Raw genomic sequence first — 115343 nt, 5'->3', positions numbered from 1 at the left:
CCGGGCGCTCAAGGAAGCGCACTTCGCGGCCTACCCGATCGAGATCCCGCTACGGTGCATCGCCGCCGGATGCCGCCCCGAAGGCGTCGTCCTCGACCCGTTCAGCGGCGCCGCCACCACGGGCCTCGCCGCCCTGCACCTGGGCCGCTCCTACATCGGCGTCGACCTGAGCAGCCAGTACGCCGCGATCGCCAAACGGCGGCTGCTCTCACACTGGCCAGACCTGGAAGACCCGCCTCGGCAAGACGGGCCGTGCCGGTGAGCGATACGCCAACACCGACGAACCAGCCCGGCCCGGAGCCTCGTCTCTACACCGCCGACCAGGCCGCCGCGCTCCTGCAGATCAGCCCATCGTGGCTGCGTCGGAAGGCCACCGCACGCTCGATCCCCTGCACCTTCATCGGCAAACACCTACGGTTCTCCCCCACCGACCTGGAAATGATCATCAAGGCCGGCGCGCGAACCCCGCCGGGGCAGCACCGCCAGTGATCACCATCAGCGCCGGTCGGCAGGGCTTGACCCGCACTGACACGGGGAGCGTCCATGGTGGTCCGGCCCCGGGACGCGGGCCGGACCACCCAACGGCAACAGGAAAGGGACACCAGCATGGCCTGGGTCGAAAAGCGCGGCGACATGTGGCGCGTCAGGTTCCGCAACCCCGACGGCAGCGTCGCCACCGACAGCGCCCACCCCACCAAAACGGCCGCCAGCACCCGCGCGAACGCGATCGAAACCGACCAGCAGCGCGACGTGTTCATCAACCCCGAACACGGCAGGATCACCCTCAACGAATGGGTTGAACAGTGGCTCGACGCCCACGACGTCGGCGCGTCGACCTTCGAACGCTACCGCTCACACCTCGACATCCACATCCTGCCCCGCTTCGGCGACACCCCCCTCAACGCCATCACCCGGATGGCCGTCAAACGATGGGTCAAAGACCTCAACCAGCGGCGCGCCGACTCCACCGTCGCCAGCATCCTCAGCCTGTTCTCCATGGTCATGGGAGAAGCCGTCGAGGAACGCCGCATCACCATGAACCCCTGCCGCCGGCTGCGCAACACCTCCCTGCACCGCCCAGAACGGCCCTGGGCCAACCCGACACAGGTCAACGAGATCGCCAGCCGCATCACCCCACCGAACGACACGATGATCATCACCGCGGCCTACACCGGCATGCGCTGGGGCGAACTGGCCGGCCTGCGCCGGCCCAACTGCAAACTCGGCGACGGCCGCATCCTCATCGACCCCGACGAAGGCGCGTTGCACGAGGTCGGCGGTCACCTCACCCTCGGCCCGCCCAAGACCCCGGCCGCGGTCCGCGACATCCTCCTGCCGCCGTTCCTCATCGAACTGCTCCGCACCCACCTCGACAACCACGACCACGACCACGTCTTCACCGGCCGCGACGGCGGCCTGCACCGCCGCTCCAGCTTCCACCGCCGCCACTGGCGCCCCGCCACCGACGGCAACCCCACCACCGGCATCCCCGCCATCATCCGCGGACTGCACTTCCACGACCTCCGACACAGCCACAAGACCTGGCTCATCGAAGACGACGTCCCCGAGGTCGCCCAAGCCAAACGACTCGGCCACCGGCTACCCGGCATCCGAGGCATCTACAGCCACGTCAGCCCTCTCGTCGAGCAACGCCTCGTCGACCGACTACAGGCACGCTGGGAACGCACCCCACGGCCAGCCGCCGGTGACAACCTTGGCAACTAGGAAGTGCTCACCAGGGAGCAGGACAATCGGTTAACGGAAGCTGTCACCCCCAGGGAGCGGCCCCGCTCCCCCCACGCTCCCCGCGTAAGGACCCAGACAGCAGAAAACCCGTTACCGGACATCCGATAACGGGTCGCCTGAACTGCGTACATACCCTGTGGGCGATACTGGGTTTGAACCAGTGACCTCTTCCGTGTCAAGGAAGCGCGCTCCCACTGCGCCAATCGCCCTAGTGTGCGAGGTGGAGACGGGATTTGAACCCGTGTACACGGCTTTGCAGGCCGTTGCCTCGCCTCTCGGCCACTCCACCGAGGTAGCCCCCGACGTACATGGCGGCATCTCCGAGCGGACGACGGGATTCGAACCCGCGACCCTCACCTTGGCAAGGTGATGCGCTACCAGCTGCGCTACGTCCGCATGTCGCTCGGTGTTCCCGGGTGACGGATGAGAACTTTAGCCGAGCCCGCGAGGGAGTGCCAACTCGGGGTGGCGGCGGCGAGTCCCCATGTCCGGATCCCTCGGCGGGCGTCGGATCGGGTCCGGTGTTCGCTCACACCGTCGATATATCGTCCTAGGAACCTGGACCGAAGGGGGACGGCCTGCGACTTCGGCGAGCCGATGCAGGAGGCCCGTCGCCATATGCGGGGTGCCGACCGGCGGGCGTGCCCGGAGCCCCCACGACACAGCGGCGATCGTCGATCGGCGGGCGGACGGTCGGCGCACCGTCCGCCCGGGCTGGACCGTCCCGCCCGGACGTGCCGGCCGGCCCGTCGACCTGTCCTCGGCGCCGCGCTGAGCTGGCTGTCCCAGATCCGACCAGCGTCGAGGGACATTGACCCGTTGGTGACGTATCGTGATCATCTCAATGGGCTAACGTAGCCGCGTGACAAGACGTGCGGCCGAGGTCCGCCTTGACGCGCTGCTGCGCACCGCCTGTGACGTGATTGTGGAGCGAGGACTGGCGAACACCCGCACCGCCGACGTGGCCCAGGCCGCCGGGGTGAGTCAGGCTCTGGTCTTCTACCACTTCGCGACCAAGGAGCGGATGCTCGCGCAGGCCTTCGCCTACGCGGCCGAGCGGGATCTGGCCCGGCTGGACGCGGTGCTCCGCTCCGCCGCCGGCCCACTGATGAAGCTGAAGAAGATCCTCCGGTTGTACGCCCCGACCGGGCGGTCGAAGTGTTGGCCGATGTGGATCGACGGCTGGGCGGAGTCACTGCGCACCCCCGAGCTGGAGCGGGTCTCCCGCCGGCTGGATCTGCGCCGGACCGAGGCGCTCGGCGCGGTGATCGCCGACGGGGTCCGGGACGGCGTCTTCGACTGCGACGACCCGTCCGGTGCGGCCTGGCGGATCAACGGCCTGATCGACGGGCTGGCGGTCCAGGTCGCCGTGCACGACCGGGTGATCTCCCGCCGCACCTTCGCCCAGTGGGTCCGGCTCGCCACCGCGCGGGAACTGGGGCTGCGGCCCGAGCAGTTGGACTGAAATCCTCCGCCGGACGGGGCAGAATCGGGCTCATGAACCTGCTGACCGCGTACCGGTGGAGCCTGGCGGACTTCGCCGACCGGGTCGGCCAGGTCGGCTTCGACCAGTGGGCGGCCCCCACCCCGTGCGCCGACTGGGACGTCCGCACCCTGGTCAATCACGTGGTCGGTGAGCAGCTGTGGTCCGTACCCCTGCTCGCCGGCGCGACGCTCGCCGAGGTGGGTGACCGGTTCGCCGGTGACGTGCTCGGCGCGGACCCGGCGGGCGCGGCCCGGGAGGCGGCCGACGCGGCGGCCCGGGCGGTGGACGACCCGGCGGTGCTGGACCGGACGGTGCAGCTGTCGATCGGTCCCACCGTCGGCGCGGAGTACCTGCACCAACTGCTGGCGGAGCACCTGGTGCACGGCTGGGACCTGGCGATGGGGCTGGGCGCTCCGCCGCAGTTGGACGGCGGGGCGGTGCGCGAGTGCGCGACCTGGTTCGCCGACCGGGTCGGGATGTACCGGTCCGGCGGCCTGACCGACGAGGGGGTGCCGGTGCCGGCCGGCGCCAGCGAGCAGGACCGGCTGATCGCCGCCTTCGGCCGCGACCCCGGCTGGCGCGCCGACGCCTGACCCTGGTCCGCAAGAGCCCGATCCGCTCCGCCCTGGCCAGCCCAACCCACCCAGTCACGCCCGCCCAGCCAGTCACGCCCGCCCAGCCAGTCACGCCCGCCCAGCCAGTCACGCTGGTCCAGCCAGTCATGCCGGCCCGACCGGTCAGGTCGGTCCAGCCAGGTCGGCTGCCTCGGCCCGGTGCAGCGTCCCGTCGGCGACCACCACCCGGTGCCGGCGGTGCACGGCCGTGCCGGCCGGGATCGGCAGCGGCCGCTCGAACGCCAGCGCGACGCACACCCCGGGGTAGATGCCGGTCCGCACGAACCAGTGGTCGCCCTCCCCCAGCCCGGAGAAGATCAGCGTGTACGGGTTCCCGTCGGCGGGCCTGCCCACGAACGCCAGCCACGGCTCGGTCGAGCCGTTGACCCCATCCTCGCCGTCGGCGCCGGCGGTGAAGGTGTCGGCCCGGCCCGGCGCCGCCCGCCAGAAGAACCCGCCGTAGCCGGCGCCGCCCGGCCGTCCGTTGGTGGCCGGACTACCCAGGGTGATGTCCCGGTCGGCCGGGGCGGTCAGGGTGTACGCCACCCCCAGCGACCAGGCGTCGGACCGGCCGGGGAGCGGCCCCGCCACCACCGTGCGGTCCTCGGTGAGCAGCGTCTCGCCGGAGCGGCCGAGCCAGCGTAGCCGCTCGGTGAAGCCGTCGTCGGCCCGCCGCGTCCAGGCGTCGTGGCTGATCCGGCCGTGGTCGTCGAGCCAGGTGTAGCCGGTGTCGCGGACGTAGGTCCGGCCGCCCCAGAGGTTGTGGCCGGCGACGTCCTGCATCGCCACGGAGACGCCGAGATGCCAGCGGTGGTCCTCGGGAAGCGTGTCGGTGACCGGCTGGCCGCCGAGGGTCCGGACCGGATGCAGGTGGGGCCGGGGCCCCCAGCGGGGGTCGATCTCGGGTGCCACGACGTACTCGGCGACGGTCTCGCCGTGTACCCGCAGCCGGGTCCCGGTCCGGTCCTCGCCCATCCGCCTACCCCTTCCCGGAAAGCGCTTGCCGACGTCGGCGCTCAGCCTAGCGTTCCGGTCGGCCCGATGGCAGGCGGCAATCCGACCGGATGGACGGCGGTGCGGCGGAGATCCTCACGTACTCTTGACACGTTTCAGGTGGGTGGCGGGGAGGAGGGGCGGTGGCGGGCCCCACGATCAGCATCCGGGACGTCGCGACCCAGGCCGGCGTCTCGGTCGGCACCGTGTCGAACGTCCTGAACCGGCCCGACATCGTCGCCGCCTCCACCCGCACCCGGGTGCTGGCCGCGATCAACGCGTTGGGCTTCGTCCCCAACGACGCCGCCCGGCAGCTGCGCCGGGGGCGGGGCCGCACCATCGGCCTGGTCGTGCTCGACGTGGCCAACCCGTTCTTCACCGACGTTGCCAAGGGGGTCGAGGACACCACCGGCGCGGCCGGGATGGCGGTGATCTTCTGCAACAGCAACGGCGACCCGGCCCGGGAGAGCGCCTACCTCGACCTGCTGGAGGAGCAGCGGGTACGCGGGGTCCTGATCACCCCCGTGGACGACGCCAACGAGCGGCTGGTCCGGCTGCGCGACCGTGGGGTACTGGTGATCCTGCTGGACCGGCGGTCGACCCGCCCGGACGTCTGCTCGGTGTCGGTGGACGACGTACTCGGCGGTGAGCTGGCCCTGCGGCACCTGGTCGAGGCCGGGCACCGCCAGATCGCCTTCGTCGGCGGCCCGTGGCGGCTGGAACAGGTCCGGGACCGGTGGACCGGCGCGGTCCGGGCGCTGCGCGACGCCGGTCGCGACGAGGGCGACCTGCGCCGGTTCGACACTCCCAGCCTGACCGTGGCCGCCGGGCGGGACGCCGCCGCCCGGATCCTCGGGCAGCCCCGCTCGGGGCGGGCCACCGCGGTGTTCTGCGCCAACGACCTGTTGGCGCTGGGCATCCTGCAGGAGCTGACCCGCCAGCAGGTCCGGGTGCCCGAGGAGATCGCGCTGGTCGGCTACGACGACATCGACTTCGCGGCAGCCGCCGCGGTCCCACTCTCCTCGGTCCGCCAGCCCCGGCAGCGCCTCGGCCAGACCGCCGCGCAGCTGCTGCTGGACGAGACGGAGGACCCGACCGGCCACCGCCACCAGCAGGTGGTCTTCGAGCCGGAGCTGGTGGTCCGGGAGTCCAGCCGGTACGCCCGGCCGGCCGGCTGACCCAGCGCCCCCCGATCGCGCTTCCTTGACAGTGTGGCGACCACGCTCGTATGTTGAAGGCGCGGTTCTTGAAACGGTTCATTCGGGGAGGCTGCCGTGCGGAGAGTCTGCTTCGTGCTGCGGGTCCGGCCCGACCTGCTTGCCGAATACCGCCGACGGCACGCCGCCGTCTGGCCCGAGATGCTCACCGCCCTGCGCGCCGCCGGCTGGCACGACTACTCGCTGTTCCTGCACGACGATGGCCTGCTGGTCGGGCACTTCCGCACCGCCGACCTGGCCGCCTCGCTGGCCGCCATGGAACGCACCGAGGTGAACGCGCGCTGGCAGGCCGAGATGGCGCCGTTCTTCGTCGGGCTCGACGGGCGCCGCCCGGACGAGGGCTTCCCGGTGCTCGACGAGATCTTCAACCTCGACGACCAGCTCGCCGCCATCGACGGCGACCCGGCGGCCGGGTCCGAACCACCACCGGCTCCCCAGCCACGAGAGGCGTGACATGACGCAACCCGTCAGCCCGCCGCCGGCGGTCCGGGCCGCCCTGCGGGCGCAGCGGATCGAGGTGCCGTCCTGGGCGTACGGCAACTCCGGCACCCGGTTCAAGGTGTTCGCGCAGGCCGGGGTCCCCCGCACCCCGCAGGAAAAGATCGCCGACGCGGCCCGGGTGCACGCCCACACCGGGATCGCACCGATCGTGTCCCTGCACATCCCGTGGGACCGGGTGGACGACTACGGCGAGCTGGCGTCGTACGCGGCGGACCACGGCATGCGGATCGGCGCCATAAACAGCAACGTGTTCCAGGACGACGACTACCGGCTCGGCAGCGTCACCCACCCGGACCCGCGGGTGCGCCGCAAGGCGCTGGACCACCTGCTCGAGTGCGTGGACATCATGGACGCCACCGGGTCGCGGGACCTGAAGCTGTGGTTCGCCGACGGCACCAACTACCCGGGCCAGGACAGCATCCGGGCCCGGCAGGACCGGTTGGCACAGGCGTTGTCGGCGGTCTACGACCGGCTCGCCGACGGGCAGCGGATGCTGCTGGAGTACAAGCTCTTCGAGCCGGCCTTCTACACGATGGACGTGCCGGACTGGGGCACCGCGTACGCGCACTGCCGGCGGCTGGGGCCGAAGGCGCAGGTGGTGATCGACACCGGGCACCACGCCCCGGGCACGAACATCGAGTTCATCGTGGCGTTCCTGCTCCGGGAGGAGAAGCTCGGGGCGTTCGACTTCAACTCCCGGTTCTACGCCGACGACGACCTGATGGTCGGCGCCGCCGACCCGTTCCAGCTGTTCCGGATCATGCACGAGATCGTGCTGGCCGACGCGCTGCGGCCGGAGTCGGGCGTCAACTTCATGCTCGACCAGTGCCACAACATCGAGCCGAAGATCCCGGCCCAGATCCGCTCGGTGCTCAACGTGCAGGAGGCGACCGCCAAGGCGCTGCTGGTCGACGCCGGGGCGCTGGCCGCCGCGCAGGCCGCCGGGGACGTGCTCGGCGCCAACGGAGTCCTGATGGACGCGTACCACACCGATGTCCGGCCGATGCTGCGCGAGCTGCGCACGGAGCTCGGCCTGGACCCGGACCCGATGGCGGCGTACGCCCGGTCGGGCTACCAGGAGAAGATCGCCGCCGAACGGGTCGGCGGCCGGCAGGCCGGCTGGGACGCCTGATGCCCGACCGCACCCACCCGGAGGTGGCCGCGCTGCTGGCCCGTGGCCACCGGCTCGGCGCCGACCGGCGCACCACCAACTACGGCGGCGGGAACATCTCCGCCAAGGGCACCGCCACCGACCCGGTGACCGGCGGGCCGGTGGAGCTGATGTGGGTGAAGGGGTCCGGCGGCGACCTCGGCACCCTCACCGAGGCCGGGCTGGCGGTGCTGCGGCTGGACCGGCTGCGGGCCCTGCCCGACCGCTATCCCGGCGTCGACCGGGAGGACGAGATGGTCGCCGCGTTCGACTACTGCCTGCACGGTCGGGGCGGGGCGGCACCCTCGATCGACACCGCGATGCACGCACTGGTGGATGCCGCGCACGTCGACCACCTGCACCCGGACGCCGGCATCGCGCTGGCCACCGCCGCCGACGGCGAAGAGCTGACCCGCCGCTGCTTCGGCGACCGGGTGGCCTGGGTGCCGTGGCGGCGGCCCGGCTTCCAACTCGGCCTGGACATCGCCGCGATCGCCCGCGACCACCCGGCCGCCATCGGCGTGATCCTCGGCGGGCACGGCATCACCGCCTGGGGGGCCACCAGCGACGAGTGCGAGGCGAACTCGCTGGAGATCATCGACACCGCCGCCCGGTTCATCGCCGAACATGGCCGGACCGAACCGTTCGGCCCGGTGCTGCCCGGCAACCGGGCGCTGCCGGTCGACCGGCGCCGCGCCCGGGCCGCCGCGCTGGCGCCGCTGATCCGGGGCCTGGCCAGCACCGACGCCCGGCAGATCGGGCACTTCACCGACGACGAGGCGGTGCTGGACTTCCTGTCCCGCGAGGCGCACCCGAGGCTGGCCGCGCTCGGCACCTCCTGCCCGGACCACTTCCTGCGCACCAAGGTCCGGCCGCTGCTGCTCGACCTGCCGGCCGACGCGCCGCTCGACGACGTGCGGACCCGGCTGCGCGAGCTGCACGATGCCTACCGCAGCGACTACCGGGCCTACTACCAGCGGTACGCCGAACCCGACTCCCCCGCCATCCGGGGTGCCGACCCGGCGATCGTCCTGGTCCCGGGGGTCGGCATGTTCAGCTTCGGCCGCGACGCGCAGACCGCCCGGGTGGCCGGCGAGTACTACCGCAACGCGATAGCCGTGATGCGCGGCGCCGAGGCACTGTCGCGCTACGCCCCGATCGGCGAGGCGGAGAAGTTCCGGATCGAGTACTGGCAGCTGGAGGAGGCGAAGCTGCGCCGGGCACCCGCGCGCGGTCCGCTGGCCGGTCGGGTGGCGCTGGTGACCGGGGCCGGTTCCGGGATCGGCGCGGCGGTCGCCAACCGGCTCGCCGCCGAGGGCGCCTGCGTGGTGGTCGCCGACCGGGACGGTCCGGCCGCCGCCGAGGTGGCCGCCGGGATCGGCGGCCGGGGCACGCCCGCCGACCGGGCGGTGCCGGTGACCGTGGACGTCACCGACCCGGCCGGCGTCGACGCCGCGTTCGCGGCGGCGGCGCTCGCCTACGGCGGGGTCGACCTGGTGGTGAACAACGCCGGGCTGTCGTTGTCGAAGTCGCTGCTGGAGACCACCGAGCAGGACTGGGACCGGCAGCACGCGGTGATGCCGCGGGGTTCGTTCCTGGTCTCCCGGGCCGCCGCCCGGATGATGATCGAGCAGGGCGGCGGCGGCGACATCGTCTACATCGTCAGCAAGAACGCCGTCTTCGCCGGCCCCGACAACCTGGCGTACGGGGCGGCAAAGGCCGACCAGGCGCACCAGGTCCGGCTGCTCGCCGCCGAGCTCGGCGCGCACGGCATCCGGGTCAACGGGGTGAACCCGGACGGGGTGGTCCGCGGCTCGGGCATCTTCGCCGGCGGCTGGGGGGCGAAGCGGGCCGCCGTGTACGGGGTGCCCGAGTCCGAACTCGGCGCCTACTACGCCCGGCGCACCCTGCTCGGCCGGGAGGTGCTGCCCGAGCACGTCGCCAACGCGGTGCTGGTGCTGACCGCCGGGGAGCTGTCGCACACCACCGGTCTGCACATCCCGGTGGACGCCGGGGTGGCCGCGGCCTTCCTGCGATGAGCGGACCCGGCCGGTCGGTCGCCGTTGCGGCGGTGGACCTCGGGGCGTCCAGCGGCCGGGTGATGCTGGCCGAGGTCGGCCCGGACCGGCTCGCGCTCACCGAGGCCCACCGGTTCGACAACGGACCGGTCCGGCTGCACGACACGCTGCACTGGGACGCGCTGCGGCTGCACGCCGAGACCGTCGCCGGCCTGCGGGCGGCGGTGGCCCGCCGCCCCGACCTGGCCAGCGTCGGCATCGACTCGTGGGCGGTGGACTACGGACTGCTCGACGGCGACGGGGCCCTGATCGGCAACCCGGTGCACTACCGGGACCGGCGTACCGACGGGGTCGCCGACCGGGTGGTCGCCGCGCTGGGCGCGGAGACGCTCTACCGGACCACCGGCCTGCAACTGCTGCCGTTCAACACGCTCTTCCAGCTCACCGCCGCCGCCGGCAGCCGCGCGCTGGCGACCGCCGAGCGGCTGCTGCTCATCCCGGACCTGCTCGGCTACTGGCTGACCGGGCAGGCCGCCAGCGAGGTCACCAACGCCTCCACCACCCAACTGCTGGATGTGCGGACCCGGGGTTGGGCGACCGACCTGATCGACCGGGCCGGGCTGCCGGCCCGGCTGTTCGGGCCGCTGCGCGGTCCGGGCGACCCGGCCGGGGAGCTGCGCCCGGAGGTACGCGAGGCGATCGGTGCCGACCGGGCGATCCCGGTCACCGCGGTCGGCTCGCACGACACCGCCTCGGCGGTGGTCGCGGTGCCCGCCGACGGCGAGCGGTTCGGCTACGTCTCCTGTGGGACCTGGTCGCTGGTCGGGGTGGAGCTCGCCGCGCCGGTCCTCACGCCGCAGAGCCGGGCCGCCAACTTCACCAACGAGGCCGGGGTGGACGGCACCGTCCGCTACCTGCGCAACGTGATGGGGCTGTGGCTGCTGCAGGAGTCGTCGCGGGTGTGGAAGGAGCGCGGCCTCGACGTCGACCTGCGGCGGCTGCTGGCCGAGGCGGCCCGGCGGCCCGCGCTGGCGGCGGTGGTGAACCCCGACGACCCGGTGTTCCTCCCACCGGGCGACCTGCCGGCCCGGATCGCCGACGCCTGCCGCCGCACCGGCCAGCCGGCGCCGGCCGATCCGGCGGCGACCGTACGGTGCATCATGGACAGTCTGGCGTTGGCGCACCGCGGCGCGCTGCGGCAGGCGCAGCGACTCTCCGGGCGGGACGTGGACACCCTGCACATGGTCGGCGGCGGGTCCCGCAACGAACTGCTCTGCCAGCTCACCGCGGACGCCTGCGGGATCGACGTGGTGGCCGGCCCGGTGGAGGCGACCGCGCTGGGCAACGCGCTGGTGCAGGCCCGCGCGCTCGGCGTACTCGATGGTGGGCTGGCGGAGCTGCGGGCGCTGCTGCGGCGCACGGGCCGCTACCGGCGGTACCGCCCGGCCGCCGGTGGCGCGGCGGCCTGGCGGGCCGCCGCCGCCCGGATCGGCCTGCCCGATTGACGCGTTCCGATCGCCACGCCATGATCGGGTCGCATCGAGCCGTCGAGTAGGGCTGTCTCCGCACGGCTGGGTGCGCCGTGATCGTGGCGCGCTTGGTTGGCGCGGCCGTTACCGGGGTGGCGAACGGGTGGAGGGCGGATGGTGCTGACGGCGCAGCCGCGGCTGCGAGCGCTGCCGGCGGCGGCCGCCCGGCGGCTGGTGGACCTGCGCCGGGAGATCGAGACCGTCCGGCTGCGCCAGCACGTGGAGCGGCTGGCCGAGCCGCGCGGACGCCGGCACGCCCCGGCGGCGATGGACCGCGCCGAGGCGTACGTGGCCAGGGAACTCGAATCGGCTGATTGGCTGGTGCGGAGGCGACCGTTCACCGTCGCCGGCACCGGCATCGCCGGCGCGAACCTGCTCGCCCACCGGCCGGGACGCGTCTCGGGCCGGGCGCCTGACCTGCTCGTCGGTGCCCACCTGGACACCGTGCCGGGCAGTCCGGGTGCGGACGACAACGCCTCCGGGGTGGCCGGCCTGCTGGAGCTGGCCCGGATCCTGCCGGCGGAATCGGCCGGTCGGGTCCGGCTGGTCGTCTTCGACGAGGAGGAGACCGGTCTACACGGCGCGCGGGCACTGGCGACCGAACTGGCCGCCGGGGACCGGCCGACCGCCGTGGTGGTCTTCGAATGTGTCGGCTACACCGCCGCCGCGGCCGGCAGCCAACGGCTACCCCCGGCGGCGGCGCTGGCGTACCCGGGGCAGGTCCGGCGCCTGCGGCGGCGCGGCTGGCGGGGCGACTGGACCCTGATCGCGTACCGCAACGACGCGCTGCGGCCGGCCCGGCTGCTCGGCTCCGGCCTGGCGCAGCTCGGTGGCCCGGACGCGGTGGTGCTCGCCCGCGACCCGCTCGACATCCCGTTCGTCGGCCCGCTGCTGCGCCGCTACCTGCCGGCCGCCGAGCATTTCGCGCGCAGCGACCACCAGCCGTTCTGGGACCTCGGCATCCCCGCCATCCAGGTCACCGACACCGCGGACTTCCGCAACCCGCACTACCACCGGCCGGGCGACATCCCCGGCACACTCGACTACGAGCGGCTCGCCGACATCACCGCCGCCACCGCGGTCGCCCTGGGCGAACTGGTCGCCGGCTGACGCTCATCTGCCGGTCAGCCGCTCGGGGCGGGCGCCATCGGGACCCGGACCAGTTCGTGGGACCAGTTCTCGTTCGCGATGGTCAGCGAATCGCCGAAACAGACGAAGCGGGACGGGGTCAGGTCGAGACCCAGTGGGTCGCTGCTGTGCCGCCGGCCGTTGCGGTACCAGGTGCTGGTACCGGTCACCGAGGGTTTCGACAGCAACAGGACCCCGTCGCTGCCGGTCCGGTAGCGCGCCTTCGCGACCCCGGCCTGCCGAATCTCCCACTTCGCTCCGCTGGCGGTGGCTCGGGTCGGGCCGCCCGAGCTGAAGTCCTCCTTGTAGGTGTTGTTCGACCGGAATACCAGAATCCGGTCGACGGCACCGGTGAACCGCACCTTCCGGCTGTCCACCTCATGGGTCTCCTGGAGCGACGTCGTGCGCCAGGTGCCGACCAGGCACCGGTCCAGGCCGGTGACCGGATCGATCCCGGACGCCGGGGCCGGCGACGACGCGGCCGGGCTCGGCCCGGACGGGGCGACGGACGGGGTGGCCGCCGCGCCACCGGTCGGCTCGATCTGGTCGGTTCTCGGCCAGTTGACCACCGCCAACAGCGACACCACCGCGAGCCCCAGCACCGTCACGGCGGCCACCCGGGGCCGGCGCACCGACCGCAGCACCGAAACCAGCCGCGCCGACGGCAGCGCCGAACCAGCCGGCTCAGCCGCCGCACCTGCCGGCGAACCCGCCGCCGCTGGGCCGGCGGGCCAGCCGGCGCCCGGCTCGGTCGGCGGAGCAGCGCCGTCCGCCGCCGCCCCGCCGTCGCCGGCCGGTCGGTCCGGCCGAACCGCCGGTCCGCCGTCCGGCCGGGGACGTGGCGCCATCCGGACACTGCCCTCGGCGACCGCGAGCTCCGGCTGGTCCACCACCGTCGGGGCGATCCCGAGTCCCCGGTGCAGCAGGGTGGCCACGGCCGGAATCCGGCTCGAACCGCCGGTCAGGAAGATCGCCGCGACCTGCCCAGGTGCCACCTCGGCCGAGGCGAGCGCGGACCGGGTCGCCTCGACGGTGCGGTCCAGGATCGGGCCGGCGAGCCGCTCCAACTCCTCCCGCCCGACCAGCTCCTCGGTGTCGAAGAGCGGCACATGGACAATTGTGGTGGTGGTCCGGGACAGCATTTCCTTGGCCGCCCGGACGTTCTCCCACAACAGCCGGCGGGCCCGCCGGTCGGCGGCGCTTTCCGGATCGGCGAGCCGACCCCACAGCCCGGCGTCCCGCGCCGCCAACACGCCGCCGAGATGCCCGACGAGCGCGGCATCGATGTCGAGACCACCACAGTCGGCGAGACCGTGCTCGGCGAGCACCTCAAAACCGTCGTCGCCGCACCGCACCACCGACGCGTCGAAGGTCCCGGCGCCGAAGTCGTAGACCACCGCCGTCGAACCGGCCGGGACCCGACTGCCCGCCACCTCGACGAAGTAGCTCGCCGCGGCGACCGGTTCGGCAACCAGACGCGCCCCCGGAAGCGCCGAGGAAGCGGCGGCCAGCAGCGTCCCCCGCCGGCTCGCGGCCCAACTCGCCGGGCAGCTCAGGACCACCTCGGAGGGAGTGGCACCGGCCACCCGGACCGCCTCCGCCGCCACCCGGTGCAGCACCGCGCCGATCAGGTCCGCCACCGCGAACTCGGTGCCGCCCAGCAACACCGTGCCGTCGTCGATGCACCGTTTCGGGTACGGCTCGAACGAGGCCGGCGCCCCCACCCCGGTGTGCACCGCGTCCCGGCCGGCCAGCAGCCGGCCGGTCGGGTCGCCGCAGACCGCCGACGGCAGCAGTGGCGAACCGTCGAAGAGCAACGGGCGCGGCTCCCGGCCCGGCAGCGCCAGCACCGCGACAGTGTGCGCAGTTCCAAAGTCGACCCCGAGGCGCACCGACCCGTCCACGCTCCAGAGCGTACGGCCGCCACTCAACCGTCCGCCACGGCCCGCCTCCGCCGACCGGCCGCAGTCGGTTCGGGCGGTCCGCTTCGGATCGTCCGCCCGATCCGCGGCGGTCAGGATCGGCGCGGGTGTCGATCCGCTGCGCTCAGTATCGGCTCGGTCGGCGGCGGCGGACGGTGGTGCGGGCGGCGCGGGATCTGGGATACGCCGCGTAGCTCGGCTCGGGGAAGGCCGGAGCGAGATCGTCCGGCTCGTCGGCCAACCGGCTCCGCAGCCGGACGAGCAGCCCGACCCCCAGGAAGAGCAGCACCGCGCCGATCACGAAGCCGGCCTGGACCAGCCCGGTGCCGCCGCTGGACTCGGCCGCCGCGTCGGCCCGGCCCGCGCCGGTGCCGTCCTGGCCCGCGCCGGGCTGACCCGCGCCGGCCGACGCCTCCGCGCCGGGCGCCTCGGCGTCGGCCTCCTCGGTGGCCGCCGGCTCCTCGGCCGGCTCGGTCGGCTCGACCGGTTCCCGCTCGGCCCGGTCGGTGGGATCACGCTGGGAGCGTTCGCTGATCACCCGCCGCTCCACGGAGCCGCGGGACAGCAGGTTGCCGCGGGCGTCGAACGCCTCGGCGGTGAGGGTGAGCCGGCCGTCGGTCACGGTGTCGGCGATGGCCAGGTCGTACTGGGCGGTCACGGTCCGGTCGGCGCAGAGCGTGCCCGGGTCGAGCTGCCGGTCGGTGATCCGGGCGCTGTTGCCGTTGATCCGCACCTGGACCGGGAACGAGCCGGTCTGTTCGATCCGGTCGATGCCGACCTGGTTGAGCAGGAGTCCGTCGGCGCGGATCACCAGCGACCAGCGGACCTTCACGCACTCACCGGGGTTGCCGGAGACCACCGCCGAGATGCGGCTGGCGCCCTCCCCCGCCGCCAGCTGGCCCGGCACGTCGCGTAGCTCGGTCGTCAGGCCCTGCGCGGCCGCCACCGGCACCGCGGTGACCAGGCCCAACCCGGTCACGCCAAGCAGTACGGCACCAAGCCGGGCCGCGAATGGCCACACCGTTCACCACCGCCTCGTCACGCCGTCGGATGCATGCACGATCAACGTTAGGTTCGGATCCGGCTAGCGGTAAGGGTGGCGTGTTATCACCCATCGTGAATGATGATGCCCATTTTTACTGAAAGTGGTGAACCGATCACGGGGCCGCGCGACACGCCGGGAAAACTGGCGGGCACAATGCCGAGGGTGTCAGACAGCTCCCCCGCCACCACCGGGCCGCGCGCCGCCGCGTTCGTCCGCGCGTACGCCCGCCTGGCGCCGGTCGCCCACGTGCCGGAACTCCGGCTGCACCAGGCCGACGAGCCGATCGGCCTCTGGGAACTGACCGAGGGCGAGTTCCGCAGTGAGCAACCACCGCCGTTCTGGGCCTTCGCCTGGGCCGGTGGGCAGGCACTGGCCCGGTATCTGCTGGACCATCCCGACACGGTCGCGGGCCGCCGGGTTCTCGACCTGGCCACCGGCTCGGGCCTGGTGGCGCTCGCCGCCGCGCGGGCCGGCGCCGCCACCGTCCGGGCGGTCGACATCGACCCGGTCGCGGTCGCCGCGGTCGAACTGAACGCCCAGGCCAACGGCGTGACCGTGCGGGCCGAGCGCGCCGACCTGCTCGCCCCGGCGGGGGACGGACGGTCACCCGCCGGGGACGGGTCGCCGGCCGGAGACGTCGACGTGGTGCTCGCCGGCGACGTCTTTTACAGCCAGGCGATGGCCGACCGGATGCTCAGGTTCCTGCTCGGCGCCGCCCGCGCCGGCGCCCGGGTGCTGGTCGGCGACCCCGACCGGGCGTTTCTGCCCCGCCCCCGGTTCGACCCGCTCGCCAGCTACCAGGTGCCGGTGCCGACCGCCCTGGAGAGCGTACGGAGCAAACACACCACCGTCTGGCAGCTGCGCCCGCCGCGCGGCGCGGCCGGCACCGGACCGGGCGGGGCGGCCACCGGACCGGGCGGGGGGCCCACCGGACCCGGCACGGCCGCTGGATAGCGTGGTCGGGTGCTGTTCCGAAGCTGGGCCGGGCCCGTCGACCGGCCCTGGCCGGACGTCGCGACCGTCACCGACCACGTCGGGGTGCCGCACCTGGTGGTGACCCGGCACGCCCTGGTCCGGCAGGTGCTGACCGACCCGGCGACCTTCCGGCCGGACAACGCGCTCGACGCGGTCACCCCGATGCCGGTCGCCGCGCTGCGGATTCTCGCCCGGCACCGGTTCCGGCTGCCGCCGACCCTGGCCAACAACGGCGGCCCCAGCCACCCGGCGATTCGCGACGTCACCGCCGCCGTCCTGCACCCGGACCGGGTCGCGGCGCAGCGGGACTGGCTGACCGCCGTGGTCCGCCAGCGGGTCGGCCGGCTCACGGCCCGCCTGACCCACGGCGAACCCGTCGACCTGTACGCGGACCTCGCCGCCGATCTGCCGCTGCTGGTCCTGGCCCGGCTGGTCGAGCTGCCCGAGGCGGGTACCGCGACGGTCAAGGAGTTCACCCGGGCCGCCCTGGAACTGTTCTGGGCGCCGGTCGACGCCGGCCGGCAGCGCCGGCTCGCCCACGTCGTCGGCGAGTTCCACGGCGTACTGCGGGAGTTCGCCGCGACCGGCGACGGCCTGGCGGGTCGGCTGCGGGCCGCCGGACACCCCGCCGAGGTGGTCACCGGCGCGCTCTTCTTCCTGCTGGTCGCCGGCCAGGAGACCACCTCGCAGTTCCTGACCCTGCTGCTGCACCGGCTGATCGGCGAGCCGGCGGTGCTCGACGCGCTGCGGGCCGGCTCGGTCTCCGCCGCCGCCGTCGTCGAGGAAGGGCTGCGGCTGGAACCGCCGATCGTCACCTGGCGGCGCCGGGCCGCCCGGGCCACCACCCTCGGCGAGGTGGCCGTGCCGGCGGGCGCCAGCCTGGTGCTCTGGCTGGCCCGGGCCGGCCGGGATCCGGCGGTGGTCGCCGCCCCGGACGAGTTCCGGCCGGGTCAGCCCGGCTCCCGGCGGCACCTGGCCTTCGGGGCGGGCGCGCACCGCTGCGTGGGCGCCCAGCTGTCCCGGCTGGAGGCCGCGGTGGTGGTCGCCGAGACCGCCGGGCTGCTGGCCGACGTCCGGGTCGAACGGGCGCCGTGGTGCCCGGACAACCTGTCGTTCCGGATGCCGGACACCCTACTGGTAAGGCGCGTCGGGTGACGGCGCCCGAGCCGGCCGGCACCAAGCGGGACGTTGCCACGCGGGCCGCTACCGAGCAGGCCGTCGCCGAGCAGGCCGCGGCCGAGCAGGCCGTCGCCGAGCAGGCACCGTCCGGCCCGGCGGCCGCCGGGCCGGCGGCGTTGTCGGCCGGTCCGGCGTGGGCCAGCCGGGCCGGGTTGGTGGCGCTGCTGCTGGGGATCGCGGCCGTGCTCGGCCGGGCCGTCCTGATCGGCTTCGACAGCCCACCCACCAACAGCGACGAGGCCACCATGGGGCTGGCCGCGCTGCACATCGCCGCCGGCCGGGAGTTTCCGGTCTACTTCTACGGCCAGGACTACATGGGCACGCTGGAGGCGTACCTGGCGGCGCCGGTGTTCGCGATCCTCGGCCCGTCGGTGCCGGGGCTGCGGGCGCCGCTCCTGCTGTTGTACGCCCTGTTCCTGTTCACCATGTGGCGGCTGACCCGGCGGCTGTACCCGGATCGGTGGTTCGCGACCCTGGTGGTGGCGGTGCTGGCCGCCGGCTCCGACCGGGTGCTGAAGAACCAACTGATCGCCGGCGGCGGATACCCGGAGATGAATCCGGCGGGGGCGCTGCTGATGCTGCTGGCGCTGAACCTGTCCCTGGGCGCGGTCCGGCACCGCCTGGCGGCGGTCGCGGTCTGGGGCGTGGTCGCCGGGGCGATGGTCTGGATCGACGTGCTGCTGCTGCCGTACCTCGGCTGCGCCGGACTGGTGCTGGTGCTGCTCAACCGGCGGGAGCTGCTCGGCCGGGCTGGACTGGTGGTGGCCGGCTCGGCCCTGCTGGGAGCCGCGCCGATGCTGGTGCACGCGCTGGCCGGCGGCCGCGACCCGGTCTCGGTGCTCCTCGGCCTCAGCGGTGGCGGCGGCGCGGCGTCCTGGCTCGACCGGCTGCACGGCGGCCTGCTGCTCGGGATCCCGATGGGCACCGGATTCTGCTCCCCCAGCCACTGCGCGTCCTGGCAGCTCTGGTGGGCGGTGGCCTTCCCGCTGCTGCTGGCCGCCACCGGCGTGGCCGCGGTACGCACCCTACGCGGATCATCCGGCCGGGCCGATCCGGCCGGCGCCGAGCGGGCGCGGGCCGCCGTCCGGCTCGCCCTGGTCGCCGCCGCGGGGCTGACGCTCGTCGCCTACACCCGTAGCGGAGCGGCGGGAAGCACTCCGGTCGAGAGTGCCCGCTACCTGTCCTGCCTGGCGATCTCCACTCCGGTGGTGCTCTGGCCGCTGTGGTCCGCGGCCCGTCGCGGGGCGGCCCGGCGCCGGGCGGCTCGCCCGCTGGCGCTGGCCGTGCTGGCCGCCGTGCTGGTCAGTCTCGGGGTGGCGTCGGTCGGCGCGGCCGGTGCGGTGCCGGCGTACCGGCAGGCCGCCGACGACCGCCGGGAGCTGATCTCGACCCTGCGGCGGCTCGACGTCCACTATGTCTACAGCGAGTACTGGACCTGCAACAACATCACCTTCGCGACCCGCGAGGAGATCGTCTGCGCGGTGCTCGACGCCGACGGGCGGCCGGGGCTGGACCGCTACCGGTCGTACCGGCGGCTGGTCGAGGCGGCACCGGCGCCGGCGTACGTCCTGCCGGCGGGCTCCCCGCTCAACGCGACGCTGCCGGGCCGGACGTCGGGCGAGCTGCGGACGGTGCCGGTCGCCGGCTACCTGATCCACCTGCCGGCGGCACCGACCGTCAGCTGACCTCCTCGGCCCAGGTCCGCCAGTCGTCGAGGACGCCGTGCAGTGCCGGGGTCAGCCAGCCGGGGGCCGAGCGCCGGAACACCCCGGTCTCCATGGCGCCGGCCCCGTCCGGCAGGGCACCGACCATGTTCGGGACCAGGTCGGTGAGGTTCGCCCAGTGCACCAGCTCCGGCTCGGCCGGCCAGGCCCCGAGCACCACTCCGGCCGGCACCGCCCGGCGGTCCAGCGCCTCCAGGGTCAGCGCGGTGTGGTTGAGGGTGCCCAGCCCGGCCCGGGTGACCACCACCGCCGGCGCGCCGAGCGAGACAGCGAGATCGGCCACCGTCCACGCCTCGCCGGAGGGGCGTAGCCCCATCGGCACCAGCAGGCCGCCGGCCCCCTCGACCAGCACCAGGTCGTGCTTGTCGGTCTCGGCCCGGACCGCGTCCACCACCGCGTACAGCTCAAGGGGTTCCAGCGCCGCCACCCGGGCCGCGGCCAGCGGCGCGAGCGGGTCCGGATAGCTGGCCAGCATGATCGACGTTTCCGGCGCCGCGAGCTGGTTCACCACGTCCAGGTCGGTGGGGCCGCCGCCATCCGTACCGGTCTGGCCGGGCTTGACCACCGCGACCCGCAGTCCGGCCGCCTGCGCCGCCGCGGTGATCGCGGCGGTCACCACGGTCTTGCCGACGTCGGTGTCGGTGCCGGTCACCAGGATCGGGCCCCGCCAGCCACCCTCGGTCACGGCGCACACTCCACAATCACGTCGAGCGCCCGCTCGAAGTCGGGCCGGGGCACTCCGGCGTTGATCGTCAACCGGAGCCGGGACCGGGCGTCCGGGGTGGACGGCGGCCGGAAACACCCTACCGCCACCCCCCGGTCCAGGCAGTCGGCCGCCCAGGCGACGGCGGCCTCCGGGCCCGGCGCGGTCACCGACACCACCGCCGCGGCCGGCGTCGACACCGGCAGGCCGGCAGCGGCCAGCCGGCGGGCGGCGGTGGCCGCCCGGTCGGCCAGCTCGACCCGCGGCCCGGCGTCGGTGCGGGCCAGCCGCACCGCGGCCAGCACCCCGGCGGCGACCGCCGGCGGCGGCGCCGTGTCGAAGATGAAGGTACGACCGGTGTCGATCAGATGCCGGATCAGCTCGGCCGGCCCGGCCACCACCCCACCGGCGCCGCCGAGCGCCTTGGACAGGGTCGCCGTGAGCACCACGTCCGGCTCGCCGGCCAGCCCGGCGGCGGCCACCGCACCGGCGCCGTCCGGCCCGGTGAGCCCGAGCGCGTGCGCGTCGTCGACGAGCAGCAGGGCGTCGTGCCGGCGGGCGGCGGCGTGCAGCTCACGCAGCGGCGCCAGGTCGCCGTCGACCGAGAAGACCGACTCGGTGACCACCACCGCCGGTCGGCCGGGCACCGCCGCCAACGCCGCCTCGACCGCGGCGACGTCGGCGTGCGGGGTGACCACCGTCTCGGCCCCGGACAGCCGGCAGCCGTCGATGAGCGACGCGTGGTTGTGGGCGTCGGAGACCAGCAGGGTGCGTGGGCGGACCAGCGCCCGCACCGCCCCCAGGTTGGCCAGGTACCCGGAGGAGAAGACCAACGCCCGGCCGGTGCCGAGCCAGTTGGCCAGCTCCGCCTCCAGCGCCTCGTGCGCCTCGGTCGTGCCACGGACCAGGCGGGAGCCGGTCGCGCCCAGGCCGTACCCGGTCAGCGCCGTGGTGGCGGCGGCCGTGACCGCCGGATGCCGGGCGAGGCCCAGGTAGTCGTTGCCGGCCAGGTCGACCACCGGGTCGGCCGGACCGCGTGGGCGCAGCCGCCGGGTCAGCCCGGCCTTGGCCCGCAGTTCGGCGCGGCGGTCCAGCGCCTCCAGCCAACCCGCCACGCGCACCCCCCGACGTCTGGCCCGAGCCGCCCTTCCGATCCGGAAATTACCACCCCGGCCTCGCCCCGAACTGCCGCCGGGCCGCCGCCGGGCGGCCTTGTAGGGTGAGGAAATGCCAGAGATCCTCGACCAGGCCCGGACCCGGGTGCTCGGGACCGGGGTCGGCCTCGACGCCGACGGGGTGCTCGCCGTGCTGCGGCTGCCCGACGAAGACCTGCCGGCCGCCCTGCAGCTCGCGCACGAGGTGCGGATGCGCTGGTGCGGGCCGGAGATCGAGGTGGAGGGCATCGTCTCGCTCAAGACCGGCGGCTGCCCGGAGGACTGCCACTTCTGCTCCCAGTCCGGTCTGTTCACCTCCCCCGTGCGGTCGGTCTGGCTGGACATCCCGTCGCTGGTCGAGGCGGCGAAGCAGACCGCGGCCACCGGGGCGACGGAGTTCTGCATCGTGGCCGCCGTCCGCGGTCCGGACGAGCGACTGATGAAGCAGATGCGCGACGGCGTGGCGGCGATCCGGGCCGAGGTCGACATCCAGGTGGCCGCGTCGCTCGGGATGCTCAGCCAGAAGCAGGTGGACGACCTGGTCGAGATGGGCGTACACCGCTACAACCACAACCTGGAGACCTGCCGCTCCTACTTCCCGAACGTGGTCACCACGCACACCTTCGAGGAGCGCTGGGAGACCCTGCGGATGGTCCGCGACTCCGGCATGGAGGTCTGCTGCGGCGGCATCCTCGGCCTCGGCGAGTCGGTCGAGCAGCGGGCCGAGTTCGCCGGGCAGCTCGCCGAGCTGGACCCGCACGAGGTGCCGCTGAACTTCCTCAACCCGCGCCCCGGCACGCCGCTCGGCGACCGGCCGGTCATCGACGCGAAGGACGCACTGCGGGCCATCGCCGCCTTCCGGCTCGCGATGCCGAAAACCATCCTGCGGTACGCGGGCGGCCGGGAGATCACCCTCGGTGACCTGGGCACCCGGGACGGCCTGCTCGGCGGGATCAACGCGGTGATCGTCGGGAACTACCTGACCACGCTCGGTCGACCGGCGACCGAGGATCTCGCGCTGCTGGCCGAGCTGAAGATGCCGGTCAAGGCCCTCTCGGCGACGATCTGAGCCACCATGACCGAGCTCGCGGCGGCGGACGGTGCGACCGGCCCCTGGTGCGATCGGTGCGGCGAGGCGGCCGGCACCGGTCGGCACGCCGGTTGCGTCGCGGCCCGTGCCCTGGAGCCGCCCCGGTTCTGCCCCCGGTGCCGGCGGCGGATGAAGGTGCAGGTGCTGCCGGCCGGCTGGTCGGCCGCCTGTGTCCGACACGGCGAGCTGACCGCCGGCGGTTGACGCCCGGGGACGGCAGGAGGCGCGCACCGACCATGATCGCGGACTTCTGGTTCGACCCGAGTTGCCCGTACACCTGGGTGACCTCCCGCTGGATGCGGCAGGTCGAGCGGGTCCGGCCGGTGACGGTGCGCTGGCACGTGATGAGCCTGTCGGTACTCAACGAGGGCCGCCCCGACGATCCGGAGGGCGACTCCGAGGGTTACCTGTGGGGTCCGGTCCGGGTCTTCGCCGCCGCCGAGGCGCGGTTCGGGCCGGCGGCGCTCGGTCGGCTCTACACCGCGTACGGCGAACGGGTGCTGGTGCCCGGCGACTGGACCGGCCTGCCGGCCGCGCTGGCCGACGCCGGATTACCGGCCCAACTGGCCGAGGCGGCCGGGTCGACCGACTACGACGACCGGGTACGCGCCTCGCACGAGCGCGGCATCGCACTGGTCGGCCGGCACGTCGGCACCCCGGTGATCGCGGCCTCGGTGGGCGGCCGGCGGGTGGCGTTCTTCGGCCCGGTGATCTCCCGCGTTCCCGCGGGTGAGCCGGCCGGGCGACTGTGGGACGGCGTGCTGCTGGTCGCCGCCGTGCCCGGGTTCCACGAGCTGAGGGGCCGACCGCACGAGGAACCCGATCTGGCCGGCTGACCTGCTGCGGCCCGGATGGTCGGACCGGTCCGCGACCCGGGTAGGTCAGTCCGCCCGCGCACCGGGGGCCAACGGGTGCCGGTGGCCGGTCGCGATGTCGTAGTAGATCATCCCGAGCAGGACCAGGTTCGCCACCGCGGCGGCCAGGACCGGCGGGAGCAGCACCGTCACCGGCGCCACCAGCACCAGGACGAGCACCGCCACCAGCATCGGGCGGGACGTTCTGCCGAACACCTCGTACTCGAACCGGGACCGGCCGATCAGGAACAGCACCGGGCCGGCGAAGATCACGGCGACCCAGCCGGCCCGGTTGTCGCCGACCGGCTGTCCGATCGTGATCTTCGCGGCGGCCGCCACCGCGACCACCCCGGCGACCATCAGCAGGTGCGTGTACGGCGCCAGCCGGGCGAACCGGGCCCGGTCGCCGGTCGACTCGATCGCGGCCGAGAGCAGTTCGCCGGCCTGGTGGACGTAGCTGCGCCACAGCAGCGCGGCGCTGCTGAAGGCGACCACGAAGGCCACGGCCTGCCAGGCCGTGAAGTCGCTCGAGCCGAAGGTGACGCCGGCGACCAGGATGATGTCGCCCAGGGCCAGGATGAAGAACTGCTGGTAGCGCTCGGCGAGGTGCTCGGCCGTCACCCGGTACTGCGAGGCGGGCACCGGCCCGGCCCGGGGCAGCGGGTAGCCGATCGCCGAGATGGCGTAGTCGAGGAGCAGGGCGGCGCCCCACCAGGCGAGCCGGCCGGTGCCGCCGACGAACCCTCCGATCAGCCACGGCACGGCCGAGATGGCGAACCAGGTGACGTACCGCACCGCGCGGTTGCGCTCCTGCCGGCCCCGCAGCGCGGGCACCAGGATGGCTCCCCGGCCGAGGTGGATGGCGACGTACGCGGCCGCGAACACCGCACCGCGCTCCCCGAACGCGGCCGGCACGGCGGCCGCCATCAGCAGGGTGCCGAACATGGTCCAGATGGTGAGTACCTGGATCAGGGGTCGCCGGGTGTCGTAGAAGTCGGTCACCAGCGCCGTGACGGACCAGACCCACCAGAACGCCATCAGCATCAGCAACGCCTGGGCGGCGCCGGCCACGCCGAAGTTGTCGACCAGGCTGTGGGAGACGAGGGCGAGCCCGACGATGAAGACGAGGTCGAAGAAGAGTTCCAGGAAGGTGGCCCGCCGAGGACTGCCCGGCTCGCGCAGCAACCTGAGCCGTGCGTTGATCGTCATCCGTCGCCCCGCCCGACTTCCCCCATTACAGATGATTCGTACCATGCGACGGGCGGGGCCGGGTCGGGAATCGGCCTCCCGGCTGCGGAGAAGCGGGGCCGGAGCCGTCGGCTCCGGCCCGCGAGTACCGGCCACGGTCTCACCGCAGAGTAGCCGCCGCCCCAACTGACGGTTATGTTGATAATACTTTCCGCCGCTATCGGATCGACGACAGCTGCCGCGATTACCCGACGTATTGTATTAGACCGGCCAGCCCCAACCACATTCACGGCAACGATACCGGAGTAGCCGGCAACATCCGACATAGCCGGATATTTCGTCGAGGGTGAATCCGACTTCACGCACCCAACTTCACCACCTCACGGACGCCGCTCCGGAGCCCGATGCCGGGCGGGCAGAATTGATGACATCCCGGCGCCGGGAATGTTCTTCACATTGAAATCCAGCTCCGCTAACATAGGTCTCGATCTGTCGGGCTGCAAGGGGGGAACGGGGGAACAGATCGCCGGCGCACCCGCGCGGCCACTACCCGGTGACATCACCCGCGGTAGTCATCTTCATGTGCGCACGGCGAGCAACGCGAGCCGGTTGCTTTCCTAAATCGTCAAACGCCCGAAATCTGCACGTAAACAGGAGGCGTTATGAAAGAGGTCGTCGAACACGTCATTCAAACTATGCGGCAGAACCTTGGCGAGCAACTCACCGTGGACGACATGGCTCGGGCCGCCATGTTCAGCAAGTTCCATTTCTCCCGCGTCTTCCACCGGGTCACCGGAGTGTCACCCGGACGATTCCTGTCGGCCATGCGGCTGAACGAGGCCAAGCGACTCCTCATGGAGACGCCGCTGACCGTCGCGGACATCAGCCACCGCGTGGGCTACACCAGCGTAGGCACCTTCACCAGCCGATTCACCGCGAGCGTGGGCATGTCACCCACCACCTTCCGCCGGCTGCGGGGCTTCAGCGCCCTGACCCAGGTGGAGAACGAATGGATGGCCGGCACCTGCACCGCCGGCATTCGATGCGACATTCGGGCCCCGCGCCACGAGGATCTCGGCCCGGTTTTCGTCGGCGTCTTCCCGGACCGCATCCCCGAAGGTCGGCCGATCAGTTGCAACATCCTCGACCGGGCCGGCTCCTGCGAGCTGGAGAACGTGCCAAATGGCATCTGGTACGTCCTGGCGGTCGCCTCACCCCGATCCGACGCACTCTCCTGCTGGCCGCCGATGAACGGTGCCGCACCATTGGTCGGAATGGGTGGTCCGGTTTCCATTGACCCGGTCACCAGCCTGACCCACGTCGACATCACACTGGTGGAGATGCAGACTATCGACCCGCCCATTCTGCTGGCCTTGATCGACATCCAGTCGGCGCTTGCCGCGGCGGCGAGCGGTCGAGTCGGATTGCTGGGCGGGGTCGGCCGATGAGGGTCGGCCCCGCCGTTATCGAGTTCCCGCCGCACCCGAAGGCGGGCAACCCGACCCGACATCGCGGGTGGAGCCGTCAATCGGCCGCCCGCACGGTCATCGGCAATCCGCCGCGAATCCGCAGCGACAGCATCGGCTCGGCGACCACCGGATAGCCCGGCACCTTGGCGAGTCGGAACTCCCGGGCCACCATGGCGAGCACGAAGACCGCCTCCATCATCCCCAGGTTGTTGCCCACGCAGAAGCGCGGGCCCGCCCCGAACGGGATGTAGGCGTACCGGGACCGCTCGGTCCGCCCGGTACCGAACCGCTCCGGGTCGAAGCGGTCCGGCTCCGGCCAGAACGCCGGATGCCGGTGCAGCGTATAGGCGCAGATCAACACGTCCGCCCCGGCCGGCACGTGGTAGCCACCCACCTCGTCGTCGGCGACGGCGCGCCGGGGCAGGATCCAGACCGGCGGGTAGAGCCGCATCACCTCCTCGACCACCGCCGCGGTGTAGGTGAGCCGGTGCAGGTCCTGGTACACCGGCAGCCGGTCCCCCAGCACCTCGATCGCCTCCGCACGCAGCCGCTCGAACACCTCCGGGTGCCGGTCGAGCAGGTAGAAGCTCCAGCCGAGGGTGCTCGCGGTCGTCTCGTGACCGGCCAGCAGCAACGTCACCAGCTCGTCGCGCATCCGGGCCTGGCGGACCTGCGGATCACTCTCCTGGCTGGTGGAGTTGATCAGCCTGGACAGCACGTCCTCGCCGTCGGTGCCGCGCGCCACCCGCTGTTCCACCAGCTGGTCGACGATGCGTTGCAGGTCCCGGCGGGCCCGCCGGAACCTGACCTGCCGCGGCAGCGGTACCCAGGTGGGCACCATGCTCAGCGACACCATCTCGAACATCGCCTGGTCCTGCACCGCCTCGAACGAACTGCCGATCGAGTCGAAACCGCTCAGGTCGGCGTCGAGCAGGGTCCGGCCGAGCACCCCGAGCGTCAGGCCGGTCATCTCGTGCACGACGTCGAAGGGCTCGCCGTCGAGCCGGGTCCGCAGCTGCCCGACCAGCCGGTCCGCCTCCTCGGCGATCACCCCGGCGGACCGGGCGATGCGCTCCCGCTGGAAGACCGGCTGGATCACCTTGCGCTGCTTGCGCCAGAGGGCGCCCTCGCTGGTCAACAGGCCGTCACCGAGCGCCCGGCGGGCGTGGATCAGACCGATCCCCTTGTGGTAGTTGGTGTGGTTGTCGGCGAGCACGTACTTCGCGGTCTCCGGGTGGTTGAAGAAGTAGAGCGACTTCGGCCCCATGGTCAACCGGACGGCGTCGCCGTATTCGGCCGCGACCGAGGTCATCAGGCCGAGCCGGTCGTTGTTCACCTCCCGCAGCTTGCCCAGCATCGCGTTGCCGCGCGGGCCCGGCGGCACCCGCCGGACGGCGGTCGGCGTGCCGCTCTTCTCCACGGTCATCGGGTCTCCTCGTTGAGCTGTCGGAAGCGGCCCTGGAAGAACAGCAGCGCGTCCTGCTCGGCGCAGCGGTCCAGGGACAACAGGTTGCCCAGGACGATCGTGTGGTCGCCGCCGTCGTAGCTGCGCCACAGGGCGCATTCGAACTGCGCGACCGCGCCGCCGATCAGCGGCGCCCCGGTGATCTCGCCGGGTCGCCAGTCGACCGGGTCGAACTCGGCGAGGCCCTGCGGCCGCCATCGGTCGGCGAAGTGCCGCGCCACATGCTGCTGATCGGCGCCCAGCACCGAGATGCCGAAGAGGCCCTCGTCGAGCAGCCGGTCGTGCATCGTGGCGTGGTGGTCGACGCAGACCAGCACCAGCGGCGGGTCGAGGGAGACCGAGGCGAAGGAGTTGGCGGTCATGCCGTGCGGGTTCGCCCCACCCACCGTGACCACGGTGATGCCGGTGGCGAACGTACCGAAGGCGCGGCGCAGTAGCTTGTGGTCGGACAGGTCGACCCCGCGGGCGGCGGGTCCGTCCGGTGCCCCGGCCGGGTTCAGGGTCGGCGCCGCGGTGACGGCGCTCGTACGGTTCTGGTCGACGCTCACGTGGACCTCCTGTGGCACCAAGGGTTGTCCGGGCGGGCGCGGGACCACCGGCGGTCGGTGGTCCCGCGCCCGTCGGGCGTGGGCACGTCCTATCGGTGGGCGACCGTGTACGGCTCGAGCGCCCGGATCAGTGCCTCCGGTACCCGGGTCGGCACGGTCCGGGTGTTCGGCCCGCGCATGCAGGCCACCCGCTGGCGACCCCGGGCGATCAGCAGCTCACTTCCGCCGGCGTCCAGCCGGAAGTAGTCGAAGCTGAATTCGACCTGGGTCTGGACCAGCTCGACCAGGCGCATCCTGATCGCCAGCTCGTCGAAGGCGGTGATCTCGGCGAAGAACTCGCAGTCGACCCGCAGGGTGAACAGCTTGAGGTCGTCCTGCAGGTCCGCCAGCACCTCCGGTGCGTGCGACTTCAGGAACATCTCCCGACACCGTCCCTGCCAGCGCAGGTAGTTGACGTAGTAGACGTTGCCGACGACGTTCGTCTCCTCGAAGCCGACGGTGTGCAGGTACTCGAAGTAGTCCGCCACCGTCAGCCCCGTCCCTGATCGGTCAGGAAGGCGAAGACGACCTGGTCCGGTCCGTCGCGCAGCGCCGTGACGAAGGTGGCGATCCGCAGCGTGCCGGAGGCGAGGACCGTCCAGCCGGCCCGGTCCGACGGCACCGCGGTCAACGGAGCGTTCACCGTCCGGCCGGCCTTCTGCAGGCACTCCATGGCCGACCAGACCTTGGTGGCCGCCGGGTCGAGCCCGGTGCCCTCGTCGGCCGCCAGCACCTCGGCCAGGGCCAGGTTCGTCCCGAGCAGCCCCGCCCAGTCGCCGGCCGAGCGGTCGACCACCGGCTCGACGTCGCAGCCCAGCACCCCGGTCGCCACCGCGGCCAGCGTCACCCCGGCCCCGTGCGCGGCCGAGACGGACCCCGCCCCGTCGAGTTCGGGCCGGCCGTCCGGCCGGTACCGCAGCCGCGCCGGCCCGCCGAGCACCCGGCCGACCGCCACCGCGGTCTCGGCCCGGCGTTCCCGCCCGTTCTCCGGCTCGACGGCCACCCCGATCCGGGCCCCGAGCAGATCCCCGAGGGTTCGTTCGAGGTAGGGCCCGAGCAGCGGCGCCACCCACGGCCCGGTCCCGTCGTTCTTGCGGACCGCCCGCAGCCGCAGGCCCTCCCAGCGTTCGACGGTCTGGCCCGCCATCGTGCGGACCGCGATGTCGTAGACGTAGGTGTCGCCGTCGCGGGACCGCTCGGTGGCGCAGTAGCGCAGCCGTTCGGCCGCCGCCAGCTTCTCCCCGCCCGGGTACACCCGCTCGATGCCCTGCGGCAGCAAGGTGGCGTCCGGCACGCAGACCTGGTTGCCGTGCATGAGCGCGTCGCGCATGCCCGGGTCGCCGAGCAGCAGGGTGCCCGGCAGGAACGAGCTGAACCAGTCGACCGCGTCGGTCGCCTCGACGTCGACGTCGACGTGCCGGGCGGCGGCCCGGTGGTAGCCGCGCAGCCGCTGGAACCGTCCGCCCTGGAAAAGCGTGTCGCCGTAGAGGTCGCGCATCGGTTCCAGCGGCACGACCGGCAGATCGCCGGTCACCTGGTCCGGCGGGCCGTCCGGCACCCCGCCGTCGGTGAACCGCAGCCGGGCCCGGAAGTGGTCGGTCGCGAACCCGGTCTCGGCGCTGCGGATGGCCACCTCGACGTACTCGCCGTCGGTCACGGTGGCCGCCACCCGGATCGTGGTGCTGCCCGCGGGCGGCACCACGATGGGCCGGGCGAACTCCGCCTCCTCGATGATCGGCACCTCGTCCCGGCCGGTGACGGCCGTCGCCACCTGGGCCATCGCCTCCATGCCGAAGACCGCCGGGAACAGCAGGTTCCCGTCGAGCAGGTGGTCGGCCAGGTAGAGGTCGGTGCCGGCGCTCAGCTCCACCTCGGTGACCAGCTCCACCCCGTGGTACCGGACCAGGGTCCGGTCGACGAAGCGCAGCAGCGGCAGCTCGGGCAGCGCGTACCGGACGGTGTCGATCCCCTCGGTGCGGCCGCTGATGACCGTCACGGTGGGGGCGTCCGGGTCGCTGACCAGCCTCCGCATGATCGCTACGCCCTGGTCCGGTGAGATCGGCGTCACGCCGTCGCGGGACAGCGACTCCACCACCGAGAGCCGCTCACCCATCCCGACCCCGGACCAGACCGACCATTCCATGCAGCGGGCCCGGCAGTCCGGGTGCCGCTCGGCGAACTCGGTGGTCAGGTCGGCGAGCCAGCCGTTCGCCGTGGAGTAGTGCGCCTCGCCGCGCAGCCCGGCCCGGCCGATGATGCTGCCGAAGGTGACAAGCAGCCGCAGCTCACCGGGCTCCACCGCGGCCAGGACCGCCTGCAGCCCGTCGATCTTCGGAGCGAAGGTACGACGGAACGCGTCCATGGTGAGGGTGCCGAGCGCGGCGGGTTCGTTGCGGCCGGCCCCGTGCAGTACGGCGGTGACCGGCCCGAGGGCCTGCCGGACGCCGGCGACCGCGTCGCGTACCTGTCCGGCGTCGGTGACGTCGGCCCGGGCGTAGTGCACGGTGAGCCCGCTGTCGGCCATCCGCCGCAGGTTCGCCGCCAGTTCGGCGTCGTCGGCCGGGTCGGAGCGGCCCAGGATCGCCAGTCGGGCACCGGTGTCGATGCCGACCGCCAGGGCGCACTCGGCGGTGATCCCCTTTCCGCCACCGGTCACCAGCAGCACGTCGGAGGCGTCCAACGGCTGCTCGACCCGGGCCTGCCGGGCCGGCATCGCACGCAGCGTCGGCACCCGGCGGACCCCGTCGGCGTCGTAGTGCGCCTCGCTGAAGCCGGCGGTGGCGGCCACCTCGGCCAGCACCCAGTCGACCGCCTCGGCGATCGGTGGCACGTGCACGATCGTGGTCCGCACCTGCGGCGCCTCCAGCCGCAGGGTCCTGGCCAGCCCGGCCGCGCCGCGGTCGTGTTGCACCAGCACGAACCGGCCGCCGGCCGGCCCGCCCAACGCCGTCCGGGCGCCCAGCAGGGCCAGTTCCAGGGCGGCCTCGTCGCAGTCGGGGGGCAGGCAGACCAGCACCCCGCCGCCGACCCCGCCGTGTTCCAGCGCCTGGCGCAGCGGCTCGGCGATCGGGTTGCGGCCGCCCTCGTACACCCGCCAGCTGCCGTTCGGCTCGGCCGCCGCCCGGGGCGGCCGGGGCAGCACGTCGAGGTCCAGGCTGAACGGCCGGGCCCACGGCGCGGCGCCGGTGACCACGGGTGCCGGACCGGTGTCGCCGCCGGCGGCCGTCTCGGACAGCTCGTCGAGCGCCTCGGCCAGTTCGCGGACCGTGGCGGTGGCGAAGTTCGTCGGTGTCTGCGCCGCCGACAGACCGAGTTCCCGGGCGACCTGGTTCATCACCTGACCGACCGTGATCGAGCTCAGGTGCAGGTCGTCGAGGAGCCGGCTGTCGTCGGCCACCATCTCGAGCGGCAGTTCGGCCCGCTCGGCGGCGAGCCGCCGCAGCAGGTCCAGGCTGGACTCGTCACCGGCCGGGGCGCCGACCGGCTCCGGTTCGCTCGGCGTCGTCGGCGCCGACGGGCGGCGCGCCGCGCCGCCGATGGACAGCGGCGGGGCCGCCTCGCACGGACTGGCGAAGAACTTGAACTCGGCGCCCACCCGCAGCGGCCGGGTCAGCCGGCCGTGGAAGAGGGCGTCGTGCACGACCGAGGCGCCGGTCACGTACGCCGCGCCCACCACCCGCAGCAGCCCGGCCATCGACTCGTCGTCGGTGTCCAGGGCCACCGCCGGCACCTCGGTGCTGGCGGTGGTCAGGCCGCTGAGCACCCGGCCCGGACCGACCTCGATGAACAGGTCGACGTCCTTGGCCGCCAGGCCGACGGCCTGGGTGAACAGCACCGGATCGGTGATCTGGCGGCGCAGCAGCGCCGGCAGATCGGTGTCGACGGCCAGCGCCTCGCCGGTCACGGTGGAGATGATCCGCCGGCCGACCGGGCCGAACCGCTCGCCGGTCAGCCGGTCACCGAAGGCGTCCGCCGCCGGTGCCACCAGCGGCGAGTGGAACGCGTGCGAGACCGACAACCGGGTCCAGGTCAGGCCGGCGTCGCCGGCCTTGCGTCCGAGCGCCGCGACCGCCTCGGCCGAGCCGGCGACCACGGTCTGCTCCGGGGAGTTGTAGCCGGCGATCACCACCGGCACGTCGCCGATCAGCTCCTGCACCACCTCCGGCGGAGCGCCGACGCTTGCCATCGTCCCCGACGAGCTGTGCTCGGTCATGGTCTGACCGCGGGTGGCGGCGATCCGCAGCAGGGTCTGCTCGTCGAGCGCGCCGGCCCAGTGCAGGGCGGCGATCTCCCCGAGGCTGTGTCCCACCGCGACGGTCGCCTCGATGCCCAGCGCGGTGAGGGCCCGCAGCCCGGCCATCGCGCCGGTGACGATCCGCGGCTGTGCCACCGCGGTAGCCACCATGTCGCCGGCGGTCGGCAACGCGGATCGCTGGTATACCTCCTCGACCTCGGCGAACCGTCGGCGCAGGGCGCCGCCGCTGGTGCCGCGGCCCGAACCCTGACCGGGGAAGAGGAACCCGATCCGGCCCGGCCCGCGGGCCTGGCCGAGGAAGGTCCGCCCGTCCGGGCTGATCAGCCGGGTCTCGCCGGCCCCGACGGCGTCCAGCAACCGACTCAGCCGGCGGACCGCGTCCTCCGGCGAGCTGGCCACGACGGCGGCCCGGTAGGGCAGGTCACGCAGTTCCCGCTGCAGGGTCGCGGCGAGGTCGGTGAGCTGGCCGTAGGCCACCATGGGGACGAACTCGACCAGCCGGGACAGCCGGGCGGCCAGCTCGTCGGGCGAGTTGGCGTCGACCAGCAGCAGCTCCGCGTCCTGTGCGGAGGCCGCGAGCGCCCGGGTGCGGGTGTCGAACGAACCGGTCCGCCGCGGGGTGCCGCCGGAGAGCACGACGTGGGTGTTGATGCCGCCGAAGCCCATCGCGGTGATCCCGGCGCGTACCTCGGCGTCCGGCCACGGCTCGGCCTTGCGCAGCACCCGCAGCGCCGAGTCGTCCCTGGTCAGCTCCTCGTGCGGGTCGACGCAGCCGATGGTCGGCGGGATGACCTGGTGGTGCACCGCCATCGCGGCCTTGATCAGGCCGGCCACCCCCGCCGCGGCCTTGGTGTGGCCGATCATGCCCTTGATCGAGCTGATCGCCGCGGGTGGGGCGGCCGGGTCGGCCGCCCGCCGGGCCAGCGACAGCGCGCGCAGCTCGGTGGTGTCGCCGACCTGGGTGCCGGTGCCGTGCCCCTCGAACATGGGCACGCTCTCGACGCCGAAGCCGGCCCGGTCGTACGCCCGCCGCAGGGCGAGCTGGTAGCCGCTCACCTCGGGTCGGGTGATGCCGCCCTTGCCGTCCGACGAGATGCCCCAGCCGGCGATGGTGGCGTAGATCCGGTGACCGGCGGCCCGGGCCTCGTCGTCGCGCATCAGCACGACCATCCCGCAGCCCTCACCGGGCCAGAATCCGTTGGAGTCCTTGTCGTAGACCCGCATCTCGCGCTTGGCCAACGCGCCGGTCTTGGCGAATCCCACGATCTCGAACGGGTCGATCGACAGGTCGACGCCGCCGGAGACCGCGACGTCCACCTCGCCGTCGACGAGTGCCTTGCAGGCCGTGGCGACCGACAGCAGCGACGAGGAGCAGGCCCCGTCCACGGTGTAGCCGCCGCCCTTGAGGTCGAAGTGGTTGCAGATCCGGCCGGCGATGGTGTTGGAGAGCGCCCCGGCGAGGGTGTCCTCGTCGATGTCCGGGAACGGGCTCTTGTAGCTGGACTCGAAGTCGTCGAGGAAGACGGCGAGCTGGTCGTCGTCCCAGTTCTGCTCCTTGAGCGCCGCGGCGACCATCCGGCGCACGTACGGCCACCGCAGGCGCATCTGGTTGGCCCGGGAGAACTCGCCGGTGAGGCTGTTGCCGACCACCACCCCGGTGCGCTCCCGGGGCAGTCCCTCGGCCATCGGGAAGCCGGCGTCGGCCAGCGCCAGCGCGGCGGTGTCCAGGGCCAGCCAGTGGGTCAGGTCGGTGGAGCGGTAGGTGCTGCCGGCCACCTTGTAGGCGATCCGGTCGAACTCGTACCCCTCGATGACGGCCGCGTTGCGGGCGTAGAAGCGGTCCGGGGTCGCCGGATCCTCCGCCCAGTAGTCGGCCAGCCGCATCCGCACGTCGGGCAGTCGCCGGAAGGCGCGCCGACCGGACAGGGCGTTCTCCCACAGTTCCCGGGGCGAGGTGGCGTCCGGGTAACGGCAGGCCATGCCGACGATGGCGATCCCGCTCATGCCGGGACCACCTCCTTTCCGACAGGTTGGTTGTGGCCGTTGGGCGAGATGACCGGCTGGCTGACGCCGTCGGGTATCCGCTGCTCGGCCTCGCGCTGCTCGCGCGCCTTGTTGGCGATGTGCAGCGACCAGAGGAAGCCGCCCCGGATCGCGCAGACGATCGCGGTGGCGAAGAAGAGCCCGTAGACGATGCTCGCGCCGGTGAGGACCCCGTAGACCAGGGCCACGCCGCCACCGAAGGCGACCTGCGAGAGCGGCCGGGACGGGCTGGTCCCGGGGTCGGTGATCATGTAGTTGGTGAAGAGCACGAACGCCACCCCGGTCATGGTGCTCAGCGCCGCCGGGATGGAGGTTTCGAGGAACAGCCCGCGGACGATCGACTGGAGCGCGAAGACGCTCAGCCAGCCGGCGATCAGCCACATCCGGCCGGTGAGCTTGGCGTTCAGCATCGTGCCGAAGGTGATGATGACGGCCGGGACGATCCAGTCGATGATCCCGGAAACGTTCTCGGTGAAGTGGTACGGCGGCGCGACGCTCGCCCATGGGAAGAGCACCAGCACGATCATGATGCCGAAGTTGGAGGGGTTCATGAAGTGCCGCAGTCGGCCGCGCACCGGCGCCCGGAACAGCCACTTGCCGCTGATCGCGACCACCACCCCGAACATCATCACCAGGGCCTGGTCGTTGACGTAGAGCAGCAGGTTCACCGCGAGGCTGGTGATGTGTGCCGGGTAGAGGAACTCCACCACGCCGCGTACGCCGCCGCCGAGGAAGCGGGGGGCCCGCCCCTCGCCCCGGGCACCGACGATCTCCAGCACGATCTCCGTGGTGTAACCGGTGGCCAGCGCGATGAGCGGCCAGGTCCACGCCTGCTCGAACCCGAGCCAGGTGTAGCCGAGGATGTTGAAGACCGTCATCGAGATGGCGAAGTTGCGGAGTGCCTTGATCACCTTCGGGTCGCGCGGCGCCTGGTTCGAACCCTTGGTCGCCGTTGTTGTCTTCGTGTCAGCCACGTCCGTCATCCCTCCGTCACCTGGGAGCCGAGCCGCAGCGAGTGCCAGCCCGGGGTCAGTTGCAGATCCTGTTCGCGGGCCTGACCGGTCCGGTCGCGCCACTCGATGTGCACGTCCAGCGGTCCGGAAACCCCGGCTCCGAGCCCGATGTGCACCTCGGAGCTGCGCTTGCCGGCGTGTCCGCTGCCGCCGTCCACCTGGCCGATGAGCGTGCGCCCGTCGGCGGTCTTGACCGTCACCTGCGCGCCCACCACGGGCGAGCCGGCGGCCGGTAGGGTGCCGGCGGCCGGCACCGAGCCGGCGACGGCGGGCGCCGTCTCGTGGGTCATCCGCAGCCCCAGGAACGAGCCCTGGGACGGACTGTCGTTGTGGTAGAAGACCGGGGCCTCCCACTGCCGGGCGACCGCGAAGTCCAGCCGGCCGTCGCCGTCGGCGTCGCCGGTGGCGATCCCCCGGGTCGGCACCGGCACCGCCAGCCCGAGCGGGCCGGCCAGGTCGACGTAGCGCCCGTCGTCACCCTTGACGAAGAAGGCCAGCGTCTGGTCGCCGGCGACGTCGTCGCCCTCGCGTACGTGCGGCCACCAGAACGGGTTGGCGACCAGCCCGTCGTTCGCCGTGGCCAGCTCCTGGAGCTGGGCCCAGCGGTTGACCTTGCCCTTGACGAAGCCGGTGGTCTGGGCCACCGTCAGGTCGCCGCCGTTGTTGAAGTCGGCCATCTTCACGTCCCAGCCCCAGCCCGACCAGGCCAGCCCGAGGTCGGCGCTGTCGTCCTGGTACGGCGCCTCCCCGTCGCGCAGCCGCTGCCGCAGGTCGGCCCGGTCCTTCGCGGTGCTCACGTAGGCGAAGTGGCTCTCCTCGATGCCGAACGAGGTGGTGATGTTGCTGATGTACATGTCGTACAGGCCGTCCCGGTTGAGGTCGCCGAAGTCGACCGACATGCCCTTGAAGGAGTCGGCGCCGACCCGCTTGGACTTCGGCACCAGCGGCTTGCGGACGCCCTCCACCAGCGAAAACTCGATCTTGCCGGGGGTGGAGCGGTTGTAGAGCAGCCGGTCCGGGCCGAAGTCGTGCGCCAGGTAGAGCTCGGGCAGCCGGTCCCCGTCGAGGTCGACGGCGCCCGCGCCGAGCACCCAGCCCTTGGAGATCTCGGTGGAGAGCACGCCCTCGGCGAGCTGGTAGGTCGCCGTCGGCGCGGGGCCGGTGGTGGCGCCGGTCCACCGGAAGATGTAGTCCTCGCCGCCGTTGATGCCGTGCGACATCGAGTCGTTCATCTCGACGCCCTTGTCGGCGGTGTCGTCGAGCACCGGGCCGTGCGGGAAGTAGTTGCCGATGTAGATGTCGTCGTGCCCGTCACCGTCGAAGTCGGCGTAGGCGACCGCGGTGGACTGCCACTGCGGCCCGGTGTAGCTGCCCCCCGAGCTGGCGTTGGCGAGCAGCTCCATCGGTGCGTAGCTCGCGGCGGTCAGCGCGGTGGCGTCCGGCCGGGCCAGGTAGAGGATCGGGGACCGGCCCATGAAGTAGACCATCAGGTCCATCCGGCCGTCCTCGTTGAAGTCGCCGGGCAGACAGCCGGTCGGCGCCATGGTGCGGTCGATCGGCAACGTACCCGGATCGAGCGCGAACGCGGCGTACCGCGGTTGGCCCGGCATCGGTGCCGGGGTGACCACCGCCTTGTCGATCCGGGGATCGGTGAGGCAGAGGTCGTTGGCGAGGCCGTCGCCGTCGAGGTCGTTCATCGCGATCGACGCGCCGACCGACGAGATCCAGCTCTCGATGTTCTTGTAGTCCTTGTTGACGGCGCGCACGGTCTTCTGCGGGAAGCCGCCGGGTAGCGAGATGGACAGCGGGGTGAAGTTGTACCGGTCCGCGAGGTCGTCGATCTCCTCGGCACTGGCCGAGGGCAGCCTGGCCGCCAGGAACAGTCCCGCGACGAGGACGAGGGCGAGAACCCCCGCCATCTGCCGCCTCAGCCACCTCAGGGTCGAGGACACCATTAGCACCTCCCAAGTGATACGAACTCGTCGGCGATCCGCTGCCGCCACACCTCGTAGGCGGGCAGGTGCCCGCGGACCGGGCCGGTCGGCCGGGTCCGGTCGGTCACCGCCGCCGCTTCCGCGGGCGTCATGCCGCAGAACACCTCCGTCGCGACGGAGGTGTGTGGAACCTCCAAGCCGGCCAGCAGCCGGGTCTTGGCCGCGAAGGCGCACGCCTGTGCCACCACCGGGCGGTGGTCGCCCGCGCGTTTGCCGAACATCCGCAGTTCGTCGGCGTCCACGCCACCGGCGTAGGTCGCCGCGAGGCCCGCCCCGCTGTACAGGTCGGACTGCCGGGACTCCGGAAACTTGTCGATCATCGTGGCGACCCGGTCCGGGTCGGTGCCGCCGACGAACCACATCGCCCGACCGATGCCCTGGTCGATGGCGCGGTTGGCGTACCACCGGGGGCCGTCCGCCGGCCAGGGGAACCGGGGGTCCTGGTACTGCTCGGTCACGTACCGGGCGGTGTGGAAGTACGCCTGGTGGAACCCGAATCCGTCCAGCACCAGCCAGCGCAGCAGCGGATCGGTTCCGGTGATCTTCGACCAGCGGAACCTGGGCAGTCGGGCCATCGCCCAGCCGATGCCGATCTGGGCCATGTAGATGTGTGCGCCCGCCCGCCCGGCGACGAACCGGCTGACGTTGCGGCCGCGGCCGAAGCCCAGCGAGTCGAGGATCGCGAAGCTCATGGTCGCACCCTCGTAGGCGAAGCCGCGAAACTGTGCCGGAATTGTCTCCAGGCGCAATTCGGCCTCGGCGGGCGAGCGTGCTTCCGCAGCGTACGCATAACCTGTCAGGAAGGTACGACCCACCGTTTCCAGGAGGTCCCGGCTCGCCGCATCCTTCACGTGGAAACCCCGACGTTCAACCTGTGTCTCGGACAGATTCGGGGTCAAGATTCTGCGCCTCAGGGTTCTCAGCGCACCGGCCATCGCACTCCCCCAGCTGAATAGACTGGCTGACTGAACTCGCGAGGCCGCCAATTCCCGCGAGCAGGTGAATCCGCGTGTCATCGCGGAACACCGCTTGATCCCCGTCGCGCTCCTCCCAGATCGGTCAGGGCGCCCCCGCACAACGATCGTCGCAGGGAAGCCAGTAGCGCGTCTTCTTCGATGTTGCTCACCTGGAAAGAGTCGACTGGCCGACACTCACTGACAGTAATTCTGGAATCTTTCAATGATCATCATTGGTCGATTCCTGGGGCTGTTCACAAACCGGCAACAACGGTGCCTGGGGAATGCCGGTCAAGCACCCAGATCGACGGCTGTGCGGAAGTGCTGCTGCACCCGTCGGCGCCAGATCTCGTACCCGGGTTCGGTGGTGGAACCGGGGTGGCCGTCAGCGGAGGTGTCGGCGAGCATGGTGGCGGCGTCGACGGAGAGTCCGGCCAACCGGCCGACCGCGAGCTCGGTGTGCCCCGGGGTGTGGCCGGCCAGCGTCCGCGCCTTGGCGGCGAAGACCGCACCCTGGGCGAGAGCCGCCAACGCGTCCGCCTCGACCGCCTCCCGGCGCAGCTGGTCGAAGCCGGCGGCGTCGGTGCCGCCGGCGAAGGTCGCCGCCAGCCCGACCCCGCTCCACAGGTCCGCCCGGCGGTGGGACGCGAACCGTCGAACCGCGGCCGCGGCCGGCTCCGGCCGGGCACCGTGGATGAACCACAACGCCCGGCCGATGCCCTGGTCGATGGCGCGCAGGTAGTAGTCCGGGGAGCCGTCCCAGGGATACGCGGCCGGCACCCGCTGCTCGTCGACCCAGCGCCGGGTGTCGAAGTAGGCCCGGTCGAACCCGTAGCCGTCCACGGCCAGCCAGCTCAGCGTCGGGTAGTACGGCGCCCCGGTCAGGTCCGGCACCACCTTGGACCACAGCGGTCTGGGCAGCCGGGACATCGCGAACCCGATGCCGATGAAGGTGAGGAAGATGTGCGGGCGTCCCGGTCCGAGCAGCAGCGCCCGGGTCCGGTCGCGGCCGCCGCCCGGGAGGGCGTCGAGGATCGTGAACGCCATCGTGGCGCCCTCGTACGCGAACCCGCGCAGCGCCGGCTCCACCAGGTCGAGCCGGCGCTCGATCTCCCACTGGTCCCGCACGTCGATCGCCCACTCGAAGCCGATGATCACGGCCTGGGGAATCGCCTCCAGCTGTTCGATGGCCGGTGACGGCTGCACCGGAAAGCCTCGCCCGGCGAACGTCACCTCGGTCAGGGACGGCGTGAATATCCGCCTGCGCAGTGCGCCAATTGTGCTCGGCATCATACCTCCGGACGTGCGTCGACGCAGGGCTCGCACCGGCCGTTCACCGGCGTCGGTCCCATCGTTCTACGGAAACCGCGACGACACTTCTTCCAGAATGCGCAGTCGCGCCGGCGGATGTCGGAACACGCTTACGCCGGCCCGCGTGGGAGGCGGACCGGCGTAAGCGCGGGGGCACGGTAAGGACTATGGTGCCGTCAGCGCCGGGCGTCGACGGGATCCGCGATCCGTACCTCCTCGGGAACATCCGCGGTGGGGGCGGGATGATACGTCTCGTCGCCTTCCTTCAGACCGAATCTGTCGTGCACCCACCGCAATGGGCGGGGGGCCCACCAGTTCGCGTTGCCGGCGAGCCGCATGAATGCCGGCACGAGAATGGTCCGGACCACGATGGCGTCCATCAGGATCGCCAGCGCCAGGCCGATGCCGAACATCTTGATGTGGGTCACGTTCGAGGTGCCCATCACGATGAAGACGATCGCGGTGATGAATGCCGCCGCGGTGACCAGGCCGCCCGTGCGTTCGATCCCGAACACCACCGCCCGTTTGTTGTCCCTGGTCCGGTTGTACTCCTCCTTGATGCGGGACAGCAGGAACACCTCGTAGTCCATCGAGACGCCGAAGGCGACGCAGAAGAGCAGGACCAGCAGCTGCACCGAGATCCAGCCGGTGGTCTGGAAGTCGAGCACGCCGGAGAGGTTGCCGTCCTGGAAGATCCAGACCAGCACACCGAAGGTGGCGGAGAGGCTGAGCATGTTCATGACCAGCGCCTTGATCGGCACCAGGATGCTGCCGGAGAGCAGGAACAGCAGCACGAAGGTGCTGACCGCGATCCAGCCGATCGCCCACGGGAACTTCGCGGTCATCTCCTCCTGCGTGTCGACCAACTCGGCCGACGCGCCGCCGACCAGCGCCGCCACGGGCGGGTCCAGCGCCCGGATGTCGCGGACCAGCGTCTTGCCCGCCTCGGAGATCTCCTCCTCCTCGGTGGAGACGGAGAGGAAGGTGGCGTCGGTGCTGGCGTACCGGTCCAGCATCGGGTTCGGCGGCACCAGCTGGTTGCCGTCGGCGTAGACGCCCGCCGAGCTGATCACCCGGCCGACGTTGTCCAGAGTGGAGATCTGCTGCGCGTAGCTGCCGATCGCCGCCTGCTGGCCGGCCGGGTCGATGTCGTCGAGGAAGATGTCGACCGTCGAGGTCGGCCGGGTCTCGAAGTTCTCCCGCAGCTCGCGCTGGGCCTGGTGCGCCTCGAAGCTGGCCGGCAGCGACCGGTCGTCGGGGATGCCGAACTTGATGCCCAGGAACGGGGTGGCCAGCAGGAGCAGCAGCGAGGTGGCGCCGAGCGCGAAGAGCACCGGCCGCTTGATGACCGTCTCGGCGAGCCGCCGCCAACCGGGGCTGCCGGTCTCCGGCCCGTACGGGCGGGGCTTGCGGCCCGCCATCTTCGCGAAGATCACCGTGAAGTTCCAGGCGTCCAGGTGCCGGCCGAGGGCGACGAGCGCCGCGGAGAGCGGAATGATCGCCGAGAGCGCCGCCAGGATGACCACGGAGATGCCGGCGTACGCGAAGGATCGCAGGAAGTACATCGGGAAGAGCAGCATCGCCGACATCGAGACGACCACGGTCAGGGCCGAGAAGGCGACGGTACGGCCGGCCGTGTTCAGGGTGATGCGGATGGCGGTGGGCACGTCCGCCCCCCGGCGCATCTCCTCCCGATGTCGTCGGACGATGAACAACGCGTAGTCCACCGCCAGACCGAGGCCGAGACCGGTGGCGAGGTTGAGGGCGAAGATCGAGACGTTCGTGAACTCCGAGATCCCGCGCAGCGAGGCGTAGGTGCCGATGATGCCGACGATGCCGACGATCAGCGGCAGGAAGGACGCGATGAAGCCCCGGAAGACGATCATCAGGACGAACGCGATGATCGGGATGCCGATGAACTCGGCCCGTTCGATGTCCTTCTTCGCGGTCGTCTCCAGTTGGGAGTTGACCGCTGCCGGGCCGCCGATCGTCACGCTCACCGGACCGTGCTCGCCCCGGTACTCGGGCCCGAGGGTGAGCATCCGGGTCTCGGTGGTCCGTTCGTCGCCGGCGATCCGGCCGACGATCAGGCCGGTCGTGCCGTCGCGGCTGCGCAGGTCGGCGAGGTTGGTCTGCCAGTACGAGGTGACGCCCTCGACGTCCGGCTCGGCGGCCAGCCGCTCGGCCAGCCGGACTCCCTCGGCGGCGGCCGCCGGGTCGTCGACCCCGTTCGGGGTCCGGACCAGCAGCACCACGTTGGGGCGGCTGGTCGGGAACTCGGCGTTCAGGGCGTCGCGGGCGAGCATCGACTCGGCGTTCGGACCGGTGTAGCCGCCGGTCTTGAGTTGGCTCGCGACGGTGCCGCCGTACACGATGCCGAAGCCGATCACCGCCAACGAGATCAGCAGGATCAACCGTGGCCACCGGGTGATCAGGCGCGCCAGGAGGTCGAACATCAATGCTCCCTTGGTAGCTGCAATGTGGACAACAGCCCCGACGGACCGGCTCGACCCGTGGGTCGCCCGACCGTCGATTCCTGACGATCAGCCGGACTCGGCCGGACTGACGCAGTGCCAACTGCCGACCCGCCGGGCGGCGGCGAAGCTGGCCCAGGCGACGGCCTCGACCAGCACCCGGTCGTCGGCCTCGCCGCGCCGGAACTCCTCGACCACGTCCTCGTCGACCTGGTACGACGCCAGCGCGGTCAGCAGGGCCAGTCGGCCGGCCGCGCGGTCCGGCTCGGGCAGGTCGGCGATCAGGTCCTCGCACCAGGCCCGGCTCAACCCGGTCTCCTCGCCGCGCCAGTGGGCCAGTCGGCGGTTGACCAGGTCGCGTACCTCGGGCGAGAGGGCCCGCTCACCGGCGGCCTCGAAAGCCGCGGCGGAGCGGGCCACCGCCTCGGCCACGTGCGGGCTGCCGGCGGCCCAGCCGAGGTCGGCCGGCAGCGGCGCGGGCGGCAGCAACTCCACCGAGCGGCCGGGCTCGCCCGGGTTGCGCAGCATCGGCGCCAGCACCCGGCTGATGCCCTGCTTCATCCGTCGTCGGGCGGTGCCGCGCAGGCGTGGCGGCACCAGGAAGCTGGAGAGGAAGACGTTCACCATCCGGTTCAGGTAGTGGAAGCTCACCACCGTCCCGATCAGCTCCGGCCGCGCCGCCTCGGCGAACGGGGCGAGCCGGGCGGCCGGCGCGTCCGGTTGGTGCGCCACCCGTCCCCAGGCCGCCAGGTCGCGGTTGCGCGGATCGGCCATCTCCTCGACCCGGTCCGCCACGATCGCCTCCGCGTCGTGTTCGGTCGACAGGTCGTACATCCCCATGCTGTGCATGTCGACGCAGTAGGGGCAGATGTTGGCGACCGAGACCACGGCGGCCACGGTCTCCTTGGCGAGCCGGTCGGCGTGCCCGGCCGCCATCAACGGCTCCCGCATCAGCATCCAGTACGCGGCGAGCGACTCCGGCGACGGTGAGTGCAGCAGGATCGGCGGCACCACGATGCGCATCTCCTCCGCCGCCTGGCCGTAGACCGCGCCGACCAGACCATCGGCCTGATGCGCCGGGACCGGCTTGACGTACTTGACCTGACGTTGTGTCGCGGAGGACACGACTCGCTTGACAAGCATCCAAGCCTCCCGCAGTCAGTTGCATGGAGCTACCTACTACCCGGAACCCTAGACGAGTTAGTGGCGTCAAGCAACCGATTCTGCGTTACGCTTGTTGACATGTTGCGGCGCTCGTACGACGACCAGGAATGTTCGGTGGCCAGGACCCTCGAGATCGTCGGCGAGCGCTGGACTCTGCTGATCATCCGCGACGCGCTCTTCGGCCTGCGCCGCTTCGACGAGTTCGCCGAGAGCCTCGGGGTGGCCCGCAACGTGCTCTCCACCCGACTGCAACGACTTGTCGAACACGACCTGCTCACCCGGGTGCGCTACCAGGAACGCCCCGAGCGGTTCGAATACCACCTCACCGCGCGCGGCCACGAGCTGGCCACCACCGTGGTGGCCCTGATGCGCTGGGGCGACCGGCACCTCGGCCGGCCAGGCGGTTCGGCCCGGCTGGTCGAGCATCACACGTGCGGCACCGAATTGGAGGCCCGGCTCGCCTGCCCGCACTGCGACCGGGTGGTCGGCATCGACGAGGTGTCGACCCGCCGGGGACGGGCCGGCGCCGAGGTCTCCTGACCGGCCGCCGTTGATCCGACGGCATCACCGGGGTAGGTTGCTTCAAGCAACCCACACTGACCCGCCCCGGGGAGTTGGCCATGCAGACGTCCCACCCGGACCGTGACGGCAACCCGCTGCGCCTGCTCCTGGTGCACGCCCACCCCGACGACGAGACCACCACCACCGGCGCCACCATCGCGCGGTACGCGGCCGAGGGCGTCGGCGTCACGCTCGTCACCTGCACCCGCGGCGAACGTGGCGAGATCCTCGACCCCACGGTGGACACCAGCGGCGCCGCCGACCCGGCGGACGCGCTCGGCCAACACCGGCTCGGCGAGCTGGCGGCCGCCGCCGCCGCGCTCGGGGTCACCGACGTCCGGCTGCTCGGCGGCGCCGGCACCTGGTGGGACTCCGGCATGGCCGGCACCGACACCACCACCGACCCACGGGCGTTCAGCGCCGGCGACCACGACCTGCAGACCAGCCAACTGGTCGCGATCCTCCGCCAGGTCCGGCCACAGGTCGTGATCAGCTACGACGAACGGGGCGGGTACGGCCACCCGGACCACATCCGGGCCCACGACATCGCGGCCTCCGCCGTCGTCGCGGCGGCCGATCCCACCGCCGCGCCGACGGCCGGCCCACCCTGGGTGACCAGCAAGCTGTACGCCGCCGTCGTCCCGGTCAGCCTGCTGGCCCAGGCGATGACCACCCTCGCCGGGGCGCGGCTCGACGGCCCCAACCCGTTCGCCGAGGTCGCCGCCGCCATCGGCGGACCGCCGAACGCCACCGAAGGTCCACCCGGTGGTGCCGACAGCCCTCTCGCCCAACTCCCGTTCGGGGTGCCCGACGCCGCCGTCACCACCCGGATCGACGCCCGCGACTGGCTGCCGGCCAAGGCCGCCGCGATGCGCGCCCACCGGTCCCAGATGCACGCCAACGGCTGGTTCTTCGCCCTGGCCGAGGATCCCGGCCGCGGCTTCGGGGTGGAGCACTACCAGCTGCTGCGCGGGCGCGCCGAGCCACCGGCTCCGGGCGAACCCGAGACCGATCTCTTCGCCGGCCTCCGGCCGGCACCCGATTCGTCGACAGACAGCAATCTCGAAGTAGCCGTCGACGCCCCGGGTAGCTGAGGATCGAAACATCCGGCGCACGCCGGCCCGGCGGGCGTGAGTCATCCGAACTTCGACAGGTGAGGCGATCCATGACCACAATGCTCGGTGCGTTGCGTCGCAAGGTGATGACCCCGCCCCTGGACGACGTACTCTTCTCGACCCGCGGCTTCCACACCCACGACGGGGCCGCCCGCGACCTGCTGGAGATGAGCGGTCGGCAGTTCGTCATCGGCTTCGGCTTCGCCATGGAGAGCGCCGACACCGCGGAGTCCGTCACCCGGCTGGAGACGCTCGACCGCCAGTTCCACGGCTTCGCCTATGAGGGCGCCGCGATGGCGCTGGCGCTGCGCGACGCCCTGCGACCCGGGCCGCGGGGCCGGCGCACCGAGGACTTCCTGCGGACCGGGCGCGGCGCGGCGCACATCTACATGGCGTACCTGGGGATCGGGTTCACCCTCGGCCGGCTGCCCCGGATGTTCTGGGGACGGGCCCTGCCGGACGTCTCCCAACTGCCCGACCACCCGACGCTGAGCTGGTTCATCTGGGACGGCTACGGCTTCCACCAGGCGTTCTTCGACCCGGCGAAGTGGATCGACAAGCAGTACGTCAGTACCAGCTACCCGTGGCAGGTCAGCTACGTCAACCGGGCCATCGACCACGGCATCGGCCGGGCGCTCTGGTTCTACAACGGCGCGCACGTGGAGAGCGTGGCCGCGTCGATCAGCAGGTTCCCGGCGGCCCGGCACGCCGACCTGTGGAGCGGCGCCGGGCTGGCCGCCAGCTACGCCGGCGGGGTCGGCGCCGAGGACCTCAAGCTGCTACACCAGGCGGCCGGCCCGCACGGTCCCGAGGTCTCCCTCGGCGCGGTGCTCGCCATCAAGGCCCGGGTGCTCGCCGACGTGATCACCCCGCACACCGAGACGGCCTCCGCCACCCTCTGCGGGATGTCCGCCGTGGACGCCGCCGAGATCACCAACCGGGTCGTCATCGACCTGCCACCGGACGGTGCGGTGCCCGCGTACGAGGTGTTCCGGGACCGAATCCGGCGGCACTTCCAGTAGTCCGCGACGGTCCGTCCATCAAGGAGCGCAGATGCTGGTCCTGGTCACCGGTGGCAGCGGGTTCATCGGCTCACACTCGACGGCGGAGCTGATCCGCGCCGGCCACCGGGTCCGGCTGCTGGTCCGGGACGCCGCGCGGGCCGTCGCCGCGCTGCGTCCCCTCGGCGTGCCCGAGTCGTCCGTCGAGTTCGTCACCGGCGACATCACCGACCCCGGTCGTGTCGCCGCGGCCGTCCGCGGCTGCGACGCGGTGCTGCACGCCGCCGCGGTCTACAGCTTCGACAGCCGGGACCACGCCACGATGCGCCGGGTCAACGCCAGCGGCACCGAGACGGTGCTCGCCGCCGCGCGGGCCGCCGGCGCCGACCCGATCGTGTACGTGTCGACCTTCGGCGCCCTGGTGCCGAGCGCCGACGATCCGGTGACCACCCGTACGGCGGTCGGCCGACCCGCCGAGACCTACCTGGCGAGCAAGGCCGAGGCCGAGCGGATCGCCCGCCGGCACGCCGACTCCGGCGCCCCGGTCGTCATCACCTACCCGTCGGCGACCCTCGGCCCGCACGACCCGGGCCTGGGCGACCAGACGACCCGGGTACGCAACGTGCTGCGCGGCCTGATGCCGATGTGGCCGACCGGCGGTTTCCCCGTCGGCGACGTACGCGACGTGGCCCGGCTGCACGCGGCGGTGCTGACGCCCGGCCTCGGGCCACGCCGGTTCCTGGCTCAGGGCCGCTACCTGTCGACCCGCGACTTCGTCCGGACGCTGCGCGAGGTGACCGGCCGCCGGTTGCCGGCCGTCTACCTACCGGCGGCCTCGATGCTGCCGGTCGGCCGGCTCACCGGCCTGGTGCAGCGGGCGGTTCCGGTGCACATTCCGGCCGAGTACGGCGCCATCTACACCTGCGCGGTCGGCCGCCCGATCGACTGCACCGCGACCGACGAACTGCTCGGTGGCACCGGGCGCCCGGTGGCCGAGACGATGGCCGACACCGTCGGGTGGCTCTACCGGGCCGGTCACCTCAGCCGCCGGCTCGCCGGCCGCGCCGCCGACTCGGGCTCGGCGGTCACCGTCGTCCCGTCGGCCTGATCCGCGACCACCGCCGGCTACTCCGCTCGATCCGCAACCACCGCCGGCTACTCCGCCCGATCCGCAGCCACCGCCGACCGGGCCGCCGGATCGGCGGTCTCCGCCGGTCGCGCCGGCTGGTCGCTGAGGCCGGCGACGTCACGGGACCGGATCCGGCCCAGCGCCACGGCGCTGACCAGCGTCAGCAGGCCGGTGACGCCGATCAGCAGGAAGCCGCGCTGGAAGCTGGCGAGGCTCTCCGGCCGGTCGCCCGCGCCCAGCACGGCCACCAGGGCGGCGATGCCGACCACGGCACCGAGCTGCCGGAAGCAGGAGGCGATGGCGACCGCGGTGGCGAACCGGTCCCGGGGGATCTCGGCCACCGCGGCGCTGCCGAAGGCCGGCAGGCAGAGCCCCACCCCGGCACCGGTGACCACCGACCCGGGCAGGAAGGCCGTCAGGTACGCCGCCTCGGCGCCGACCACCGCCATCAGGTAGAACGTACCGGCGCCGAAGAGCAGCGCGCCGGGGACGGCGACGGCGCGCGGCCCGTACCGGTCGGCCAACCGGCCGGCGATCGGGGCGGCCATCGTGGCCGCGATCGGCCCCGGGGTCAGCGCCGCCCCCGCGAGCAGGATGCCGTACCCCCACACGCCGGTGAGAAAGAGGACGTTGCAGATCAGCAGCGCGTAGAACCCCATCCCGAAGACGAACGAACCGGTGTTCGCCGCCATGAAGGACCGGATCCGCAGCAGCGCCGGCTCGATCACCGGCTCCGGATGCCGGGCCGACCGGCCCACGAAGGCCAGGAACAGCACCCCGCCGGCGACCACGCCGCCGACCACCCGGGCCGAGGTCCACCCCCACCGCTCCCCCTCGACCAGGACCAGCGCCACGGCCGCCACCGCCCCGCCGAGCAGCAGCGCGCCGAGCCAGTCCGGCCAACGGGTGGCGAGTTCGTCGCGGCTCTCCCGGAGCAGCCGCCGGGACAGGATCAGCAGCGGCGCACCGATGAGCAGGTTGACGAAGAACACCCACCGCCAGCCCTGCAGGTCGACCAGGAGACCGCCGAGGGACGGCCCGGTGGCGGCGGCGATGGCACCGGTCGCCGTCCAGATCCCGGTGGCGGTGGCCCGCAACCGGGGCGGGAACTCGGGCAGGACCAGACCGAGCGAGGTGGGCACCAGCACGGCGGCGCCGAGCGCCTGGACGATCCGCGCGGCGATCAGCAGGCCGAGGCTGCCGGCCAGTCCGCAGGCCAGCGAGGCGGCCAGGAACGTCACCGTGCCGGCGAGGAAGAGCCGCCGCCGCCCGAGCCGGTCGGCGAGCCGGCCGGCCGGCACCAACGCCGCGGCGAAAACCACGTTGTACGCGCTCAGCACCCAGGACAGGTCACTGAGCGAGTCGTCCGGAAAGGTCTGCCGCAGGTCGGGCAGCGCGATGTTGACGATCGTCACGTCGAGCAGCGCCATGAAGACGGCCGCCGAGGTGACGGTGAGGACCTTCCACCGACGGGACATGGGGATCTCCTCAGCGACGCTTCTGGCGGCGGCGGTGCAGGACGAAGAGGCCGACCAGGATCAGTGCGAAGTAGGCGCTGATCATCGCCAGCCCGCGCGGTTGCAGCAGCCCGTGGACGTGACCCCCGGAGGCCTCGGACGGCGCGGTGGTCCAGTCGACGACCGGCGTCGCGACGACCCGGTCCCCCGGCCCGGTGCCGGGCTGCTGCCCCCGCACCGTGAACGAGTAGAGATCGGTGAGGACCGTGCCGTTGCCGAAGGTCACGTGGTAGGCGACCTGGTACCGGCCGGGGGGAAGCCGGTCCACCGGTTGGCTGATCGTCTGGCCGGCCACCCGCGCGGTCGCGGTGTTGACCGGCCGGCCGGCCGCGTCGGCCACCGTGAGGTGTGAGCCGGCGGGATCGAGCCGGCCGTTGAAGGTCAGCGTCACCGCCGGCGGTAGCGCGTCGAGCCGCTGACCGTCGCCCGGGTCGGCGACGGTCAGCGCGGGCGGTTTCGCCTCGGAGAGCAGCACCAGCGAGACGACGGTGCCCACGAGCAGCAGGACGGCCACGGCGGCGAGGCGGCGCGGCCAGGCTCTCCTGGTCGCGCCGCCGGTGCCGGCGGGCGCCGGCAGGGTCTGGTCGGGAGCTGCCGTCACGCGGCTGCGCCGACGGGCCTGGAGTGGCAGCTGCAGTGCATCAGTTCGGCATCGGCCCGGCTCGGACGCAGGTGGTAGTACATCGCGACGAGCATCGGCAGCGTCACCACGGCGTTGTAGAACAGGTGCAGCTCGACCCGCGGTACGAGGAGCTGGATGATGCTGGTGGGCGCGGCCTTGCCGGCCAGGTAGATGCCGCTGTGCCACTGCAGCAGCAGGAGCAGGTGTTCGAAGTGGTGCCAGACCTGGATCCAGAAGGCCGCCATCCACCAGGACCTGGACTGCCCCACGAAGCCGTTACGCAGCACCCAGAATCCGACGAGCATGATCAGCGCGTACCCGTAGTGCAGCCACTCCTGCTCGACCAGCCACGGGAACGGCATGCCGAGGACGCCGCGCGCCTGCGGCCTGGCCCAGCCCAGGCCCCAGATCTGGAATGCCTGGACGAGGTGTTCGGCCCAGTGGGCCAGGACGATCAGTGCGAAGATGTTGACTGCGGCTCGGTGGTGTGGACCGTTGATCTGCTCCAGCAGGCCGGTCTTCCGAGCTGTTCCCTGGTTGGCCATCGGCCGCCCTCCTCACGTTCGGGCACGACAGTTCGGGCTGGTAAACCCGCTGGGAGGAACGCGCAGAACGTGCGCTCTCAGGAACCGTACCGAGTGGACCGGACCGCTGACTTCTTCGAGATTGCTTACTTCACGGTTAAGCCCCTGCCGGCGGGTGGCGGACCACCCGGCAGGGGCATCGCCAGGGATGCTGGCGTCAACCGGGACGGGTTTCCGGCGCGATCCGCCAGAACCCGCGAGCGGATCAGACCCAGGGGGCCAACGGATACCAGGGCAGGAGCATGTCCCGCATGGACGGCAGTCGGACGTCCCAGTAGAGCACCATGAACGCCCCGCTGACGATGAACGCGGCGGCGGTCAGGGCCGCCAGCCGGCTCGGCTTGGCGCTGCTCCAGCGCTGGAGGGCACCACCCGCGGTGTACGCCAGAATCAGGAACAGCACGGACATGATGACGATGTTGCCGATGGACTGCAGGGAGAAGGCGGCGGCGCCGTAGAACGGATTACCGCTCTCCGCGGCGTCCCGGAACATCTGCCGGAACAGCGCGAACGGCCGGCCGATCAGGAACCCGCCGATCAGCGCGCCCATGAACACCAGCGGCGCGTTCGGGAACGAGCGGACGATGCGGGCGAACGGGTCCTTGACGACGCCGAGCGCCGCCAGCCCCAGGTAGATCATGATCAGCCCGATCACCCCGTAGACCACCATCGCCTGGATGAGCCGGGGAGACAGGCTGCCCGGGGCGTTCTGTGCGGTGGAGAACTGCGGCATGCTGGTGCCCACGAAGCCGACGATGACGCCGTAGGTCGCCGACACCGCCAGCATGCCGACGGACATCCAGCCGAGCGGCTTGAGCAGTTGCACGAGCCGCTGCCACCGGCCGGCCGTCCCGCCCACCAGCGGTGCGACCGCTCCGAACGCGGCGATGTTGCAGGCCGTGAAGGTGCCGGCGATCCCGGAGACGAGCGCGAAGAGGATACCGGCGGAGATGCCGGCGATCGGGGTCTCCTTCGCGTCGTGTCCGAGCATCGTGTTGGCGACGTTGTCGCCGATCGTCCGGTCGACGAACTCGGCCGACCAGACCACGGTCAGCAGGAAGCCGCCGAGCACACTCAGCGCGATGATCAGTCCCCGACGGTTCGGGAAGTGACCGTTGACGAAGGTGGAGGTCGCTTTCGGCTCGGCGTTGAGCCGTAGCTGCTGCGGCGCCCGCCGCAGCGGTGGAGAGGTGTTGGTCTGTGCCATGACGCACTCCTAACCGGGGGGAAACAGAAGTGAAATCAGCGCCGTCGTTGGCGCGTAACTGCCAAACTCCGAGGAGGCGAACCTGACGGGTATGCACTCCTCGCGAGACCCGCAGCCGTCTACCGGTTCCCGACCAGAATGCGGCCTGACGACCCGCCGAACTTCTTCGAGCTTGCTCAATTCCCGTTACGTCCGGCCATCGTGTCGGTTCATCTCTCTCCACGTAGGACCGTGGATGGATCGCGAGCCTCGCGAGGCAGTGACCCATCTGGAGATCCAGAAACTGGCCTACTTCCTTCAGGTGCTCGGTCGACCACTGCGCCTTGCGTTCACCCGGGGTCACTACGGCCCGTACGCCGAGCGCCTCAACCGCGTACGGGACGAGTTGGAAGGGCACTACCTGATCGGGTACGGCGACCGGAGCGCGCGGGTGGAGGAGCTTCGGCCGATCAACCTGACCCCTGCCCAGGAACCACGGACCACCGACATCGATCAGCTGGTCGCTCGGGTACGCACCTGGAGCGGCCGTAAGGCCCGGCTGTTCACCCCGGAGCACATCAGGTCTGCCCACCACCGTCTCCGGTCGACCGGCCTGCTGCCCGTCCTCAGCAACGCGTAGGGCTGCCATACGACCTACCGAGCGAGCCTCGCATTTCGCGAGAGCGCGACCCGGCGGTCGGCGTCGGCCTGGACGGCGCTGCGGTACACCCGCTGCGGAGTCGTCTTCAGGACGATTCGCAGCGAGATCGCCGCCGTTCTCGCCGCCGCCGTGGTCGTACCGCGTCCCCGGTAGCCGAGGAGCTTGCGGGCCCAGGCCGGGGTGAGTCCGAGCGCGACCGAGACGGCGGTCTGCCACACCCGCAGGGCGCCGGGCAGGCCGGTGATCCCGTTGCCGGGCAGCACCGGGTGGAACATCGCCTCCCGGGTGGCCCTGCCCTCCGCGCCCAGGCTCAGTCGCGGGCGCATCTCGCGGTAGTACTCCTCGACCTCGGCGGCCGTCGCCGGCACCGTCCGCGGGTCGAGTCCGACCAGCTCGGCGCCGCGCAGCCACTCGGCGAAGTACCGGTCGACGTCGGACGGGCTGAACCGGGCACCGCTGAGCCGCACCGCCGTGAGGTGGGACTCCATCTGGGTGACGTGCACCCAGCGCAGCAGGTCGGGCTCGTCGACGCGAATCACGTCGCCGGTGGCGCGGTCGATCGCGGTGGCGTGCCGGTGGCAGGCCCGCACTACCCGGGCCGCCCGGTCGACGACGGGTGTCGGCGCCCAGGCGACCGTGTTGAGGTGCCGCAGGCCACGCAGGACGCGGTCGTACCCGTCGGTCCGCAGGTCGCAGTTCTGCACCACGCCGGCTATCGCCCGCGGATGGAGTGCCTGTAGGAAGACCGCCCGTAACCCGCCGAGGTACATCGTCGGCTCGCGGAACACCCGCCAGGTGACGCTGTCCGGTCCGAATGCTCCGAAGTCGACCTGTTGCCCGTCCTGCTCTGCCACATCGCCCTCCGCTGGTGACGACTGGTACGCCGGGTTCTGACAATCCCCCGCTGGCTTGGACGTCGACTCCGATCCGGTGGTGGTGGCACGGCCCGTCGGTCCCTTCAGAACCTTCGGGTACGACTGTAGTGGCCGCCCAGTACTGATGGCTTCTCCGAGCTTGCTCTCTGTGGTCCTCAGACCTCCGTCGCGTAGGAGCGGTCCATCAGGTCGGTCATCGCCTGCTGGAAGTCGCGGCGCTTCTTCTCGCTCCAGCCTGCGGTCAGCCGACCGAAGATCTCCTCCTGCCAGCGATGTGCCTGGTCCAGCATTGATCGGCCGGCAGGGGTCAGTGATGCTTCGCGTTGTCGGCCATCGGTAGGGGACGCTGCCATGACCAGATGACCGGCTGCGATGGCGCTCTTGATCATCCGTGAGGCGCCACTCTGGTCGATCCCGATCTCGTACGCGACCGCGTTGACCGTTGCGGGTGCCCCGCGCTGGGCGAGCGCATGGACTGCCTCACAGACCAGTACGTGCCGGCCCTGCTCACCGCCGGTGTCCGTCGCTGGGGGCCGGCGCGCCCAGTGCCGGACGAAGTGGAACAGGACCTGTCCCGGGCCTTGGTTGGTCACTCGGTTGCCGCCAGCTCGCGGCAGATGTGGGCCAACTCGAGAGCGGACCTGAGGTCCGGCAACCGCAGCGCAGCGGTCACCCGCCCGCCGGAGGCGCGGAAGACCGTCGCCACCCGCGTGGGCTCCGTGCTGCCGGGCCAGGTGGCGTCCTCCTCGACCACCATCAGCCGTTCGCTGACCGGATGCCATGACCGAGGGGTCAGCTTGATCCCCGACCGCCCCACCCACTCGGCGAACTGCGCAGGGGTGATCGAACCCGCGCCCTTCGGACCCAGCACCACGACCGGATCACCCACCGCCCGCGCAGACCGCCGCAGGTCGGCGGCGTTGACGCCCGCGTGCCACTCGTTGATCGCCGCTTCCAGGCTTGCGTCCACGCCGGTCATTATATGCGATCCGCATACACCCACGTCCGGACAGCGCGTCATCACCCCCACCCCGCAGCATCTGGCGAGGTCCGAGGGCGACCAAGGTGTGCGGCTCGCTCACCACGACTCCTTGATGATCTGAGCGCTACTGCTGTTAAACGTCACCGGTAACAGCAGTAGCGCTCAGATCATCAACCGATAGACGCGCGACAGCGCGATGGCCGCGCCTTACCCGCCGTGGTTCTGCCTGAGGCTGACGACGAACGCGGACCAGGCCGACCGACCGAAGGCGAGGACCGGCCCGGCGGGATCCTTACTGTCGCGGACCTCGGCGGTGTCACCGATCCGCCGGGCCTCGACACAGTTGCCGGTAGAACCGGATCGGGTGCTCGTGCGCCACGTCGCGTCCATGCGGATGCCTCGCCTCCTACCTCGCCAGGTCGTTGGCGATATTACTCAAGGCGTCCCGCGTAGCGGCCGGCGAGAGGGCCACAGCGCACAACTGCTCGAAGGCAGCAGAGTAGGCCGCGACCTCCACCGGGCGCTCCAGGTAGTGAGCGCCGGTGAGGGTGTCGAGGTAGACGAGGCGGTCCTCGGCGGCGTCCGGGTACGGCGCGGGTAACGGCGGGAAGTCGAGGATGACAAAGCTGCCGTCGAAGCCGGTGCCGGCGCCGAACGGTAGGAGTTGGATCCGTACCCGGGATCGCTCCGACTCCCGTAGCAGGCGTTCGATCTGCGCCTTGAGCACCTTCGGCCCGCCGACCTCGCGGCGCACCCCACCCTCGTCGATGATCATCCGAAGGGCGGGCTGTTCGTCGGTGCCGAGGATGGCCTGCCGATCCATCCGGAGCGCGACCTGCTGCTCGATCTCGGCGTCGCTGATCTGGGTAGGTCCACCGCTGAACGCCGCTCGCGCGTACTCCTCGGTTTGGAGCAGGCCCGGAATCATCTGGCACTCGTAGGACCGGATCACCGACGCCTCCGACTCCATTCCGACGTAGGTGACGAACCAGTCGGGCAGGACGTCGTTGTACCGCTGCCACCAGCCGCGTTGCCGGGCCTGGCGCGCGACAGCGATGACGGCTTCGGCCTGCTCACCGTCGATGCCGTAGATCGTCAGCATCGCGCGTACGTCGTTCGGGTGCGGACGGACCTCTGCGTTCTCGATCCGGGACAGCCAGCTGGCGTCGTGATCGACGCGACGCGCCGCCTCGACCGCCGACAGTCCGGCTGCCGTGCGCAGCTGCCGCAGGGTGAGGGCGAGGCGTCGGCGTTTGACCGTCGGGCTCTGTCGTGGCGTCACAGCCGCCATCTTGCACAAGTCGGAACTGCGAGGCAACGCCTGGGCGATCCTCCACCGGCATCTAGCCAGATGCTATCCGCATCTTGCGGATTGCGAGTTGTCGTGGAAGCGTGGCACTGCGGGTGTGGCGGCGACCATCGATGGCCGCCTTCTACGGAGGGAGGGAGAACGGTGGTGTCCTTCGACGGGGACGTGCGACTGACGTCAGCGCGCGCAAAGCACCGGCCGGTGTGATCGTGGTGGCGGTGGCGGCGGATCTGCCGGTGCGGGTCGGGGCTGCCTTGCCGGGTCCGGCGGCCGGCCAATCGGGGGCACTGGCCGAGGGAGAGCCGATGAGTGCTCACCGGACCGGCGGCGGCAACCGCCGGTCCGGCACCCCACCAGAGCACGGCACCCCACCGGCGAAGGAGGACCTGCGATGGTGAGCATCGGTGGGCTGGTTGGGCTGGTGCTGCTGGGTTTCCTGGCCGGGCTGTTCAGCTTCCGGGTGAAGTCCCGGTGGTGCCCCAACTGCGGCGAGACGACCCTGCCGCCGCGCGACCGGGACGGGTCAGGAGAGCGACCATGATCTGTGGCGCACCTATCCGTTGTGTGGAGCCGAATTCGACGGATAGGTGCGCCATGATCTTGAAGTGGAACGTGGGTCAGTAGGAGTTGAGCGTCAGGTGAGGGTGCAGGTGGCGTTGTTGAGGGTGAATGCGGTCGGCCTCGGGTTGCTGCCGGTGTGGGTGCCGTTGAAGCCGAAGTTCGTCGACGCGCCCGGCGCGAGGTTGCCGTTGTAGGAGAGGTTGGTGGCGGTGACCGCCGTACCGCTCTGGCTGAACGTCGCCGACCAGCCCTGGCTGACCCGCTGCCCGGCCGGGTAGCTGAACCGCAGGGTCCAGCCGTTGATCGCCGTCGTACCGGTGTTGCGGATGGTCACGCTGGCGGTGAAACCGTTGCTCCAGTCGCTGGTGGTGTAGGTGACCTGGCAGCCCGCCGCCGGCCCGGTCGGCGTCGGGGTGGGGGTCGGGGTGGGGGTCGGCGTGGGAGTCGGAGTAGGCGTGGGGGTCGCGGTGGGGGTAGGCGTCGGCGTCGGGTCGGGGCCGCCGTCGCCGGGCTCCGTGCCCCAGACCAGGACGCCGTCGTCGTAGAGCGGGACGTTCCGGTTCGGCCCGGCCGTCGCCTGGTACGACGGGTCGTTCGTCGCGTCCCAGGTGCCGCCCTCCGGCACGCCGATCTTGAACTGCACCTCCATCCGGTGCGCCGACTGTCCGGCCGGGGCGATGGTGTGCCCGGAGCAGTCGATCTCGACGTACCAGATGTCACCGGAGTGCTGCTGCGCGGTGGTCGGCGACGGGCAGCCCTGGGTGTAGCCCGGGGTCACCTGGATCGCGCTGGTGCCCTCCCGGCGGAAGTAGTACCGGAACGACGACTCGGTGAGCGCCCGGGCCGGGAACGCCGACTTGTTGTAGACGATCGCCTTGATCCCGACCGCCCGCGGCTCGTTCTGCATTACCGTGGTCTCCACGGTGAGCTCGTCGATGTCCGGGGTCTCCGGTCGCGGGAAGTTGGCGGCCGGCGTGCCGCCGTACTCGGAATAGAGCCGGACCAGCGCGGAGGTGAAGCCGGCGTTGTAGTCGGTCGCCACCTCGTTCATCACGTAGTCGGAGCGGTTGTCGGTGTAGGCGTCGTTCGGCGCCGACGGGCCGCCGACCAGCGCGCCGTAGAGCACGTGCCGGGTCTCCACCGGCACCGTCTGGCTGTCCCACCAGGAGCCGTGCGCCGTACGGTGATGCGGATTCTTCGGCGAGTTGTTGCCGAAGCCGATCACGTAGCTGGAGTTGCGCGGGTTGTCGCCGAGCGCGTAGTTGATCTGGCGGACGGCGAAGTCGTGGTAGCGGGCCTTGCGGGTCGCGTCGGTGAGCTTGTCGCTGTAGACGAGCGCGGCGAACGAGGTGTTGGCGGCGTACCGCAGCGCACCCCAGGTGTCCAGCACGGCCATTCCGCCGGGCGAGGTGCGCACCTTCTCGCCGTTCACCCCGACGGTCCAGAAGTCCAGCCAGCGGTTGGCGTCGTCGATGTACTTCTGCTTGCCGGTCAGGTTCGCCAGCAGCACGTACGCGCCGAACTGCTTGTTGTCCCAGGCGATGGTCCACTTGTAGGAGCGGGTGGTGGTCTGCGGCTCGGTGCCGAGCTTGTCGTACTCGGCCTCCGCCTTCGTCAGGTAGGACGCCTCACCGGTGGCCCGGTGCAGCCAGATCGCCCCCCACACCAGCTCGTCCTGGTAGCCGCTCCACGACCGGTAGAAGCTGGTCGCGTCGGTGATGCACTCGTGGTAGCTGCGGCGCACGTTGTCGGCGAAGGTGTAGAGCTGCCGGGCGTGCGTGACCAGGGTGTTGGCGTAGCTCGCGTCGGTGGGGCGGAAGACCATCGAGGAGGCGGCCATCGCGGCCGCCGTCTCCGCCGCCAGGTCCGCCCCACCACAGCTCGCATCGATCTTGTACGCGGGCCGCGCCATCGGCATCACCTCGGCCGGACCCCACCACTTGTGGTCGTCGTCGCCCTTGCCGACCTGCCCGTAGAGCACGTTCGGCGACGGGTGCGCCTTGATGAAGTAGTCGTTGACGAAGCGCAGGTTGTTCAGCAGGTGCGGCAGCTGGCCGGAGTCGGCGTAGCCGGACCGGTACTCGACCGCGCCCCAGGCCAGCATGGTGGTGGTGAAGGCCATCGGGAAGCCGAACTTGACGTGGTCGCCGGCGTCGTACCAGCCGCCGGTGAGGTCCAGCCCGACGTCGGAGCCGTCGGTGAGCGCGGAGTCGCCGCGCCAGGAGACCCGGTTCCAGTCGGGCAGCGGGCCGGACTGCTGCGCCTCATAGAAGAACAGCGACTTCTGCAGCGCCTCGGCGTAGTTGTAGGCCGGCGCCGCCTGCGCGGAGGCGTCCGGGGCGCCGATCGTCGGCACGGCCGCGGCGATCGCCGCCGCGACCGCGACGGCCAGCGCGGCGACGAGCGGGCGCCGGTACCGGCGGTGCGGTGATCGGCGCTGGGCGGGTGGGGCAGCCGAACCGTTCGACGGGGACGGCGCGTCGGTTGGCGACATTACAATCGCTCCTGTCCGTGGAGCCGCGCGCGGTGACGCGTAGCGGAGGACACCGGGGGCGGATGTGGGCGCATCCGCCCCCTTCTCCTGTCCGCAGCACGGGCGGTCGGGTGGGCTGGTGGTGGTGGTTCCCGCGAGCGCCGGGAGCGCTCCCATGGATAGCCAACAATGTAGCCCCGACCGTGCCCGTTGGGAAGCGGTACCGCCCGGGAAGCAGGGAAGGGCCCCCTCCTGCCGTCCCACAGGAGGGGGCCCTTCTTACCTCGCCCGAGTCAGGCTCTGTCCGGCGGCCCGGCCCCGCACCGGAGCCGGGCCGCTGGGGTCTCTCCCCGCTACGCCTCGGTGGCGGCGGGAGTCTGTGGTGCTCCTTGCTCGCTCTGCCCGGCGCGGTCCGCCGCCGGGGCGGGCCCGCCCAGCGGCAGGGTCACGGTGAGCAGTGCGCCGTCGCGCTCCACCGGACCGGGGCCGGAGACCCGGTCCAGGGTGCGCAGCATCGGCACGTTGTCGGCGTGGGTGTGCGCGACAAGCGCCGCGTAGCCGGCCTGGCCGGCGTGCCGGACCAGTCGGCGCAGCAGCGCGCTGCCCACCCCGCGGCGCTGCCAGGCGTCCTCCACCAGCAGGGCCACCTCGCCGAGGGTGCCCTCGACCACCAGGTTCGCCATCGCGACCACCCGCTCGGGGGTGCCCTCCGGCCAGCTGGCGACCGCCACCAGGCCCATTCCGGCGGCCGGGTCGAGCAGCCGGCGCAGCTTGGTCGGCGGCGGGCCGCCGGCGGCGCCCAGGTAGCGCCGGTGCAGGGTCCGGGCGCTGCACCGCTCGTGCATGGCCCGCACGGCGGGCAGGTCCTCGACGGTCGCCGGGCGGACGGTCAGCTCCGCCCCGTCCGGCAGGACCAGGGTGACCCGTTCGGCGGCCCGGCGGGCCACGCCGGCCGCGAGGTCGACCAGGGCCTGGGCGCGGGCGTACTCGGCGGGGGTGAAGGAGGGCGCCGACCGGAGCACCTCGAACGAGCCACCGGCCGGGTCGGCCAGCCGCATCGTCTCGGACCCGGACCGCCGGCCGCCCGGCTCGACCGCCCGCGCCGCGACCGCACGGGCCGGCACCGGCCGCCAGGTCACGGTGTCGGCGCCGAGCAGGCTGCGCAGCACCTCGCCGAGCGCGTCCGGGTCCTGCACCAGCCGGCCGGCCAGCGCCAGCGCCCGGGTCGGCTGGTCCGCCAGCCCCTGGGCCTCGCTGCGGGCCACCCAGCAGTCCCGGCCCCGACCCCGCTCCACGGCCGCCACCAGGTCGGCCGCGGTCAGCGCGGCCGGCGCGTCCACCAGGAAGTCGTCGACGGCGCCCGCCTCGGTGGTGTGCACCGCGACGGTGAGAATGTTGACCCCGCGCAGCGCGAGGCTGGCGGTGAGCACGGAGAGGTAACCGGGCCGGTCGTCGACCGTGGCCCGGATCCGCCACAACGTCATCTCCGCTCCTTCCGCCGTTGTCCTGTCGCCGTTCGTCGTTCGCCGGCGCGTTGTCGTGCGCCCGCTTCAGCTTGCCGACCGCTCGTTTCCCGCAGGTTGCCCGGTGGTGACTTGTACCGACCGGACGACAGCCGACCGGGTCAGCCGGTCACGACCGCGCCGCCGCCGGCGGTGGCGCGGTGATCAGGTCCAGCCGGTCACCGAGGATCACCGCGGCGGCCCGGACCAGCTGGGCGATCCGGTCCACCTCGGTGACGTGGAAGTTCGCCGCCGTCAGCCCCTCCGCGTCCACCCGGGCCACCATCAGCACCAGGCCGGCGCGACCGAACGGCGCGGCGGCGAAGTGGGTGCCGGTCGGTCCGGGCATCGCGCGGGCCCGCAGCGGGGTCACCTCGGGCAGCCGCAGCGGGGTCGGCGCCCGCCAGCTCGCGTACGCCACCGCCGGCTCGCCACCGGTATCGCCGGCGGCGGTGGTCGAACCGCTGCGGACCGCCCAGTCCGCCGGCACCACGGCGGCGGCCGCCCAGTCGGCGGCGAGCAGACCCGGTACCGCGTCGACGAGGGTGGCCAGCCCGTCGCCGGGGTTGGCCGCCACCTGCGCCAGCAACTCGGCGTCCTGGCCGCCGCTGGTGGGCGCGCCGATCGCCCGCCACATGCCGTTGACCTGGACGCCCGGGATCGCCGCCAGGCCGGCGAGCAGCCGGTCGACGCGGGACGCGCCGGGCCAGACCACGGTGAAGTCGTCGACGGCCCGGCCGCCCAGCCGCTCCAGCACCACCACCTGGACGATGTCGGCGCCGGCGACGCCGAGCGTGCGCGCCACCTGGCCGAGGGTCCCGGGGCGGTCCGGCAGGGTCACCCGAACCCGCAGCAACATGTCTGAACCCTCCGGTCGGTGGGCGGCATCGGGTCGCCGGCCGTGTAGGTAACAGCCTGCATGTTGACCATTTCGTCCCTGTTGCCGAGGCATGTCCCGGCAGCAACAATGCTCGCTTGACAAGACGAACGAGCTGCCATCAACTGTTCGGATGACTGATCCGTCGGCCAATCCGCCCCGGCCGGGGATCACCGCGAACGACCCGGCCGCGGCCGATCGCCCGGCCGGCACCGGCGTTGGCGAGCCGGCCGGCTCCCCCGCCGGGCTCGACCTCGATCGGCTGGCCGGATACCTGCGGGCCCACCGCCCGGACCTGCTGGACGGTCCGCTGCGGGCCGCCCTCATCGCCGGCGGCCGGTCCAACCTGACCTACCTGGTCGGCTCGGGCGACCGCGAGTTCGTGCTGCGCCGCCCGCCGCTCGGGCACGTCCTGGCCACCGCCCACGACATGGCCCGCGAGCACCGGGTGATCGGCGCGCTGGCCGGCACCGCCGTCCCGGTCCCGGCGGTCCTGCTGCACTGCCCGGACGCCAGCGTGCTCGGCGCGCCCTGGTACCTGATGCAGCGGGTACCCGGCGTGGTCTACCGCAGCCGCGCCCAGACCGACCGGCTCACCGGGGCGCAGCGCCGCGACCTGGCCACCGCGATGATGGACGTCCTCGCCGACCTGCACGCCATCGACCCCGCCGAGGTGGGGCTGGCCGACTTCGGCCGGCCGGACGGCTTCCTCGGCCGGCAGGTCCGCCGCTGGGGCGGCCAGCTCGACCGGTCCCGCAGCCGGCCGCTGCCCGGCATCGACGAGCTGCGCGAACGGTTGGCCGCGACGGTGCCCGAGGGCGCCAACGCCGGCCGGATCGTGCACGGCGACTACCGGCTGGACAACCTGCTCGCCGAGCCCGACCCGGTGCGGATCCGGGCGGTGCTGGACTGGGAGATGGCCACCCTCGGCGATCCCCTCGCCGACCTCGGGCTGCTGCTGACCTACTGGGACGCCCTCGGCGGCGGCCCCCGGCCCGGCGCCCCGGGCCGGCCCAGCGACGAACCGGCCGGCAAGGACCCGGCCCGCGAGGACCCGGCCGGCAAGGACCCGGCCGGGGAAGAACCGGCCGGCGGCTGGCTGGCCGGCAACCCGGTCGCCGACGGGCTCGGGCCGCGGGCCGGCTTCCCCACCGGCGCCGAGCTGATCGACCGGTACGCCGCCCGGGCGGACGTCGACATCGGCCCGTTGCACTGGCACGTCGCGCTGGGCTGCTTCAAGCTCGCGGTGATCTGCGAGGGCATCCACTACCGGCACACCCTCGGCCAGACCGTCGGCGAGGGCTTCGACCTGATCGGCGGCATGGTGGCGCCGCTGGTCGAGTACGGGCTGACCGCCGCCAGGGAGAGCTGATGGACTTCGGTTTCGACAGTCGTACCGCGCAGCTGCACGAGGAGCTGACCGACTTCCTGGAGGACCGGATCTACCCGGCCGAGCCGGTCTACGCCGACCAGGTGGCCGCCGCCGGAGACCCCTGGTCCCGGCCGGCGGTGCTGGATGAGCTCAAGACGGAGGCCCGCAAGCGCGGCCTGTGGAACCTGTTCCTGCCCGACCCGGCGTACGGCGCCGGCCTGACCAACCTGCAGTACGCCCCGCTGGCCGAACTGACCGGCCGCAGCCCGCAGCTGGCCCCGGAGGCGCTCAACTGCGCCGCGCCGGACACCGGCAACATGGAGCTGCTCGCCGAGTTCGGCTCACCGGCGCAGCGGGACCGCTGGCTGCGGCCGCTGCTCGACGGCGAGATCCGCTCCGCGTTCTGCATGACCGAGCCCGAGGTGGCCTCCTCCGACGCCACGAACATCGCCACCCGGATCGAGGCCGACGGCGACGGTTGGCTGGTCAGCGGCCGGAAATGGTGGTCGTCCGGGGCGATGGACCCGCGCTGCGAGCTGCTGATCGTGATGGGCAAGACCGACCCGGCGGCCGACCGGCACCGGCAGCAGAGCATGGTGCTGGTCCCCCGCGACACCCCCGGGGTGACGATCCGGCGGGGCCTGACGGTCTTCGGCTACACCGACGGGCCGCACGGCGGGCACGCCGAGATCTCCTTCGACCGGGTCCGGGTGCCGGCGGAGAACCTGATCGGCGGCGCCGGTGACGGCTTCGCCATCGCGCAGGCCCGCCTCGGTCCGGGCCGGGTGCACCACTGCATGCGGCTGATCGGGATGGCCGAGCGGGCCCTGGAGCTGCTCTGCCAGCGCGTCCTGGGGCGGACCGCGTTCGGCCGCCCGCTGGCCGAGCAGGGCGTGGTGCGGGAGTGGATCGCCGAGTCGAGGGTCCGGATCGAGCAGGCCCGCCTGCTGGTGCTCAAGACCGCGTGGCTGATGGACACGGTCGGCAACCGGGGCGCCCACACCGAGATCCAGGCCATCAAGATCGCCACGCCGGCGATGGCGGAATGGGTGATCGACAAGGCGATCCAGGCGTACGGGGCGGCGGGCCTGAGTCAGGACACCCCGCTGGCCGCCCTCTGGTCACACGCCCGGACGCTGCGGCTGGCCGACGGTCCGGACGAGGTGCACCGCGCCTCGCTGGCCCGCCGCGAGCTGCGCCGCTGGGCCGACTGAGCCGCGGTCAGGCCGACGCCCGGTGCACCAGGTGGGTGTCGAGCAGCACGTACGGCACGTCCCGGTCCTCGCGGCGGATCCGCGACACCAGCAGCCGGGCCATCTGCCGCCCCATCTCCTCCATCGGCTGGAAGACCGTGGTCAGCGGCGGGTCGGACTGCCGGGCGATCGGCGCGTCCTCGAAGCCGACGAGCGCCACGTCCTCGGGCACCCGCCGACCCGCCTCCCGCAGCGCGCGCAGCGCGCCGCAGGCCATCAGGTCGGACGCGACGAAGACGGCGTCCAGATCCGGGCAGACCTCCAGCAGCCGGCACATCGCGGCGGCCCCGCTGCTCTCGCTGAAGTCCCCGTACGCGATCAGGTCCTCGTTGATCCGGGCACCGCTGGCCCAGACGGCGTCCCGGTAGCCGGCGAGCCGGGCCACCCCGACCCCCATGTCCTGCGGCCCGGCGATGGTGGCGACCCGGGACCGGCCCCGGCTGAACAGGTGCTGGACCGCCTGCCGGGCACCGCCGGCGTTGTCCACGTCGACGAAGTAGGCCGGCTGGGCGCCGGGCTGCAGCATCCGCGCCGGCCGGCCGCCGAGCACGGTCGGCAGGCCGCGCTGCTCCAGCAGGGTGGGCAGCGGGTCGGCGTCGTGCAGGGAGAGCAGCAGTACGCCGTCGACGTGCTGGTTGGTCAGGTGGTGCTCGACCCGTTCCCGCTCGGCGGGCGACTGGGCCATCGCCAACCAGAGCTGCATCGGGGTCTCCAGCAGCGCGGAGCTGATGCCGCGGACGATGCCGGCGAAGAACGGTTCGCCGAAGACCCGCTCCTCCGACTCGGAGACCACCAGCGCCACCGAGTCGGTCCGCTGGGTGACCAGCGCCCGGGCCGCCCGGTTGGGCACGTAGCCCAGCTCGGCGATCGCCTGCTGCACCGCCGCCCGGGCCTCCGGGCTCACCTGCGGCGAGCCGTTGACGACGCGGGACACCGTACCGCGACCGACGCCCGCGCGTGCGGCGACCGCGTCCAGGGTTGGCCGGCCGAGTGACCGGGTCCGCTGGGTTGTCATCGTATGCTCCTCCGACTCGGGCTCCCGGCGCCAACCGTTCGAGTCGGCGCCGGGTGCCCTAATCATGTCTGACCAGGCCTACTCTGCGGCCAGACCGTTACGTCGGATCACATCGGCGTACCACCTGGCACTGGACTTGGGGATGCGGAGCTGGCTGTCGTAGTCGACGTAGATCATGCCGAAGCGCTTCGTGTAACCCCATGCCCATTCGAAATTATCCATCAACGACCACGCAAAGTATCCCCGTAGCGGGACGCCGGAGGCGATCGCCTGGTGGCAGGCCCGCAGGTGGGCGTCGAAATAGGCTACCCGGTCCGGGTCGTGCACCGCCCCGTCGACCACTTCATCGACGAAGGCGGCGCCGTTCTCGGTCACCGCGAGCGGCACCTCCGGGTACTCCCGATGCACCCGCTCCAGGGTCTCGACAAGTCCCGGGGCGTCGATTTCCCACCCCATGTCCGTCACCGGCACGCCGCGGGTGACGAACCGGACCTGCTCGCTGCCCGGCCAGTTCGACGCCGCCCGCCAGTACGGCTCGGGCTCCACGCCCTCCACCGGGGCGGCCACCACGTGCCGGCTGTAGTAGTTGATGCCGAGCACGTCGAGCGGGGTGGCGATCACCGCCAGGTCGCCGTCGTGCACGTGCCCGAAGTCGGTGACCTCGCGCAGGTCGGCCACCACGTCGGCCGGGTACTCGCCACGCAGCACCGGGTCGAGGAAGAACCGGTTGGCCAGCCCGTCGATGCGGCGGGCCGCGTCCAGGTCGGCGGCGGTGTCGTGCTGTGGGGAGACGGCGTACAGGTTGAGGGTGATGCCGTACTCGTGGTCCGGGCGGGCCGCCCGCATCGCCTGCACGGCGAGGCCGTGGCCGAGCATCAGGTGGTGGCCGGCCCGGACCGCCTCGGCGCCGTTGGAGCGGCCGGGCGCGTGCACCCCGGACCCGTAGCCGAGGAAGGCGGAGCACCACGGCTCGTTGAGCGTGGTCCAGTACCGCACCCGGTCGCCGAGGGCGGTGTGGGTGAGCGCGGCGTACTCGGCGAACCGGGACGCGGTGTCCCGGGCCGGCCAGCCGCCGGCGTCCTCCAGCGGCTGCGGCAGGTCCCAGTGGTAGAGGGTCAGCCACGGCTCGATGTCGTTCTCCAGCAGCTCGTCGACGAGCCGCCGGTAGAAGTCCAACCCCTCCTGGTTGGCCCGGCCGCTGCCGCCGGGCTGGATCCGGGGCCAGGAGACCGAGAACCGGTACGTCTTGAGGCCCAGCTCGGCCATCAACCGCACGTCGTCGCGGAACCGGTGGTAGTGGTCGCAGGCCACGTCGCCGGTGTGCCCCTCGACCGTCCGCCCGGGGGTACGGCTGAAGGTGTCCCAGATCGACGGGGTCCGGCCGCCCTCGGCGGCGGCGCCCTCGATCTGGTACGCCGCCGTCGCGGCCCCCCAGAGGAAGCCGGGTGGGAAGCTCAGCGGCTGCCCGCCGGCGGCCTCGTCGAGAAGCTGGACGGTCGGCTGGCTAGCGGGATTCGTCACGACTTGACGGCGCCTTCCATGATGCCGCCGATGATCTGACGGCCGAACACGATGAAAACAAGCAACAACGGCACGGTACCGACCGCGGTGGCCGCGAAGACCTGCGAGTAGTCGGTGTAGTAGGCGTACGACAGGAACGCCAGCGACACCTGCAGGGTCGGGTTCTCCGGGGTGAGCACCGCGTACGGCCAGAGGAACGCGTTCCAGGTGTCCATGAAGGTGAGCAGGCCGAGCACCGCCGCGGCCGGGCGCAGCGCCGGCAGCACGATGTTCCAGTAGATCCGGAAGGTGTTGCAGCCGTCCATCCGGCCGGCCTCGATCAGCTCGTCGGAGATCGCCTGGGTGGCGTACTGACGCATCATGAAGACGCCGAAGCCGGTGACCAGGAACGGCACGGTGACGGCGAGCAGCGAGTCGTACCACCCGAAGTCCTGCATCATCCCCCAGAGCGGGATGAGACCGAGCTGGGTCGGCACCATCATGGTCACGATGATCGCCAGCAGCAGGCCGTTGCGGCCCTTGAACCGCAGCTTGGCGAAGGCGAAGCCGGCGAGGCTGCCGGTGATCACGACCGAGAGGGTCACCACCGACGAGACGATCACCGAGTTCATCAGACCGGTGAGGAAGTTGGCCGCGTCGTTGTCGAGCACCCGGCCGAAGTTGTCGCCGAAGGCATCGGACGGAGTGCTCGGCGGCGGGACCTGGTTGATCGAGTCCAGGCTGCGGCTGGCGATCACAATCATGTAGTAGAACGGGTAGATCGAGAGCAGCACCGCCAGGACGAGCGCGATGTAGGTCAGCGGGCTGGTGCGCCACAGACGCTGTGATGCGGAGACCATGGTTTCCCTCTCCTCACTTCGCCGCGCGACGCACGAGCAGGAAGTTGACTATTGACATGAGGCCGATCATCAGGAACAACGCCCATGCCACGGCCGCGCCGTAACCCGCGGTGCTGAGGTTCTCGATGCCCTTCTCGTACATGTACATCGCCAGCGTCTGGAACTCGCGCTGGTCGCCGCCGATGATGCTGCCGTTGGCGAAGATCAGCGGCTCGGTGAAGAGCTGCAGACCGCCGATGGTGGAGAGGATGACCACGAAGAGGAAGGTCGGCGTCAGCATCGGCAGGGTGATCCGCCAGAACTGCCGCCACTGGTTCGCCCCGTCGATCGCCGCCGCCTCGTAGAGGTCGCGCGGGATGGCCTGCATGCCGGCCAGCAGGATCAGCGTGTTGTAGCCGGTCCAGCGCCAGTTCACCATCGAGGCGATCGCGGTCCAGGAGCTCCACCGCTCGGCGTCCCAGTCGATCGGGCCCACGTTGACGAAGCTGAGCAGCCAGTTGAACAGGCCGAAATCGCGCTGGAAGAGCATCCCGAAGACGATCGCCACGGCCGCGACCGAGGTCACGTTCGGCACGAAGATGGCCATCCGGAAGAACGTCTTGGCCCGCAGCTGGGTCCGGTTGAGCAGGTTCGCCAGGAAGAGCGCCAACATCAGCTGCGGCACGGTGGAGAGCAGGAAGATGCCGAAGGTGTTGAGGACCGCGTTCCAGAAGTAGTCGTCGGTGACCAGCGTGCTGAAGTTCTCCAGCCCGATGAACTCCTGGTCCTCGCGGATGAGGTTCCAGTCGTGCAGGGACATCCAGCCGGTCCGCAGCATCGGGTAGAGCCCGAAGATGCCGAACAGGATGAAGAACGGGGCGATGTACAGGTAGGGCGAGTACTTGAGATCGAGTCGCGACAGGCGGTGCGACCGGGCCCGGTGTCGGCGGGTCTCGTCCGGTGGCGCGGCCCGGGGCGGCGGCGCCGTCGTGGTCGACAGGCTCATGGGGTTCCTTTCCCGCAGGCGGCACGGTGGCGCACGCCGCCGCGCAGGGGTGCTACACGCAGGGGCTGCTGGCTGGATGGAGCGGGAGAACTGGCGGCGGCGGTGACACCGGCCCGACCCGGCCATCGGCGGGTGGCCACCCGCCGATGGCGCCCGGGCACCAGAGCCCGGACGCCACCGACGGTCGGATGCCACATGTCATACGAGGTACCGGCGGCCGGCCGGCGTTGACCGCCGGCCGGCCGGCCGAATCAGAATGCGCCCTGGACGGGAGCGTCCTTCATGAACTGCTCCCAGGCCTCGGTGGCGTTGATCTGCCCGCTCTCGTACGCGCGCAGCGCCGGGTCCATCGCGTTCTCCTTGATCGCCTGGTGCTTCGGCCCGTAGGTCAGCGGCTCGATCTTCGACACGCTCTCCCCGAAGATCTTGCCGGTCGGAGCGTTGTTGAAGTACGGGTTGGTGTAGGAGACGAAGTCCGGGTTCTGCAACGCCTCCAGGTTCGTCGGCAGCGGGCCCTTGAGCTTGAAGGCCTCGATCTGGCTGTTGGCGTTGGTCAGGAACTCGGCCAGCTTCGCGGCCTCCTCCGGGTACTTGCTCTGCTCCGGCACGGCGAGCCAGGAGCCGCCCCAGTTGCCGGCACCGCCGGGCACGCCCGCGACGTCCCACTTGCCGCTGTTCTCCTCGCCCGAGTTCTCCTGCACGATGCCGAGCATCCAGGACGGGCAGAGGGTGGCGGCGAAGGTGCCCTGCTTGAAGCCGGCGGACCACTCCGGCGACCAGGTCGCCGCCTCAGCGGTGATGTTGGCGTCGGCGATCGCCACCGAGGTGTCCCACGCCGTCTTCACGGCCTGGCTCTTGTCGGCGATGACGTTGTTCTCGGCGTCGTAGAAGAGGTCGCCACCCGCCTGCACCATGACGGCGCTGGCGGCGGTGGTGATCGAGTCCAGCATGCCCTTGCCGGTGGCCTCGCGGTACTTCTTGCCGGTCTCGATGAAGGCGTCCCAGGTGGGCCAGAGCGCGGTCACCTGGTCCCGCTCGGTCGGCAGCTTGGCCGCCTCGAACAGGTCACGCCGGTAGCAGACCGCCAGCGAACCGACGTCGGTCGGCAGGCCGATCAGCCGGCCGTCGGCGGCCTTGCCCAGCTCCCACTTCCACTGCAGGTACTCGCTGCTGTGGTCCTCGATCAGCTCGCTCAGGTCGGCCCAGTTGGCCGGGTTCGACTTGAACTCGTTGAGGATGCCCTCCTCCAGCGCGACCACGTCACCCGCGCCCTTGCCGGTGGCGAGCGCCCGGACGAGCTTGGGACGGTACTCACCGAGCTGAGCGGTCTTCCGCAGCTCGATCTTGATGCCGGATTCCTGCTCGTACTTCTTGACCAGTTCGTCGTAGCCGAACTCGCCGAACGTTTCGACAACCAGGGTGGCCGGCTTTTCGCCGGCCTCCGGCTCGTCGTCGCCGCCGCACGCCGCGGTCCCGCCAAGGGCGGTGATCGCGGCCAGAGCGACGGCTGCGACCCGCCTGCGGCGCGTCGTGACGCTCATCCTGACCCCTCTCGGTGCTGAGGTATGTGGTGGGGGAATTCCCATCTGGCGTCGCCGGCCGGCGGAGCAGGTCGAACTGACCTGAGCCGCGCCGGATGGCGACGGTGTGCCTGCGCCGCCGGGCCTGGGGCCGTCTGTGACCTCCGCCACCAAATCCCGGGAGCGCTCCCATGAGATTGCCGGCAGGTTTCGAAGGTGTCAATGGTCAACTGGGAGCGATCCCATATCGTTACCCCGATTCACGTCTCAGGAGCCGGAGAAGTGGGTACCACCGGGGGAAATAAAGTCCCCAACCAGGACGATGCCCGAAAAGTGGCATAAGCACATTTCCCGATCCGTGGATCAGGCGAGGCGGCGGGCCAGCGTGGTGACCCGGCCCGCGTCGAACCGCTCGGGGTCGAACTCGCGGCCGATCCACTGCCGCATCGCCCGGTGGTCGGGGTGCGCCGGATCGGCGAGCGCCACCAGGAAGCCCCGATAGCCGAAGGCTCCGCCGACGTCCTCCGGCGGGCAGGCCCGCTGCCCCGCGACACAGACCGGGTACCGCTCGTCCGGGTCGGCGCCGAAGACGTCCTCGACGGCCACCTCGTGCTCCCACCAGTCGCCGAAGTCGTAGGTGTAGCGGAACCGGCTGCCCTTCGCGAGCACCGCGTCCAGCCGGCAGTCCAGCTCGTCGCGCAGGGTCAGCTCACCCTCCGGATCCGGTACGCCGTACTGCAGACCGTCGATGTCGAACGAGTGCAGGTGGCAGTCCTGCCAGCCCAGCACGTGCTGAAACACCCGGTGCAGCCGGTCCAGGGTGTAACCGCCGGGCACCAGCACCCGCCGCCACACCGGCGGTGTCACGTCGGCGAGCGAGACCCTGAGCTGGTAGATCTGACGCCGCATGCGCTCCCGTCCCCTGGCATAGGCTGCCGGCATGATCTGCCGAGCGTGCCGGGACCGGCGACACGGCGAGTGCCGGGGCCGCAACTGGTGCGACTGCCAGCACCGTACCCCTCAACCGACCCCGCCGGTCACGGGTCCGGCAAGCGAATGACCGCTGATTTTCCGGTCCGCCAACTCTGGCCGGCGCCGGCCGGAGCCGGTGGACCGCTGGACGACGAGGCGCTCATCGCGCGCTACCCCCGGGCAGTTGTTCCCTGGCTGCGGGTCAACTTCGTGACCAGCATCGACGGCGCGGCCGAACTCGACGGCCGGTCGGCCGGGCTCTCCGGCGGCCCGGACAAGCGGGTCTTCGGCATCCTGCGGATGGTCTGCGACGCGCTGCTGGTCGGCGCCGGCACCCTGCGCCAGGAGCGGTACCGGGCGCTGCGGCCCACCGCCGCCCGACGTGCCTGGCGCCGCCGGCACGGGCTGCCCGAGTTCCCCACCCTGGTGGTGGTCTCGGCCGGCCTCGACCTCGATCCGGCCCAACCCGCCTTCGCCGAGGCGCCGGTCCGCCCGGTGGTGCTCACCCACACCGCCGCCGAACCGCCACCCGGTCTGACCGGGGTGGCCGAGCTGGTCCGCTGCGGCGACGACCGGATCGACCTCGCCGCCGGCCTGGCGCACCTGCGCCGGCGCGGCCTGCACCAGGTGCTCTGCGAGGGCGGACCCCGGCTGTTCGGCGCGCTCACCGCGGCCGACCTGGTCGACGAGGTCTGCCTCACCGTGGCGCCGCTGCTGGCCGGCCCCGGCCCCGGCCGGATCAGCACCGGCCCCACCGGACCGGAAGCCGCCGGACCGGAAGCCCCCGGGCCGGAAGCGGCCGCCCGCCTGCTGCCGCTGCGGCACGCGCTCGGCGCCGACGACGGAACGCTGTTGCTCCGACACGCACGGGACTGACCCGCCGCCGTCGCGCGCGCCGTTTGGCGCCGCGTCGTACCCGTGGGGCAGGATGCAACCCGTGTTACCTGACCGAGGATCCCGTGCCCGGACAACCACCCTGACCGGCGGTAACCGATGAGCGACAGCACGCCGGAACCGGCGGCCGAACAGGTCGGCCGGGTGCTCGGCACCGCCGACGCCACCCCGCTGCAGTTCTGGACCGCCGTGCTGCCCGGTGGCTACCTGCAGCTCGACGACGTGGTGGTCACCCGGCGCGAGCTGCCCGACCGGGAGCCGGTCACCATCTCCGGGGTGGTGACCCAGGTCCGGGCCCGGCACGAGGGCGCCCAGTTCGACTCGGACGTCTTCGCCATCGCCGACGGCACCCTGCCGGCGCAGGTCCAGGAGGCCGCCGAGGTGACCACCACCCGGGTCGACCCGGAGTTCTACGTGCCACCGACGCCGGGCGCGCTGGTGCACCGGGCGCAGGGCGGCGAGCGGGACTCCGCCCTGCACTTCGACCGGATGGAACGCCGGGTGCCGATGGGCACCGGCCGGGACGGGGTGCCGGTCTTCCTCAACGCCGACTTCCTGGACGGCAGCCGGGGGGCGCACGTCTCCATCTCCGGCATCTCCGGGGTGGCCACCAAGACCAGCTTCGCGACGTTCCTGCTCTACTCGGTGTTCCGGTCCGGGGTGCTCGGCGGTGACGCGGTGAACGCCAAGGCGCTGATCTTCAACGTCAAGGGCGAGGACCTGCTCTTCCTCGACCACCCGAACACCCGGCTGGACGAGCCGACCAGGGCCGCGTACGACAAGTTGGGGTTGACCGCCGGGGCCTTTCCGGACCTGCGGGTCTACGCCCCGCCGCGGGCCGGCGACTCGTCCGGCACGCCGGATGTGAGCAGCCGGCTGGCCGGCGTGGACAGCTTCTACTGGACGCTCACCGAGTTCTGCGCCGACCGGCTGCTGCCGTACGTCTTCGCCGACGCCGACGACGAACGGCAGCAGTACACGATGGTGGTGCACTCGGTCGCCGCGCACCTGGCCCGGTACGCCCAACCCGCCGACGGCGGCGTCAGCCTGGACGGGGTCCGGATCAACTCCTACCCCGACCTGGTGGACCACATCGTCGAGCAGCTCGCCGACGACGAGACCCGGGCCACCTGGGCCGGCAGCGCGGTCGGGCTGGGCACCACGAACGCGTTCGCCCGGCGGCTGATCGGCAGCAAGCGCGACCTGTCCCGGCTGATCCGGGGCGACCTGGCCAGCCGCCGGCCGCACGCCATCAACACCTCGGAGAGCGCCCAGGTCACCGTCGTGGACCTGCACAACCTGCCGGACCGGGCGCAACGGTTCGTGGTCGGCGTGACGCTGCGCGGCGAGTTCGAGCGCAAGGAGAAGGCCGGCACCGCCAAGCCGCTGCTCTTCGTCGTGCTGGACGAACTGAACAAGTACGCCCCACGGGAGGGCTCCTCGCCGATCAAGGAGGTGCTGCTGGACATCGCCGAGCGCGGCCGCTCCCTCGGGGTGATCCTGATCGGCGCCCAGCAGACCGCCAGCGAGGTGGAGCGGCGGATCGTCACCAACTCGGCGATCCGGGTGGTCGGCCGGCTCGACCCGGCCGAGGCGTCCCGACCCGAGTACGGCTTCCTCCCGCCGGCCCAGCGGCAGCGGGCGCTGCTGGCCAAGCCGGGCACCATGTTCGTCAGCCAGCCGGACATCCCGGTGCCGCTCTGCCTGGAGTTCCCGTTCCCGGCCTGGGCGACCCGGGTCTCCGAGGCCGGCCGACCGCCCTCGGAGACGCTGCGCTCGATCACCCAGCAGTCGGACCCGTTCGCGGTGGTCGGCACCCGGGCCGGCGCGCTCGCCGACGACGACATCCCGTTCTGAGCACTCGACCCCCGGAGGACCGCACGGCGTGAAGATCCTGCACACCTCCGACTGGCACGTCGGCAAGGTCCTCAAGGGACAGTCCCGGCTCGGCGAGCACGTCGCCGTGCTGGCCCAGCTCGTCGAGGTGGCCCGCGACGAACGGCCGGACCTGGTCATCGTCGCCGGTGACCTCTACGACACGGCGGCGCCCACCCCGGACGCCACCCGGCTGGTCACCCGGGCGCTCTCCGCGCTGCGCGGCACCGGCGCGACGGTGGTGGCGATCGGCGGCAACCACGACAACGGCGCGGCGCTGGACGCGCTGCGGCCGTGGGCCGAGGCGGCCGGCGTGGCGCTGCGCGGCAGCGTCCGGGACAGCGCCGCCGACCACCTGATCGAGGGGGTCACCGCCGGCGGCGAGCGGTGGCGGCTGGTGGCCCTGCCGTTCCTGTCCCAGCGGTACGCGGTGCGGGCCGTGGAGATGTACGAGCTGACCGCCGCCGAGGCGACCCAGACCTACGCCGACCACGTCGGGCGGCTGATCGGCCGGCTCACCGAGGGCTTCACCGGCGACGCGGTGAACCTGATCACCGCCCACCTGACCGTGGTCGGCGGCCGGACCGGCGGCGGCGAGCGGGAGGCGCACACCGTGCTCGGCTACGCCGTACCGGCGACGATCTTCCCGACCGGCGCGCACTACGTCGCCCTCGGGCACCTGCACCGGGCCCAGCAGGTGCTCGGTCCCTGCCCGATCCGCTACAGCGGCAGCCCGCTGGCGATCGACTTCGGCGAGGAGGAGAACGTCTGCTCGGTCACGATCGTCGAGGTGACGGCGTCGACCGCCGCGCGGGCGCGGGAGGTGCCGATCACCGCCGGCACCCCGCTGCGGACCGTCCGGGGCACGGTCGCCGAGCTGGCCGAGATCGACGCCGGGGACGCCTGGCTGCGGGCGTACGTGCGGGAGGCGCCCCGGGCCGGGCTGCGCGAAGAGGTGCAGGAGCTGCTGCCGCGGGCGTTGGAGGTCCGGATCGACCCGGACCTGGTGCCGGCCTCCCCCACCGGCCGGCCGGCGGCCCGGCGGGCCGGCCGCTCACCCGGCGAACTGTTCGCCGACTACCTGGACAGCCGGGGACACGGCGAGGACGGGGTCCGGGAGCTCTTCGCCGAACTACTGGAGGAGGTGGACCGGTAGTGCGCCCACTGCGACTCGACCTGGCCGGCTTCACGGTCTTCCGTGACGAGACCACCGTCGACTTCACCGACGCCGACTTCTTCGCCCTGGTCGGGCCGACCGGCTCGGGCAAGTCGACGGTGCTCGACGCGATCTGCTTCGCCCTCTACGGCACGGTGCCGCGCTGGGGCAGCACCCGGGGCATCGGCAACGCGCTCGCCCCGTCCGCCAACGAGGCCCGGGTCCGGCTGGTCTTCGACTCCGGCGGGGCGCGCTACGTGGCCAGCCGAGTGGTCCGCCGGGACGCCCGGGGCAGCGTGAAGACCGCCAACGCCGGCCTGCAGCTGATGCCGGCCGGGTTCGACCCCGGCCGGCTCGACACCGGCCTGACCCCGGACGACCTGGGCGAGGTGATCGCCGGTACGCCGGCCGAGATGGACCAGGCGGTGCTGGACGCCATCGGCCTGCCGTACGAGCAGTTCACCAGCTGCGTGGTGCTGCCGCAGGGGCAGTTCGCCGACTTCCTGCACGCCAAGCCGGCCACCCGCCAGCAGATCCTGGTCAACCTGCTGGGGCTCGGCGTCTACGAGCGGGTGCAGAAGCTGGCCGCCGCGCGGGCCACCGAGGCCGAGACCCGGCTCACCGAGGTGGACCGGATGCTGGCCGGGCTGGGCGGCGCCGACGAGGCGGCGCTGGCGGCGGCCGGCGAGCGGGTCGAGGCGATGCGGGCGCTGGCGGCGGCCGTCGACTCGGCCGTACCGGAGCTGGAGCGCGCCGACCGCGCGGCGGACGAGGCGGCCGGGCGGCTGGCCGCGCTGGACGCGGAGATCGCCGAGCTGGACCGGCTGCGGCCGCCGGCCACCGCGGCCGCCGTGGCCGAGGCGGTGACCGCCGCCCGCGCCGCGGCCGCCGAGGCCGCGGCGGCCGTCACGGCCGCCGAGGAGCGGGAGGAGAAGGTACGCGGCGAGCTGGCCGCCGCCGGCGACGACACCGCGATCCGGCTGCTGCTGAAGGCGCACGAGGAGCACGACCGGGTCGCCGGGGAGGCGGCCGGGATCCGCGCCGCGCTGGCCGAGGCGACCGCCGAGCACGCCGCCGCGGCCGGGGCCCTGGACCGGGCCCGGGCGGTCGCCGACCGGGCCACCGCCGAGCTGGAGGCCGCCCGGCAGTCCTACCAGGACGCCCAGACCGCGGACCGGGCGGCGGCGCTGCGCGCGCAGCTCACCGTCGACGCGCCCTGCCCGGTCTGCGCGCAGCCGGTGCCCGCGGTGCCGGACCTGCCGGCCGGGTCGGCGGTGGCGGCGGCCGAGGCGGCCGGCAAGGCGGCGCGGGCGGCGGCCGACACCGCCGGCCGCGCGGTCGCCGAGGCCGAGCGGGTGGTCCGCGACCTCGAACGCGCCCTCGACCGGGCCCGCGACCGGTCCGGCCAGCTCGACGCTGCCCTGGTCGAGCTGACCGGCCAGCTCGCCGACTCGCCCGGGCCGGCCGCCCTGCGGCGGGAGCTGGCCACGGTGGCGAAGCTGCGCCGCGACCTGGAACAGGCCGGCGGCGCGGTGCGCGCCGCCCGGGACGCCAACCGGCGGGGCCGGGCCGGGGTGGAGGCGGCCGAGGAGCGGATGCGGGCGGCCTGGCGGGACTTCGACACCGCCCGGGACGCGGTCGCCCGGCTCGGTCCGCCGCCGGCCGACCGCGAGGACGTGGCGGCGGCCTGGACGGCGCTTGCCGGCTGGGCGGCCGGGTCGGTCGCCGGCCGGCGCTCCGACCGAGCCGGTGCCGCCGAGGCGGTGGCGGCGGCGCGGGCGACCGCGACCGAGCTCGCCGGCCGGATCGGCGACCTCTTCACCGCCGCCGGGTTGCCGGTCTCGACCGACCACCGGCGGGCGGCGGCGGTCGCGGTGGAGCGGGCCGAGGCGGACCGTCAGCGCCTGGTGGAGCGGCGCGAGCAGGTCGACCGGCTCACCGGGCAGCGGGACGGGCACGAGCGGGACGCCCGGACGGCGAGGTCGCTCGCCGGTCACCTGCGGGCCAACAACTTCGAACGCTGGCTGCTGGCCGAAGCGCTCGACCTGCTGGTCGAGGGGGCCTCCGGCATCCTGCGGGAACTCTCCGGCGGGCAGTACGACCTGATCCACGACAAGGGCGAGTTCTTCGTGGTGGACCACCACGACGCCGGGCTGCGCCGTGGGGTGCGCACGCTCTCCGGTGGCGAGACGTTCCAGGCCTCCCTGGCGCTGGCGTTGGCGCTGTCCGAGCAGCTGGCCGGCCTGTCGACGGCCGCGGCGAGTCTGGAGTCGATCGTGCTCGACGAGGGTTTCGGCACCCTGGACGTGGCCACCCTGGACACCGTGGCGGCCACCCTGGAGAACCTGGCCGCCCGGGGCGACCGGATGGTCGGCCTGGTGACCCACGTGCCGGCGCTGGCCGAACGGGTGCCGGTCCGGTTCGAGGTCAGCAAGGACGCCCGGACCGCCCGGATCGAACGGACCGGCCTGTGACCGCCGGGCTGGCCGCCGGACCCCGGGTCTTCGTCGACGCCTGGGATCCGGCCTACGGGGCGTCGTTCGAGGCGGCGGCCGGCGGCCCGGCGGCGCCGAGCAGCGCCCAGGTCGACCCGGACGTGGAGCTGCCGGCCGCGGCCTGGCGACCGGTGCCGGCGCCGTCCGGCGTCCGGGCGCCCGACCTGGTGCTGCTCGTCGACGGGGTACGCCGGATCGACGCCAGCGTCTGGACCGCCGAGCCCGACGGCGCCTCCTACGCCGGCCTGGCCGCGTCGTACGCCGCCGGGGTGGTCCGCTGTGACCTGGCCCGCGGCGCCGCGGAGCTGGCCGGCACGCAGGTGGCGCGGGGCCTGTTCACCGCCAGCCCGTCGGCGCAGGACCTGGTCGCCGGCCAGATCCGGTACGCGCTGCACCGGGTCGACGGCACCGGTGAGCTGAGCAAGCTGCCGGCCGCCGTGCAGGGGCCGCTGACCGCGCTGGAGGTCGAGGTCTCCAACGCCGCCCGCGACGACGGCGACCTGCTCGTCGTCGACGGCCCGCTGCGCAGCCGCCGGCAACTGCCCCGGACCATCGGGTACGTCAAGACCCAGCACAGCCAGTACCTCGACGCCCGGCTGGCGGCGGTGGTGACCGGGCTGGCGGCCGGGCAGCGGTCGCCGGTGTTCCGGCTCGGCACCGCCTGGGGCGGGTACTCCTGGTACCTCCGGCTGCCCGGTTCGGCCGGCGCGCCGTGGGCCGGGGTGGTGCGGGTGGAGTGCTCGGCGGAGCTGGCCCCCGACGAGGCGATCGAGCTGGCGCACCTGTCCCTGGTGACGCTGCCCCGGTTCGCCTCCACGCCGTACAAGGACCCGCGCGCCCCGCAGAACCTGATCCCGATCGCCGGCCTGGAACGGCGGCTGCGGGGCCGGCTCGGCGACGCCCGGCTGCTGCACCGCGCGCTGACCGCCGCCGCCGCCCGCACCGGCGGCTGACCGGGCCAGGGCGGGACGGGAATACTGGCCGGGTGGGACGAAAGCGGGAGTCGGCGGCCCGGCCGTCCGTGCCGGTGGCCGGTGGCCTCGCCGAACTGGCGCCGGACCCGGACCGGCCGCGCGGCTACACCCTGCTGGTCGACGGCACCCCGCAGTCGCACGTCGACCTCGACGACCCGACCCACCTGGAGTTCGAGTACGTCCGGCGGATGGCCGCCGCGATCGACCTGCACGCCCCGGCGGGCCAGCCGCTGCGGGTGCTGCACCTCGGCGGGGGTGCGCTCACCCTGCCCCGCTACGTCGCCGCCACCCGGCGCGGCTCGACCCAGCGGGTGGTGGAGGTCGACGAGCGCCTGGTCGAGCTGGTCCGGCGGGAGCTGCCCTGGCGACCGGACCCCCGGCTGCGGGTCCGGGTCGCCGACGCCCGCCAGGTCGTCGTCGGCAGCCGCGACGGCGACTACGACCTGGTGGTGGCGGACGTCTTCGCCGGTGCCCGGACGCCGGCGCACCTGACCTCGGTGGAGTTCGTCACCGAGGTGGCCCGGGTGCTGCGCCCGGCCGGCGCGTACCTGGTGAACCTGGCGGACGGGCAGCCGCTGCGGTACGCCCGCGGCCAGGTGGCCACGGTCCGCGCGGTGCTGCCGGCCGCCTGCCTGGCCGCCGACGCGGCGGTGCTGCGCGGCCGGCGGTACGGCAACCTGGTGCTGGTCGCCGGCCGGGTCGAGCCGCCGGTGCCCGAGCTGATCCGGCGGGTGGCCGGCGACTGGTTCCCGGGCCGGGTGCTGCACGGCGCGGACCTGGACCGGTTCACCGGAGGCGCCCCGGTGGTACGCGACGCCACCGCCCGGCAATCCCCGCCGCCACCTGCCGGAACTTTCACCGTCACCGGTTGATCCGTTCGGCCGCCGGATCCGTACTCCCGGGCGGCCACCAGCCGCTACGCAGGCCGGATGGCGCCGGACGGGAGGTTGTGTTGATGCACGCGGTAGCGGGCGGCTTGCGTGTGGATAGGGTAGGTGTGGATCGGGTCTGCACCACTCGCCCAATCCGTCCCAGGAAAACTCTCGACGTGAGGCCACGTGATCGCGATGATAGGCCGGTGACCCCCCGACCGGCTCCGGGCCGCCATCATGCCGGGCCGGCGGAGGTCAACCACTCCGACGAGCTGGTCCGGCTGCTCTACGAGGAGCATTCCGCACCACTGTTGATGTTCGTGCTCCGGCTCACCGGCGGCGACCGGCAGCGGGCCGAGGACGTCGTCCAGGAGACCCTGCTGCGGGCCTGGCGCAACGCCCACCGGCTCGGCGCGCAGGGCCAGGCGTCGCTGCGGCCGTGGCTGGTGACCGTCGCGCGGCGGATCGTCATCGACGACCACCGCAGCGAGCAGGCCCGACCGGCCGAGACGTTCGACCGCGACCTGGAGGTCTTCTCCGAGGCCGACGAGACCGACCGGGTCCTGCGCCAGATGACGGTGAGCGACGCACTTCGGACGCTCAGCCAGCCGCACCGGGAGATCCTGGTCGCCACCTACTTCCGGGGCCGGACGGTGCCGGAGGCCGCCGAGGAGCTCGGTCTGCCGCTGGGCACCGCCAAGTCCCGGGTCTACTACGCGCTTCGGGCGCTACGGGCCGCCCTGCAGGAGCGCGGGGTGACCGAGTGAGCGGCACGGACCACCTGGACGTCGCCTCGTACGCGCTGGGCGCCCTCGACCCGGTCGAGACCGCGCGCTTCGAGGAGCACCTCGCGGAGTGCTGGAACTGCGCCCGGGAACTGGAGACGCTGCTGCCGGTGGTCGACCTGCTCGGCGAGATCGACGCCGAGGACCTGGTGGTGGCCGAACAGTCCGTTTCGGACGGTCGGCTGCTCGACCGGATGCTCGTCGCGGTGAGCGAGGACCGCCGCCGGGAACGCAGCCGGCGGCTGTTCAGCCTGGCCGCCGGGGTGGTCCTGTTGGCCATGCTGACCGGCTTCGCGCTCTTCGCCGGCGGCCAGTGGCTGGCCGAACCGGGGACGAACACCGCCGGTCCCGGCGGGCGCGACACCGGGTCGGTGCCCAGCGCACCGCCGCCGATCACCAGCTCCCCCGGCTTCGGCGTCGGCGGGCCGGAGTTGGACGCCGGCGAACGGCTCACCGCTACCGACGAGACCACCGGCGTCGAGGCCACCCTGCTGCTGCAGTCCGAGCCGTTCGGCACCCAGATCTCGTTCGCGCTGGCCAAGCTCACCGGGCCGCAGAACTGCCGGCTGGTGGTGCTGCGCAAGAGCGGGTCGGCGGAGGTGGTCTCCAGCTGGTCGGTGCCGGTCACCGGTTACGGCACGGGCGCCGAGCCGGCCCCGCTGCTGTTGCAGACCACCACGGCGGCGCCGCGGTCCGACATCGACCGGATCCAGGTGCAGGCGATCGACCTCAAGGGAGTCGCCACCGCGCTGGTCACCGTTCCGGTCTGACCGGCACCGACGGTCCCGCCCAACCCCGCAGCGCGATGGCGCGGGCGGCCCCCGCCTGCCCGTTCGACGCCGGGCGCGGGGTGCACCCGTCGACCACCATCCACGCACCGCGAACCGGCCCGGTTCAACGGATCCGTGTGAAATTGTCCACGCTCGATTACCAGTCCAACCGGGCTGGTCCTGCGTACTTCCTGGCGACCTGCCAAGTATGGAGGAGGGCACGTGGCACTGATCAAGCGGACCGTTCCCGTCATTCTCGCTGGCGCACTCGCGGCACTTTCGGCCTGCGCTCCGACGGGATACGACCAGGGCAACACGGGCGGGACGGAGCAGGTCGCCAACGCTGCGGCCCAGCCGTCCGCCGAACCGTCCGAGGAGGCCGAGGCCGCCGAGGACACCCCCGACGTCAAGCTCACCCTGGAGCTGATCGGCAAGGAGGTCGCCCGGATGGGCGAGGTGGTCACCGACGAGAAGGGGTGGATCCTCTACCGCTTCGACGAGGACTCCGCCAACCCGCCGACGAGCAACTGCGTGGACCAGTGCGAGGAGATCTGGCCGCCGGTCTACACCGACGGCGACCTGGCGCTCGACGGCGTACTCGACGACAACGTCGGGACCGTGGACCGGGCGGACGGCACCAAGCAGGTGACGCTGGGCGGCTGGCCGCTCTACCGCTACATCGGCGACAAGAAGCCCGGCGACTGGAAGGGCCAGGGCGTCGGCGGCAACTGGTTCGTCTCCCAGCCGGACGGCAAGAAGAACCTCGAGTGCCTGCCGAAGGGCACGCCGAAGCCGGTCGCCCCGCCGTCCAAGGACGATGACGACGCGGCCGGCAGCGACAGCGGCGGCTACGACTACTGACCAAGCGGCGGTGGGTCGGTCGAGCCGCCCGAGCCACCGCGCCGGAACATCGCACCACCGCCCGCGAGACGCGGCGGTCGGCCGCTGCCAGGGAGGGCTCGGCCGGCCGCCGTCACGACCGGGACGCGGCGCGCCGGCAGCGCCCGTACCCCGGCTGCGGCGCCGGCCCGCGAGGGCCGGCGCCGCAGTGCTTCACCCGGCAGCCAGAAATTGCAGGTAAGCGGCCCGCAGGCCGGGAAAGGAGGCGCTGCCAATGCACCGGACGGGTACGCTGCGTTCCAACCCGGATACGCCGGCACCGTCAGTTGTCAGGCGGCGACGCACACCACAAAGGTCAATTCGGGGCCGGCCGGCAGGTCAACCCCGGCCCGGACCGCGAGGCGTTGCGGCGCAACGAGGGCACCCGCTCCCGGCCTGCGGCTTGAACCCGGGCCATCAGCCGAACGGCTGATCCCCCGGGTTCGCCGCCGGAAGCATAAGTTCCAATTAAGTACGACCTAAGACTTCCGTATCTTCCCTGGCTCGCGTTGACGACGCAGTAAAGGGATCCGTACGGTTCCATCCGTAGTAAGCGAAATGATTATTTGGAGGACGACAAGATGGTGACGGAATCCCGGCGACTCCGCTGGACCGCCACGATCGTGACCGGCCTCGCCGGCGGACTGCTCGGTGGCCTCCTCATCGCCCCGGCCGCAGCCATGGCCCAGAACGCGCCGGCCGACCCCGGCGCCGGTGCCGGGCCGGTCACCCCGGCCGACCGGGACCTGCTGGTCAAGGTTCGGCTGGCCGGCCTCTGGGAAATGCCCGCCGGTCAGATGGCGGCCGAGAAGGGCGCCTCGCAACGGGTCCGCGAGATCGGCGCGGAGATTGCCGCCCAGCACGTCGAGCTGGACCGGCTGGTGGTCGCCGCCGCCGCCCGGCTGAACGTGCCGATACCCGACCGCCCCAACGTCGAGCAGCAGGGCTGGCTGGACGAGATGAAGGGCAGCACCGGCGCCCAGTTCGACCAGATCTTCGTGGACCGGCTCCGGGCCGCGCACGGCGCCGTGTTCCCGGCGATCGCGGTGGTCCGCACCGGCACCCGCAACGAGGTGGTCCGGGTGCTGGCCCAGCAGTCCAACGACTTCGTCATGAACCACCTGACCCTGCTGGAGAGCACCGGCCTGGTCGACTACGGATCACTGCCGCTGCCGCAGGCCGGTGCCGGCGGCCCGGTGGTGCCGGACAGCGACAGCGCGCTCTTCTCCGGCGCCAACGCGCGCGGCGTCGTCGGCGCGGCGAGCGTCAACCAGACAGTCGTCTGGATCGTGCTGGCCGCGGCCCTGGTCGCCGGCGCCTACAGCCTGATCCGCCTGATGAGAGCCCGCTGAACCACCCATCGAGACAGATAGCGCTGGCAACCCCAGTAAGGAAGAGGTCCACCACGTGAACACCACCCCCTCCCGCCGCCGTGACTGGCGTCGTTCCCAGGCGAACGCCAAGAACAAGCGAGTCATCGCGGTCGTGGCCACACTGGTCGTCTTCGGTGGGATCGTCGCCGTGAACCAGGTCTCCAACGCCGCCGAGAACCGTCGGCGGCAGGCCGCGCAGTGCGCCCCGACCTCGGCCCCGCCGGCGGACCCGTCGGCCGGGGCCACCCCGACCGGCGCTCCGGACCCGAACGCCCCCGGTACGCCGAACCCGGACAACCCCGCGGCCGCGTACCACGACCACGGGTCGATCCAGCATCCCGGCGACGGCCAGGAGCCGGCGTCGGCCGAGACCCGCCGCCGCGGCGGCAACCGGGGCAACAACAACTGCCCGCCGAACAGCTCGCCGAGCGCCGGCGCGCCGGCCCCGGGTGACGCCCTGGACATCCTCGGCAACGACTGCGGCCCCAGCGAGCTGGCGGCGCACGACGGCTTCCAGCTCGGCAACCGGTGCGTGAGCACCGCGTTCGGCGAGGTCGCGAACGCGGAGAACAACGCGTCCCTGATGATCACGCGGGCGCCGCAGCGGGTCCGCGCGAACCAGCAGTTCACCCTCCGGGTCAGCACCCGCAACCTGGTCCGGGACCGGTTCCTCGCGGCCGGCCAGGGCGGCTACTACAAGGAGAGTGCCTTCCTCGACGAGAACGGCCTGGTGCGCGGCCACTTCCACACCGCCTGCCGGATGCTCGACAGCCGGCGCAACGCCCCGGACCCGGCCCCGGTGCCCGCGTTCTTCGTGGCCACCGAGGACAGCCAGGGCGGTGCGCGACCGGACGAGGTCGTCATCACGGTGCCCGGCCTGCCGCAGGCCGGTGTCGCCCAGTGCGCCTCGTGGGCCGGCGACAACTCGCACCGGATCCCGATGATGGCGCGGGCCAACCAGATCCCGGCCTTCGACAGCGTCCGGATCAACGTCACCCGGTAACACCCGACCGTGCCGGCCGAGGGCGGCACCGCGACGCAACCGGCGTCAGCGGTGCCGCCCTCGCCATGTCCGGGCTGGACACGGCGGGACCTGCCGCCGTACCTGAGCAGGGCGGGCCGTACCCGATCGGGACCGGCCGGGTCCGGGGCTGGACCGGTGGTCCGCCGGTGGCCGACTAGGGTCTGGGCTGTGGTGAACGAGCTCGTGCCGGCGTCGACCAGGGTGCTGCGACCGCCGGACGGCTACCGGTTCGCCCAGTCGGTACGGACGCTGGCGATGGGGGCGCACGATCCCTGCGCCCGGTTCGTCGGGGACGCGTTCTGGTGGGCCGCCCGCACCCCGACCGGCCCGGCCACCCTGTCGCTGCGCCGCGCCGGGACCGACCTGCGCGCCGACGGGTACGGCCCCGGCGCGCGGTGGGTGACCGAACGCGCGGACGCGGTCGCCGGGCTGCGCGACGACGTCACCGGCTTCGCGCCACTGGTGGAGTCCCATCCGGTACTGGGTCCGCTGGCCCGGACCCTGCACGGGCTGCGGATGCCGGCGACCGGGCAGGTCTTTCCCCGGCTGCTGCGGGCGGTCCTGGAGCAGAAGGTCACCGGCAAGGAGGCATACCGGGCGTACGCGGCGACCGTACGGCGGTTCGGGTCACCGGCGCCCGGGCCGGTCCAGCCGCTGCTGATCCCCCCGGAGCCGGCGGTGATCGCCGCGGTGCCGTACTGGGTCTTCCACCCGTTCGGGGTGGAGCAGCGCCGGGCGCAGACGCTGAGTCGGGCCGCGGCCGAGGCCGACCGGCTGGAACGCTGCGCCGACGCGGCCGAGACCAGCCGCCGGCTGACCGCGATCCCCGGGATCGGTCCGTGGACGGCGGCCGAGGTGGTCCGGATCAGCCACGGCGACCCGGACGCGGTGAGCGTCGGCGACTACCACATCCCCAACATGGTCAGTTGGGCGCTGGCCGGCGAGCCGCGCGGCGACGACGCCCGGATGCTGGCCCTGCTGGAGCCGTTCCGCGGCCACCGGGGGCGGGTCTGCGCGCTGCTGACGGCCGCCGGCCGGCACGCGCCCCGATTCGGTCCGCGGATGCCGATCCGCTCCTTCGCCCGATTCTGAACCGGCCCGCCGCGGCGGCGGCCCGAAACCCCGCCGTGGCCCGCCGCAGCCCGCCGTGGCCCGGACCCCTCCGCAGCCCGGACCCCGGCGGCCGCGACCTCGCCGGCCGCGCGACCTCACCAGCGCAGTGGGACCTCAGGGCAGTTCGCGGAAGTCGGCCAGGCTCAGTGGGGTCCGGTCGCGCAGTAACCGCTCCAGCGCCGGCACCGTGCCGACCTCGCCGAGCACGTCCACGCCGCCGACGTCGGCGGCGTAGCGGCGGGCCAACCGGTAGCGCTGCCGGCCGGCGACCAGTTCCACGCTGACCCGCCACCGGCCGCAGCAGGCGCAGGCCCAACCCCGCCCTCCGCGATCCTTACGCACCCCGCGAAGATAGCCCCTGAGCTGCGAAAACAGCCAGTTCGAGCGGCCCGTGGGCGGGGCCGGCGGGCGGCCGGGACCCGGGCCGGCGGCGGTGACGCCCCACCGGCGGGCCGGCCGGTCTGGTTGACTGGCCGGGTGCAGTTACCGATCAACCCCCCGGTCGAGCCGATGCTGGCCAAGAGCGTCGCGGAGCTTCCCACCGGCGCCGGGATGACCTACGAGCCGAAGTGGGACGGCTACCGGTGCATCGTGTTCCGCGACGGCGACGAGGTCGAGCTGGCCAGCCGGGGCGGCAAGACGCTCACCCGGTACTTCCCCGAGGTGATCGAGCAGGTCCGCCGGCAGCTGCCGGCCCGCTGCGTGGTCGACGGCGAGTTGATCGTGATCCGGCGGGACGGTCCGGACGGCGGCCCCCGGCTCGACTTCGACCTGCTCGGCCAGCGGATCCACCCGGCTGCCAGCCGGGTGTCGATGCTGGCCGAGAAGACCCCGGCCGACTTCGTCGCCTTCGACCTGCTGGCGTACGGCGACGAGGCGCTGCTCGACCAGCCCTACCACCGGCGCCGGGAACGGCTGCTGGCGGCGCTCGCCGACGTGGTTCCGCCGGTGCACGTCACGCCGGTCACCGCCGACGAGGCGACCGCCCGCCGCTGGTTCGAGATCTTCGAGGGGGCCGGGCTGGACGGGTTGATCGCAAAGCCGGCCGACCTGCCGTACGACCCCGGCAAGCGGTTGATGTTCAAGGTCAAGCACACCCGGACGGCGGACGTGGTGGTGGCCGGCTTCCGCTGGCACAAGTCCGGGCCGGTGGTCGGGTCGCTGCTGCTCGGCCTCTACGAGGGCGACCTGCTGCACCACGTCGGCGTCTCGGCCTCGTTCACCGCGGCCCGCCGGGCCGAGCTCCTCGACGAGCTGGCGCCCTACCGCGGCGACGTCGCCGGCCATCCGTGGATCCACGGCGACCACACCAGCGGGCAGCGCATTCCCGGCGGGCTGAGCCGGTGGAGCGGCACCAAGAACCTGGAGTGGGAGCCGCTGCGCCCGGAGCTGGTGGTCGAGGTCGGCTACGACGCGATGGAGGGCGACCGGTTCCGGCACACCGCCCGGTTCATCCGGTGGCGCCCAGACCGCGACCCCCGCTCCTGCGAGTACGCCCAGCTCGACCGCCCGGTCCGGTTCGACGTCGACCAGGTACTCGCCGGCGACCCGGCGCCGACCGCCTGACGACCGTCACGCCGCGACCGCCTGACGACCGTCGCCCCGCGACCGCCTGACGACTGTCGCCCCGGCGCCGACCGGCTGACGACATCAGGCGCGGCCGGCAGTCGAGAAGCGCCCCGCAGCACCGGCCGGCCGCCCGCCTGACCGGGAGCGCGCCAGACCCGGGATAGCCTGGCGGGCAGAGATCGCGGAAGGACTCTCGTGACCCGCACACCACCACACCCGCCGGCCGGCCGCGCCACCCCGAACCGGACCCGCAGCGCCACCCCGGACCGGACCCGCCTGGTCGCCCCGGGCCGGACCCGCCTGGTCGCCCCGGGCCGGACCCGCCTGGTCGCCCCGGGCCGGGCCCGCCGGACTCGCCGGGCCGCCGTGGCCGGCGCCGTCGTCGGTCTGCTGGCGCTGCTGCTCGCCGGCTGCACCGTGCCGCCGTTCGCGCCGCGCACCGAGGGCGGCCAGCCGGCGGCCGGGCCGTCCGGTGCCGGCGGCGTGAGCTGGCGGAGCTGTCCGGAGACGCCGCGCGAGCTGGTCGGCCGGGGCGCACCCGGCATGACATACGACTGCGCCACGGTCGCCGTGCCGCAGGACTGGGAGGCGCCGGGCGGCGAGACGTTCGAGATCGCGCTGCTGCGGATCCGCTCGGCCGACCAGCGCGACCGGATCGGTTCGCTGCTGGTCAACCCCGGCGGGCCGGGTGCCTCCGGCGTCGACACCGCCGTCTACCTCTCGTTCGGTCCGACCTACGGCGGCCTGCCCGACAGCGTCACCGAACGCTTCGACATCATCGGCTTCGACCCGCGCGGGGTGTCCCGGTCCAGCCCGGTCAAGTGCATCTCCGACGAGAATCTCGACGCCAGCTTCGGCTACGACCCGGACCCCGACGACCAGGCCGAGTTCGACGGGCTGGTGGCGCTGAACCGGACCATCGGCGAGGGCTGCGGCCAGCGGTACGGCGACCAGCTGCGGCTCTTCTCCACCGAGCAGGCCGCCCGCGACATGGACGCGATCCGGGCGGCCGTCGGCGACGAGAAGCTCAGCTACCTCGGCTACTCGTACGGCACCCTGCTCGGCGCCACCTACGCCCAGCTCTTCCCGAACAAGGTCCGGGCGCTGGTGCTGGACGGGGCGGTCGATCCCCGGCAGGACTTCGTGGCCGGCTCGGAGAGCCAGGCGAAGGGCTTCGAGCGGGCCTTCGACAACTTCACCACCTGGTGCGCGGCGAGCCCGGACCGGTGCCCGCTGGCGCCGGATGCCCGGGCGGCGGTGACCGGGGCGCTGGAGAAGGCGCGGACCTCGCCGCTGCGGGGCGCCGACGGCCGGGAGGCCACCGCCGGGTGGGTCTTCTACGCGATGGTCTCCTCGCTCTACACCGAGTCGGGCTGGGAGCAGCTGGCCGAGGCGATCGACGACCTGAACGCCGGCGACCCGGCCGGGGTCTTCGAAAGCGCCGACTCGTACGCCGACCGGGCCGACGACGGGTCGTACTCGAACCTGTTCGACGCGAACCTGGCGGTCAACTGCGCCGACGAGGAGACCGCGCCGGAGGTGCCGCGGATCCGGGAGCTGCAGTCGCAGTGGCGGGCGAAGTACCCGCTGTTCGGCGCGGCGCTGGCGGTCGGGATGCTGCCCTGCGCGTTCTGGCCGGGTGAGAGCGACCCGTACCCGACCGGTCCGGCGGCCGGGGCGCCCCCGGTGCTGGTGGTCGGCACCACCGGCGATCCGGCCACCCCGTACGAGCAGACCCCGGCGCTGGCCGAGATGCTCGGCGTCGGTGTGGTGCTGACCTGGGAGGGCGAGGGGCACACCGCCTACCCGCAGACGCGGTGCATCACCGAGGCGGTGGACGCGTACCTGATCGACCTGACCGTTCCGCCGGAGGGCACCCGCTGCCCGGCGCGCTGATCAACGGGCCGGTCAGGTCTTGCGGTCGCGGTCCTTGGAGGGCTGGACCCGCTTCGGTTCGCCGGGCATCTTCGGATGGTCGGGCGGGTAGGGCAGGTCGCCCGAGCCGTCCCGGTCGTCCCGGTCGGCCCACTCCAACAGCGGGTCGATGTCCCACGGCTCGTCGTCGATCCCGGCGTGCGGGTCGCCGATCTTCGCGATCCGGGCCGGGACCGTCCGCAGGTCGAAGTCGTCGGGCTCGACGTCGGGCAGCTCGTCCCAGGTGACCGGGGTGGAGACGGTGGCCCGCCCGTTGGCCCGCAGCGAGTACGCGCAGGCGATGGTGCGGTCCCGGGCCATCTGGTTGTAGTCCAGGAACACGTGGGCGCCGCGCTGCTCCTTCCACCAGGCGGTGGTGACCAGGTCCGGCCGGCGCCGCTCGACCTCCCGGGCCAGCGCGATCACCGCCCGGCGTACCTCGGTGAACGTCCAGCGGGGCCGAATCCGCAGGTAGACGTGCACGCCCCGGCCGCCGGAGGTCTTCGGCCAGCCGGTCACGCCCAGTTCGTCGAGGACCGCGCGGACCTCGCCGGCTGCCTCGACCGCGTCGGCGAAGTCGGTGCCCGGTTGCGGGTCGAGGTCGATCCGCAGCTCGTCGGGGCGGTCCACGTCGGCGCCCCGGACCGGCCAGGGGTGGAACACGATGGTGCCCATCTGCACCGCCCAGGCGACGTGCGCCAGGTCGGCCGGGCAGAGCTCGTCGGCGCTGCGGCCGCTCGGAAACTTGATCTTGGCGGTCTGCAACCACGGGGGTACGCCGCGGGCCGGCACCCGCTTCTGGAAGAACATCTCCCCCTCGATGCCCTCCGGGAACCGCTGCAGCGTGGTTGGCCGCTCCCGCAGGGCGCGCATGATGCCGTCCCCGACGGCGAGGTAGTAGTCGAAGATGTCCTGCTTGGTGTAACCCCGGCCCGGGAAGCAGACCCGGTCCGGGCTGCTGAGCCGGACGGTGTGCCCGGCCACCTCGATCTCGACCGGTTTCGCCTTCGCGGTGCCACTCATCACGCGACCCTATGCCACCTGGCGACGTACGGTGGGGGCATGGCCGTTGACAGGACCGGGCTGCCGAGCACCGAGGACGAGTGGCGGGTGCGGCTGAGCCCGGAGGAGTTCCGGGTGCTGCGCGAGGCGGGCACCGAGCGCCCGTGGACCGGCGAGTACGTGGAGACCAAGACCCCGGGCACCTACCACTGCCGGGCGTGCGGGGTGGAGCTGTTCGCCAGCGACACGAAGTTCGACTCGCACTGCGGCTGGCCGAGCTTCGACCAGGCGCTGCCGGGGGCGATCCGCTACGTGCAGGACCGGTCGCTGGGGATGGTGCGCACCGAGGTGCGCTGCGCCAACTGTGACTCGCACCTGGGTCACCGGTTCGACGGCGAGGGGTTCACCCCGACCGACGCCCGCTACTGCATCAACAGCGTCAGCCTGAGGCTGGAACCGGCCGGACCCAACGGCTCGGCCTGACCGGCCGTCGGTCCCCCGGCGGGGGTGAATTTCGGCGTTACGGATACCTGGCCGGCCCGGTTGTCGCAGGCTGCCGGGTGGGCGTCGCACGGCGTTCACCGGCAGCGCGGGGGGTATCACGATGGGGACCTGTGAGGTCTGCGGCAACGAGTACTGGCTGACGTTCGAGATCCGTACGGTCAGCGGCGACGTGCACACCTTCGACTCGTTCGAGTGTGCGATCCACCGGCTGGCGCCGGTCTGTGAGCACTGCCGGTGCCGGATCGTCGGGCACGGGGTGGAGGTGTCGGGCCGTTTCTTCTGCTGCGCGCACTGCGCCCGCACGGTCGAGGGCGAGCGGGGCGCCGAGATCCGGGACGCGGTGGGCGCCCGACCGGCCTGACCAGGCGACCGCCTACCATCGCGGCATGCAGCCCCAGCAGATCGAGTTCCGGGTGGCGTCCTTCGCCGACCTCAACACCCGCATCCTGTACGACCTGCTGAAGCTGCGGGTCGACGTGTTCGTGGTCGAGCAGGAGTGCGCCTACCCGGAGCTGGACGGCCGCGACCTGGAGCCCGGCACCCGGCATCTCTGGCTGGCCGACAACGGGGCGCCGATCGCCTACCTGCGGCTGCTGACCGACCCGGGCGGGGTCGACGAGCCGGGCGGGATCGCCCGGATCGGCCGGGTGGTGGTCGCGCCGTCGGTCCGGGGCGGTGGGCACGCCGGCCGGCTGATGACCGAGGCATTGGAGATCGTCGGTCACCGCCCGTGCGTGCTGGACGCGCAGGCACACCTGGCCGACCTCTACCGCCGCTACGGCTTCACCCCCACCGGCCCGCAGTACGTCGAGGACGGTATCCCCCACCTCCCGATGCGCCGCGAACCCGCGACGCCGTAGATCTTGGTACGGAATGGCCCCTATGGGGGCATTATCCAAGATCTACTTCGGTCCGGGGAGCGAGCGGAGGAAGGTGCGCCAGGTGGTGGGGGCGAAGGTGAGGGCGGGGCCGTGCGGGTCCTTGCTGTCCCGGACCGCCACCACGGCTGGCAGGTTGCCGGCCACCTCGACACAGCTTCCGTCCGCCCCGCTGCGGGAACTCTTGCGCCAGCGGGCGCCCGTCAGGTCAGTCATCGCCGCTCCCCTGCGAATGAGTAGATGATGTCGCTCGATTCTCGCTCGCTCAACGCCAGCTCGGTAAGGGCCTGCCAGATGCCGTCGAAAAGGGCGATCTCCACCGGCCGGTCGAGATAGAGCGCGCCGGTCGGGCCCTCCTGGTAGACCACCGGCGGGTCGCCGTCCTGCCGCCGGGGCTGTGGGAAGTCGAGGACGGCGAAGCTGCCGGCCACCGAGGCGGCGTGCGGACCGACGGACAGCGGCAGCACCCGGACGCTGATGTCAGGCAGTTCGTTGATCTCGGCGAGATAGCGCAACTGGTCGGCCATCGCCGCGTGGTCGCGGATCGGGCGGCGCAGCACCGCCTCGCTGAGGATGAATTCCATCCGGGCGCGGAGCGGGCCGCTGCGGCCGAGCATCTTCTGACGTTGCTGGCGCAACTCGACGCGTCGATGCTGCTTTTCCTCAGACAGTTCCGGCCGACCGACCTTGATCACCTCGGTCATGTAGCGAACGGTCTGCAGCAGTCCGTGCACCAGTTCGGTGTCGTAGTGGCGCAGCCGGTCGGCGCTGGACTCCAGCACGAGATACGGCTCGAACCAGTCGGGCACGATGTCGTCATAAGCCTGCCACCAACCGGTCGGGCTGCCCTGCTTCGCGAGGTCGACCAGAAGCTTTGTCATCTCCGGGCCGATGGCGTAGACCTCGCAGAGTGCCCGTACGTCCGGCACCTTCACGGTGGCCAGGCCGGACTCGATCCGCCAGAGCTTCTGCGGCGAGCAGTCCAGCTCGGCGCAGACCCGCTGCACCGAGAGATTCCCCTCGGTGCGGCGCTGTTGCAGATAACGGCCGAGTTGGCGCCTCGGCACCGTCGACCCGACGACGTCCAGCACGCACTCTCCTCCATTCCAGAATGGAATACTCCGCGCTCCGCACCGGATGATCCGATAGGCGGGCCGATGTCACAACATCGATGACAGTTACCAACTGTGCGGACTGCGCAACCGACAATAGCGGGTTGTGGTGATCGAAAACACTGTGGATGGCGTTTCGGCGATCTCGACGATTTGGAATCGGTAGCCTCGATTCGGCAGGCGTCGTCGGCGTAGAGGAGTTGGCGGGGATGGGACGGCGGGTCGACCACCGGTTGGCGCCGGACGACGAGCGGCTGCTCGCCTTCTGGGCCGAGCGGCACCTGGCCACCCTGACCACCCTGCGGGCCGACGGGACACCGCACGTCGTACCGGTCGGGGTCACCTTCGACGCCGTCGCCAACCTGGCCCGGGTCATCACCTCGGCCGGCTCCACCAAGGCCCGGCACGTCGGCGCCGCCGGCCCGGCCGGCGTCCCGGTCGCGGTCTGCCAGGTCGACGGGCGCCGCTGGGTGACCGTGGAGGGTCTCGCGACGCTGGGCACCGATCCGACCTCGGTCGCCGAGGCCGAACGCCGGTACGCCGAGCGCTACCGGCAACCGCGCCCCAACCCCGAGCGGGTGGTCATCGAGATCACCCCGACCCGGATCCTGGGTAACCTCTGACACCACCTGTCGACGGGGACATCGGGACGAAACGCCAATCAGTACGATTGCGCCATGCCACGTCGTTCCCTCGACGATACCGACGCGACCCAGGCGTTCCCGCGACCGACCGAGTTGGACTCGTCGGGCGGGCCGACGCCCGACGGCGGCGCCGGGCCGTACGGTCGGAGCAGGCCCGACGGTCGAACCGCGCCGGGCGGTCCGCCCACGTCGGCCGGCGCGGACCCGGCCGCGCCCCCGGCGCCGAAGCGCCGCCGGCGGGCCCGGAAGATCGTGCTGATAAGCGTCCTGGTGCTCGCCCTGCTCGGCGGCGCGGGGCTGGTCGGCACCGGGCTCTACCTGCGCTCCATCGAGTCCGACATCGAGCGGGTCGACGCGTTCACCGAGGTCCCCGAGGAGTCCCGCCCGGTCAAGGAGGTGGCGGACGCCAAGAACCTGCTGATCCTCGGCAGCGACTCCCGCGACCCGGAGAACGCCTCCGGCTCGCGCAGCGACACCATCATCCTGGCCCACCTGCCCAAGGACCGGTCCAGCGCCCAGCTCATCTCGATCCCGCGCGACACCTGGGTGTTCGTGCCGGCGTCCAAGAACGGCCAGCACGGCAACCGGGAGGCGAAGATCAACGCGGCGTTCGCCTGGGGCGGGCTGCCGCTGATGGTGCAGACCGTGGAGAAGTTCAGCGGGGTCCGCATCGACCATGTGGTGATGGTGGACTTCGCCGGCTTCAAGGAGATCATCGACGCGCTCGGCGGCGTCGAGATCGACGTCGAGGAGGCGTTCACCTCCACCCACTCGCTGAACCCGGACGGGCGCCGCGAGTTCAAGGCCGGCCGGCAGGTGATGGACGGCGCCGCCGCGCTCGACTACGCGCGGGAGCGGTTCGCCTTCGCCGACGGCGACTTCGCCCGCATCCGCCACCAGCAGCAGGTCATCAAGGCCATCCTGGACAAGGCCGCCTCCGGTGGCCTGCTCACCGACCCGGGCGGGCTGAACTCCTTCATCAAGGCCACCGCGAACGCGGTCTCGGTCGACGAGACGCTCTCCCTGTTCGACATGGCCACCGACCTGCGGCACCTGCGCGGCAGCGACCTCACCTTCTGCACCAGCCCCACCAAGGGCACCGGCATGATCGGCAGCGAGAGCGTCGTGCTCACCGACACCGCCGGCGCCAAGACCCTCTACGACGCCGTCCGGCGCGACGCGGTCCCCGACATCCTGGCCGCCGCCAAGTAGCGGCTCGGCATCGGCTCCGTTCACTGCCTGGCGAGCCGTCGGGGACGGGCCGTATCCTGCTCGCAGCGGCTGCGCCCGCGTACCACGTGGGCGCACCTCAATGGGGGATCATGGAGACTTCGAGCCTGCCGACCGTCGTACATGGAGCGACCGTCGAGCTGCCGATCGTCGCCGCCAAGCCACCGGCCGGCGGCGACTCCACCGACCGCCGCACCCCGGCTGTCGGCCGTCCCACCGACCGCGACGCCACCGCCGACCGCCCCGCCACCGCCGCCCGCGACGCCATCGCCGACCGCCCCGCCACCGCCGCCCGCGACGCCATCGCCGACCGCCCCGCCCCGCCCGTGGAGCACCCGGCCGTAGGGCACCCGGGCGCGATTCCGCAGCAGCGCGCTCCCGAGCGGGCCGAGAGCACGGCCACCACCACCGTGCTGCCGTACGTCGGCTCGGAGACGTCCCGGCGGACCCGGCAGCTACGGGCCTGGATGCTCACCGCGCCGGTCGACCTGATCGCCCTGCTCGGCCCGCTGCTCTGGACCCGGACCTACTGGCGCGGGACGCTGGTAGCCGCCGCGCTCACCGTGACGATCTTCGCGGCCGGCGGGCTCTACCGGGCCCGGCGGCACATGAGCATTCTGGACGAGCTGCCCAGCCTCTGCGGGCGGCTGTTGGCCGCCGCCTCGATCGTCTCGATCATCGCGGCCCTGCGGCACGACTCCGTCGAGTACGGCGCCGGGTTCATGCGCAGCGTCGCGATCTCCGCCGGGCTGGTCATCGTCGGGCGGGCCGTCACCCGCGCCACCGTCACCTTCGCCCGCCGGCACCGCTGGGTCGAACACAACGCGATCATCCTGGGCAGCGGACCGGTCGCGGTGGAGCTGTCCCGGCTGCTGCGCCGCTATCCCCGGTACGGCCTGCGCTTCGTCGGGCACGTCGGGGTCGGGCCGCAGCGCACCGACGGGCCGCCGGTCCCGCTGTTGGCCACCCTCGACGACCTGGAGTCGACGATTCCGATGGTCGACTGCGACGTCCTGATCATCGCGGACGTGGAGGTCCCGGAGCCGGCGCTGATGGAGGTCCTGCGCCGACCCGCCTGCGTGGGCTGCGACCTGTTCGTCGTACCCCGGTTGTGGGGTTCGCGGTCGCAGGGTGGGCTGCCCGACCACATCGGGGCGATCCCGGTCGTGCAGATCCGGCACACCGCCCTCTCCGGGCCGCGCTGGGCCGTCAAGCGCTGTTCGGATCTCGTCTTCGCCACCGTCGCGCTGGTGGTCCTCAGCCCGCTGCTGCTGCTCTGCGCCCTGGCCACCCTGGCCGAGGGCGGCCGGGGCATCTTCTTCTACCAGGACCGGGTCGGCCGGCACGGCCGACCGTTCAAGGTGATCAAGTTCCGCACCATGCGGCCCCACGACGAGCAGGAGTCCCAGACCAGGTGGTCCATTGCGGACGACCAGCGGATCGGGCCGGTCGGTCGGTTCATGCGCCGCACCTCACTCGACGAACTCCCCCAGCTGTGGAACATCCTGCGCGGCGACATGACAGTCGTCGGACCCCGCCCGGAGCGGCCCTACTTCGTGGAGAAGTTCTCCGCCGAACACCCCGACTACGCGATGCGGCACCGGGTGCCGATGGGGCTGACCGGGCTGGCGCAGGTCAGCGGGCTGCGCGGGGACACGCCGATCTCCGACCGGGCCCGGTTCGACAACTACTACATCGAGAACTGGTCGCTCTGGCTCGACGCCAAGGTGCTGCTGCGCACCATCGCCGAGGTGTTCCGGGGCGGCGGCCGCTGAGCCACCGGCCGGCCGGTCAGGCGGTCGCGAACAGCGGCAGCGACCGCAGCTCGTGGTCGTCGATGTAGCGGGACGCCTCCACCCCCAGCACCGAGGTGAGGACCGTCCCGAAGACGTCGCGGAAGTCCGTCGTCGCCTTCAGGTCGTCGTGGTCCAGGTCGGTCAGGCTCGGATGCTCCCCGTACAGGCCGCCGAGCACCCGGTCACCGAGGACGAAGACCGGGCCGGCGGTGCCGTGGTCGGTGCCCTGCGACGCGTTCGCCCGCACCCGCCGGCCGAACTCGCTGTAGACCACCACCGCCACCCGGCGGCCTGCCGTCGACCCGGCCATCCGGGTCGCGAACCCAGCCAACGCCTGATCGAGCTGCCCGAGCAGCGCCTCCTGCGCCACCACCTCCTGGGCGTGCGTGTCGAAGCCGCCGAGGCTCACCGAGTAGACCCGGGTCGGCACCCCCACCTCGACACAGCGCGCCACCAACGCCAACTGGGTGGTCAACGCGTTCGCACCACCGGTGCCGGTCGCCGGCACGTCCGGCCCGGTGGTGTTGCTGGGCTGGGTGTTCTCGGCGTCGCCGATCACCGCGCTCATGCTCAACAGATCCGCGTACGCCGCGGCGGCCCGCGCGAACATCTCCGGCTCCCCCGGCTGCGGCCGGCCCAGCCCCGCCACCACCGAGGCGTCGATCCAGTTCGGCAGCGACAGCCCCCGGTAGCTGACGCAGGCCCCGACCCGGCTCTTGCCCACCAGCAGCGGCGGCAGCACCGGCTCGAAACTCACCGCCGCCTCCACCGGGGCCGCGGTGCCGTCCAGCCACCGACCGACCCAGCCGGTCGGCACCGGCTCCGCCGGCGAGGCGGTCTGCCAGATGTCCATCGACCGGAAGTGGCTGCGGTCCGGCCGCGGGTAGCCGACCCCCTGGACGATCGCCAACTTCCCGCCGTCCCAGAGCTGCTTGAGCCCCCGCAACATCGGGTTCAGCCCGACCGAGTCGTCCAACCGCAGCACCCGCTCCGGCGGATACGCCAGCTCCGGCCGCGCCGAGTGGTACGCGTCGTCGGCGTACGGGATCAGGGTGTTCAGCCCGTCGTTGCCGCCGTAGAGGGTGACCAGCACCACCGTGTCCACCGGCCGGTCGCCGGCCGGCGGCTCCCCGGACGCGCTGCGCAGCAGTTCGGCCAGGCCGATCGCGCCCGCCCCGGCGGCCAGCGCGCCGCCGGCCGCCACCCCGGAGGCGAGCAGGAACCGGCGTCTGGTGTAGAGGTCCATCTCAGGTCACCGTGTATTCCGGGCTGACCAGACCGAGCGTCAACAGCAGCCGGGAGTTGCGGATCTCGCGCAGCACCGCGTACGTCCGGTCGCTCCAGCCGGGCAGGCCGAGCAGGTGGGCGACGTGCTCGGGGGTCAACCGCTCCGGCACCAGCTGACTGGCGAGCTTGCCGGCCAGGCTGAGCCGCACCTGCGCCGCGGCCGAGGTCAGCCAGGTCGCGCCGGCCGGCCAGCCGCCCACGCTGGGCGGGTCGAACAGCCGCTGCCCGAGGCCGCTCATCCCGTCGAGAATCTGGGTCATCGTCTCCGTCGGTATCTTCGCCGGCCGCAGCGAAAGCTGCCGCATCGCGCCCACCAGCCACTCGACCGGCTGTTTCACCATCGTGCCACGGGTGGCGAGGAAGGCGTCGTCCTCGAACAGCGCCCGCAGCATCGCCAGCGGCGCCGGGAAGGCGGCGGTCATCCGGTCCCGGGTGGACTCGGGCATCGGCGAGGTGGCCGAGGCGTACCGGAACCACAGCCGGCCGGCGATGAATCGCGGGCAGGCCGGCTGGCGCAGCAGCAGGTCGACCAGCTCGACCGCGCCGAAGTCGCCGGTGGTGCCGAGGATCAGCTTCGAACCGCCGTCGTGGGCGCGGGCGTCGAACACCGACCGCTGCCGGGCGAGGTCCACCCGCCAGCCGGTCAGCGCCCGGCCGGCGTCCCGGACATCGGCCTCGCCGTACTCGCCGAGACCCAGCAGGAACAGTTCGAACAGCTCCCGGCCCAGGTTCTCGTTGGCGGCCGCCCTGGTGTTGAGCTGGCCGTCCAACCAGTACAGCAACGCCGGGTCGACCACCATCGCGCGGGCCAGCCGGACGACGTCGCCGCCGTCGGACCGCAGGGTCCGGTGCTGGGTCAGCATCAGCTGCGGGCTCTTCACCTTCACCACCGAGGTGGCCCAGTGCCCGTGCCAGAAGAAGACCAGCTTCTCGACCGCCTGGTGGCTGGCCACCGTCATCCGGTCCAGCCACCAGCGGGTGATCTCGTACGTCTGCTCGCGGCGGATCCGGTCGGCGGTGCTCCGCTGCCGCGCGGTCGGATTGCGCAGGGTGGCGTACGGATCCGGCCCCAGCTGAGGGATCGGCGCGCTCGTCGCCCCCACGTCGGGTCCCGAGGGTGCCACCAGAGTCGACAGTGTCGCCGGATAGCCGGCCGCGCCGGCCGCCGCCAACTCCACCGCCGTCGGGCCGAAGCCAGCGCGGCTGAGCAGCAGCGCGACGTCCTCGGTCATGAGGAAAACCATAGGCGAGGATCGACGGTGGAGAAATCCGGGCCGGATTCCCGGCCCCCACCCGGCGACGCGGGCTGCTGTACCATCGCCGCCGACACGGCCTCGGGCCGCCATCGGAGGATATCGGGGAGTACCGGTGACAGGTCAGGTGAGCCGGCCCACCCGGCCGGCCCCGCTCGCCGGCCGCTCGGTCGCGGTGGTGCACGAGTGGTACGCCGCCGCCGGCGGCTCCGAGCAGGTGTTCGGCCAGATCGCCGACCTGATCCCGCACGCCGAACGCTTCGTCCTGTGGAAGGACGGCGACGTCGACGAGCCCCGGCTGCGCGAGTCGTGGCTGGCCCGCACCCCGCTGCGGCACAGCAAGGCGGCGGCGCTGCCGGTGATGCCGCTGGTCTGGCGGACGCTGAGCCGGGACCGGTTCGACGTGGTCATCTCCTCCAGCCACGCCTTCGCGCACACCGTCCGGATGGGATCGCCGGACCGGACCCGCTACCTCAGTTACGTACACGCCCCCGCCCGCTACCTGTGGAGCCCGGCCTTCGACGGGCGGGGCGCGAATCCCCTGCTCGCCGCGCCCCGCCGGCTGCTGCGCGCCGCCGACGTGCGGCTCAGCCGGCACGTGCACGCGTACGCGGCGAACTCCCGGGAGGTGCGGGACCGGATCAACCACTACTGGCGCCGGGACGCCGAGGTGATCAACCCGCCGGTCGACGTGGACTACTTCGCCGCCGCGCCGGCCGCCGACCGCGACCAGCCGCGCGACTACCTGCTCGGCGTCGGCCGGTGGATCCCGTACAAGAACTTCGACCTGATCATCGCGATCGCGGACGCGGCCGGCCTGCCGCTGGTGGTGGCCGGCGCCGGCCCCGAGGAGGCCAATCTGCGGCGGGCCGCCGACCGGGCCGGCGTACCGGTGCGCTTCGAGGTCCGGCCGGACCGCGACCGGCTGCGCCGGCTCTACTGGGGGGCGCGCGCCCTGCTCTTCCCGGTGCACGAGGACTTCGGCATGATCCCGGTCGAGGCGCAGGCCTGCGGTACGCCGGTGGTCGGGCTGCGCCGGGGCGGCCTGGTCGAGACCGTCCTCGACGGCGAGACCGGCCACCTGGTGGAGACGCTGGAGCCGGCCGCCTTCGTCAAGCCGCTGCGCCGGCTCGACGAGTTGTCGACCGACCGGCTGCCGGCCCACGCGGCCACCTTCTCCCCGGCCCGGTTCGCGGACCGGATGACCGACTGGGTCGAACGTGCCCTCCGGTAGCCGGCCCGACCCGGACGGACCGGCCGCGATCCGGGTGCTGCACGTCAGCCATACCAGCGAGGGCGGCGGCGCCGAGCTGGCCCTGCGGCGGCTGCTGACCACCGACCGGCCCGGCTGGCACGCCTCGATCTGCACCGCCCAGCCGGCCGCCACGCCGCACCCCGACCGGCCCGGCGGCGCCGCCGGCAACCCGTCTGGCGTGATCGGCGACCCGCCCGGCGACATCGGCGGCGACGACTCGCAACGCACTGCGGGCGACCGGGTGAGCGGAGTCTTCGCCGGGCTGGACCGCCGCGGCGTACCGGTGGATCAGGTGCTGCCGGTGCTGCCCGGCGGGGGCACCCGCGGCCTGGACCCGCGACTGGCCGCCCGGTACCTGGCCGCGCTGACGCGCGCGGCCCGCCGGCTGCGGCGCAGCCCGCTGTTCCGCGCGGCCGACCTGCTGCACGCCAACACCGCCGCCGCCGCGATCATCTGCGCGCTGGCCACACCGGACCGCCGGCACCCGCTGGTGGTGCACCTGCGCGACCTGGTCGACGGCGAGAGCCTCGGACGGTTCGGCCTGCTGGCGCTGCGCCGGATCGCGCTGCCCCGGGTCGACGGGGTGCTGGCCAACTCGGCCGCCACGCTGCGCTCGGCCGAATCCTGGCTCGGTGCCGAGGTGCCCCGGGCGGTCGTGCAGAGCCCGCTCGGGGTCACCCACCGGACCACCCGGTCGCGGGTCGGCCCGACGGTACGGGCGATCGGGATGCTCGGGCGGCTGCAGCGGTGGAAGGGACAGCACGTCTTCCTGGACGCGTTCGCCCGGTCGCTGGCCGACACCGGCGTGCCCGGCTACCTGGCCGGCGCGGCGCTGTTCGGCGAGGAGGGCTACGCGGCCGAGCTGCGCGCCCAGGCCACCCGGCTCGGCATCGCCGACCGGGTGACCTTCCTCGGCCACGTCGACGACGTGGCCGGCTTCCTGGACCGGATCGACGTGCTGGTGCACGCCTCGACCCGGCCCGAGCCGCTGGGTCAGACCGTGCTGCAGGGTCTGGCGCACGGCCTGCCGGTGGTCGCCACCGAGGGCGGCGGGCCGGGCGAGTGGCTACGCTCCGGGGAGAACGGCCTGCTCGTGCCGGCGAACGACCCGGCCGCGCTGGGCGCCGCGCTGCGCACCGTGGTGGACTCCCGGGAGCTGCGGGAGAAGCTGGCCGCGGGAGCGGCCGGCACCGCGGTGCAGACCGACCAGGACTGTGTGGACCGGCACGCCGCGTTCTTCGACACGGTACGGCGGGCGCACCGCTCGACCGGGCGGGCCGGGACCGGGCTGGCCGGGACCGGGCGGGTCCGGAGCGCGCGGCGGGCCCGGTGAGCGGGCCGGCCGGCGGGCTCCGGATCGCGTACCTGCTGCTGCGGCCGCCGAGCTACAGCGAGACGTTCATCGAGGCCGAGATCCGGGCGGTCCGCGCCGCCGGCGCCACCGTCGAGGTCTTCGTCACCGGCGGGGACGGGGGCGGGCGGATCGGCGAGGCCGGCCGGGTCGCCCGGGCGCTGCTGCGGCACCCGGTGCGCACCGTCGCGCTGGTCCGGACCCTCGGCCTCCGGTACGGCCCGCGGGCGTGGCTGGCGGCGGCGTACGCGCTCCGGGTCGCGCCCCGGGTGGCGCGATTCGGGCCGGACGTCGTGCACACCCACTTCGTGAACCTGCCGACCGCCGTGACGGTACTGGTGGGCCGCCTGCTCGGCCGGCCGGCGACGGCGATGGCGCACGCCGCCGACCTGCTGCTGGAGCGCGACCGGACGTCCCTGGACCGGCGGCTGCGCCGGCTCGGCCACCTCTTCGTCATCTCCGGTGCCACCGTCCGCCAGCTCACCGTCCGGGGCGTGTCGATGGCCCGGGTCCCGCACACCGTGGTCCGGGCCGCGTTCGACGGCGCGGTCACCGCGACCGGCCGCCCGCCCCGATCCGGCACCGGGGTACGGAAGCTGGTCACGGTGGCCCGGCTGGTGGCCAAGAAGGGCGTCGGCACCGCGATCGACGCGGTCGCCGACCTGGTCGCCGCCGGCCAGCAGGTCCGCTACGACGTGTACGGCGACGGGCCGCTGCGGGCCGATCTGCGCCGGCAGGTCGCCGCCCGCGGGCTCGACCGGGTGGTGACCCTGCACGGCGCGGTGCCGCACCAGGTGGCCACCGCCGCGCTGGCCGACGCGGACGTCGCGGTGCTCCCCTGCCAGCTGGCACCCGACGGTGACCTCGACGGCATCCCGGTCTTCCTGATGGAGGCGGGCGGGCGCGGGGTGCCGGTGGTCACCACCCCGGTCTCCGGCATCCCCGAACTGGTCGACCCGGCCAGCGGGTGGCTGGTGCCGCCGGCGGACCCGGCCGCGCTTGCCGACGCGATCGGGCAGGTGCTCGCCGACCCGCAGCGGGCGGCCGGTCGCGCCACGGCGCTCGCCGAGCGGATCCGGACCGAGTTCACCCCGGCCCGGCAGGCCGACCGCCTGCTCGCGGTCTGGCGCGACCTGGCCGGACCACCGGCGAGCACCACCGCTGCACCACCGACCGGCACCGCCGCTGCACCACCGACCGGCACCGCCGCTGCACCACCGACCGGCACCGCCGCTGCACCACCGACCGGCACCGCTGCACCACCTGCCGGCGGCGCGGCCGGTCCGGGGCGGGGAGGGCCGGGCGGATGGAGCTGACCGTCGTGGTGTCCTACTTTCCGCTGCCGGCGGACCGGGGAGACCCGGTACGGGTGCTGATGATGCTCCGGGCGCTCGCCCGGGTCCGCCCGTACACCCTGCTGGTGGTCCGCCGGCCGACCACCACCGACGACCAGGTCCGGCAGCTGCGGGGGCTGCTGCCGGGAGTGGAGGTACGCGACCACGTCGCCACCGGCTACCGGCTGGACCGGCTGGGGCCGGCCGGGCGCTACCCGGAGTCGCTGCTGCGTGGGCTGCCGCCGTGGGTCCGGACCCGCTACAGCGGGTCGCTGCACGACGAGCTGCGCGACCGGACCGGCCACGGCATCGCCATCGGGGAGGCCGCCGGCGCCTACCTGCGGGGAACCCGGCTGCGCTGGCACTGGGACAAGGCGAACGTGCTGGCCGCCAGCAGCCGGCAGGACCTGGCGGAGGCCGCCGGCCCGCCGCACCGGCTGCGCGCCCGATACCTCGCGCAAATCTCGACCCGGTTCGAGGCGGCGGCGTTGGCGCACTGCGCGACGGTCTCGGTGACCAGCACCGAGGAGGCGGACCGGCTGCTGCGCAGCCACGGCCGGCGGGCCGACTGCACGCTGCCGAGCTGCGTACCCGTGCCGACCGGGCACCTGCCCCGGCCGGAGCCGGACCGGCTGGTCTGGTTGGGCAGCTTCGCGTACCAGCCGAATCTGCACGGGTTGCGGCGGTTCCTGGCGCAGGGCTGGCCGCGCCTGCGCGCGGCCGGGTTCACGCTGTCGCTGGTCGGATCCGGGCTGACGGGCGCGGTCGAGCGGGAGCTGGCCGGTCACGACGGCGTCCGGGTGCTCGGCTACGTCGACGACCTGCGGCCGGTGCTGGCCACCGCGCGGGCCGGCGTGGTGCCGGTCTGGAGCGGTGCCGGCGTCAAGCTCAAGACGCTGACCCTGCTGGCCCACTCGGTGCCGGTGTTCAGCACCCCGGTCGGCGCCGAGGGCGTGCCGTCCACCCCGGCGGTCCGGCTCGCCGGGACCCCGGCCGAACTGGCCGACGAGATCCTGGCCAGTTCGCCGCCGGCGCTGGCGGCGATGGCCGACGACGCGCTGGAGCTGGTCCGCCGGGAGTTCTCCGAGGAACGCTTCGCGCAGCGGCTCACCGGGTCGCTGGCCGACCACCTCGTCGGGGACGGGCGCTGATGTCGACCCGCAAGCTGCTCTCCGCCTCGTCCGCCAACCTGCTGATCCCGATCAGCGGGCTGCTGGTCAGCCCGTTCCTCTCCCGCGAACTGGGGCCGGACGGGCGGGGCCTCTACGCCGCGCTGACCCTGCCCATCGTCGTCTGCGGCTGGATCGGCACCTACGGGCTGCAGGACGCGCTCAGCTTCCACCTGCGCGAGAACCGCCTCACCCGGCGCGGCGCCGCCCTGGTCAGCCTGGTCTCGGCGGTGCCACTCGGCCTGCTCGGCGTCGCGCTGCTCGCGCTGCTCGGCCTCTTCGTCTTTCCCGGCGGCGGCACCGACTACCGGCAGTTCCTGCTGCTGGCCTGCCTGGCGCCGCTGCACATCCTCGCCAACCTGCTGATCGGGGCGCTCACCGGCGCCGCCGACATCCGCGGGGTGAACCTGGTCAAGGTGCTGCCCGCGCTGGCCCGGACGGCGCTCGTGGTCTTCGCCTGCCTGGCGTTCGAGCTGAGCGCCTTCTGGGCCGGTCTGCTCTTCCTGGCGTCGGTCACCGTCGGACTCGTCGCCGGGCTGGCCCGGCTGCGGTCCGCGACCACGGAACCGGAGCCGGCGCAGCCCTCCGCCGGCGTTCCGATCCGGTCGCTGGCCGCGTACTCGCTGGCCTGTCTGCCCGGGGTGCTGGCGGCGATCTCCAGCGCCCGGCTCGACCAGATCATCGGGCTGCCGGTGATCGGCGCGCAGCAGCTCGGCTACTACGCGGTCGCGGTGAGCGTGGCCGAGATCCCGATGGTGATCGCGACCGCCGCCCGGACCGTGCTGATGGGCCGCCCCGGCAGCGACGACCCGCGCCGGGCGACCCGGGTGGCCCGGCTCGCGGTGCTCGCCTCGGTCGTCGCCTGCGGTCTGCTGGCCGCGATCGCGACGGTGGCCGTGCCGTGGGTCTTCGGTCGACCGTTCGCCCCGGCGGTACTGCCGACGATCATTCTCTGCCTCGCCACCACCCTCTACACCTGCATGATCATCTATTCGGCGGTGCTGCTCGCCCACGGCCGGGCGAGCCGGTCGTCGGCGGCGCTGGTCGCCGGCTCCGTCGCCGGGGTCGCCCTGCTGCTGCTCCTCGCACCCTGGGGCGCGGTCGGCGCCGCCGTCGCCAGCCTCGGTGGCTACGGCGTCTCGGTGCTGGTCGCCGCCGCGGCCGTCAGCCGGACGCCGGAGACACCGTCGCTGCGCATGTTGACCATCCCGTACCGGGAGGATGTCCGGTTGTTCATCGACCACGCCGCCGCGCTGATCCAGCGCCTCGCGCCGCCCCGCCCCCGCCCGGCCTCCGGCGCGGTCCGCCCCGGCGGCCGGTTCGGCACCATCGGCGTCGCCGCGCTGATCATGCTGGCCTGGTCGCGGCTGGTGGTGCCGCAACTGGTGCAGTTGTTCGACAGCGGACGGCCGGAGTTCAACTCGCGGGAGAACAGCGCACCCGCCGTCGCGGACGCCATCGGTGACCTGCTCAGCCTGGCGTTCATCGGGCTGGCGGCCGCGCTGGCGGTGCACGGTCTGCTGCGCAACCGACCACCGCACCGGCTGGGCTGGCTCGCCGTCCTGCTCGCGCCGCTCGTCGCGATCGAGCTGTCCGGGCTGGTCAACGGGGAGCTGCCGGGGCCGGTCTCGGCCGCGCTGCCGCTGGCCGCCGTCGCCGTCTGGCTGCAGCGCCCCGCGCCGCGGGTGCTGGCCACCATCGGCGTGCTGGGCGCCGGTACCGCCCTCGGGTCGATCCTGCTCGCCCTGGTCCGCCCGGACCTCGGCCTGCTGTCCGGCTCGGCCGCCGGCGCCAAGAGCGGCTTCCTCGGCGGCCTGCTGGCCGGGCCGTACCCGCACTCCAACGTGCTCGGGTTGACGCTGGCGCTGTCCCTGCCTTTCCTGTTCTGCGTCGGAAACGCCCTGCTGCGGCGGGCCGGGGTGCTGGTGGTGCTCTTCGCGGCCTCCTGGACCGGCTCCCGGACCAGCCAACTCGCGATCGTGGCGGTGCTGGTCAGCTACGGAATCATCCGCTGGCTGCCGGCCCTCACCCGCCGGCTGCCGCATAGCCGGGCCGCCGACCTGGGCGGGACGGCGGAGAGCACCGGGGCAGCCGGCGGGACGACCTGGCTGGCGCGGTGGGCGGTGGCGGTGCCGGTGGTGGCCGGGCTGGTGCTGACGGTCGCGGCCCCGCTGCTGACCCGCGACCCGGCCGCCTTCAGCGAGCGGGGCCGGATCTGGGCGGCGCTGCTCGACCGCTGGGCGCAGGCTCCGCTCCTCGGGTTCGGGCCGGGCTACTTCGACAACCAGCCCGACCTGGCCGAGGCGCTCGGCGGGCAGTTCAGCCACGCGCACAACGTGCTGGTGCAGTTCCTGGTGGTCGGCGGTCTGCTCGCCACCGTCCTGTTCGGCGTACTGCTCTACCTGGTCTGGCGCCGGTCGATGGCGCTGCTGGCCGCCGGGGTGCCCGCCGCCGGCCTGTTCCTGGTCGCGTTCACGCAGGTGTCCTGGCTGGAGGCGTCGCACCTACCGACCACGCTGGCCGGCTACGTCGGCTGGCTCCCGCTGATCATCATCGCCCGCCTCGGCGCCGACCTGGCGGACCGACCCACCGCCGAGCCGGCCCGGACGACGCAGCCACCGGCCGACGTCCCGCCGGTGGCGCCGGCGGTCCGGACCCCGCACTGAGTCGATGCCCCGCGGTCGGGGGCCGGGTCAGAAGATGATGGTGTCCCGCAGGTAGTTGGCGACCCGGCGCAGCTGGTTGGCGCCGTCCACCGGTGCCGTCATCCGGAACACCAGCTGCCGGTCGATCTCCCCGTCCGGGCCGCTGCGCCAGTACGCCACCACCACCAGGCCGTAGCGCTGCTCACCGTCGACCTGCAACGAGCTGCTTTCGGCGTACGCGGCGAGCGGTCCGGTCGAGACCCACTGCAGCCCCCACGCCTCCTCGGCCCGGCGCATGGCGCGCTGCTGGTCCCCGGCGCACGGCTCGGGGCAGGTGCGCACCACGATCTCCCCGCCGATCTTTGCGCCAGCGTCCGCCGTCGCGCCGCAGTTGTACTTGGCGTACCCTTCGGCCCGGCCGCCCGGGTCGCACTGCCAGCCCTTCGGCACCTTCACCGTGAAGCCCAGACCGTCCAGTCCGGTGAGGGTCTGGATGCCGTCCGAGCTGCTGAATCGCGGCCACTGGGCCGGCCACTCCCCCTCCCGCGGCGGCTCGATGCCGGGCGCCAGCGGCGAGGCGGTCGGCATCGCCACCGACGGAACGCTGCTCGCGGTCGGCGCCGTGACGGGTGGGTCCTCGCCGTCCGAACCGGAGAGCGCGAGGAACGTCCCGCCGCCGACGAGCAGCACCAGCACGAGCGCGGCGATCCCGATCCACAGGCCGGTCCGGCGCGGCCGGGCCGGCTCGGTCGGCTCGATCCGCCGGCCGGGCGCGGTGAGCGGGTCGTACGCGGTGTAACCGACCGGCGAGACCGGGGAGACCGTCGAATGCGGAGTGGCCGAGACCTGGTGCGGGGGCGAGGAGATCTGGTGCGGCGGCGAGGAGACCTGGTTGGGTGGCGCCGACACCCCGAACGGCGGTCCGGAGACCGGTTGCCGCTGCCCGGGGATCTGCTGCGCCGGCACGTACACCGACGGGGTGTAGCCCACCGGCTGCTCCGGCTCCGACCAGGGACCACCTGGCGACTGCGGCGCCACCGGGGACTGCGGCGCCACCGGCGGCTGTGGGGCGGCCGGGGGCGAGTGTGGAGCGACCTGCGGCGGTGCCGGCTCGGCGGGCTGCCCCGGCGCGGGCTGCCGGCCGATCTGGTCGGGGTGGCCCGCTGACGGCTGGTCCGCCGCGTCGGCAGCCGGCTCGACCGGCTCGGCCGCGTCGATCCGCTGGGTGTCGTCCAACGGGGACCCGTCGGCCGGCAGCGCGTCCAACGGCCGCTCGGCCGGCTGACCGGCCGCGGCGGTGTCCGGCGGCACCGGCTGGTAGTCCATCCCGAGCGCGAGGAACATCTGCTCGGCGCCCGCCGTCCCGTCCACCGGGTACGCCACCCACGGCGCCGGTGCCGAGAAATCGGCCCAGAGATAACGGGGGCCGCCCGCCTCCGGCTGGGCCAGGGCGTTGGCGGTCGCGGTGAACGCGGCCCGCCAGCGCTCGTCGGCGGCGACCACCGCGTCCAGCACCGCCACGGTCAGCTGGGTGCCCTCCGGGTCGACAGCGGACCAGACACTGCCGACCTGACAGGAGCCCAGCACCTCGATCAGCTGATATGGAACCACCGGCTGCATCCCCACACCCCGCCTTCCCTCAGTGCGGATCCTAGCGAGACGACACACCCGCTCCCGCGTTGACCGGCAGCTATCCGGGCCGGTGCCGGGCGAGGCGGGGCCGGCGCCAGCGATGGCGGGTCGGAACGGGCCGACGTCCGTTACGGCAGGGCGGCGACCAACTCGGCCATCGACCGGCGGCGGCCGGTGTAGAACGGGATCTCCTCGCGGACGTGCCGGCGGGCCCGCGAGGCCCGCAGGTCCCGCATCAGGTCGACGATCCGGTGCAGCTCATCGGCCTCGAAGGCGAGGATCCACTCGTAGTCGCCGAGCGAGAACGAGGCGACGGTGTTCGCCCGCACGTCCGGGTAGCCGCGCGCCATCCGGCCGTGTTCGGCGAGCATCTCGCGGCGTTCCTCATCGGGCAGCAGATACCACTCGTAGGAGCGGACGAACGGGTAGACGCTGACGTAGGCGCGGGCCGCCTCGCCGGCCAGGAACGCCGGCACGTGGCTCTTGTTGAACTCGGCCGGCCGGTGCAGGGCGAGCTGCGACCAGACCGGCGCCAGGTGCCGCCCGAGCGCGGTGCGGCGCAGCAGCGCGTACGCCTCCTGCAGCGCGTCGCTGGACGGCGCGTGCCACCAGAGCATGAGGTCGGCGTCGGCGCGCAGCCCGGCCAGGTCGTAGCTGCCCCGGACCACGACGTCCTTGCCGGCTAGCTCGCCGAAGAGCGTCTCGACCTCGGCCGCGATCTCGTCGCGCTGGGCGGGCAACGGCCCGGTGGCCCGGAACACCGACCACATCGTGTAGCGGATGCTGGCGTTCAACTCGCGCAGCCGGGCGGCGTTGGTCTGGTCCGCACTCATGCCGTCCATCCTCCCAGGGACGTGATGATCTCCTCCGCGGCGGCCTCCCCGGACCGGACGCAGGCCGGGATGCCGACCCCGTCGTAGCCGGCGCCGGCCAGCGCGATCGTCGGGTGGGTGGCGCGCAGCCGGTCCCGGGCGGTCGCCACCCGGCCGAGGTGGCCGGGACGGTACTGCGGCAGTGCCCCGCCCCAGCGGCGGACCTGGCTGGCCTGCGGTGCCGGCAGGCCGCCGAGCAGGCCGGCCAGTTCGCGGTGCGCGGTGGCGGCCAGCTCCTCGTCCGGTCGGTGCAGCAGCTGCTCCTCGCCGTACCGGCCGATCGAGGCGCGCAGCAGCACCCGGCCGTCCGGGCGGGCGCCCCACTTGGTGGTGAAGAAGGTGGCCGCCTTGATCAGGGTGCGCTCGGCGGCCGGCACCAGGAACCCGGAGAGCGCCGGCAGCCGCCCGGCCGCGTCCGGCGGCAGCAGCAGGGTGACCAGCGCCACGCTGGCGTAGTCGAGGGCGCCGACCAGGCCGGCCGCCGGGGTGTCGAGGCCGGCGAGCAGCCGGGCCGCCGGCCGGGCCGGCAGGGCGAGCAGCACCGCGTCGGCCTCGACCAGCTCGGCCCCCCGGGTCGGTCCGACCACCAGGCGCCATCCGGTGGGGGTCGGGCTCAGCTCGCGCACCGCCGCACCGAGCCGGATCCGCACCGGACCGCCGGGCGGCTGCGGTCCGCCATCGACCGGATCGGTCGGGTCCCCATCGGCCGGACCGGCCAGGTCGCCAGTGGCCGGAGCCGGTGCGCCCGCCGGGTCGGTAAGAGCTTTCTCGATGGCGGTCACCAGGCGGCCCAGCCCGCCGGAGACGGTGGCGAAGACCGGGGCGCCGGCGGTGCGGGGGGCCGCCGCCAGCGCGGCGCGTACCGCCCCGGTCAGGGTCGGCTCGGTCCGGGCCGTCCGGGCCAGCGCCGGCATCGTCGCGGCCAGCGACAGGTCGTCGGCCCGGCCGGCGTACACCCCGCCCAGCATCGGGTCGACCAGCCGGTCGGCCACCTCGTCGCCGAGCCGGTCGCGCACCAGCGCCCCGACCGCGACGTCCTCGTCCGGGCCGAGCAGCGGCCGGCCGCCGTCCCGGTCGGCGTCCGCGGCCGGCCGGGCCACCGCCGCCACCGCGGCCAGATCCCCGGGTACGCCGACAAGCGTCCCGGCCGGGATCGGCCGGAGTTCACCGCCCACCACGATCGCGGCCCGCCCGACGACCGGGTGGACCAGGTCGCCGCCGAGCCCGAGCCGGCGGGCCAGCGCGACGGCGGCGGAGTCCGCGCCGGTCGGGTCGCGGACCAGGAACGCCTCGGCGCCGAACTCGACCGCCGACCCGGCCAGCTCGCCGGTGCTCAGCTTGCCGCCGAGCGCGGCGGACTGCTCGTACACGGTGATCTCGCTGCCGGCCGGGGCCCGGTCCCGCAGCCGCAGCGCGGCGGCCAGCCCGGTCACCCCGCCGCCGACGACGGCGATCCGCGGACCGAAGCGGCCAGCGCCGGCGCGGCCAGCGCCGGGGTGGCCTGCACCGGCGCGGACGGTGCCGGGTCGGACCGGGTCCGGCGTGGGTCCGGCGGAGGTGCTCATGTCAGGCGGTTGGCCGGCTCAGCGGGCGGACGCCTCGTGCACCAGGGCGGCCACCCGGGTGAGCACGTCGGGGTCGGTCTCCGGCAGCACGCCGTGGCCGAGGTTGAAGACGTGGCCGGGGGCGACCTGGCCCTGGGTGAGGATCCGGCGTACCTCGGTCTCGATCACCGGCCACGGTGCGAAGAGCAGGCACGGGTCGAGGTTGCCCTGCACCGCCCGGTCCGGGCCGATCCGCACGGTGGCCGCGTCCAGCGGCGTACGCCAGTCGACGCCGACCACGTCGGCGCCGGCCTCGCCCATCGCGGCCAGCAGTTCGGCGGTGCCGACCCCGAAGTGGATCCGGGGCACGCCGGTGTCGGCGAGCCCGGCGAGCACCACCGACGAGTGCGGCATCACGAACCGCCGGTAGTCGGCCTCGGAGAGGGCGCCGGCCCAGGAGTCGAAGAGCTGCACCGCGGAGACGCCGGCCCGGACCTGCACCAGCAGGAACTCCAGGGTGATCTCGGCCAGCCGGGCGCAGAGCGCGTGCCAGACCTGCGGCGCGCCGTACATCAGGGCCTTGGTCCGCGAGTGGGTGCGGGACGGGCCGCCCTCGACCAGGTAGCTGGCGAGCGTGAAGGGCGCCCCGGCGAAGCCGATCAGCGGGGTCTGGCCCAGCTCGGCGACGAGCATCCGGACCGCTTCGTCCACATAGGATACGTCGGCCGCGGTGATCGGGCGGATCCGGTCGACCTCGCCGAGGGTACGCACCGGCTCGGCCACCACCGGACCGGTGCCGGGCACGATGTCCAGGTCCACCCCGGCCGCCGTCAGCGGCACCACGATGTCGCTGAACAGGATCGCCGCGTCCACCCCGTGCCGGCGGACCGGCTGCAGGGTGATCTCGGTGACCAGCTCCGGGCTGCGGCAGGAGTCGAGCATCCCGACCTCGGCCCGGATCTCCCGGTACTCCGGCAGCGACCGGCCGGCCTGGCGCATGAACCAGACCGGGGTGTGCGGGACCGGCCGTCGCCAGCAGGCGCGGACGAACGGGGAGTCGGCCGGCCCACCCGTCACGGGTTCTCCGTCTCGGGCCGGGCTGCCCGTGGTAGCGGTGCTCATCGCCGCCATCGTGCCACGGCCTGCCCGTCGGCCGGTGCCCGCCACCCGGTTTGTGGCGTGCGCCGCGATCCGTCCCCGGTGTCCCGGGGTCGGCACCTGGCCCGTCGGGCTACTCCCGGGTATCCGAACGGCCGTAGGGGGTCCGGACCCCGGCGCGGCGCACCGGCATCCGACCCGGAATCGGCTTAGGCTGCGAACATGGCACCCCCGACCGTGCTCCCGGAGACCTTCGCCCGCGCGGTCGCCGGTCTGCGTTCGGCGGCGCCCCGCGAGGAGATCCTCCTTGAGGAGGTGGGCTCGCCGCAGCGACTCGCCCCGTACGCGTTCGCGCTGAGCGGCACCGTGCTGCGCGCCGGCGACGAGGTGGCCACCGGGCGGCTCATCCTGCTGCACGACCCGGCCGGGCACGAGGCGTGGGAGGGCACGCTGCGGCTGGTCACCTACGTGACCGCGGAGATGGAGGTCGACCTCGCGGCGGACCCGCTGCTGCCCACCGTCGGCTGGACCTGGCTCACCGACGCGCTCGACGCCTTGGCCGCGCCGCACCGGGCCCTCGGCGGCACCGTGACCCAGACCATGTCCACCCGGTTCGGTGACCTGGCCGGCCCGCCGGCCGCCGGTGACATCGAGATCCGGGCGTCCTGGACTCCGCTCGGCGACGACCTGGAGGCGCATCTGCTGGCCTGGTGCACGCTGCTCGCCTCCACCGCCGGCCTGCCGCCGCCGGGGGTCACCGCCCTGCCCGCCTCCCGGCCCGCCGGCGCCGCCTGACAGCCCGACCGGCGCCGCCTGACAGCCCGACCGGCGCCGCCTGACAGCCCGACCGGCGCCGCCTGACAGCCCGACCCGGAGAACAACCGACCCGGGGCGCCGGTCGCCGGATGAACCGATGGAACCGGCCGCCGCGAGCTGCGCGACAACCGGTTCCATCGGCTGGTTCACCTCGGTCGGATGCTCACCGGTCGGTGGTCAGAGGTAGTCCTCCGCCTCGGAGCAGACCCGTTCGGCCGCCGCCAGTGCCCGGTCCCGGGCGGCGCCCTGCGCCTGGCCGACCGCGGCCAGCGACTCCAGGCACTGCCCGATGACCTGCTTCTGCCGCTCCTGCTCGTCCCGGTCGGTCTTGGTGCCGGCCAGGTCCTGCTCGGTCTGCTGGACCTTCTGGTTGGCCTGCTCCAGATCCCGCTTGAGCCGCTCGATCTCCTGCTGGTTGGCGTCGATCGTGCTGTCCCGCTCGGCGACCAGGTTGGTCTGGGTGCTCGCCTCGTTCGACTTGGTGACGAACAGCCCGGTCATCAGGCCGCTCACCAGGAGCAGCAGGCCCGCCACGATGGCGAGCACCAGCACCATCGGGCTGCGCTTCGGCCCGGCACCGGCCGGCTGCGGCAGCCCGCCGCCCGGGTACGGCCCGCCCGGACCGGGCGGCCCGGACATCGGCGGCCCGGACAGCTGCCCGTACGGCGGGCCGGACATCGGCGTGCCCTGCTGGGGCGCCGCCTGGTACGGCGGCACCGAGGAGGGCGGCACGGACTGGAACGGCACCGTGGGCGGCGCCTGGTGCGGCGGCGCGGACGACGGCGGCTGGTACGGCGGCGCCGAGGACGGCGGCTGGTACGGCGGCGCGGACGACGGCGGCTGGTGCTGCGGGTTCACCTGGTACGGCGACGCCGGCTGGGGAGCGGTCGGCGGCGGCGGATAGGGCGACCCGGCCGGCGGACCCGGGTAGGGCTGTTGCCCGGGCTGGCCGGGGGGCAGCGAGTAGCCCGGGTCGCCGCCGCCCGGCTGGTTGCCGGACTCGCCGCCGGGACCGGTCGGGGGGTAGGACATTGCAGTTCCTCCAGGGAGACGGGGACCGGCGGCGGCACGTGTCCGCGGAACCGGCGCTGACGGGGTGGCCCGGTCAGCAGATCTTGAATTCGTCGCAGGCGGTCTTGATGGGGACGGCGAGGCCGATGCCCTCGGCGTCCCGCGCCTTCGCAGTGGCGATCCCGACGACCTGCTTCGAGCCGTTGATCACCGGTCCGCCGGAGTTGCCCGGGTTGATCGGGGCGTCGAACTGGATCCGGGTGCCGGATCCGTCCTCCAGTTTGCGGGCGGCGGTGCTGACCACACCGGTGGTCACCGTGTCGGCCAGCCCGAGCGGCGCGCCCACCACGATGATCTGCTGCCCGGACTTCACCTCGGCGGCGGCAGTGGAGAGGCCGTCGAACTTGTTGTCGGTACGAAGCTGGGCCACGTCATTGCCCTTGTCGACCTTGACGATAGTGGCCGGGAACCGCTGGTCGGTCCGCTCCAGGAAGACCTGCCGTCCGCCGCTGTCCCAGACCGATTCGACGACGTGGTAGTTGGTGAACAGGTTGGTGCCCCCGTCGGCGGCCGGTTCACCGACCGCGAAGGCGGTTCCGGTGAAGCTGCCGGCCCGGACCCGGAACACGCTGGGCAGCACCGCGCTGGAGATCGCCTCCGGGTTGAAGACGTTGCCGGCCTGCTCCTCCAGCACCCCGGCACGGCCCTCCAGCTCGTCGAGCCGACCGTCGTCGGACGCCTGCGCCTCGGCCAGCCGCAGGTCGGCGTCGCCGAGCCGGTCGGAGAGCCGGTTTATCTGGTACGCCTGGAAGCCGACCACGCCGAGCAGGAGGACGACCAGCGCCAGCGCGGTGATCCCCGGCCAACTCGGCCGCCGGGGCTGATCCTGGCCCGGGGCCATCAGTCCGCCGAACGCGGGCGGAGCCGACTGCGGGTCGAACGGCGACGCGGACGTCGGCGCCGGTGAGTAGGCGGCCGGGGGCCGCGCGTACGGCGACCCCGGCGGCGGGACCACCGGCTGACCGGGCTGACCGGGCTGACCAGTCTGACTGGGCTGACCCGGATAGGCGGGCGGCGCGGACTGTCCCGGATGGGAGGGTTGCCCGTGCCGCCCGGGGACGCCCGGCTGCGGCGGAGCCGACTGACCCGGCTGCGCGGAGCCCGGCTGCGCATGAACTGGCTGCGCGTGGGCCGGCTGCGCGGGAACCGGCTGCGCGTGGGCCGGCTGCGCGGGAACCGGCTGGGCGTGGGCCGGCTGGGCGTGAGCGGGCTGCGCATGAGCGGGCTGGGCCGGCGCGGTGCCCGGGTACGGCGGCGCCGGCGACTGGCCGCTCTGGCCCCAGGGCGGCTGGATCCGTGGCGGCAGCGGCCCGTTCGGCACCGTCGGCTGCCGATGGGTCGCCTCGTCGTCGGTGGAGCCGACCGGCTGCCCGCTGGTCGGGTTGTACCCAGGTGTCATCAGACGCCCTCCCCTAAATGCTTCTGCCACAGTCGCACGGGCCGGCAACCCGGGTCGACCCCTGGCGACCACGCGGGCCCCGTGGCAGGTGGCACCGTACCGGCCGGGCCATCGATTGTCCCACCCGATACCACCTCATCCCTTCGGGCAGCCGGCCCCGGTCGGACGCCCGGTGTCCGACGCGCCGACCCCGGCTGCACACGGCGGATGCATGGGAAGACTAGGGTTGTCAGGTGACCGACGAACCACCCCTGCACCGTCGGGCCGCGCAACGTCGGGCAGGGGACGAGCCGCACAGCCTGCCGGCGTCCGCGCCGGTACCCGAGACCGTGGGGCCCGACCCGATGACCGACGGGCCGGTACCGCTCATCGCGCCCCGCGACGGGACTCCCGCGCCGGTGGAGACGCCGGACGGCCTGGCCGAGGTCGTCGCCCGCTTCGCGGCCGGCTCCGGACCGGTGGCCGTGGACGCCGAACGGGCCTCCGGCTACCGCTACAGCCAGCGCGCGTACCTGGTCCAGCTGCGTCGCGAGGGCGCCGGTACGGCCCTGGTCGACCCGCTGCCGCTGGGTGACCTGCGCACCCTGGACGAGGCGATCGCCGACGCCGAGTGGGTGCTGCACGCCGCCAGCCAGGACCTGGCCTGCCTGGCCGACCTCGGGCTACACCCGCGCCGGCTCTTCGACACCGAGCTCGCCGCCCGGCTGGCCGGGTTCGAACGGGTCGGACTGGCCGCGCTGACCGAGCAGCTGCTCGGCTACACGCTGGAGAAGCACCACTCGGCGGCCGACTGGTCCAGCCGCCCGCTGCCCGAGTCGTGGCTCACCTACGCCGCGCTGGACGTCGAGATGCTCACCGATCTGCGCGACGCGCTCGCGGCCGAGCTGGTCCGACAGGGTAAGGAGAAGTGGGCGGCCGAGGAGTTCGCCGCGCTGGTGGCATGGGGCACCCAGCAGCCCCGGCAGCGGCCCGACCCGTGGCGGCGTACCTCCGGCATCCACCGCATCCGGGGGGCGCGGGCGCAGGCCCGGGTCCGCTCGATGTGGTACGCCCGCGACCAGATCGCGGCCCGCCGGGACTCGGCCCCGGGCCGGGTACTGCCGGACGCGGCGATCATCGCCGCCGCCGAGCTGGACCCGAAGGACGAGCGGACCCTGCTGACGCTGCCCGGCTTCGGCGGCCGGTCGGTGCGCCGGCTGGCCCGGACCTGGCTGGACGCGCTCGCCGAGGCGCGGCACCTACCCGACGACGAGCTGCCGGTGGCGCCGACCATCGACGGTCCTCCCCCACCGCACCGGTGGGCGGAGCGGGACCCGGTGGCGGCGGCCCGGCTGGCCCGCTGCCGGGAGGTGGTGACCCGGCTCGCGGCGGCCAACACGCTGCCGCCGGAGAACCTGATAACCCCGGATTCGGTACGCCGGATCGCCTGGGTCCCGCCGGAGGAGATCACCGCGGACACCGTGGCCGAGACGCTGCGCGGCTACGGCGCCCGGGCCTGGCAGGTGGGCCTGATCGGCGAGGAGCTGACCGTCGCCCTCCGTGAGCCCGCCTGACCTCTCAGTCGGTGAGGACGGAGTCGCGCAGTTCCGACCAGCGCAGCGAGTGCCGGATGCCCTCCTCGACGGTCAGCTCCGGCTTCCAGTCGAGCAGTTCGCGGGAGCGGGCGCTGCGGGTGAAGGAGCCGGCGTTGTCGCCGGGTCGGGCGGCGGTCTCGCGGACCCGCAGGGGCCGGTCGGCGACCCGCCGGAACGCGTCGACGAACTCCCGGACCGTGGTGCCCTCCCCGGTGCCCAGGTTGATCGCCTGGTAGGAACGGTCGCCGTCGGGCGGCAGCACCTCGTCGAAGCGGCGCAGCGCCCGGACGTGCGCCTGGGCCAGGTCCCAGACGTGGATGTAGTCGCGGATGCCGGACCCGTCGCGGGTCGGCCAGTCGACGCCGGTGAGCAGGAACTCCTCGCCGTTCTCGGCGGCGGTGATCAGCTTGCCGAGCACGTGGGTGGGGCGGCGGATCTGCAGCCCGGTACGCATCTGCGGGTCGGCGCCGACCGGGTTGAAATAGCGCAGCGACAGCGCCCGCAGCGGCGTGGCGGCGGCGCAGTCGGCGAGGATCTCCTCCATCATCGCCTTGGTGCGGGCGTACGGGCTGGCCGGCTCGATCGGGGAGTTCTCGTCGACGGAGAAGTCGTCGCCGGGCCGGTAGATCGCCGCCGAGGAGCTGAAGAGATAGCGCTGGCAGCCGTTGCGGACCACGTGGTCGATGAAGTCGATCGACTTGGCCACGTTCTCCCGGTAGTAGCGCAGCGGCTCGGCCACCGACTCGGGCACCACGATCAGCGCGGCGGCGTGCACCACCGCCCCGATCTCGGGGTGCTCGGCGAA

General features: G+C 73.0%; 101 protein-coding genes and 3 tRNA genes (2 of these 104 cut by a window edge). 54 read left to right on the top strand and 50 right to left on the bottom strand.

Annotation, left to right across the window (positions count from 1 at the left end; translation table 11 throughout):
- From O7627_RS11590 to O7627_RS11580, 3 genes are all read left to right on the top strand, one after another.
- Positions 1-262, top strand: partial view of a site-specific DNA-methyltransferase gene (locus O7627_RS11590; protein WP_278093503.1) — the final stretch only. Its footprint begins 845 nt before the window's first position; the window shows 262 of its 1107 coding nt (coding positions 846-1107); its start codon lies off the left edge, out of view; its stop codon occupies positions 260-262.
- Positions 259-489 carry a helix-turn-helix domain-containing protein gene (locus O7627_RS11585; RefSeq protein ID WP_278093502.1) on the top strand — a complete coding sequence of 77 codons (231 nt, stop codon included), beginning with the start codon at positions 259-261 and terminating at the stop codon, positions 487-489. Before O7627_RS11590 ends, O7627_RS11585 begins: the two co-directional genes overlap by 4 nt.
- Positions 490-606: 117 nt before the next feature.
- Positions 607-1725, top strand: a complete 1119-nt coding sequence (locus tag O7627_RS11580) for a site-specific integrase (protein ID WP_278093501.1) — start codon at positions 607-609, stop codon at positions 1723-1725.
- Positions 1726-1883: 158 nt separating this feature from the next.
- Here the strand turns inward: O7627_RS11580 and O7627_RS11575 are convergent.
- From O7627_RS11575 to O7627_RS11565, 3 genes are all read right to left on the bottom strand, one after another.
- Positions 1884-1955 (bottom strand) — tRNA-Val (locus tag O7627_RS11575).
- Positions 1956-1964: 9 nt separating this feature from the next.
- Positions 1965-2035: transfer RNA gene (locus O7627_RS11570), tRNA-Cys, on the bottom strand.
- Between the two features lie 34 nt (positions 2036-2069).
- Positions 2070-2142 (bottom strand) — tRNA-Gly (locus O7627_RS11565).
- A 466-nt stretch (positions 2143-2608) separates the two neighbouring features.
- On the opposite strand from O7627_RS11565, the gene O7627_RS11560 reads away from it, so the two are divergent.
- Both O7627_RS11560 and O7627_RS11555 read left to right on the top strand, forming a co-directional pair.
- Entirely contained in the window at positions 2609-3211 is a 603-nt protein-coding gene (locus tag O7627_RS11560; protein WP_278093500.1) for a TetR/AcrR family transcriptional regulator, read from the top strand.
- Positions 3212-3243: 32 nt separating this feature from the next.
- Positions 3244-3825 (top strand): TIGR03086 family metal-binding protein, encoded by a 582-nt coding sequence (locus O7627_RS11555; protein WP_278093499.1) that lies wholly within the window; start codon positions 3244-3246, stop codon positions 3823-3825.
- Positions 3826-3969: 144 nt separating this feature from the next.
- Here O7627_RS11555 and O7627_RS11550 read toward each other — a convergent pair whose 3' ends face one another.
- A complete protein-coding gene (locus tag O7627_RS11550) occupies positions 3970-4821 on the bottom strand; it encodes a PmoA family protein (protein ID WP_278093498.1) in 852 nt (283 codons plus the stop codon).
- A 161-nt stretch (positions 4822-4982) separates the two neighbouring features.
- Between O7627_RS11550 and O7627_RS11545 the strand changes: the two genes are divergently transcribed.
- The 6 genes from O7627_RS11545 (at position 4983) to O7627_RS11520 (ending at position 12364) form a co-directional block, all read left to right on the top strand.
- A complete protein-coding gene (locus O7627_RS11545) occupies positions 4983-6017 on the top strand; it encodes a substrate-binding domain-containing protein (RefSeq protein WP_278093497.1) in 1035 nt (344 codons plus the stop codon).
- A 96-nt stretch (positions 6018-6113) separates the two neighbouring features.
- Positions 6114-6509: an L-rhamnose mutarotase gene (locus O7627_RS11540; protein WP_278093496.1), complete on the top strand. Its 396-nt coding sequence runs from the start codon at positions 6114-6116 to the stop codon at positions 6507-6509.
- Position 6510: 1 nt separating this feature from the next.
- Positions 6511-7689 (top strand): L-rhamnose isomerase, encoded by a 1179-nt coding sequence (rhaI, locus tag O7627_RS11535; RefSeq protein WP_278093495.1) that lies wholly within the window; start codon positions 6511-6513, stop codon positions 7687-7689.
- Entirely contained in the window at positions 7689-9746 is a 2058-nt protein-coding gene (locus tag O7627_RS11530) for a bifunctional aldolase/short-chain dehydrogenase (protein WP_278093494.1), read from the top strand. The genes rhaI and O7627_RS11530 overlap by 1 nt, the downstream gene beginning before the upstream one ends.
- Positions 9743-11230: a rhamnulokinase family protein gene (locus O7627_RS11525; RefSeq protein ID WP_278093493.1), complete on the top strand. Its 1488-nt coding sequence runs from the start codon at positions 9743-9745 to the stop codon at positions 11228-11230. Before O7627_RS11530 ends, O7627_RS11525 begins: the two co-directional genes overlap by 4 nt.
- A gap of 138 nt (positions 11231-11368) precedes the next feature.
- Positions 11369-12364 (top strand): M20/M25/M40 family metallo-hydrolase, encoded by a 996-nt coding sequence (locus O7627_RS11520; RefSeq protein WP_278093492.1) that lies wholly within the window; start codon positions 11369-11371, stop codon positions 12362-12364.
- Positions 12365-12378: 14 nt separating this feature from the next.
- Here O7627_RS11520 and O7627_RS11515 read toward each other — a convergent pair whose 3' ends face one another.
- Positions 12379-14286 (bottom strand): Hsp70 family protein, encoded by a 1908-nt coding sequence (locus O7627_RS11515; RefSeq protein WP_278093491.1) that lies wholly within the window; start codon positions 14284-14286, stop codon positions 12379-12381.
- A gap of 142 nt (positions 14287-14428) precedes the next feature.
- Entirely contained in the window at positions 14429-15283 is an 855-nt protein-coding gene (locus O7627_RS11510; protein WP_278093490.1) for a hypothetical protein, read from the bottom strand.
- 228 nt (positions 15284-15511) lie between these two features.
- Between O7627_RS11510 and O7627_RS11505 the strand changes: the two genes are divergently transcribed.
- Genes O7627_RS11505 through O7627_RS11495 form a run of 3 tightly spaced genes read left to right on the top strand, consistent with a single transcriptional unit; the run spans position 15512 to position 19188 of the window.
- Complete coding sequence (locus O7627_RS11505) at positions 15512-16303, top strand: 50S ribosomal protein L11 methyltransferase (protein WP_278093489.1); 792 nt, start codon at positions 15512-15514, stop codon at positions 16301-16303.
- A gap of 9 nt (positions 16304-16312) precedes the next feature.
- A complete protein-coding gene (locus tag O7627_RS11500) occupies positions 16313-17479 on the top strand; it encodes a cytochrome P450 (RefSeq protein WP_278093488.1) in 1167 nt (388 codons plus the stop codon).
- A complete protein-coding gene (locus O7627_RS11495) occupies positions 17476-19188 on the top strand; it encodes a hypothetical protein (RefSeq protein ID WP_278093487.1) in 1713 nt (570 codons plus the stop codon). The genes O7627_RS11500 and O7627_RS11495 overlap by 4 nt, the downstream gene beginning before the upstream one ends.
- Here O7627_RS11495 and bioD read toward each other — a convergent pair.
- Positions 19181-19921 (bottom strand): dethiobiotin synthase, encoded by a 741-nt coding sequence (bioD, locus tag O7627_RS11490; RefSeq protein WP_278093486.1) that lies wholly within the window; start codon positions 19919-19921, stop codon positions 19181-19183. The two genes, O7627_RS11495 and bioD, sit on opposite strands and share 8 nt — an antisense overlap.
- Entirely contained in the window at positions 19909-21045 is a 1137-nt protein-coding gene (locus O7627_RS11485) for an 8-amino-7-oxononanoate synthase (RefSeq protein WP_278093485.1), read from the bottom strand. Before O7627_RS11485 ends, bioD begins: the two co-directional genes overlap by 13 nt.
- Before the next feature lie 112 nt (positions 21046-21157).
- Here O7627_RS11485 and bioB point away from each other — a divergent pair, with 112 nt between their 5' ends.
- From bioB to O7627_RS11470, 3 genes are read left to right on the top strand one after another with little or no spacing between them, the layout of a single operon-like run.
- A complete protein-coding gene (bioB, locus tag O7627_RS11480; RefSeq protein ID WP_278093484.1) occupies positions 21158-22153 on the top strand; it encodes a biotin synthase BioB in 996 nt (331 codons plus the stop codon).
- A 6-nt stretch (positions 22154-22159) separates the two neighbouring features.
- Positions 22160-22378, top strand: coding sequence for a hypothetical protein (locus O7627_RS11475; RefSeq protein ID WP_278093483.1), 219 nt, complete (start codon positions 22160-22162; stop codon positions 22376-22378).
- A gap of 32 nt (positions 22379-22410) precedes the next feature.
- Entirely contained in the window at positions 22411-23010 is a 600-nt protein-coding gene (locus O7627_RS11470) for a disulfide bond formation protein DsbA (RefSeq protein ID WP_278093482.1), read from the top strand.
- 45 nt (positions 23011-23055) lie between these two features.
- Here O7627_RS11470 and O7627_RS11465 read toward each other — a convergent pair whose 3' ends face one another.
- Complete coding sequence (locus O7627_RS11465; protein WP_278093481.1) at positions 23056-24237, bottom strand: low temperature requirement protein A; 1182 nt, start codon at positions 24235-24237, stop codon at positions 23056-23058.
- Positions 24238-24878: 641 nt separating this feature from the next.
- On the opposite strand from O7627_RS11465, the gene O7627_RS11460 reads away from it, so the two are divergent.
- Positions 24879-25664, top strand: coding sequence for an AraC family transcriptional regulator (locus O7627_RS11460; RefSeq protein ID WP_278093480.1), 786 nt, complete (start codon positions 24879-24881; stop codon positions 25662-25664).
- Positions 25665-25740: 76 nt separating this feature from the next.
- On the opposite strand, the gene O7627_RS11455 is transcribed toward O7627_RS11460, so the two are convergent.
- From O7627_RS11455 to O7627_RS11410, 10 genes are all read right to left on the bottom strand, one after another.
- On the bottom strand, positions 25741-27111 hold the full coding sequence (locus O7627_RS11455) for a cytochrome P450 (RefSeq protein WP_278093479.1): 1371 nt from the start codon (positions 27109-27111) through the stop codon (positions 25741-25743).
- Positions 27108-27602, bottom strand: a complete 495-nt coding sequence (locus O7627_RS11450) for a flavin reductase family protein (RefSeq protein WP_278098250.1) — start codon at positions 27600-27602, stop codon at positions 27108-27110. The genes O7627_RS11455 and O7627_RS11450 overlap by 4 nt, the downstream gene beginning before the upstream one ends.
- Positions 27603-27787: 185 nt before the next feature.
- The gene (locus tag O7627_RS11445; RefSeq protein WP_278093478.1) at positions 27788-28225 is read right to left on the bottom strand and encodes an acyl-CoA thioesterase; all 438 of its coding nucleotides are present in this window, start codon (positions 28223-28225) and stop codon (positions 27788-27790) included.
- Positions 28226-28227: 2 nt separating this feature from the next.
- Positions 28228-33996 (bottom strand): type I polyketide synthase, encoded by a 5769-nt coding sequence (locus tag O7627_RS11440; protein WP_278093477.1) that lies wholly within the window; start codon positions 33994-33996, stop codon positions 28228-28230.
- On the bottom strand, positions 33993-35018 hold the full coding sequence (locus O7627_RS11435) for an enediyne biosynthesis protein (protein ID WP_278093476.1): 1026 nt from the start codon (positions 35016-35018) through the stop codon (positions 33993-33995). The genes O7627_RS11440 and O7627_RS11435 overlap by 4 nt, the downstream gene beginning before the upstream one ends.
- Positions 35015-37000, bottom strand: coding sequence for a CRTAC1 family protein (locus tag O7627_RS11430; RefSeq protein WP_278093475.1), 1986 nt, complete (start codon positions 36998-37000; stop codon positions 35015-35017). Before O7627_RS11430 ends, O7627_RS11435 begins: the two co-directional genes overlap by 4 nt.
- 2 nt (positions 37001-37002) lie before the next feature.
- Positions 37003-37977, bottom strand: a complete 975-nt coding sequence (locus O7627_RS11425; protein WP_278098249.1) for a DUF1702 family protein — start codon at positions 37975-37977, stop codon at positions 37003-37005.
- A 312-nt stretch (positions 37978-38289) separates the two neighbouring features.
- On the bottom strand, positions 38290-39288 hold the full coding sequence (locus O7627_RS11420; protein WP_278093474.1) for a DUF1702 family protein: 999 nt from the start codon (positions 39286-39288) through the stop codon (positions 38290-38292).
- Positions 39289-39485: 197 nt separating this feature from the next.
- On the bottom strand, positions 39486-41765 hold the full coding sequence (locus tag O7627_RS11415; RefSeq protein ID WP_278093473.1) for an MMPL family transporter: 2280 nt from the start codon (positions 41763-41765) through the stop codon (positions 39486-39488).
- Positions 41766-41852: 87 nt separating this feature from the next.
- On the bottom strand, positions 41853-42908 hold the full coding sequence (locus O7627_RS11410; protein ID WP_278093472.1) for a carboxymuconolactone decarboxylase family protein: 1056 nt from the start codon (positions 42906-42908) through the stop codon (positions 41853-41855).
- Between the two features lie 117 nt (positions 42909-43025).
- Here O7627_RS11410 and O7627_RS11405 point away from each other — a divergent pair, with 117 nt between their 5' ends.
- The 4 genes from O7627_RS11405 to O7627_RS11390 all read left to right on the top strand — a co-directional run bounded on the left by O7627_RS11405 (position 43026) and on the right by O7627_RS11390 (position 46732).
- Positions 43026-43487, top strand: coding sequence for a helix-turn-helix domain-containing protein (locus O7627_RS11405; protein ID WP_278093471.1), 462 nt, complete (start codon positions 43026-43028; stop codon positions 43485-43487).
- 80 nt (positions 43488-43567) lie between these two features.
- Positions 43568-44602, top strand: coding sequence for an N-acetyl-1-D-myo-inositol-2-amino-2-deoxy-alpha-D-glucopyranoside deacetylase (gene mshB / locus O7627_RS11400; RefSeq protein WP_278093470.1), 1035 nt, complete (start codon positions 43568-43570; stop codon positions 44600-44602).
- Between the two features lie 71 nt (positions 44603-44673).
- The gene (locus O7627_RS11395; protein ID WP_278093469.1) at positions 44674-45645 is read left to right on the top strand and encodes a DUF1702 family protein; all 972 of its coding nucleotides are present in this window, start codon (positions 44674-44676) and stop codon (positions 45643-45645) included.
- A 31-nt stretch (positions 45646-45676) separates the two neighbouring features.
- The gene (locus tag O7627_RS11390) at positions 45677-46732 is read left to right on the top strand and encodes an SDR family NAD(P)-dependent oxidoreductase (protein ID WP_278093468.1); all 1056 of its coding nucleotides are present in this window, start codon (positions 45677-45679) and stop codon (positions 46730-46732) included.
- 47 nt (positions 46733-46779) lie between these two features.
- Here O7627_RS11390 and O7627_RS11385 read toward each other — a convergent pair whose 3' ends face one another.
- The 4 genes from O7627_RS11385 to O7627_RS11370 all read right to left on the bottom strand — a co-directional run bounded on the left by O7627_RS11385 (position 46780) and on the right by O7627_RS11370 (position 50683).
- Positions 46780-48231 (bottom strand): MFS transporter, encoded by a 1452-nt coding sequence (locus O7627_RS11385; RefSeq protein ID WP_278093467.1) that lies wholly within the window; start codon positions 48229-48231, stop codon positions 46780-46782.
- Between the two features lie 10 nt (positions 48232-48241).
- Entirely contained in the window at positions 48242-48871 is a 630-nt protein-coding gene (locus O7627_RS11380) for a copper resistance CopC family protein (protein ID WP_278093466.1), read from the bottom strand.
- Complete coding sequence (locus O7627_RS11375) at positions 48868-49437, bottom strand: hypothetical protein (RefSeq protein ID WP_278093465.1); 570 nt, start codon at positions 49435-49437, stop codon at positions 48868-48870. The genes O7627_RS11380 and O7627_RS11375 overlap by 4 nt, the downstream gene beginning before the upstream one ends.
- A 244-nt stretch (positions 49438-49681) precedes the next feature.
- Positions 49682-50683 carry a hypothetical protein gene (locus tag O7627_RS11370; RefSeq protein ID WP_278093464.1) on the bottom strand — a complete coding sequence of 334 codons (1002 nt, stop codon included), beginning with the start codon at positions 50681-50683 and terminating at the stop codon, positions 49682-49684.
- Between the two features lie 235 nt (positions 50684-50918).
- On the opposite strand from O7627_RS11370, the gene O7627_RS11365 reads away from it, so the two are divergent.
- The gene (locus tag O7627_RS11365) at positions 50919-51302 is read left to right on the top strand and encodes a hypothetical protein (protein WP_278093463.1); all 384 of its coding nucleotides are present in this window, start codon (positions 50919-50921) and stop codon (positions 51300-51302) included.
- A gap of 14 nt (positions 51303-51316) precedes the next feature.
- Here the strand turns inward: O7627_RS11365 and O7627_RS11360 are convergent, their stop codons facing one another.
- From O7627_RS11360 to O7627_RS11340, 5 genes are all read right to left on the bottom strand, one after another.
- Entirely contained in the window at positions 51317-52177 is an 861-nt protein-coding gene (locus O7627_RS11360; protein ID WP_278093462.1) for an oxygenase MpaB family protein, read from the bottom strand.
- A 176-nt stretch (positions 52178-52353) separates the two neighbouring features.
- Positions 52354-52791 (bottom strand): MarR family winged helix-turn-helix transcriptional regulator, encoded by a 438-nt coding sequence (locus tag O7627_RS11355; RefSeq protein WP_278093461.1) that lies wholly within the window; start codon positions 52789-52791, stop codon positions 52354-52356.
- On the bottom strand, positions 52788-53168 hold the full coding sequence (locus O7627_RS11350; RefSeq protein ID WP_278093460.1) for a hypothetical protein: 381 nt from the start codon (positions 53166-53168) through the stop codon (positions 52788-52790). Before O7627_RS11350 ends, O7627_RS11355 begins: the two co-directional genes overlap by 4 nt.
- Before the next feature lie 219 nt (positions 53169-53387).
- Positions 53388-53570: a DUF397 domain-containing protein gene (locus O7627_RS11345; RefSeq protein WP_278093459.1), complete on the bottom strand. Its 183-nt coding sequence runs from the start codon at positions 53568-53570 to the stop codon at positions 53388-53390.
- A 16-nt stretch (positions 53571-53586) separates the two neighbouring features.
- A complete protein-coding gene (locus tag O7627_RS11340; protein ID WP_278093458.1) occupies positions 53587-54462 on the bottom strand; it encodes a helix-turn-helix transcriptional regulator in 876 nt (291 codons plus the stop codon).
- Positions 54463-54880: 418 nt separating this feature from the next.
- On the opposite strand from O7627_RS11340, the gene O7627_RS11335 reads away from it, so the two are divergent.
- Positions 54881-55030 (top strand): hypothetical protein, encoded by a 150-nt coding sequence (locus tag O7627_RS11335; protein WP_278093457.1) that lies wholly within the window; start codon positions 54881-54883, stop codon positions 55028-55030.
- A 93-nt stretch (positions 55031-55123) separates the two neighbouring features.
- Here the strand turns inward: O7627_RS11335 and O7627_RS11330 are convergent, their stop codons facing one another.
- The 3 genes from O7627_RS11330 to O7627_RS11320 form a co-directional block, all read right to left on the bottom strand.
- Positions 55124-57544 carry a glycoside hydrolase family 9 protein gene (locus tag O7627_RS11330; RefSeq protein ID WP_278093456.1) on the bottom strand — a complete coding sequence of 807 codons (2421 nt, stop codon included), beginning with the start codon at positions 57542-57544 and terminating at the stop codon, positions 55124-55126.
- 332 nt (positions 57545-57876) lie between these two features.
- A complete protein-coding gene (locus tag O7627_RS11325) occupies positions 57877-59007 on the bottom strand; it encodes a GNAT family N-acetyltransferase (RefSeq protein WP_278093455.1) in 1131 nt (376 codons plus the stop codon).
- Positions 59008-59155: 148 nt separating this feature from the next.
- Positions 59156-59884, bottom strand: coding sequence for an amino acid-binding protein (locus O7627_RS11320; protein ID WP_278093454.1), 729 nt, complete (start codon positions 59882-59884; stop codon positions 59156-59158).
- A gap of 151 nt (positions 59885-60035) precedes the next feature.
- On the opposite strand from O7627_RS11320, the gene O7627_RS11315 reads away from it, so the two are divergent.
- Both O7627_RS11315 and O7627_RS11310 read left to right on the top strand, forming a co-directional pair.
- Positions 60036-61274 (top strand): phosphotransferase family protein, encoded by a 1239-nt coding sequence (locus O7627_RS11315; protein WP_278093453.1) that lies wholly within the window; start codon positions 60036-60038, stop codon positions 61272-61274.
- Entirely contained in the window at positions 61274-62488 is a 1215-nt protein-coding gene (locus O7627_RS11310) for an acyl-CoA dehydrogenase family protein (RefSeq protein ID WP_278093452.1), read from the top strand. The genes O7627_RS11315 and O7627_RS11310 overlap by 1 nt, the downstream gene beginning before the upstream one ends.
- 7 nt (positions 62489-62495) lie before the next feature.
- On the opposite strand, the gene O7627_RS11305 is transcribed toward O7627_RS11310, so the two are convergent.
- The 6 genes from O7627_RS11305 to O7627_RS11280 all read right to left on the bottom strand — a co-directional run bounded on the left by O7627_RS11305 (position 62496) and on the right by O7627_RS11280 (position 69316).
- Positions 62496-63542 (bottom strand): LacI family DNA-binding transcriptional regulator, encoded by a 1047-nt coding sequence (locus O7627_RS11305; RefSeq protein WP_278093451.1) that lies wholly within the window; start codon positions 63540-63542, stop codon positions 62496-62498.
- A gap of 78 nt (positions 63543-63620) precedes the next feature.
- Positions 63621-65063 carry a GH1 family beta-glucosidase gene (locus tag O7627_RS11300; protein WP_278093450.1) on the bottom strand — a complete coding sequence of 481 codons (1443 nt, stop codon included), beginning with the start codon at positions 65061-65063 and terminating at the stop codon, positions 63621-63623.
- Positions 65060-65902, bottom strand: a complete 843-nt coding sequence (locus O7627_RS11295; protein ID WP_278093449.1) for a carbohydrate ABC transporter permease — start codon at positions 65900-65902, stop codon at positions 65060-65062. The genes O7627_RS11300 and O7627_RS11295 overlap by 4 nt, the downstream gene beginning before the upstream one ends.
- 13 nt (positions 65903-65915) lie before the next feature.
- Positions 65916-66887, bottom strand: coding sequence for a sugar ABC transporter permease (locus O7627_RS11290; RefSeq protein WP_278093448.1), 972 nt, complete (start codon positions 66885-66887; stop codon positions 65916-65918).
- A gap of 251 nt (positions 66888-67138) precedes the next feature.
- Complete coding sequence (locus O7627_RS11285; protein ID WP_278093447.1) at positions 67139-68428, bottom strand: extracellular solute-binding protein; 1290 nt, start codon at positions 68426-68428, stop codon at positions 67139-67141.
- A gap of 342 nt (positions 68429-68770) precedes the next feature.
- Positions 68771-69316 (bottom strand): plasmid pRiA4b ORF-3 family protein, encoded by a 546-nt coding sequence (locus tag O7627_RS11280; RefSeq protein WP_278093446.1) that lies wholly within the window; start codon positions 69314-69316, stop codon positions 68771-68773.
- 147 nt (positions 69317-69463) lie between these two features.
- On the opposite strand from O7627_RS11280, the gene O7627_RS11275 reads away from it, so the two are divergent.
- The 12 genes from O7627_RS11275 to O7627_RS11220 all read left to right on the top strand — a co-directional run bounded on the left by O7627_RS11275 (position 69464) and on the right by O7627_RS11220 (position 83568).
- Complete coding sequence (locus tag O7627_RS11275) at positions 69464-70255, top strand: pyrimidine reductase family protein (RefSeq protein ID WP_278093445.1); 792 nt, start codon at positions 69464-69466, stop codon at positions 70253-70255.
- 117 nt (positions 70256-70372) lie between these two features.
- Positions 70373-72130 carry an ATP-binding protein gene (locus O7627_RS11270; RefSeq protein WP_278093444.1) on the top strand — a complete coding sequence of 586 codons (1758 nt, stop codon included), beginning with the start codon at positions 70373-70375 and terminating at the stop codon, positions 72128-72130.
- Positions 72131-72158: 28 nt separating this feature from the next.
- Positions 72159-73304: an exonuclease SbcCD subunit D gene (locus O7627_RS11265; RefSeq protein ID WP_278093443.1), complete on the top strand. Its 1146-nt coding sequence runs from the start codon at positions 72159-72161 to the stop codon at positions 73302-73304.
- Positions 73304-75778: an SMC family ATPase gene (locus O7627_RS11260; RefSeq protein ID WP_278093442.1), complete on the top strand. Its 2475-nt coding sequence runs from the start codon at positions 73304-73306 to the stop codon at positions 75776-75778. Before O7627_RS11265 ends, O7627_RS11260 begins: the two co-directional genes overlap by 1 nt.
- Positions 75775-76752, top strand: coding sequence for a hypothetical protein (locus O7627_RS11255; RefSeq protein WP_278093441.1), 978 nt, complete (start codon positions 75775-75777; stop codon positions 76750-76752). The genes O7627_RS11260 and O7627_RS11255 overlap by 4 nt, the downstream gene beginning before the upstream one ends.
- 32 nt (positions 76753-76784) lie before the next feature.
- Positions 76785-77645 (top strand): fused MFS/spermidine synthase, encoded by an 861-nt coding sequence (locus O7627_RS11250; RefSeq protein WP_278093440.1) that lies wholly within the window; start codon positions 76785-76787, stop codon positions 77643-77645.
- An 83-nt stretch (positions 77646-77728) separates the two neighbouring features.
- Entirely contained in the window at positions 77729-78412 is a 684-nt protein-coding gene (locus tag O7627_RS11245) for a sigma-70 family RNA polymerase sigma factor (RefSeq protein ID WP_278093439.1), read from the top strand.
- Entirely contained in the window at positions 78409-79200 is a 792-nt protein-coding gene (locus O7627_RS11240) for a zf-HC2 domain-containing protein (protein ID WP_278093438.1), read from the top strand. The genes O7627_RS11245 and O7627_RS11240 overlap by 4 nt, the downstream gene beginning before the upstream one ends.
- 222 nt (positions 79201-79422) lie before the next feature.
- Positions 79423-80061 (top strand): hypothetical protein, encoded by a 639-nt coding sequence (locus tag O7627_RS11235; protein WP_278093437.1) that lies wholly within the window; start codon positions 79423-79425, stop codon positions 80059-80061.
- A gap of 599 nt (positions 80062-80660) precedes the next feature.
- Positions 80661-81431 (top strand): DUF4142 domain-containing protein, encoded by a 771-nt coding sequence (locus O7627_RS11230; protein WP_278093436.1) that lies wholly within the window; start codon positions 80661-80663, stop codon positions 81429-81431.
- A gap of 55 nt (positions 81432-81486) precedes the next feature.
- Positions 81487-82455 (top strand): Pecanex-like protein 1, encoded by a 969-nt coding sequence (locus tag O7627_RS11225; protein WP_278093435.1) that lies wholly within the window; start codon positions 81487-81489, stop codon positions 82453-82455.
- 192 nt (positions 82456-82647) lie between these two features.
- Positions 82648-83568 (top strand): DNA-3-methyladenine glycosylase 2 family protein, encoded by a 921-nt coding sequence (locus tag O7627_RS11220; RefSeq protein ID WP_278098248.1) that lies wholly within the window; start codon positions 82648-82650, stop codon positions 83566-83568.
- Positions 83569-83703: 135 nt separating this feature from the next.
- Here O7627_RS11220 and O7627_RS11215 read toward each other — a convergent pair whose 3' ends face one another.
- On the bottom strand, positions 83704-83931 hold the full coding sequence (locus O7627_RS11215) for a hypothetical protein (protein WP_278093434.1): 228 nt from the start codon (positions 83929-83931) through the stop codon (positions 83704-83706).
- A 135-nt stretch (positions 83932-84066) separates the two neighbouring features.
- Here O7627_RS11215 and O7627_RS11210 point away from each other — a divergent pair, with 135 nt between their 5' ends.
- Together O7627_RS11210 and O7627_RS11205 are read left to right on the top strand one after the other, a co-directional pair.
- Entirely contained in the window at positions 84067-85155 is a 1089-nt protein-coding gene (locus tag O7627_RS11210) for an ATP-dependent DNA ligase (protein WP_278093433.1), read from the top strand.
- Between the two features lie 369 nt (positions 85156-85524).
- On the top strand, positions 85525-87054 hold the full coding sequence (locus tag O7627_RS11205) for an alpha/beta hydrolase (RefSeq protein ID WP_278098247.1): 1530 nt from the start codon (positions 85525-85527) through the stop codon (positions 87052-87054).
- A gap of 12 nt (positions 87055-87066) precedes the next feature.
- On the opposite strand, the gene ligD is transcribed toward O7627_RS11205, so the two are convergent.
- A complete protein-coding gene (gene ligD, locus O7627_RS11200; RefSeq protein WP_278093432.1) occupies positions 87067-88095 on the bottom strand; it encodes a non-homologous end-joining DNA ligase in 1029 nt (342 codons plus the stop codon).
- A 39-nt stretch (positions 88096-88134) separates the two neighbouring features.
- Between ligD and msrB the strand changes: the two genes are divergently transcribed.
- From msrB to O7627_RS11185, 3 genes are all read left to right on the top strand, one after another.
- Positions 88135-88557 carry a peptide-methionine (R)-S-oxide reductase MsrB gene (gene msrB / locus O7627_RS11195; protein ID WP_278093431.1) on the top strand — a complete coding sequence of 141 codons (423 nt, stop codon included), beginning with the start codon at positions 88135-88137 and terminating at the stop codon, positions 88555-88557.
- A gap of 121 nt (positions 88558-88678) precedes the next feature.
- Entirely contained in the window at positions 88679-88939 is a 261-nt protein-coding gene (locus O7627_RS11190) for a Prokaryotic metallothionein (RefSeq protein WP_278093430.1), read from the top strand.
- 25 nt (positions 88940-88964) lie between these two features.
- On the top strand, positions 88965-89438 hold the full coding sequence (locus O7627_RS11185; RefSeq protein WP_278093429.1) for a GNAT family N-acetyltransferase: 474 nt from the start codon (positions 88965-88967) through the stop codon (positions 89436-89438).
- 42 nt (positions 89439-89480) lie between these two features.
- Here O7627_RS11185 and O7627_RS11180 read toward each other — a convergent pair whose 3' ends face one another.
- Positions 89481-89672, bottom strand: coding sequence for a DUF397 domain-containing protein (locus O7627_RS11180; protein ID WP_278093428.1), 192 nt, complete (start codon positions 89670-89672; stop codon positions 89481-89483).
- Positions 89669-90547: a helix-turn-helix transcriptional regulator gene (locus tag O7627_RS11175; protein WP_278093427.1), complete on the bottom strand. Its 879-nt coding sequence runs from the start codon at positions 90545-90547 to the stop codon at positions 89669-89671. Before O7627_RS11175 ends, O7627_RS11180 begins: the two co-directional genes overlap by 4 nt.
- A gap of 230 nt (positions 90548-90777) precedes the next feature.
- On the opposite strand from O7627_RS11175, the gene O7627_RS11170 reads away from it, so the two are divergent.
- The 3 genes from O7627_RS11170 to O7627_RS11160 all read left to right on the top strand — a co-directional run bounded on the left by O7627_RS11170 (position 90778) and on the right by O7627_RS11160 (position 94217).
- A complete protein-coding gene (locus O7627_RS11170; protein WP_278093426.1) occupies positions 90778-91191 on the top strand; it encodes a PPOX class F420-dependent oxidoreductase in 414 nt (137 codons plus the stop codon).
- A 276-nt stretch (positions 91192-91467) separates the two neighbouring features.
- Positions 91468-92424 (top strand): LCP family protein, encoded by a 957-nt coding sequence (locus O7627_RS11165; RefSeq protein ID WP_278098246.1) that lies wholly within the window; start codon positions 91468-91470, stop codon positions 92422-92424.
- 110 nt (positions 92425-92534) lie between these two features.
- Positions 92535-94217 carry an exopolysaccharide biosynthesis polyprenyl glycosylphosphotransferase gene (locus O7627_RS11160; RefSeq protein WP_278093425.1) on the top strand — a complete coding sequence of 561 codons (1683 nt, stop codon included), beginning with the start codon at positions 92535-92537 and terminating at the stop codon, positions 94215-94217.
- A 16-nt stretch (positions 94218-94233) separates the two neighbouring features.
- Here O7627_RS11160 and O7627_RS11155 read toward each other — a convergent pair whose 3' ends face one another.
- A complete protein-coding gene (locus tag O7627_RS11155; RefSeq protein WP_278093424.1) occupies positions 94234-95484 on the bottom strand; it encodes a DUF1501 domain-containing protein in 1251 nt (416 codons plus the stop codon).
- A 1-nt stretch (position 95485) separates the two neighbouring features.
- Positions 95486-96757 carry a DUF1800 family protein gene (locus tag O7627_RS11150; RefSeq protein WP_278093423.1) on the bottom strand — a complete coding sequence of 424 codons (1272 nt, stop codon included), beginning with the start codon at positions 96755-96757 and terminating at the stop codon, positions 95486-95488.
- Positions 96758-96893: 136 nt separating this feature from the next.
- Here O7627_RS11150 and O7627_RS11145 point away from each other — a divergent pair, with 136 nt between their 5' ends.
- The 5 genes from O7627_RS11145 to O7627_RS11125 are packed head-to-tail and all read left to right on the top strand — an operon-like array spanning position 96894 to position 104553.
- Complete coding sequence (locus O7627_RS11145) at positions 96894-98012, top strand: glycosyltransferase (RefSeq protein WP_278093422.1); 1119 nt, start codon at positions 96894-96896, stop codon at positions 98010-98012.
- A complete protein-coding gene (locus O7627_RS11140) occupies positions 97999-99366 on the top strand; it encodes a glycosyltransferase family 4 protein (RefSeq protein WP_278093421.1) in 1368 nt (455 codons plus the stop codon). Before O7627_RS11145 ends, O7627_RS11140 begins: the two co-directional genes overlap by 14 nt.
- Complete coding sequence (locus O7627_RS11135) at positions 99363-100700, top strand: glycosyltransferase (protein WP_278093420.1); 1338 nt, start codon at positions 99363-99365, stop codon at positions 100698-100700. The genes O7627_RS11140 and O7627_RS11135 overlap by 4 nt, the downstream gene beginning before the upstream one ends.
- A complete protein-coding gene (locus O7627_RS11130) occupies positions 100691-101869 on the top strand; it encodes a glycosyltransferase family 4 protein (RefSeq protein ID WP_278093419.1) in 1179 nt (392 codons plus the stop codon). Before O7627_RS11135 ends, O7627_RS11130 begins: the two co-directional genes overlap by 10 nt.
- The gene (locus O7627_RS11125) at positions 101869-104553 is read left to right on the top strand and encodes an O-antigen ligase family protein (RefSeq protein ID WP_278093418.1); all 2685 of its coding nucleotides are present in this window, start codon (positions 101869-101871) and stop codon (positions 104551-104553) included. The genes O7627_RS11130 and O7627_RS11125 overlap by 1 nt, the downstream gene beginning before the upstream one ends.
- Positions 104554-104580: 27 nt before the next feature.
- Here the strand turns inward: O7627_RS11125 and O7627_RS11120 are convergent, their stop codons facing one another.
- From O7627_RS11120 to hemE, 4 genes are all read right to left on the bottom strand, one after another.
- Positions 104581-106143: a hypothetical protein gene (locus tag O7627_RS11120; RefSeq protein WP_278093417.1), complete on the bottom strand. Its 1563-nt coding sequence runs from the start codon at positions 106141-106143 to the stop codon at positions 104581-104583.
- A 149-nt stretch (positions 106144-106292) separates the two neighbouring features.
- The gene (gene hemQ, locus O7627_RS11115) at positions 106293-106997 is read right to left on the bottom strand and encodes a hydrogen peroxide-dependent heme synthase (RefSeq protein ID WP_278093416.1); all 705 of its coding nucleotides are present in this window, start codon (positions 106995-106997) and stop codon (positions 106293-106295) included.
- On the bottom strand, positions 106994-108601 hold the full coding sequence (locus O7627_RS11110; protein WP_278093415.1) for an FAD-dependent oxidoreductase: 1608 nt from the start codon (positions 108599-108601) through the stop codon (positions 106994-106996). Before O7627_RS11110 ends, hemQ begins: the two co-directional genes overlap by 4 nt.
- 18 nt (positions 108602-108619) lie before the next feature.
- The gene (hemE, locus tag O7627_RS11105) at positions 108620-109702 is read right to left on the bottom strand and encodes a uroporphyrinogen decarboxylase (RefSeq protein WP_278093414.1); all 1083 of its coding nucleotides are present in this window, start codon (positions 109700-109702) and stop codon (positions 108620-108622) included.
- Between the two features lie 198 nt (positions 109703-109900).
- Here hemE and O7627_RS11100 point away from each other — a divergent pair, with 198 nt between their 5' ends.
- Positions 109901-110473, top strand: a complete 573-nt coding sequence (locus tag O7627_RS11100) for a DUF3000 domain-containing protein (protein WP_278093413.1) — start codon at positions 109901-109903, stop codon at positions 110471-110473.
- 198 nt (positions 110474-110671) lie between these two features.
- On the opposite strand, the gene O7627_RS11095 is transcribed toward O7627_RS11100, so the two are convergent.
- Positions 110672-111049 carry a hypothetical protein gene (locus tag O7627_RS11095; RefSeq protein ID WP_278093412.1) on the bottom strand — a complete coding sequence of 126 codons (378 nt, stop codon included), beginning with the start codon at positions 111047-111049 and terminating at the stop codon, positions 110672-110674.
- On the opposite strand from O7627_RS11095, the gene O7627_RS11090 reads away from it, so the two are divergent.
- A complete protein-coding gene (locus tag O7627_RS11090) occupies positions 111030-111398 on the top strand; it encodes a hypothetical protein (RefSeq protein WP_278093411.1) in 369 nt (122 codons plus the stop codon). The two genes, O7627_RS11095 and O7627_RS11090, sit on opposite strands and share 20 nt — an antisense overlap.
- A 201-nt stretch (positions 111399-111599) precedes the next feature.
- Here O7627_RS11090 and O7627_RS11085 read toward each other — a convergent pair whose 3' ends face one another.
- Positions 111600-112964, bottom strand: a complete 1365-nt coding sequence (locus O7627_RS11085; protein ID WP_278093410.1) for a trypsin-like peptidase domain-containing protein — start codon at positions 112962-112964, stop codon at positions 111600-111602.
- A 233-nt stretch (positions 112965-113197) separates the two neighbouring features.
- Here O7627_RS11085 and O7627_RS11080 point away from each other — a divergent pair, with 233 nt between their 5' ends.
- Positions 113198-114517 (top strand): ribonuclease D, encoded by a 1320-nt coding sequence (locus O7627_RS11080; protein ID WP_278093409.1) that lies wholly within the window; start codon positions 113198-113200, stop codon positions 114515-114517.
- 4 nt (positions 114518-114521) lie between these two features.
- Here O7627_RS11080 and galE read toward each other — a convergent pair whose 3' ends face one another.
- Positions 114522-115343: the 3' portion of a UDP-glucose 4-epimerase GalE gene (gene galE, locus O7627_RS11075; RefSeq protein ID WP_278093408.1), read on the bottom strand. Its footprint extends 180 nt past the window's final position; the window shows 822 of its 1002 coding nt (coding positions 181-1002); its start codon lies off the right edge, out of view; its stop codon occupies positions 114522-114524.

Source organism: Solwaraspora sp. WMMD1047, from assembly GCF_029626155.1.
Classification (GTDB): Bacteria; Actinomycetota; Actinomycetes; order Mycobacteriales; family Micromonosporaceae; genus WMMD1047.
Note: the sequence above shows the minus strand (reverse complement) of the source record. Positions and strands in the feature narration are given on the sequence as shown.

What these genes read in the sequence shown, in the direction of transcription:
- O7627_RS11580 (WP_278093501.1), top strand. Translation starts at nt 607, where the DNA reads ATGGCCTGGGTCGAAAAGCGCGGCGACATGTGGCGCGTCAGGTTCCGC.
- O7627_RS11555 (WP_278093499.1), top strand. Translation starts at nt 3,244, where the DNA reads ATGAACCTGCTGACCGCGTACCGGTGGAGCCTGGCGGACTTCGCCGAC.
- O7627_RS11550 (WP_278093498.1), bottom strand. Translation starts at nt 4,821, where the DNA reads ATGGGCGAGGACCGGACCGGGACCCGGCTGCGGGTACACGGCGAGACC.
- rhaI (WP_278093495.1), top strand. Translation starts at nt 6,511, where the DNA reads ATGACGCAACCCGTCAGCCCGCCGCCGGCGGTCCGGGCCGCCCTGCGG.
- O7627_RS11530 (WP_278093494.1), top strand. Translation starts at nt 7,689, where the DNA reads ATGCCCGACCGCACCCACCCGGAGGTGGCCGCGCTGCTGGCCCGTGGC.
- O7627_RS11525 (WP_278093493.1), top strand. Translation starts at nt 9,743, where the DNA reads ATGAGCGGACCCGGCCGGTCGGTCGCCGTTGCGGCGGTGGACCTCGGG.
- O7627_RS11520 (WP_278093492.1), top strand. Translation starts at nt 11,369, where the DNA reads ATGGTGCTGACGGCGCAGCCGCGGCTGCGAGCGCTGCCGGCGGCGGCC.
- bioB (WP_278093484.1), top strand. Translation starts at nt 21,158, where the DNA reads ATGCCAGAGATCCTCGACCAGGCCCGGACCCGGGTGCTCGGGACCGGG.
- O7627_RS11475 (WP_278093483.1), top strand. Translation starts at nt 22,160, where the DNA reads ATGACCGAGCTCGCGGCGGCGGACGGTGCGACCGGCCCCTGGTGCGAT.
- O7627_RS11470 (WP_278093482.1), top strand. Translation starts at nt 22,411, where the DNA reads ATGATCGCGGACTTCTGGTTCGACCCGAGTTGCCCGTACACCTGGGTG.
- O7627_RS11465 (WP_278093481.1), bottom strand. Translation starts at nt 24,237, where the DNA reads ATGACGATCAACGCACGGCTCAGGTTGCTGCGCGAGCCGGGCAGTCCT.
- O7627_RS11460 (WP_278093480.1), top strand. Translation starts at nt 24,879, where the DNA reads ATGAAAGAGGTCGTCGAACACGTCATTCAAACTATGCGGCAGAACCTT.
- O7627_RS11455 (WP_278093479.1), bottom strand. Translation starts at nt 27,111, where the DNA reads ATGACCGTGGAGAAGAGCGGCACGCCGACCGCCGTCCGGCGGGTGCCG.
- O7627_RS11440 (WP_278093477.1), bottom strand. Translation starts at nt 33,996, where the DNA reads ATGAGCGGGATCGCCATCGTCGGCATGGCCTGCCGTTACCCGGACGCC.
- O7627_RS11435 (WP_278093476.1), bottom strand. Translation starts at nt 35,018, where the DNA reads ATGACGGACGTGGCTGACACGAAGACAACAACGGCGACCAAGGGTTCG.
- O7627_RS11425 (WP_278098249.1), bottom strand. Translation starts at nt 37,977, where the DNA reads ATGGCCGGTGCGCTGAGAACCCTGAGGCGCAGAATCTTGACCCCGAAT.
- O7627_RS11420 (WP_278093474.1), bottom strand. Translation starts at nt 39,288, where the DNA reads ATGCCGAGCACAATTGGCGCACTGCGCAGGCGGATATTCACGCCGTCC.
- O7627_RS11415 (WP_278093473.1), bottom strand. Translation starts at nt 41,765, where the DNA reads ATGTTCGACCTCCTGGCGCGCCTGATCACCCGGTGGCCACGGTTGATC.
- O7627_RS11405 (WP_278093471.1), top strand. Translation starts at nt 43,026, where the DNA reads ATGTTGCGGCGCTCGTACGACGACCAGGAATGTTCGGTGGCCAGGACC.
- mshB (WP_278093470.1), top strand. Translation starts at nt 43,568, where the DNA reads ATGCAGACGTCCCACCCGGACCGTGACGGCAACCCGCTGCGCCTGCTC.
- O7627_RS11395 (WP_278093469.1), top strand. Translation starts at nt 44,674, where the DNA reads ATGACCACAATGCTCGGTGCGTTGCGTCGCAAGGTGATGACCCCGCCC.
- O7627_RS11390 (WP_278093468.1), top strand. Translation starts at nt 45,677, where the DNA reads ATGCTGGTCCTGGTCACCGGTGGCAGCGGGTTCATCGGCTCACACTCG.
- O7627_RS11385 (WP_278093467.1), bottom strand. Translation starts at nt 48,231, where the DNA reads ATGTCCCGTCGGTGGAAGGTCCTCACCGTCACCTCGGCGGCCGTCTTC.
- O7627_RS11375 (WP_278093465.1), bottom strand. Translation starts at nt 49,437, where the DNA reads ATGGCCAACCAGGGAACAGCTCGGAAGACCGGCCTGCTGGAGCAGATC.
- O7627_RS11370 (WP_278093464.1), bottom strand. Translation starts at nt 50,683, where the DNA reads ATGGCACAGACCAACACCTCTCCACCGCTGCGGCGGGCGCCGCAGCAG.
- O7627_RS11365 (WP_278093463.1), top strand. Translation starts at nt 50,919, where the DNA reads ATGGATCGCGAGCCTCGCGAGGCAGTGACCCATCTGGAGATCCAGAAA.
- O7627_RS11345 (WP_278093459.1), bottom strand. Translation starts at nt 53,570, where the DNA reads ATGGACGCGACGTGGCGCACGAGCACCCGATCCGGTTCTACCGGCAAC.
- O7627_RS11335 (WP_278093457.1), top strand. Translation starts at nt 54,881, where the DNA reads ATGGTGAGCATCGGTGGGCTGGTTGGGCTGGTGCTGCTGGGTTTCCTG.
- O7627_RS11330 (WP_278093456.1), bottom strand. Translation starts at nt 57,544, where the DNA reads ATGTCGCCAACCGACGCGCCGTCCCCGTCGAACGGTTCGGCTGCCCCA.
- O7627_RS11325 (WP_278093455.1), bottom strand. Translation starts at nt 59,007, where the DNA reads ATGACGTTGTGGCGGATCCGGGCCACGGTCGACGACCGGCCCGGTTAC.
- O7627_RS11320 (WP_278093454.1), bottom strand. Translation starts at nt 59,884, where the DNA reads ATGTTGCTGCGGGTTCGGGTGACCCTGCCGGACCGCCCCGGGACCCTC.
- O7627_RS11315 (WP_278093453.1), top strand. Translation starts at nt 60,036, where the DNA reads ATGACTGATCCGTCGGCCAATCCGCCCCGGCCGGGGATCACCGCGAAC.
- O7627_RS11310 (WP_278093452.1), top strand. Translation starts at nt 61,274, where the DNA reads ATGGACTTCGGTTTCGACAGTCGTACCGCGCAGCTGCACGAGGAGCTG.
- O7627_RS11305 (WP_278093451.1), bottom strand. Translation starts at nt 63,542, where the DNA reads ATGACAACCCAGCGGACCCGGTCACTCGGCCGGCCAACCCTGGACGCG.
- O7627_RS11295 (WP_278093449.1), bottom strand. Translation starts at nt 65,902, where the DNA reads ATGGTCTCCGCATCACAGCGTCTGTGGCGCACCAGCCCGCTGACCTAC.
- O7627_RS11290 (WP_278093448.1), bottom strand. Translation starts at nt 66,887, where the DNA reads ATGAGCCTGTCGACCACGACGGCGCCGCCGCCCCGGGCCGCGCCACCG.
- O7627_RS11285 (WP_278093447.1), bottom strand. Translation starts at nt 68,428, where the DNA reads ATGAGCGTCACGACGCGCCGCAGGCGGGTCGCAGCCGTCGCTCTGGCC.
- O7627_RS11280 (WP_278093446.1), bottom strand. Translation starts at nt 69,316, where the DNA reads ATGCGGCGTCAGATCTACCAGCTCAGGGTCTCGCTCGCCGACGTGACA.
- O7627_RS11275 (WP_278093445.1), top strand. Translation starts at nt 69,464, where the DNA reads ATGACCGCTGATTTTCCGGTCCGCCAACTCTGGCCGGCGCCGGCCGGA.
- O7627_RS11270 (WP_278093444.1), top strand. Translation starts at nt 70,373, where the DNA reads ATGAGCGACAGCACGCCGGAACCGGCGGCCGAACAGGTCGGCCGGGTG.
- O7627_RS11245 (WP_278093439.1), top strand. Translation starts at nt 77,729, where the DNA reads ATGCACGCGGTAGCGGGCGGCTTGCGTGTGGATAGGGTAGGTGTGGAT.
- O7627_RS11230 (WP_278093436.1), top strand. Translation starts at nt 80,661, where the DNA reads ATGGTGACGGAATCCCGGCGACTCCGCTGGACCGCCACGATCGTGACC.
- ligD (WP_278093432.1), bottom strand. Translation starts at nt 88,095, where the DNA reads ATGAGTGGCACCGCGAAGGCGAAACCGGTCGAGATCGAGGTGGCCGGG.
- msrB (WP_278093431.1), top strand. Translation starts at nt 88,135, where the DNA reads ATGGCCGTTGACAGGACCGGGCTGCCGAGCACCGAGGACGAGTGGCGG.
- O7627_RS11190 (WP_278093430.1), top strand. Translation starts at nt 88,679, where the DNA reads ATGGGGACCTGTGAGGTCTGCGGCAACGAGTACTGGCTGACGTTCGAG.
- O7627_RS11185 (WP_278093429.1), top strand. Translation starts at nt 88,965, where the DNA reads ATGCAGCCCCAGCAGATCGAGTTCCGGGTGGCGTCCTTCGCCGACCTC.
- O7627_RS11180 (WP_278093428.1), bottom strand. Translation starts at nt 89,672, where the DNA reads ATGACTGACCTGACGGGCGCCCGCTGGCGCAAGAGTTCCCGCAGCGGG.
- O7627_RS11170 (WP_278093426.1), top strand. Translation starts at nt 90,778, where the DNA reads ATGGGACGGCGGGTCGACCACCGGTTGGCGCCGGACGACGAGCGGCTG.
- O7627_RS11160 (WP_278093425.1), top strand. Translation starts at nt 92,535, where the DNA reads ATGGAGACTTCGAGCCTGCCGACCGTCGTACATGGAGCGACCGTCGAG.
- O7627_RS11155 (WP_278093424.1), bottom strand. Translation starts at nt 95,484, where the DNA reads ATGGACCTCTACACCAGACGCCGGTTCCTGCTCGCCTCCGGGGTGGCG.
- O7627_RS11150 (WP_278093423.1), bottom strand. Translation starts at nt 96,757, where the DNA reads ATGACCGAGGACGTCGCGCTGCTGCTCAGCCGCGCTGGCTTCGGCCCG.
- O7627_RS11130 (WP_278093419.1), top strand. Translation starts at nt 100,691, where the DNA reads ATGGAGCTGACCGTCGTGGTGTCCTACTTTCCGCTGCCGGCGGACCGG.
- O7627_RS11125 (WP_278093418.1), top strand. Translation starts at nt 101,869, where the DNA reads ATGTCGACCCGCAAGCTGCTCTCCGCCTCGTCCGCCAACCTGCTGATC.
- hemQ (WP_278093416.1), bottom strand. Translation starts at nt 106,997, where the DNA reads ATGAGTGCGGACCAGACCAACGCCGCCCGGCTGCGCGAGTTGAACGCC.
- O7627_RS11110 (WP_278093415.1), bottom strand. Translation starts at nt 108,601, where the DNA reads ATGAGCACCTCCGCCGGACCCACGCCGGACCCGGTCCGACCCGGCACC.
- hemE (WP_278093414.1), bottom strand. Translation starts at nt 109,702, where the DNA reads ATGAGCACCGCTACCACGGGCAGCCCGGCCCGAGACGGAGAACCCGTG.
- O7627_RS11100 (WP_278093413.1), top strand. Translation starts at nt 109,901, where the DNA reads ATGGCACCCCCGACCGTGCTCCCGGAGACCTTCGCCCGCGCGGTCGCC.
- O7627_RS11090 (WP_278093411.1), top strand. Translation starts at nt 111,030, where the DNA reads ATGGCGAGCACCAGCACCATCGGGCTGCGCTTCGGCCCGGCACCGGCC.
- O7627_RS11095 (WP_278093412.1), bottom strand. Translation starts at nt 111,049, where the DNA reads ATGGTGCTGGTGCTCGCCATCGTGGCGGGCCTGCTGCTCCTGGTGAGC.
- O7627_RS11085 (WP_278093410.1), bottom strand. Translation starts at nt 112,964, where the DNA reads ATGACACCTGGGTACAACCCGACCAGCGGGCAGCCGGTCGGCTCCACC.